The organism is Thiosulfatihalobacter marinus, from assembly GCF_016019955.1.
Lineage (GTDB): Bacteria > Pseudomonadota > Alphaproteobacteria > Rhodobacterales > Rhodobacteraceae > Shimia > Shimia marinus_A.
Map to the genome: position 1 here is coordinate 165213 of NZ_JAECRZ010000005.1, position 112289 is coordinate 277501.

General features: G+C 64.0%; 111 protein-coding genes (2 of these 111 cut by a window edge). 65 read left to right on the plus strand and 46 right to left on the minus strand.

The features are described 5' to 3' along the window. Positions 1-471, plus strand: the end of a protein-coding gene (locus I3253_RS09850) for an ABC transporter ATP-binding protein (protein WP_197917482.1). 1125 nt of this gene lie to the left of the window's left edge; the window shows 471 of its 1596 coding nt (coding positions 1126-1596); its start codon lies beyond the left edge, outside the window; it ends in the stop codon at positions 469-471. Between the two features lie 9 nt (positions 472-480). Here I3253_RS09850 and I3253_RS09855 read toward each other — a convergent pair whose 3' ends face one another. Then, positions 481-888: a group III truncated hemoglobin gene (locus I3253_RS09855; RefSeq protein ID WP_197917483.1), complete on the minus strand. Its 408-nt coding sequence runs from the start codon at positions 886-888 to the stop codon at positions 481-483. A gap of 257 nt (positions 889-1145) precedes the next feature. Between I3253_RS09855 and ileS the strand changes: the two genes are divergently transcribed. Continuing rightward, complete coding sequence (gene ileS, locus I3253_RS09860) at positions 1146-4055, plus strand: isoleucine--tRNA ligase (RefSeq protein WP_197917484.1); 2910 nt, start codon at positions 1146-1148, stop codon at positions 4053-4055. A gap of 115 nt (positions 4056-4170) precedes the next feature. Beyond that, the gene (locus I3253_RS09865; protein WP_197917485.1) at positions 4171-4629 is read left to right on the plus strand and encodes a methylated-DNA--[protein]-cysteine S-methyltransferase; all 459 of its coding nucleotides are present in this window, start codon (positions 4171-4173) and stop codon (positions 4627-4629) included. Here the strand turns inward: I3253_RS09865 and I3253_RS09870 are convergent. From I3253_RS09870 to truA, 10 genes are all read right to left on the minus strand, one after another. After that, the gene (locus I3253_RS09870) at positions 4626-5321 is read right to left on the minus strand and encodes a CDP-alcohol phosphatidyltransferase family protein (RefSeq protein ID WP_197917486.1); all 696 of its coding nucleotides are present in this window, start codon (positions 5319-5321) and stop codon (positions 4626-4628) included. The genes I3253_RS09865 and I3253_RS09870 overlap by 4 nt on opposite strands. 93 nt (positions 5322-5414) lie before the next feature. After that, on the minus strand, positions 5415-6224 hold the full coding sequence (locus I3253_RS09875; protein WP_197917487.1) for an NAD(P)-dependent oxidoreductase: 810 nt from the start codon (positions 6222-6224) through the stop codon (positions 5415-5417). A gap of 4 nt (positions 6225-6228) precedes the next feature. Continuing rightward, positions 6229-6882, minus strand: coding sequence for a ribosome biogenesis GTP-binding protein YihA/YsxC (gene yihA, locus I3253_RS09880; protein ID WP_197917488.1), 654 nt, complete (start codon positions 6880-6882; stop codon positions 6229-6231). Beyond that, complete coding sequence (locus I3253_RS09885; protein ID WP_197917489.1) at positions 6882-7625, minus strand: MOSC domain-containing protein; 744 nt, start codon at positions 7623-7625, stop codon at positions 6882-6884. Before I3253_RS09885 ends, yihA begins: the two co-directional genes overlap by 1 nt. Next, positions 7625-9442 (minus strand): membrane protein insertase YidC, encoded by a 1818-nt coding sequence (yidC, locus tag I3253_RS09890; RefSeq protein WP_197917490.1) that lies wholly within the window; start codon positions 9440-9442, stop codon positions 7625-7627. Before yidC ends, I3253_RS09885 begins: the two co-directional genes overlap by 1 nt. A gap of 112 nt (positions 9443-9554) precedes the next feature. Then, the gene (locus I3253_RS09895) at positions 9555-11108 is read right to left on the minus strand and encodes a putative bifunctional diguanylate cyclase/phosphodiesterase (protein ID WP_232272137.1); all 1554 of its coding nucleotides are present in this window, start codon (positions 11106-11108) and stop codon (positions 9555-9557) included. 61 nt (positions 11109-11169) lie between these two features. Then, positions 11170-12063 (minus strand): tRNA 2-thiocytidine(32) synthetase TtcA, encoded by an 894-nt coding sequence (ttcA, locus tag I3253_RS09900; RefSeq protein WP_197917491.1) that lies wholly within the window; start codon positions 12061-12063, stop codon positions 11170-11172. A 90-nt stretch (positions 12064-12153) separates the two neighbouring features. Further along, entirely contained in the window at positions 12154-12657 is a 504-nt protein-coding gene (locus I3253_RS09905) for a hypothetical protein (RefSeq protein WP_197917492.1), read from the minus strand. Positions 12658-12794: 137 nt separating this feature from the next. Then, a complete protein-coding gene (gene yidD / locus I3253_RS09910) occupies positions 12795-13034 on the minus strand; it encodes a membrane protein insertion efficiency factor YidD (RefSeq protein ID WP_197917493.1) in 240 nt (79 codons plus the stop codon). A 5-nt stretch (positions 13035-13039) separates the two neighbouring features. Beyond that, on the minus strand, positions 13040-13858 hold the full coding sequence (truA, locus tag I3253_RS09915; protein ID WP_197917494.1) for a tRNA pseudouridine(38-40) synthase TruA: 819 nt from the start codon (positions 13856-13858) through the stop codon (positions 13040-13042). Positions 13859-13967: 109 nt separating this feature from the next. Between truA and I3253_RS09920 the strand changes: the two genes are divergently transcribed. From I3253_RS09920 to I3253_RS09930, 3 genes are all read left to right on the plus strand, one after another. Then, complete coding sequence (locus tag I3253_RS09920; protein WP_197917495.1) at positions 13968-15383, plus strand: YcjX family GTP-binding protein; 1416 nt, start codon at positions 13968-13970, stop codon at positions 15381-15383. Then, complete coding sequence (locus I3253_RS09925) at positions 15380-16363, plus strand: YcjF family protein (protein WP_197917496.1); 984 nt, start codon at positions 15380-15382, stop codon at positions 16361-16363. The genes I3253_RS09920 and I3253_RS09925 overlap by 4 nt, the downstream gene beginning before the upstream one ends. 88 nt (positions 16364-16451) lie before the next feature. Then, positions 16452-17162 (plus strand): VIT1/CCC1 transporter family protein, encoded by a 711-nt coding sequence (locus tag I3253_RS09930; RefSeq protein ID WP_197917497.1) that lies wholly within the window; start codon positions 16452-16454, stop codon positions 17160-17162. On the opposite strand, the gene I3253_RS09935 is transcribed toward I3253_RS09930, so the two are convergent. Both I3253_RS09935 and hemN read right to left on the minus strand, forming a co-directional pair. Further along, positions 17152-18081, minus strand: a complete 930-nt coding sequence (locus tag I3253_RS09935) for an endonuclease/exonuclease/phosphatase family protein (RefSeq protein WP_197917498.1) — start codon at positions 18079-18081, stop codon at positions 17152-17154. The two genes, I3253_RS09930 and I3253_RS09935, sit on opposite strands and share 11 nt — an antisense overlap. Before the next feature lie 24 nt (positions 18082-18105). Then, a complete protein-coding gene (gene hemN, locus I3253_RS09940; protein WP_197917499.1) occupies positions 18106-19461 on the minus strand; it encodes an oxygen-independent coproporphyrinogen III oxidase in 1356 nt (451 codons plus the stop codon). A gap of 58 nt (positions 19462-19519) precedes the next feature. On the opposite strand from hemN, the gene fnrL reads away from it, so the two are divergent. Next, positions 19520-20272, plus strand: a complete 753-nt coding sequence (gene fnrL / locus I3253_RS09945; RefSeq protein ID WP_197917500.1) for a transcriptional regulator FnrL — start codon at positions 19520-19522, stop codon at positions 20270-20272. A gap of 185 nt (positions 20273-20457) precedes the next feature. Here fnrL and I3253_RS09950 read toward each other — a convergent pair whose 3' ends face one another. After that, the gene (locus I3253_RS09950) at positions 20458-21297 is read right to left on the minus strand and encodes a universal stress protein (RefSeq protein ID WP_197917501.1); all 840 of its coding nucleotides are present in this window, start codon (positions 21295-21297) and stop codon (positions 20458-20460) included. Between the two features lie 221 nt (positions 21298-21518). Between I3253_RS09950 and ccoN the strand changes: the two genes are divergently transcribed. Genes ccoN through ccoP form a run of 4 tightly spaced genes read left to right on the plus strand, consistent with a single transcriptional unit; the run spans position 21519 to position 24928 of the window. Beyond that, complete coding sequence (gene ccoN / locus I3253_RS09955) at positions 21519-23120, plus strand: cytochrome-c oxidase, cbb3-type subunit I (protein ID WP_197917502.1); 1602 nt, start codon at positions 21519-21521, stop codon at positions 23118-23120. A gap of 13 nt (positions 23121-23133) precedes the next feature. Next, the gene (gene ccoO / locus I3253_RS09960; protein WP_197917503.1) at positions 23134-23862 is read left to right on the plus strand and encodes a cytochrome-c oxidase, cbb3-type subunit II; all 729 of its coding nucleotides are present in this window, start codon (positions 23134-23136) and stop codon (positions 23860-23862) included. 11 nt (positions 23863-23873) lie between these two features. Further along, entirely contained in the window at positions 23874-24059 is a 186-nt protein-coding gene (locus I3253_RS09965) for a cbb3-type cytochrome c oxidase subunit 3 (RefSeq protein WP_197917504.1), read from the plus strand. Further along, positions 24056-24928: a cytochrome-c oxidase, cbb3-type subunit III gene (ccoP, locus tag I3253_RS09970; protein ID WP_197917505.1), complete on the plus strand. Its 873-nt coding sequence runs from the start codon at positions 24056-24058 to the stop codon at positions 24926-24928. The genes I3253_RS09965 and ccoP overlap by 4 nt, the downstream gene beginning before the upstream one ends. A gap of 79 nt (positions 24929-25007) precedes the next feature. Here the strand turns inward: ccoP and I3253_RS09975 are convergent, their stop codons facing one another. Then, positions 25008-25700, minus strand: coding sequence for a DUF2270 domain-containing protein (locus I3253_RS09975; protein ID WP_197917506.1), 693 nt, complete (start codon positions 25698-25700; stop codon positions 25008-25010). 647 nt (positions 25701-26347) lie between these two features. On the opposite strand from I3253_RS09975, the gene ccoG reads away from it, so the two are divergent. From ccoG to ccoS, 4 genes are read left to right on the plus strand one after another with little or no spacing between them, the layout of a single operon-like run. After that, on the plus strand, positions 26348-27775 hold the full coding sequence (gene ccoG / locus I3253_RS09980) for a cytochrome c oxidase accessory protein CcoG (RefSeq protein WP_332255710.1): 1428 nt from the start codon (positions 26348-26350) through the stop codon (positions 27773-27775). After that, positions 27775-28236, plus strand: coding sequence for a FixH family protein (locus I3253_RS09985; RefSeq protein WP_197917507.1), 462 nt, complete (start codon positions 27775-27777; stop codon positions 28234-28236). Before ccoG ends, I3253_RS09985 begins: the two co-directional genes overlap by 1 nt. 3 nt (positions 28237-28239) lie before the next feature. Continuing rightward, on the plus strand, positions 28240-30426 hold the full coding sequence (locus tag I3253_RS09990; protein WP_197917508.1) for a heavy metal translocating P-type ATPase: 2187 nt from the start codon (positions 28240-28242) through the stop codon (positions 30424-30426). Positions 30427-30434: 8 nt separating this feature from the next. Next, a complete protein-coding gene (gene ccoS, locus I3253_RS09995; RefSeq protein ID WP_197917509.1) occupies positions 30435-30593 on the plus strand; it encodes a cbb3-type cytochrome oxidase assembly protein CcoS in 159 nt (52 codons plus the stop codon). Positions 30594-30688: 95 nt separating this feature from the next. Here the strand turns inward: ccoS and hemF are convergent, their stop codons facing one another. From hemF to clpS, 4 genes are read right to left on the minus strand one after another with little or no spacing between them, the layout of a single operon-like run. Next, positions 30689-31582 (minus strand): oxygen-dependent coproporphyrinogen oxidase, encoded by an 894-nt coding sequence (gene hemF, locus I3253_RS10000; RefSeq protein ID WP_197917510.1) that lies wholly within the window; start codon positions 31580-31582, stop codon positions 30689-30691. A gap of 19 nt (positions 31583-31601) precedes the next feature. Beyond that, the gene (locus I3253_RS10005; RefSeq protein ID WP_197917511.1) at positions 31602-32402 is read right to left on the minus strand and encodes an SDR family NAD(P)-dependent oxidoreductase; all 801 of its coding nucleotides are present in this window, start codon (positions 32400-32402) and stop codon (positions 31602-31604) included. Positions 32403-32434: 32 nt separating this feature from the next. Continuing rightward, the gene (locus tag I3253_RS10010; RefSeq protein WP_197917512.1) at positions 32435-33430 is read right to left on the minus strand and encodes a class I SAM-dependent methyltransferase; all 996 of its coding nucleotides are present in this window, start codon (positions 33428-33430) and stop codon (positions 32435-32437) included. A 28-nt stretch (positions 33431-33458) separates the two neighbouring features. Beyond that, the gene (gene clpS / locus I3253_RS10015) at positions 33459-33800 is read right to left on the minus strand and encodes an ATP-dependent Clp protease adapter ClpS (protein ID WP_197917513.1); all 342 of its coding nucleotides are present in this window, start codon (positions 33798-33800) and stop codon (positions 33459-33461) included. A 97-nt stretch (positions 33801-33897) separates the two neighbouring features. Between clpS and I3253_RS10020 the strand changes: the two genes are divergently transcribed. Beyond that, positions 33898-34599 (plus strand): HAD family hydrolase, encoded by a 702-nt coding sequence (locus tag I3253_RS10020; protein ID WP_197917514.1) that lies wholly within the window; start codon positions 33898-33900, stop codon positions 34597-34599. A gap of 246 nt (positions 34600-34845) precedes the next feature. After that, on the plus strand, positions 34846-36156 hold the full coding sequence (locus I3253_RS10025; RefSeq protein ID WP_232237113.1) for a D-alanyl-D-alanine carboxypeptidase family protein: 1311 nt from the start codon (positions 34846-34848) through the stop codon (positions 36154-36156). A gap of 80 nt (positions 36157-36236) precedes the next feature. Here I3253_RS10025 and I3253_RS10030 read toward each other — a convergent pair whose 3' ends face one another. Further along, positions 36237-36806 (minus strand): hypothetical protein, encoded by a 570-nt coding sequence (locus I3253_RS10030; RefSeq protein WP_197917516.1) that lies wholly within the window; start codon positions 36804-36806, stop codon positions 36237-36239. Positions 36807-36912: 106 nt separating this feature from the next. Next, positions 36913-37872, minus strand: coding sequence for a hydroxymethylbilane synthase (gene hemC, locus I3253_RS10035; protein WP_197917517.1), 960 nt, complete (start codon positions 37870-37872; stop codon positions 36913-36915). A 196-nt stretch (positions 37873-38068) separates the two neighbouring features. Here hemC and hemE point away from each other — a divergent pair, with 196 nt between their 5' ends. Next, positions 38069-39103, plus strand: coding sequence for a uroporphyrinogen decarboxylase (hemE, locus tag I3253_RS10040; protein WP_197917518.1), 1035 nt, complete (start codon positions 38069-38071; stop codon positions 39101-39103). Positions 39104-39285: 182 nt separating this feature from the next. Here the strand turns inward: hemE and I3253_RS10045 are convergent, their stop codons facing one another. The 8 genes from I3253_RS10045 to I3253_RS10080 form a co-directional block, all read right to left on the minus strand. Further along, positions 39286-40365 (minus strand): CaiB/BaiF CoA transferase family protein, encoded by a 1080-nt coding sequence (locus tag I3253_RS10045; protein ID WP_197917519.1) that lies wholly within the window; start codon positions 40363-40365, stop codon positions 39286-39288. 11 nt (positions 40366-40376) lie between these two features. Next, positions 40377-41201 (minus strand): SDR family NAD(P)-dependent oxidoreductase, encoded by an 825-nt coding sequence (locus I3253_RS10050; protein WP_197917520.1) that lies wholly within the window; start codon positions 41199-41201, stop codon positions 40377-40379. Between the two features lie 171 nt (positions 41202-41372). Further along, a complete protein-coding gene (locus I3253_RS10055) occupies positions 41373-42521 on the minus strand; it encodes an acyl-CoA dehydrogenase family protein (protein WP_197917521.1) in 1149 nt (382 codons plus the stop codon). 2 nt (positions 42522-42523) lie between these two features. Continuing rightward, the gene (locus tag I3253_RS10060) at positions 42524-42949 is read right to left on the minus strand and encodes a MaoC family dehydratase (protein ID WP_197917522.1); all 426 of its coding nucleotides are present in this window, start codon (positions 42947-42949) and stop codon (positions 42524-42526) included. Next, positions 42946-43425 carry an FAS1-like dehydratase domain-containing protein gene (locus tag I3253_RS10065; RefSeq protein ID WP_197917523.1) on the minus strand — a complete coding sequence of 160 codons (480 nt, stop codon included), beginning with the start codon at positions 43423-43425 and terminating at the stop codon, positions 42946-42948. Before I3253_RS10065 ends, I3253_RS10060 begins: the two co-directional genes overlap by 4 nt. 4 nt (positions 43426-43429) lie before the next feature. Further along, positions 43430-44614, minus strand: coding sequence for a lipid-transfer protein (locus I3253_RS10070; protein WP_197917524.1), 1185 nt, complete (start codon positions 44612-44614; stop codon positions 43430-43432). A 112-nt stretch (positions 44615-44726) separates the two neighbouring features. Then, complete coding sequence (locus I3253_RS10075; protein WP_197917525.1) at positions 44727-47306, minus strand: PAS domain-containing hybrid sensor histidine kinase/response regulator; 2580 nt, start codon at positions 47304-47306, stop codon at positions 44727-44729. A gap of 72 nt (positions 47307-47378) precedes the next feature. Further along, on the minus strand, positions 47379-47900 hold the full coding sequence (locus I3253_RS10080) for a molybdopterin-dependent oxidoreductase (protein ID WP_232272138.1): 522 nt from the start codon (positions 47898-47900) through the stop codon (positions 47379-47381). A gap of 237 nt (positions 47901-48137) precedes the next feature. On the opposite strand from I3253_RS10080, the gene I3253_RS10085 reads away from it, so the two are divergent. From I3253_RS10085 to I3253_RS10125, 9 genes are all read left to right on the plus strand, one after another. Next, complete coding sequence (locus I3253_RS10085) at positions 48138-48752, plus strand: response regulator transcription factor (protein WP_197917526.1); 615 nt, start codon at positions 48138-48140, stop codon at positions 48750-48752. Between the two features lie 101 nt (positions 48753-48853). Next, positions 48854-49633, plus strand: a complete 780-nt coding sequence (locus I3253_RS10090; protein WP_197917527.1) for a DUF2092 domain-containing protein — start codon at positions 48854-48856, stop codon at positions 49631-49633. Positions 49634-50285: 652 nt separating this feature from the next. Next, the gene (locus I3253_RS20705; RefSeq protein ID WP_197917528.1) at positions 50286-50885 is read left to right on the plus strand and encodes a peptidoglycan-binding domain-containing protein; all 600 of its coding nucleotides are present in this window, start codon (positions 50286-50288) and stop codon (positions 50883-50885) included. Between the two features lie 165 nt (positions 50886-51050). Further along, the gene (locus tag I3253_RS10100) at positions 51051-51965 is read left to right on the plus strand and encodes a lipid A-modifier LpxR family protein (protein ID WP_197917529.1); all 915 of its coding nucleotides are present in this window, start codon (positions 51051-51053) and stop codon (positions 51963-51965) included. A gap of 107 nt (positions 51966-52072) precedes the next feature. Continuing rightward, entirely contained in the window at positions 52073-53134 is a 1062-nt protein-coding gene (locus I3253_RS10105) for a Hint domain-containing protein (RefSeq protein ID WP_197917530.1), read from the plus strand. Positions 53135-53628: 494 nt separating this feature from the next. Then, positions 53629-54249: a 30S ribosomal protein S4 gene (gene rpsD / locus I3253_RS10110; protein WP_197917531.1), complete on the plus strand. Its 621-nt coding sequence runs from the start codon at positions 53629-53631 to the stop codon at positions 54247-54249. Between the two features lie 198 nt (positions 54250-54447). Then, the gene (gene hisC / locus I3253_RS10115; protein WP_197917532.1) at positions 54448-55533 is read left to right on the plus strand and encodes a histidinol-phosphate transaminase; all 1086 of its coding nucleotides are present in this window, start codon (positions 54448-54450) and stop codon (positions 55531-55533) included. Further along, a complete protein-coding gene (locus I3253_RS10120) occupies positions 55530-56453 on the plus strand; it encodes a prephenate/arogenate dehydrogenase family protein (RefSeq protein ID WP_197917533.1) in 924 nt (307 codons plus the stop codon). Before hisC ends, I3253_RS10120 begins: the two co-directional genes overlap by 4 nt. A 29-nt stretch (positions 56454-56482) precedes the next feature. Continuing rightward, positions 56483-57328 (plus strand): extensin-like domain-containing protein, encoded by an 846-nt coding sequence (locus tag I3253_RS10125; protein ID WP_332255711.1) that lies wholly within the window; start codon positions 56483-56485, stop codon positions 57326-57328. A 59-nt stretch (positions 57329-57387) separates the two neighbouring features. On the opposite strand, the gene I3253_RS10130 is transcribed toward I3253_RS10125, so the two are convergent. Further along, positions 57388-58386, minus strand: coding sequence for a DUF2125 domain-containing protein (locus I3253_RS10130; protein ID WP_197917534.1), 999 nt, complete (start codon positions 58384-58386; stop codon positions 57388-57390). A gap of 70 nt (positions 58387-58456) precedes the next feature. Here I3253_RS10130 and I3253_RS10135 point away from each other — a divergent pair, with 70 nt between their 5' ends. The 3 genes from I3253_RS10135 (at position 58457) to I3253_RS10145 (ending at position 62718) form a co-directional block, all read left to right on the plus strand. Beyond that, positions 58457-58981 (plus strand): gamma-glutamylcyclotransferase, encoded by a 525-nt coding sequence (locus I3253_RS10135; protein ID WP_197917535.1) that lies wholly within the window; start codon positions 58457-58459, stop codon positions 58979-58981. A 95-nt stretch (positions 58982-59076) separates the two neighbouring features. Then, positions 59077-60315 (plus strand): biopolymer transporter ExbB, encoded by a 1239-nt coding sequence (locus tag I3253_RS10140; protein ID WP_232237107.1) that lies wholly within the window; start codon positions 59077-59079, stop codon positions 60313-60315. Positions 60316-60318: 3 nt separating this feature from the next. Beyond that, positions 60319-62718 carry a peptidoglycan -binding protein gene (locus tag I3253_RS10145; protein ID WP_197917536.1) on the plus strand — a complete coding sequence of 800 codons (2400 nt, stop codon included), beginning with the start codon at positions 60319-60321 and terminating at the stop codon, positions 62716-62718. 13 nt (positions 62719-62731) lie between these two features. Here I3253_RS10145 and I3253_RS10150 read toward each other — a convergent pair whose 3' ends face one another. The 3 genes from I3253_RS10150 to gloB all read right to left on the minus strand — a co-directional run bounded on the left by I3253_RS10150 (position 62732) and on the right by gloB (position 67033). Beyond that, positions 62732-63694 (minus strand): M23 family metallopeptidase, encoded by a 963-nt coding sequence (locus I3253_RS10150; RefSeq protein ID WP_197917537.1) that lies wholly within the window; start codon positions 63692-63694, stop codon positions 62732-62734. Next, complete coding sequence (gene clpA / locus I3253_RS10155; RefSeq protein ID WP_197917538.1) at positions 63694-66018, minus strand: ATP-dependent Clp protease ATP-binding subunit ClpA; 2325 nt, start codon at positions 66016-66018, stop codon at positions 63694-63696. Before clpA ends, I3253_RS10150 begins: the two co-directional genes overlap by 1 nt. A gap of 247 nt (positions 66019-66265) precedes the next feature. Then, positions 66266-67033 (minus strand): hydroxyacylglutathione hydrolase, encoded by a 768-nt coding sequence (gene gloB, locus I3253_RS10160; protein ID WP_197917539.1) that lies wholly within the window; start codon positions 67031-67033, stop codon positions 66266-66268. A gap of 61 nt (positions 67034-67094) precedes the next feature. On the opposite strand from gloB, the gene I3253_RS10165 reads away from it, so the two are divergent. From I3253_RS10165 to I3253_RS10200, 8 genes are all read left to right on the plus strand, one after another. Then, entirely contained in the window at positions 67095-67835 is a 741-nt protein-coding gene (locus tag I3253_RS10165; RefSeq protein WP_197917540.1) for a class I SAM-dependent methyltransferase, read from the plus strand. A gap of 20 nt (positions 67836-67855) precedes the next feature. Then, entirely contained in the window at positions 67856-69148 is a 1293-nt protein-coding gene (locus I3253_RS10170) for a hypothetical protein (RefSeq protein ID WP_197917541.1), read from the plus strand. Between the two features lie 310 nt (positions 69149-69458). Then, on the plus strand, positions 69459-70019 hold the full coding sequence (locus tag I3253_RS10175; RefSeq protein ID WP_197917542.1) for a F0F1 ATP synthase subunit delta: 561 nt from the start codon (positions 69459-69461) through the stop codon (positions 70017-70019). Next, positions 70019-71557 carry a F0F1 ATP synthase subunit alpha gene (atpA, locus tag I3253_RS10180; RefSeq protein WP_197917543.1) on the plus strand — a complete coding sequence of 513 codons (1539 nt, stop codon included), beginning with the start codon at positions 70019-70021 and terminating at the stop codon, positions 71555-71557. The genes I3253_RS10175 and atpA overlap by 1 nt, the downstream gene beginning before the upstream one ends. 12 nt (positions 71558-71569) lie before the next feature. Beyond that, positions 71570-72445 carry a F0F1 ATP synthase subunit gamma gene (locus I3253_RS10185; protein ID WP_197917544.1) on the plus strand — a complete coding sequence of 292 codons (876 nt, stop codon included), beginning with the start codon at positions 71570-71572 and terminating at the stop codon, positions 72443-72445. Positions 72446-72461: 16 nt separating this feature from the next. Further along, positions 72462-73886 carry a F0F1 ATP synthase subunit beta gene (atpD, locus tag I3253_RS10190; RefSeq protein WP_197917545.1) on the plus strand — a complete coding sequence of 475 codons (1425 nt, stop codon included), beginning with the start codon at positions 72462-72464 and terminating at the stop codon, positions 73884-73886. An 11-nt stretch (positions 73887-73897) separates the two neighbouring features. Further along, positions 73898-74293: a F0F1 ATP synthase subunit epsilon gene (locus tag I3253_RS10195; protein WP_197917546.1), complete on the plus strand. Its 396-nt coding sequence runs from the start codon at positions 73898-73900 to the stop codon at positions 74291-74293. A gap of 112 nt (positions 74294-74405) precedes the next feature. Further along, positions 74406-74762 carry an H-type lectin domain-containing protein gene (locus I3253_RS10200; protein ID WP_197917547.1) on the plus strand — a complete coding sequence of 119 codons (357 nt, stop codon included), beginning with the start codon at positions 74406-74408 and terminating at the stop codon, positions 74760-74762. 51 nt (positions 74763-74813) lie between these two features. Here the strand turns inward: I3253_RS10200 and I3253_RS10205 are convergent, their stop codons facing one another. Then, on the minus strand, positions 74814-75830 hold the full coding sequence (locus tag I3253_RS10205) for a ribose-phosphate pyrophosphokinase (protein ID WP_197917548.1): 1017 nt from the start codon (positions 75828-75830) through the stop codon (positions 74814-74816). A gap of 104 nt (positions 75831-75934) precedes the next feature. Between I3253_RS10205 and I3253_RS10210 the strand changes: the two genes are divergently transcribed. Beyond that, the gene (locus I3253_RS10210) at positions 75935-76534 is read left to right on the plus strand and encodes a 2-hydroxychromene-2-carboxylate isomerase (protein ID WP_197917549.1); all 600 of its coding nucleotides are present in this window, start codon (positions 75935-75937) and stop codon (positions 76532-76534) included. 68 nt (positions 76535-76602) lie between these two features. On the opposite strand, the gene I3253_RS10215 is transcribed toward I3253_RS10210, so the two are convergent. The 7 genes from I3253_RS10215 to I3253_RS10245 form a co-directional block, all read right to left on the minus strand. Next, a complete protein-coding gene (locus I3253_RS10215; RefSeq protein ID WP_197917550.1) occupies positions 76603-77655 on the minus strand; it encodes a threonine aldolase family protein in 1053 nt (350 codons plus the stop codon). Beyond that, positions 77655-78128, minus strand: a complete 474-nt coding sequence (locus tag I3253_RS10220) for a YcgN family cysteine cluster protein (protein WP_197917551.1) — start codon at positions 78126-78128, stop codon at positions 77655-77657. The genes I3253_RS10215 and I3253_RS10220 overlap by 1 nt, the downstream gene beginning before the upstream one ends. Then, the gene (locus I3253_RS10225) at positions 78125-79057 is read right to left on the minus strand and encodes a bifunctional riboflavin kinase/FAD synthetase (protein ID WP_197917552.1); all 933 of its coding nucleotides are present in this window, start codon (positions 79055-79057) and stop codon (positions 78125-78127) included. Before I3253_RS10225 ends, I3253_RS10220 begins: the two co-directional genes overlap by 4 nt. 47 nt (positions 79058-79104) lie before the next feature. After that, positions 79105-79548: a MaoC family dehydratase gene (locus I3253_RS10230; RefSeq protein ID WP_197917553.1), complete on the minus strand. Its 444-nt coding sequence runs from the start codon at positions 79546-79548 to the stop codon at positions 79105-79107. Positions 79549-79651: 103 nt separating this feature from the next. After that, positions 79652-80527, minus strand: a complete 876-nt coding sequence (locus tag I3253_RS10235) for a TIGR01459 family HAD-type hydrolase (RefSeq protein ID WP_197917554.1) — start codon at positions 80525-80527, stop codon at positions 79652-79654. A gap of 118 nt (positions 80528-80645) precedes the next feature. After that, complete coding sequence (locus tag I3253_RS10240) at positions 80646-81380, minus strand: glycosyltransferase family 25 protein (RefSeq protein ID WP_197917555.1); 735 nt, start codon at positions 81378-81380, stop codon at positions 80646-80648. A gap of 192 nt (positions 81381-81572) precedes the next feature. Then, positions 81573-82493: a manganese-dependent inorganic pyrophosphatase gene (locus I3253_RS10245; protein ID WP_197917556.1), complete on the minus strand. Its 921-nt coding sequence runs from the start codon at positions 82491-82493 to the stop codon at positions 81573-81575. Between the two features lie 151 nt (positions 82494-82644). On the opposite strand from I3253_RS10245, the gene I3253_RS10250 reads away from it, so the two are divergent. Continuing rightward, positions 82645-83301 (plus strand): DUF2161 domain-containing phosphodiesterase, encoded by a 657-nt coding sequence (locus I3253_RS10250; protein WP_197917557.1) that lies wholly within the window; start codon positions 82645-82647, stop codon positions 83299-83301. Positions 83302-83352: 51 nt separating this feature from the next. Here the strand turns inward: I3253_RS10250 and I3253_RS10255 are convergent, their stop codons facing one another. Beyond that, a complete protein-coding gene (locus I3253_RS10255) occupies positions 83353-84246 on the minus strand; it encodes an alpha/beta fold hydrolase (protein ID WP_197917558.1) in 894 nt (297 codons plus the stop codon). A gap of 252 nt (positions 84247-84498) precedes the next feature. Here I3253_RS10255 and I3253_RS10260 point away from each other — a divergent pair, with 252 nt between their 5' ends. The 4 genes from I3253_RS10260 to I3253_RS10275 all read left to right on the plus strand — a co-directional run bounded on the left by I3253_RS10260 (position 84499) and on the right by I3253_RS10275 (position 88752). Continuing rightward, the gene (locus I3253_RS10260) at positions 84499-84786 is read left to right on the plus strand and encodes a co-chaperone GroES (RefSeq protein ID WP_197917559.1); all 288 of its coding nucleotides are present in this window, start codon (positions 84499-84501) and stop codon (positions 84784-84786) included. A 40-nt stretch (positions 84787-84826) separates the two neighbouring features. Beyond that, on the plus strand, positions 84827-86470 hold the full coding sequence (gene groL / locus I3253_RS10265; protein WP_197917560.1) for a chaperonin GroEL: 1644 nt from the start codon (positions 84827-84829) through the stop codon (positions 86468-86470). Between the two features lie 288 nt (positions 86471-86758). Next, a complete protein-coding gene (gene rsgA, locus I3253_RS10270) occupies positions 86759-87850 on the plus strand; it encodes a ribosome small subunit-dependent GTPase A (RefSeq protein WP_197917561.1) in 1092 nt (363 codons plus the stop codon). 59 nt (positions 87851-87909) lie between these two features. Then, positions 87910-88752 carry a DMT family transporter gene (locus I3253_RS10275; RefSeq protein ID WP_332255713.1) on the plus strand — a complete coding sequence of 281 codons (843 nt, stop codon included), beginning with the start codon at positions 87910-87912 and terminating at the stop codon, positions 88750-88752. A 19-nt stretch (positions 88753-88771) separates the two neighbouring features. On the opposite strand, the gene I3253_RS10280 is transcribed toward I3253_RS10275, so the two are convergent. Continuing rightward, on the minus strand, positions 88772-89215 hold the full coding sequence (locus I3253_RS10280; RefSeq protein WP_197917562.1) for an NUDIX domain-containing protein: 444 nt from the start codon (positions 89213-89215) through the stop codon (positions 88772-88774). A 59-nt stretch (positions 89216-89274) separates the two neighbouring features. On the opposite strand from I3253_RS10280, the gene I3253_RS10285 reads away from it, so the two are divergent. Beyond that, entirely contained in the window at positions 89275-90060 is a 786-nt protein-coding gene (locus I3253_RS10285; protein ID WP_197917563.1) for an esterase/lipase family protein, read from the plus strand. Further along, positions 90038-91192: an alpha-D-ribose 1-methylphosphonate 5-triphosphate diphosphatase gene (locus tag I3253_RS10290; protein ID WP_332262129.1), complete on the plus strand. Its 1155-nt coding sequence runs from the start codon at positions 90038-90040 to the stop codon at positions 91190-91192. The genes I3253_RS10285 and I3253_RS10290 overlap by 23 nt, the downstream gene beginning before the upstream one ends. A gap of 45 nt (positions 91193-91237) precedes the next feature. Here I3253_RS10290 and I3253_RS10295 read toward each other — a convergent pair whose 3' ends face one another. Next, positions 91238-92149 (minus strand): pirin family protein, encoded by a 912-nt coding sequence (locus tag I3253_RS10295; protein ID WP_197917565.1) that lies wholly within the window; start codon positions 92147-92149, stop codon positions 91238-91240. Between the two features lie 209 nt (positions 92150-92358). Between I3253_RS10295 and I3253_RS10300 the strand changes: the two genes are divergently transcribed. The 8 genes from I3253_RS10300 to I3253_RS10335 all read left to right on the plus strand — a co-directional run bounded on the left by I3253_RS10300 (position 92359) and on the right by I3253_RS10335 (position 99744). Then, positions 92359-93990, plus strand: a complete 1632-nt coding sequence (locus I3253_RS10300) for a long-chain-fatty-acid--CoA ligase (RefSeq protein ID WP_197917566.1) — start codon at positions 92359-92361, stop codon at positions 93988-93990. A gap of 71 nt (positions 93991-94061) precedes the next feature. Further along, positions 94062-94790: a hypothetical protein gene (locus I3253_RS10305; protein ID WP_197917567.1), complete on the plus strand. Its 729-nt coding sequence runs from the start codon at positions 94062-94064 to the stop codon at positions 94788-94790. Next, the gene (locus I3253_RS10310; protein ID WP_197917568.1) at positions 94783-95691 is read left to right on the plus strand and encodes an alpha/beta fold hydrolase; all 909 of its coding nucleotides are present in this window, start codon (positions 94783-94785) and stop codon (positions 95689-95691) included. Before I3253_RS10305 ends, I3253_RS10310 begins: the two co-directional genes overlap by 8 nt. Before the next feature lie 138 nt (positions 95692-95829). Continuing rightward, on the plus strand, positions 95830-96819 hold the full coding sequence (locus tag I3253_RS10315) for an NAD(P)H-dependent flavin oxidoreductase (RefSeq protein WP_197917569.1): 990 nt from the start codon (positions 95830-95832) through the stop codon (positions 96817-96819). Next, the gene (locus tag I3253_RS10320) at positions 96816-97487 is read left to right on the plus strand and encodes a histidine phosphatase family protein (protein ID WP_232237109.1); all 672 of its coding nucleotides are present in this window, start codon (positions 96816-96818) and stop codon (positions 97485-97487) included. The genes I3253_RS10315 and I3253_RS10320 overlap by 4 nt, the downstream gene beginning before the upstream one ends. 13 nt (positions 97488-97500) lie before the next feature. Beyond that, a complete protein-coding gene (locus I3253_RS10325) occupies positions 97501-98526 on the plus strand; it encodes a phosphotransferase family protein (protein WP_197917570.1) in 1026 nt (341 codons plus the stop codon). Beyond that, positions 98519-99304: an SDR family NAD(P)-dependent oxidoreductase gene (locus I3253_RS10330; protein WP_197917571.1), complete on the plus strand. Its 786-nt coding sequence runs from the start codon at positions 98519-98521 to the stop codon at positions 99302-99304. The genes I3253_RS10325 and I3253_RS10330 overlap by 8 nt, the downstream gene beginning before the upstream one ends. 20 nt (positions 99305-99324) lie before the next feature. Continuing rightward, positions 99325-99744 (plus strand): PaaI family thioesterase, encoded by a 420-nt coding sequence (locus I3253_RS10335; protein ID WP_197917572.1) that lies wholly within the window; start codon positions 99325-99327, stop codon positions 99742-99744. 60 nt (positions 99745-99804) lie between these two features. On the opposite strand, the gene I3253_RS10340 is transcribed toward I3253_RS10335, so the two are convergent. Beyond that, on the minus strand, positions 99805-101196 hold the full coding sequence (locus tag I3253_RS10340; RefSeq protein ID WP_197917573.1) for an aminotransferase class V-fold PLP-dependent enzyme: 1392 nt from the start codon (positions 101194-101196) through the stop codon (positions 99805-99807). 113 nt (positions 101197-101309) lie between these two features. On the opposite strand from I3253_RS10340, the gene I3253_RS10345 reads away from it, so the two are divergent. Then, positions 101310-101777, plus strand: a complete 468-nt coding sequence (locus I3253_RS10345; protein ID WP_197917574.1) for an Lrp/AsnC family transcriptional regulator — start codon at positions 101310-101312, stop codon at positions 101775-101777. A 70-nt stretch (positions 101778-101847) separates the two neighbouring features. Here I3253_RS10345 and I3253_RS10350 read toward each other — a convergent pair whose 3' ends face one another. After that, positions 101848-102786: an alpha/beta hydrolase gene (locus I3253_RS10350; protein ID WP_197917575.1), complete on the minus strand. Its 939-nt coding sequence runs from the start codon at positions 102784-102786 to the stop codon at positions 101848-101850. A gap of 161 nt (positions 102787-102947) precedes the next feature. Between I3253_RS10350 and I3253_RS10355 the strand changes: the two genes are divergently transcribed. The 10 genes from I3253_RS10355 to I3253_RS10400 form a co-directional block, all read left to right on the plus strand. Then, positions 102948-103280, plus strand: a complete 333-nt coding sequence (locus I3253_RS10355) for an ArsR/SmtB family transcription factor (RefSeq protein WP_197917576.1) — start codon at positions 102948-102950, stop codon at positions 103278-103280. 102 nt (positions 103281-103382) lie between these two features. Continuing rightward, complete coding sequence (gene arsB, locus I3253_RS10360; RefSeq protein WP_197917577.1) at positions 103383-104435, plus strand: ACR3 family arsenite efflux transporter; 1053 nt, start codon at positions 103383-103385, stop codon at positions 104433-104435. Positions 104436-104448: 13 nt separating this feature from the next. Beyond that, positions 104449-105459, plus strand: coding sequence for an ArsJ-associated glyceraldehyde-3-phosphate dehydrogenase (locus tag I3253_RS10365; protein ID WP_197917578.1), 1011 nt, complete (start codon positions 104449-104451; stop codon positions 105457-105459). Positions 105460-105525: 66 nt separating this feature from the next. Beyond that, positions 105526-106770, plus strand: a complete 1245-nt coding sequence (gene arsJ, locus I3253_RS10370; RefSeq protein WP_197917579.1) for an organoarsenical effux MFS transporter ArsJ — start codon at positions 105526-105528, stop codon at positions 106768-106770. Between the two features lie 82 nt (positions 106771-106852). Beyond that, a complete protein-coding gene (locus I3253_RS10375) occupies positions 106853-107053 on the plus strand; it encodes a hypothetical protein (RefSeq protein WP_232272139.1) in 201 nt (66 codons plus the stop codon). A 32-nt stretch (positions 107054-107085) separates the two neighbouring features. Beyond that, a complete protein-coding gene (gene lepA, locus I3253_RS10380; protein WP_197917581.1) occupies positions 107086-108885 on the plus strand; it encodes a translation elongation factor 4 in 1800 nt (599 codons plus the stop codon). A 798-nt stretch (positions 108886-109683) separates the two neighbouring features. Further along, positions 109684-110076 (plus strand): rhodanese-like domain-containing protein, encoded by a 393-nt coding sequence (locus I3253_RS10385; RefSeq protein ID WP_197917582.1) that lies wholly within the window; start codon positions 109684-109686, stop codon positions 110074-110076. A 174-nt stretch (positions 110077-110250) separates the two neighbouring features. Continuing rightward, positions 110251-110520 (plus strand): phosphopantetheine-binding protein, encoded by a 270-nt coding sequence (locus I3253_RS10390; protein WP_197917583.1) that lies wholly within the window; start codon positions 110251-110253, stop codon positions 110518-110520. Further along, positions 110517-111725 carry a beta-ketoacyl-[acyl-carrier-protein] synthase family protein gene (locus I3253_RS20710; RefSeq protein WP_197917584.1) on the plus strand — a complete coding sequence of 403 codons (1209 nt, stop codon included), beginning with the start codon at positions 110517-110519 and terminating at the stop codon, positions 111723-111725. Before I3253_RS10390 ends, I3253_RS20710 begins: the two co-directional genes overlap by 4 nt. Then, positions 111718-112289: the 5' portion of a MaoC family dehydratase gene (locus tag I3253_RS10400; RefSeq protein ID WP_197917585.1), read on the plus strand. It continues 229 nt past the right edge of the window; 572 of the gene's 801 nt are visible here — the first part of the coding sequence; the start codon lies at positions 111718-111720; the stop codon falls past the right edge of the window. The genes I3253_RS20710 and I3253_RS10400 overlap by 8 nt, the downstream gene beginning before the upstream one ends.

The following is a 112289-nucleotide window of genomic DNA, read 5'->3' on the forward strand; positions in this document are numbered from 1 at the left end:
ACCTGTGAACAGATCATCGCCGAGGGGCTGGGGGTGCATGGCAACCCCGGCGGGCGCGACACGCGGGCGCTGGTGGGCGAGGTGATGGAAGAGGTCGGGCTGGACCCGGCCATGATGGACCGGTACCCGCACGAGTTTTCCGGCGGGCAGCGCCAGCGTATCGCGATTGCGCGGGCGATGATCCTGCGCCCCAAGCTGTTGGTCCTGGACGAGCCGACAAGCGCGCTGGACATGACGGTCCAGGTGCAGATCGTGGATCTGTTGCGCGATTTACAGCGCAAATACGGGCTGGCCTATCTGTTCATCAGCCATGACCTGCACGTGGTGCGCGCCATGAGTCACAAGATCATGGTGATGAAGGCGGGCGATGTGGTGGAACAGGGCGAGGCGCAGGCGCTGTTTGCCGCGCCACAGACCGAATACACCCGCGCCCTGTTGGCGGCGGCGCCGGATCTGCGGGCCGAAGCCTAGGGGCTGACCCTAACGCAGGATCGGCACACCACCGGGGCCGCGCTGGCGCTCGACCACGCTGGCGCGCAGGCTGCGCCCGATCGTGTGGGCCAGCGCCGACCAGGCGGCGGCCTGATCGGGGCGAAGTTCCTGTTTCAGGGTCATGTCGAACAGGCCAAGCCAGGGATCGAACATGCCCGGGCGGACGTTTTTCGCCTGCTGGTGCGCCTGTGCCGGGTTGCCGTCATAGCTGCGTTCGAAAAGGATGGCATTGGCCCAGAAGCGGGTGATCTTTGCCTCATGCGCAGGCCAGTCGGTGACGTGGGCGGCAAAGACCGGGCCGAGGCCGGGATGCTGGCGGATCCGGGCATAAAAGGCGGCAACAACACGGGCGATTTCATCGCGGGTGATGTCAAAACGGGGCGGAATGGGGGGCATGGGCAAAGCCTTGTGTTCGGTGTGGCCACATTAGTGGCGCGACGGGGCAGGGAAAAGGGCCAAAGCGCCGCGTTTCAAGCCTCTGGACGCTGGTTTCGGGCGGGCCTATAAGGCGGGCATGATGTTGCCGATTGCCGCAATCATTATTCGAATTACATGCCCGGCGCTCTGAAGCACGAGCCGCCGGGACAAGGCGTATGGGATACCGCGCCGCCCAGTTTTCCTGACATGATCCGACAAGATGAAGGACGCCGAAGATGTGCGCCGACACGCCTGAATACAAAGACACGCTGAACCTGCCGAAAACCGATTTCCCGATGCGCGCGGGCCTGCCCAAGCGCGAGCCGGGCTGGTTGGCGCGGTGGGAGCAGATCGGGGTTTACGACAAGCTGCGCGAGAAGCAAGGGCGCAAGCCGTTCACGTTGCATGACGGACCGCCCTATGCCAACGGGCACCTGCATATCGGCCACGCGCTGAACAAGACGATCAAGGACATGATCGTGCGCAGCCACCAGATGATGGGCTTTGACAGCCGCTACGTGCCGGGCTGGGATTGCCATGGTTTGCCGATCGAGTGGAAGATCGAGGAGCAATACCGCGCCAGGGGCAAGGACAAGGATGCGGTGGACGTGGTGGAATTCCGTCAGGAATGCCGCGCCTTCGCCGACAAATGGGTGGACATCCAGCGCGAGGAATTCAAGCGGCTGGGCGTTACCGGCAACTGGGAAAACCCCTATCTGACGATGGATTACCATGCCGAGGCGGTGATTGCCGGGGAGTTCATGAAATTCCTGATGAACGGCACGCTGTATCAGGGCAGCAAGCCCGTGATGTGGTCGCCGGTGGAAAAGACCGCGCTGGCCGAGGCCGAGATCGAGTATCACGACCACAAGAGCCATACGATCTGGGTGAAATTCCCCATCGTGCGCGCGGTAGAGCCGACCGGGGCGCGTTCGTCGTTGATGGGGGTGAATGTGGTGATCTGGACCACGACACCCTGGACGATTCCGTCCAACCGGGCGGTGGCGTTCAACCCCGAGCTGTCCTATGGGCTGTACAAGGTGACGGCGGCGCCCGAGGGCAATTGGGCGCAGAAGGGCGATCATTATCTTCTGGCCGACAATCTGGCCGAGGATGTGATGAAGGCGGCCAAGGTTGAAGACTACATCCGCAAGCGCGATGTGTCTGCGGCGCAGCTGGACCTGACGATCTGTGCGCATCCGCTGCGCGGCGTCGGGGGCGGCGACGGCGAGTGGGATTACGACGTGCCGATGCTGCCCGGTGATCATGTCACCGACGAGGCCGGAACCGGGTTTGTGCATACCGCGCCCAGCCATGGGGCGGACGACTTTATCCTGGGCGTCAAGCATGGGTTGACGATGACCCATAACGTGATCGAGGACGGATCGTTCCGCGCGTCGCTGCCGCTGTTCGGGGGCGAGGTGATCATCACGGACAAGGGCAAGGAAGGCGGCGCCAATACGGCCGTGATCAACGCCCTGGCCGGGGTTGGCGCCTTGATCGCGCGGGGCCGGGTGACGCATAGCTACCCGCATTCCTGGCGCTCCAAGGCGCCGGTGATCTTTCGCAATACGCCACAATGGTTTGCCGCCGTGGATCGCGAGATCGAGGACGGCATGGGCACCTATGGCGACACGATCCGCGAACGCGCGTTGCGCTCGATCGACGAATTGGTGACGTGGACGCCGCAGACCGGGCGCAACCGGCTGTATGCGATGATCGAAAGCCGCCCCGACTGGGTGCTGTCGCGCCAGCGGGCCTGGGGGGTGCCGCTGACCTGTTTTGTCAGGAAAGATGCGCTGCCGACCGATCCCGATTTTCTGTTGCGCGATCCGGCGGTAAATGCGCGGATCGTCGCGGCGTTCGAGGCCGATGGCGCGGATTGCTGGTATGGCGAGGGTGCGAAGGAGCGGTTCCTGGGCAGTGATTACAACGCGGATGAATGGGAGCAGGTGTTTGACGTTCTGGATGTGTGGTTCGATTCCGGTTCGACCCATGCCTTTGTGCTGCGCGACCGCGAAGACGGGACCGGGGACGGGATTGCCGATGTCTACATGGAAGGCACCGACCAGCATCGCGGCTGGTTCCATTCCTCGCTGCTGCAAGCCTGTGGCACCCGGGGGCGCGCGCCCTATCGCAACGTGGTGACGCATGGGTTCACGCTGGACGAGAAGGGCAACAAGATGTCCAAATCGCTTGGTAATACCATCGTGCCCGAAAAGATCGTGCAGCAATATGGCGCCGATATCCTGCGGTTGTGGGTGGCGCAGACGGATTACACCGCCGACCAGCGGATCGGGCCGGAAATCCTGAAAGGGGTGGCGGACAGCTATCGCCGTCTTCGCAACACGATGCGGTTCATGCTGGGGTCACTGTCGGAATTTTCCGAGGCGGATCGCGTGGACGTGGCGGATATGCCCGAGCTGGAACGCTGGGTGCTGCACCGGCTGGCGGAACTGGATCACAAGGTGCGCACGGGCTATGCGTCGTTCGATTTCCAGGGTGTGTTCAGCGCGGTTTTCAACTTTGCCACGGTGGACCTGTCGTCGTTCTATTTCGATATCCGCAAGGATGTGCTGTATTGCGACGGCGATACCGCACGGCGTCGGGCGGCGCGCACGGTGCTGGATATTCTGTATCACCGACTGACGACCTGGCTGGCGCCGATCCTGGTGTTCACCATGGAAGAGGTCTGGCTGGAGCGGTTCCCGGGCGATGACAGTTCGGTACATCTGGCGGATTTCCCGGACACGCCGGCGGATTGGCTGGACGAACCGCTGGCGGCGAAATGGGCGAAAGTGCGCGAAGTGCGCCGGGTTGTGACGGCGGCGCTGGAGGTGCAGCGCACCGACAAGGTGATCGGTGCCTCGCTGGAGGCGGCCCCGGTGGTGCATGTGCGCGACGCGGCGGTGCTGGAAGCGTTGAAGAGCGTGAAATTCGCCGATGTGTGCATCACCTCGGATGTGGCGCTGACCGGCGATCCGATGCCGGCAGAGGCGTTTCGTCTGCCGGAAACCGAAGGCGTGGGCGTGGTGTTCGAGAAGGCGGAAGGGCAAAAATGCCAGCGCTGCTGGAAGATCCTGCCGGATGTCGGCCGTCACGGGCATGCGGCGGTGTGCGGGCGCTGTGATGCGGCGTTGAGCTGATTGTGAGGCCGGGGGGCCAGGGGGGCCAGCCCCCCGGACCCCCCGGGATATTTTCGGCCAAGAGAAGACAGGGCGTTTCGGTTGCCGGACGCCTTTTTCGCTGGCAGGGTGGGGCATGGCACAATGTTGGATGGATAGCCCTTTGGGTGTGTTGCGCATCGTCGAGGCGGATGGTGCGATTGTGCGGCTGGATTGGGGCGGCGCGCCGGGCGTATCGGCACCGGGCGCGTTGTTGCGCGAGGCCGAGCGGCAGGTGGCGGCATATTTTGATGGCATGTTGGAGGTGTTCGATTTGCCGTTGCGGGTGCGCGGGTCGGATTTCCAGGAGGCGGTTTGTGCGGCAATCTGGGCAATACCGTTCGGCCACACGCGCAGCTATGGCGAGATCGCGGCCGATCTGGGGGCGACGGCGCAGGCGGTGGGGCAGGCTTGTGGTGGCAATCCGATCCCGATCATCATTCCGTGCCATCGGGTGATGGGCGCCAGGGGGCTGACCGGATTTTCAGGGGCTGGTGGGGTGGAGAGCAAGGTTTGGCTGTTGCGCCATGAGGGCGCGGGCGGGTTCCTGATCTAGAGTTTCTCGCGATAGATCAGTTGTTGCGCGGCGCCGGCGACCAGCAGGTAGGCCGATGTGGCCACGAGGCCCCAATGGGCCCAGCTTTCGGGATGGAAATCGACCCAGGCGGCCCAGCCGGCAAAGAATGTCCAGGCCACTGCCATGGGAAGGGAGACCAGGCGCCAGCGCTCTGTCCGCACCGGGTGGATGAACTTGATCGGCAGGAACATCGCGATGGCCAGCACCGTGACCAGGCCGAGGCTGACCCAGAAATTCGGTTCGATCGCGAAGATCACGATCACCAGCATGTTCCAGCAGCCTGGAAAGCCGGAGAAGGAATTATCGCGTGTTTTCATGCGGGTATCGGCGAAGTAGAGCGCCGATGTGAAGGTGATGACGATGATCGCGAACCAGCCTGTCCAGCCATCCATCAGCCCGGATTTGAACAGGGCGAAGGCGGGGATGAAGACATAGGTGAGATAGTCGATGATCAGGTCGAGAAGCACGCCATCGAATTCGGGGGCGTGTTTCTTGACGTGGAAGCGGCGTGCCATCGGGCCGTCAAATCCGTCGACGATGAAGGCGACCACGAGCCACAGAAACATGAGGCTCCATTTGTCCTCTACGGCGGCGAGCATGGCGAGCATGGCAAAAACCGCGCCGGTGGCGGTGAACAGGTGTACGGAGAGGGCGCGCGCGTGGGATGTCATGGGGTGTTCATGCCGCAAAAGGGAGAGTGGTGCAACGGGCGCGGAGGGTGGAATGCCTTTGGCAAGAGTATTTGAGGAACATTGAAAGGGCGATCAGCGTCTTTGAGCGAGGGTGCGGAGTGTCGCCTGAACGGTTTCGGGGAGGGTGGTGTCGGACTGTGGTGGCGCCGCGTCAAGCGCGGAGGCGATATCCTTGACCAGGATGGAGATGGAATTGTCCGCGCCGTGGCCGTCGCGGGCGAACTCGATATCGTTGAAGTGGGAAGCGAACCAGTTCTGCCCGGAGGATGTGTGGATCAGGTTCAGAAGGGCTGTTTCGTCGATCCCGTTGGCATCGGCCCAGTCCAGGACGAGGCGTGTCATGGCGGTGTTGGATGCGGCGAGAAGGTTGTTGAGCACCTTGGCCTGCATGCCGCTGCCATATGGTCCCATGCGGTGAAAATGCGCGCCCATGGCATCGAACAGGGGCTGGTGGCGGTCCAGCGCGGCGCTGTCGCCGCCAAGCATGAAAGACAGCCGCGCCTGTTGTGCGGCGATGGCGGCGCCGGACATGGGCGCGTCGATCAGGGTGAGGTGGTCGGGGAGCCTGTGGCGCAGGGCGGTCACGTAGCGCGGGCTGAGGGTGGAGGAGATGATCACGGTTTGCAGATGCGGCGCGGTTGCGAGGTTTTGTGCGCCAAACAGCACGTCATCGGTTTGGGCAATGTCCCGCACCACGGTGATCAGGGTTTGCACGTGATCGGCAAAATCCGGCAGCGCGCGCATATGTGGGGCCAGCGGGCCAAACGCGGCGGGCGGGCGCACATCGTAACCCAGTGCGTTGAACCCGGCGGCGCGAAGCGCGGCGAGCATGGGTGCGCCCATGCGGCCACATCCTGCAACGCCGATGCCGGTCAGGGACATGGGATCAGTCCAGACCGGCGACGATCGCGCGCAGGGTGGCGATGCCGTCACCCTTTTCCGAGCTGGTGAGCACGATCTCGGGGAAGGCGGCGGGGTGTTTGGCGAGCTTTTCGCGGACCTGTTTCAACACCTTGTCGCGGTCTTGTGTCTTGACCTTGTCGGCCTTGGTCAGCACGGCCTGGAACGTGACGGCGGCGCTATCGAGCAGGGACATGATTTCCTCGTCGACGGATTTGATGCCGTGGCGGGTGTCGATCAGGACAAAGGCGCGGCGCAGGTTGACCCGGCCGGAGAGGTATTGTTTGAGCAGCCTTTGCCATTTTTCAACCACGGCGAGCGGCGCGTTGGCGAAGCCATAGCCGGGCAGGTCGACGAGATAGTGGCTGTCGGTCAGGGTGAAGAAATTGATTTCCTGGGTCCGCCCCGGTGTGTTGGAGGCGCGAGCCAGCCCCTTGCGTCCGGTGAGCGCGTTGATCAGGCTGGATTTGCCCACGTTGGAGCGGCCTGCGAAGCAGACCTCGATCCGGTCGGCGGGGGGCAGGCCGGACATGGCGACCACGCCTTTGAGAAACGCGCTGTTGGAGCCGTCAAACAGTTTGCGGCCCCGTTCGAGCGCGAACGGGTCGGGATCGGCGGCCAGGGGGAAGGGCAGTTGCATCAAAGCACCTTTACGCTGTCGCCGGTGGCGATCCCGCCGGATTTGGAGACCACGGCGTAGACGCCAAAGTCCTGATGGCCCAGCGCGTCGTTCAACACGCCAAGCGTGTCGGCATCGCGTTTGCCGGTATCGGGGTTTGCGGTGGTGGCCAGGCAGCGGGTGATCCGCTCTTGCACGGTAAGTTCGGCGGTGCCGATGCGCAGGGTCTTGCCCAGCCAGTCGAATTCCTCCCACGGGGCGAAACCGTCCAGCCAGATGTTGCCGCGCCAGCGTTCGGTGGAGAGGGGGCGGCCAAGCCGCCCTTCGATCGCGCGGTGGGATGCGGTGGTGTGGATCGAGACCGAGGCGAAGGCGGTGTCGGTCATGCCGTGGTCGCCCGCGGGAACAAGCCGGGCCGAGGCGGCGCGGTCCGCTGGCATCAGCGGGCGCACCCATTGGATCAGCTTGTCACCCTGGATGGCCGGATCGAGGGTGAGATCCCACAGATCGGGGTGGCGCAGGGTGAGCCTGCCGGTGGCTTCGTCTGTTTGCGCGGTGATTGCCATGAGTGCGGGGGCTTTGGCCGCGCGGGAGAAATTGGCGCAGGGCGCCCATTTGCCGCCTGTCGTTCTGGCCTGCGCATGGGCCACGGCCCAGCGGCGATCCCCCGGGAAGGTCTGGCCTTCGTTCAGGGTGGCACGGTCCACGGGCTCGCGCCCGTGGGCCTTGATCGGATGCCGCCACAGTGCCGCGACGCGGCCCATCACTTGGTGTCCGACTTGGGCTTGCGCTTGAAGGACGACTTGATGTTGCCGAACACGTCGGGTTTGTAGCCGTGGATACGCATGATCGTGTATTGCTGCGTGAAGGTGATCACGTTGTTGGTGATCCAGTAGAGCACCAGCCCGCTGGCAAAGCTGCCGAGCATGAACATGAAGATCCAGGGCATCCAGGCAAAGATCATCTGTTGCGTGGGATCGGTGGGCGCCGGGTTCAGTTTCTGTTGCAGCCACATGGAGATGCCCAGCAGGATCGGCAGCACGCCCAGGCTGATGATCGCGATGATCGACCCGGGATCGGGCGGCGTGAAGGGCAGCAGGCCAAACAGGTTGAGAATCGAGGAGGGATCCGGCGAGGACAGGTCGGTGATCCAGCCGATCCAGGGTGCATGACGCAGTTCCAGGGTGACGAAGATCACCTTGTAGAGCGAAAAGAAGATCGGGATCTGGATCAGGATTGGCAGGCAGCCCGAGGCGGGGTTCACCTTTTCCTTCTTGTATAGCTCCATCATCGCCTGCTGCATCTTCTGGCGATCGCCCCCGGCCTGTTCCTTGAGCTTCTCCATTTGTGGCTGAAGCTCTTTCATCTTGGCCATGGAGGCGTAGGATTTATAGGCCAGCGGGAAGACGATGATCTTGATCGTGATGGTCAGGCCGATGATCGCCCAACCCATGTTGCCGATAATGCCGTTCAGCCAGTGCAACACGGCAAAAATCGGTTTGGTCAGGAAAAAGAACCAGCCCCAATCGATCGAGTCGATGAACCCGGCGACACCGCTTTTGTTCTGGTAGTCACGGATGGTGGCCCATTCCTTGGCCCCGGCGAACAATTGCGACGAGGCGGAAATGGTCTGGCCCTGCGCCACGGTTTGCGTGGGCATCACCGCCTCGGTCTGGTAGATGTCGCGGGTCTCGTCGTATTTGGCAACGGATTTGAACGCACTTCCGGGCTGGGGCACAAGCGTGGCCATCCAGTAGTGATCGGTAAAGCCGATCCAGCCGTTTTCGGAGACCTGCGTCACTTCGGCGGCCGCACCCTCGCGCGGGTCAAAGGCGAAATCGGTCATGCCGGAATACTTGGTTTCGGTCAGTTCGCCATCGGACATGGCGACCAGGCCCTCATGCAGGATGAAGAAGCTTTTGAGATCCTCAGGTTCGCCATGGCGGGCGAGGATGCCGTAAGGGGCAAGCGACACGGTGCCTGCGCCAGTGTTTTCCACAGTCTGCTTGACCGAGAACATGAAGTTCTGATCCAGCGACACGGTGCGGCGGAAGACGAGGCCGGCGCCATTGTCCCATTTCAGCGTGACAGGGGTGGATTCGGTGAGCGTGTCACCGGATTCCACCACCCATTCGGTATTGGCGCCGGGCACCTGTTCCAGGGTTAGCCCCGCACCTGGCGCCCAGCCATAGAGCGCATAATAGGCGTTTGGCCGGTTCGATGGTTTGAGCAGCGAAACGATCGGGGCGTTTTCGTCCAGGGAAACGCGGTAATCGTTCAGTTTAAGGTCGTCTATACGTCCGCCGACCAGCGAGATCGAGCCGCTGAGCCGCGCGGTGGCGATATCGACGCGCGGCGCATCTGGCGCGGCCTGGGCATCGGTGACGGCAATTTCCGCAGGCGGCGCGGTGGACGGGGCCGTTGCGGCAGGGGCCAGAGGCGTTGTCCCGTCCGTCGCGGTGATGGCGGCGTTGGGATCCTCGACCGCCGGTTCCGGGGGAGGGAACATGACAAACCAAACCAGGATCACGACAAAGCTGAGCGCGGTCGCGAGGATGAGGTTCTTGTTCTGATCGTCCATTGCGGTGGGCCACCTGTCTCTTGAAACGTTGGGGTGGTTCAACAGAGGTGCGCCCGAAAGGTCAAGGGGATTGTGGCCGATATGTGGGGCCGGACGGGTCCGATCGGCGGGTTCACCCCGACTTTCGGCGGATTTGGGGCGGAGTGCAGACCCTGGCGCGATGTTTCTCGATCCAGCCAAGCGTATCGGCAAACGGCATCGGGCGGGCGATACCGAAGCCCTGGACATGACGGCAGCCAAGTTGCGACAGCATGGTGTGTTCGCCGGCATGCTCAACCCCTTCGGCCAGCGTTTCCAGGCCCAGCCGTTCGGCCATGGTGACAATGGCGGCGATCATGCGCTGTTGTTCCGGGTCGGTATCGACATGGGTCACGAAGGAGCGGTCGATCTTCAGCCGGGCGATCGGCAGGCGGCGAATCGACGAGATCGAGGCGTGGCCGGTGCCAAAATCGTCCAGGTCGATTGTGCAGCCCAGCCCCGCCAGCGCCTCGACATTGCGCACCACCATGTCGTCGGGCGCGCCGGCGATCACGTTTTCCAGGATCTCGACGGTCAGGCGGGCGGGATCGAGATCGGTCCGGTCCAGTTCCCAGCGGACGCGATCCAGCAGCGAGGGGCTGCGTAATTCGTCACCCGAGAAATTCACGCCGACGGTGGGCACGTTCAGACCGGCCTCGTCCCAGGCGCGAATCGCATTCAGCGCCTGGCTCAGCATGAAATCGGCCAGTCGCGCCATTTGCCCGGTTTGGGAGAGCACAGCCAGGAATTCGTGCGGCGCGAGGATGCCACGGGTGGGGTGCTCCCAGCGGGCCAGCACCTCGAAGCCGGTGACCTGGCCGGTATCGGTGGAAATCTGGGGCTGGTACCACGCGCGGATCTGGTCGCGGTCCAGAGTGCGCGCGGCCTCGCCCTCGGTTTTGCGGCGGGTGGTCACGCGGTGGCGCATGTCGGCGGTATAGGCGCGGATGTTGGAATCGCCGGCGCGGCGCGCCTCGTTCATGGCCATTTCGGCCGATTGGGTCAGGGTTGTCGCGGTGGCGTCGCGCAGGCGTGAGGCCAGGCAGAAGCCGATCGAGCTTGTGGACAGGATCGACGCCCGGCGCAGCGGCACAGGTTCCTCGATGGCGGTTTGCAGCCGCACGGCCAGTTGCAGCGCGCTTTCCAGATCCAGAAGCCGCACCGGATCCAGCGCGATGAGAAAGGTGGCATCGCCCGAGCGCGCGACAAGATCGTCGCTGCGCAAGGCGCCCCGGATGCGATCGGCGGTGTAGCGCAGCACTGCATCGGCATCCTGATCGCCATGTGTATCGCGGATCTGCGCGAATCCGTCGATCCTGATGGAAAACACCGCCGTTGTGCGCCCGCTTTGGGGCAGCGAGCGGGCCAGCGCCGCCATCTTGCGACCAAAGGCGGCGGGCAGCAAAAGCCCGGTCAACCCGTCGCTGTCCGTGGGCGCGCGGCGAGGCGCGTCCGGCAGCGCGCCGCGTTGCACCAGCAAAAGCAGGGGCAGCAGCAACGCCGCCACCAGCAGCCCGGTTTCGCCGCCGGCCATCCAGGCAGCCAGTGTCACCACGGGCAGGGCTATTGGCAGGGCGCGCCAGACCGCCCCCGCGTTTTGCGTGGTCCTGCGAAGGGTATTCACCAGCGAGTCGGGGCGCAGCGGCATCAAACATGTCCAGAATGGCGTCGATTCCCATCAAGGGTACGGCCACATGTTGAGCCGTCCGTTAACGCAGCTTCGGAATTCCCGTATCAATTTGTTCAAATTTGACGGATCCGCGCATCAGCCCGGCGAAATCGAACAGTTTCGGATCCAGCATGTGGCTGGGGCGGATGTTCATCAGTGCCCGGAACATGACCTGCCGCCGGCCGGGGCTGTTTTTCTCCCAGCCGTCCAGAATTTGCTTTACCTGCTGGCGTTGCAGCCCGTCCTGGCTGCCGCACAGGTCGCAGGGGATGATGGGATAGGCCATGTCGCGGGCGAATTTTTCGCAATCGGCCTCGGCCACATGGGCCAGAGGGCGCAGGACAAAGAGATCGCCCTCTTCATTGACCAGTTTGGGCGGCATGGTGGCCAGCCGCCCGCCGTGAAAGAGATTCATGAAGAAGGTTTCCAGGATGTCGTCGCGGTGGTGGCCCAGCACCACCGCCGAACAGCCCTCTTCGCGCGCGATTCGATAAAGATTGCCGCGCCGCAGCCGCGAGCACAGCGCACAGAAGGTGCGCCCCTCGGGCACTTTGTCCTTCACGATGGAATAGGTGTCCTGGTATTCGATCCGGTGCGGCACCCCCATCTTTTCCAGGAACGCGGGCAGGACAGTGGCCGGAAAGCCCGGCTGGCCCTGATCCAGGTTACAGGCCAGCAGATCCACCGGCAGCAGGCCGCGCCATTGCAGTTCGTGCAGTACCGCCAGCAGGGTATAGCTGTCCTTGCCGCCGGACAGGCAGATCAGCCATTTCGGCCGTGCGCCGTCAGGCGAGCGGGCGTCCTGTTCGATCATGCCGTACTGGTCGATCGCCTCACGCGCCTGACGCACGATGCGTTTGCGCAGTTTCCTGAAGCCGGCCGAGGATGGGGCGCCGTAAAACAGGGGGTGGATATCGTCTGGATCGTCAAGCATGGGGCGCCATATGCCAGTTGCAGAGCACCTTGGGAAGACGTGATCGATATCTGCTCCGCCAGGCAGGCCCGGCTGAGGACATGCGCGGAGTTACCCGGCCTGTTCGGCGTTGCATTTGCGGGCCAGTTCCAGCGCCTTCTTGGTGCCCGAGAGATCGACGATGAAGGCGTATTCCTTTTCCGGGAAAACCGTCATCGTATAGGCGTTGGCGATATCGTCAAACACCTTCGGGTCGTCGGTCAGCACATAGCCGCCCGAATAGCCCTTGGTGATGTTGCCGCGCATTCCGGTGGCCTCGCCCATATAGATATTGTCGCCGATCAGCACGGCCACGGCGGATTTGCTACCGCGTTGGATATCGGTCTTGGCCTTGGTGAAGACGCCGATAAAGGCCATGCCGCGATCCCTGGTCAGGCCCATCTGCACGACGTTGTCGAAATCGTCCTTGGCCTCGACCATGCAGGATTTCTTTTCGGTGTCGACATAAACGTTCCAGCCCTCGATGGCGCCGTAGCCTGTGAATTTTTCGGCCAGGGCGGCGTTGGCGAGCAAGCCGGCGGTGAGGGTGAGGGCGATTTTGGTGGCAATGCGCATGGGGAAAGCTCCTGGTTGAAAAATGCTTTTGCGACTCATGGCAAGGTTAGCGCTTGTGACGTTAGGAATTACGCGGGGCCGTGTCCAGAGCCGCAAGTCTTTGGAGGGAACGATCGAGCAGGGGGCTGGCCAGGCGGTTATGAGGGCGGATCGTCGCGCGGCGGGACCGGATCGTAGCCGCTGCTGCCCAGCGGATGACAGCGCCCGATGCGGCGCAGGGTCAGCCAGCTGCCCTTGAGCGCGCCGTGTTTGTCAAGCGCCTCCAGCGCATAGGCCGAGCAGGTGGGCTGATAGCGGCAGTTGAATCCGACCCAGGGGCTGAAGATCAGCCGGTAGGCGCGCACCGGCAGGGCGGCGATATGGGCGAGCGGGGACATGGGGGCTATGTAGGGTCTTGGCGCGCGGGTGGAAAGGGGTCGTGCCCGTGGCGCGCGGGCGAAAAGGGGTCATGCCCGTAGCCGACACCCGCCAGGTAAAGGCCGTGGGGTGGGCAGACCGGACCACAGGCGGCGCGGTTGCGTGCCGCGAGCGCGGCGGCGACATCGTCGGGTGCCCAGGCCCCGGCGCCCACCCGCTCGAGCGTGCCGACAAAACTGCGCACCTGGTTGTGCAGAAACGAGCGCGCGCGCACGTCGAAATGGATCTCTGGCCCCCAAAGGGTTTCGACGCGGCTGACCGTCAGCCGGTCCAGGGTCTTGAGCGGGCTGGCGGCCTGGCAGATCGAACTGCGGAAGGTGGTGAAATCGTGATGCCCGATCAGGCGGTCGGCCCCGGCCTGCATCGCGGCGGCATCAAGTTCGTGGTTGACCTGCCAGACCAGCCCGGCCTGATGAGTCGCGGGCGCGCGGCGCATGAGCAGGCGAAAGAGATAGCGCCGCTGGATGGCGGAAAACCTTGCGTGCCAGTCCTCTTGGACGCGCGCGCAGGCGACAATCGCCACGGGGGCAGGTTTGAGATGGTGGTTCAGCGCCTCGGACAGGCGGAACGGATCCCAGTCGCGCATCATGTCGCAATGGGCCACCTGCGCCAGCGCATGCACCCCGGCATCGGTGCGCCCGGCGGCGGCGATGGTGTGGGCGCGCGGCTCCAGCCGGGCCAGCGCGGCCTCGATCGCGCCCTGCACCGAGGGCTGATCGGCCTGCCGTTGCCAACCGGCAAAGAGTTTTCCGTGGTATTCGACTTTGAGCGCGTATCTGGGCATGGTGTTGCGATAGCGCATAAAAAGGGGGAATTGAAGCGGGTGTCGCCCACTGGAAAAGGGTGTGGGCAGGGACTAGGTTTCTGGGGAAACAGGCAAAGGGGCCGGCAGTTTGGTCATATCCACAATAGCCGAAAGCGTGACGCGCGGCATGGAAGCCGTGGGCGACACGGTGTCGGAGGCGTTTTTCGAGCCGGTAATCCGGCTGGGCGTGACCGGGCTGGCGCGCTCAGGCAAGACGGTGTTCATCACCTCGCTGGTCGCCAACCTGTTGGATCGGGGGCGGATGCCCCAATTGCTGGCCGCGTCCGAGGGGCGGATCGAGGCCGCCTATTTGCAACCCCAGCCCGACGATACGGTGCCCCGGTTCGACTATGAAACCCATCTGGCGGCGCTGACCGGGCCGGCGCCGCACTGGCCCGACAGCACACGGGCGATCAGCGAATTGCGCCTGTCGCTGCGGGTGCGGCCTTCGGGGCTGCTTGCGGGGTTGCAGGGGCCGCGCACGGTGCATCTGGACATTGTGGATTACCCCGGCGAGTGGCTGCTGGATCTGGGGCTACTGGACAAGAGCTATGCCGCGTGGAGCGCGGATGTGCTGGCGCGGATCGCGACCCGCGACGAGGCCGGGGCGTTTCGCGCGCTGGTGGCGGGCACCGATGCCGGGGCGGTGTTGGACGAGCCGGCGGCCAAGGCGCTGGCGGCGGGATTTACCGCCTATCTGCACGCCGCGCGTGCGGGCGGGTATCACGACTGCACGCCGGGGCGGTTTCTTTTGCCCGGTGATCTGGACGGTTCGCCCGTGCTGACATTCGCGCCGCTGCCGCCGCTGGAACGGGCGGCGAAGCGGTCGTTGTGGCGGGCGTTTGAACGGCGGTTCGAGAGCTACAAGGCGCAGGTGATAAAGCCGTTCTTTCGCGACCATTTCGCGCGGATCGACCGGCAGGTGGTGTTGGTGGATGCGCTGGGCGCGATCCATTCGGGGCCGCGCGCGGTGGAAGACATGCGCGCCGGACTGGCCGAGACCCTGGCGGCGTTTCGCCCCGGACGGAACGCATTCGTGACGCGGCTCTTGCGGGGCAGGCGGGTTGAGAAGATCCTGTTTGCCGCCACCAAGGCGGACCATCTGCACCATACCCAGCACCCCAGGCTGACCGCGATCATGCAGGCGCTGACGCGGGACGCGGCGGACCGGGCACAGTTTGCCGGGGCCGGGACCCGGGCGCTGTCGCTTGCCGCATTGCGGGCCACGGTCGAGGAAACCGTGAGCCATGAAGGGCGTTCGCTGGACTGTGTGCGGGGCCGGTTGCTGGAGAGTGGACGGCAGGCAGCGTTCTATCCGGGCGCATTGCCCGAAGACCCGTCGGCGCTGTTGGTTCCGGCGCGAAAAGGCGCGGAAAAATGGCTGGACCAGGATTATGAAGTGATGAAATTCGCCCCGGCGCCGCTGAGCCTGCGCCCCGGCGAGGGGCCGCCCCATATCCGGCTGGACCGGGCGGCAGAATTCCTGATTGGAGACCGGTTGTGACCAATGGCCCTGTATTGATCGATCTTGAGGATCGCCCGTCGCCGGATGTGGCCGAGGCCGCGCCGGTGCCCGATCTGGCCGTGCCGGACGGGCAGGCGATGCAGGTGGCCGCACGGTTGGGCGCGCGCCGCCCGTCGCGGCTGGCGCGGTGGTTCTGGGGCCTGCTGGTGGCGTTTCTGGGCGCGGCCGCGTCGGTGGCGGCGTGGGATTTCGCAACCGGGCTGATGGCGCGCGCGCCTGTGCTGGGCTGGGCGGTCACGGGGATCGGGGGGGCGCTGTTGCTGGTGGCGCTGGCGGTGATCCTGCGTGAAATGGCCGGTTTTGCACGGCTGCGCCGGGTGGACCGGCTGCGCCATGCGGCGGATGCGGCGGTTGTGGCGGGTGATCTGGGCGCGGCGCGCGCGGTGGTGGACCAGCTGGCGCGGTTCTACCGGGGGCGCGACGATACCGCCTGGGGGCGCCAGCGGCTGGCGGAGCGGCGGGCCGAGGTGATGGATGGCGATGCGTTGCTGGCGCTGGCCGAGGCGGAGCTGCTGGCCCCGCTGGACGCGGCGGCGCAGCGCGAGGTGGAAGCGGCGGCGCGGCAGGTGGCGACGGTGACGGCGCTGGTGCCGCTGGCGTTGGCCGATGTGGCGGCGGCGCTGACCGCCAATATGCGCATGATCCGGCGGGTGGCGGAGATTTACGGCGGACGGGCCGGGACGCTGGGCAGTTGGCGGTTGTTCCGGGCGGTGATGACCCATCTTGTGGCCACCGGCGCGGTGGCGGCAGGGGATGACCTGATCGGGGCGCTGGCCGGGGGCGGGATTCTGTCCAAGCTGAGCCGCCGGTTTGGCGAAGGTCTGGTCAATGGCGCGCTGACCGCGCGTGTGGGGGTTGCGGCGATGGATGTGTGCCGCCCGCTGCCCTTTGGCGCGGGGCGTCAGCCGCGTGTGAGCGGGCTGGTGAAACGGGCGCTGACCGGGCTGTTCGACCGCTAGGCGCGCGCTCTTCGCGCCCTTGCGGGCGCGTCTCGCGGATTTGATCTGGCGCAAGGCCGGGTGCGGGAACGCCAGCCATGGTGGCGCCATGAAGGAACACGGGCATTCCCAATCCGAAGTCGAGGCCCGCATTGGCGCACCGCCGGGGCGGGGCTATTTGCGGGACGTGGTGTATGGCGGCATCGACGGATCGGTCACGACCTTTGCGATTGTCGCGGGGGTGGCCGGGGCCGGGTTGTCGCCGGTGATCATCGTGGCGCTGGGGCTGGCCAATGTGCTGGCGGACGGATTTTCCATGGCGGCCGGGAATTATTCCGGCACCAAGGCCGAGCTGGATCACGCGCGCCGGTTGCGCGCCGTAGAGCGGCGGCATCTGCGCGAGGACCCCGAGGGCGAGCGGCGCGAGATCCGCGAGATCCTGCGGCGCAAGGGGTTGGAGGGCGGTGTGCTGGAGGCTGCGGCCAGTGCGATCGCCGCCAACGAGGAGGCGGCGATTCAACTGATGCTGGAGGGGGAATACGGGCTGGCGGGGGTGGAACCGCACCCGATGCGCGCCGCTGTGGCGACGTTTCTGGCCTTTCTGCTGGCGGGTCTGGTGCCGCTGTTGCCGTTCGTTTTGGGCATGGCCGGGGCGTTTGCCTGGTCGTCATCGATGACGGGGGTGGTGTTTTTCGCCATCGGGGCGCTCAAGTCGCGCTGGTCACCGGAACCTTGGTGGCGCTCGGGCGCCGAGACCCTGCTGATTGGCGGAGTGGCGGCGGGGATCGCGTTTTTCGTGGGATCGCTTTTCAATCTGTAAGGCCGGGCAGGTCCAGGCAGATCAGGGCGTGATCGCTGGCATGGGGGCGGTGCGTGCCCACGCCGGGCAGGCGCGCAGTGCCGGCGCGCGCGGCCTCGTGGCCCAGACCCTGCCGGAAGATTTGCGGCACGGCCTCTGGCCAGGCGGCGGCCAGCGCGGGCGAGGCGAGCAGCACGTCGGGCGCGGCGTGAAAGCTGCCGTCCGGGGCGCGGTAGGTCCAGCGGTCCTGGTCCGGCAGGCGCTGCATCAGGTCCACGCTGAACCCGCCGCGAAGCGGTTGCGCGGCGCCATGGCCGGCATGGGCCTCGTTCAGATCGCCCAGGATCAGCCAATGGGCCGTTGCCGGATCGGGAAAACGGGTTTCGATGATATGGCGGATGGCAAGTGCTTCGAGGTGGCGGACCTGTGCGGTGGCAGGAGTGTCGGGATAGGGGGCCTTGAGGTGGCAAATGAACATCGCAAGGCCGGGCAGGGCCACTTCGAGACAGTCGCGGCGAAAGATGCGGGCGGCCGGATCGATGCCCGGCGGAACCGGCAGGCCGGCGCGCATGGCGGTGAGATCGGCATGGGAGATCACCGCAAGGGGCGGCTGGCGCGCCATCACCGCAAGATCGAAGCCGCGCCCGTCATTGCCCGGCAGGCAGGTGCGGTGGGGATAGGGCGCGGTGCCGGTCCGGGCCAGGTGATGATCGTGGAAATGATCCAGCGTGGGCTGGTCGAACACCTCTTGCAGGGCAAGCATGTCGGGGTTGGCCCGGGCGATGATCTGCGCCGTCAGTGCGCGGTCCCGGGCATCCAGAAGCGGCGCGGCGGGGGTGGTATCGGCGGGTGTGTCCCGGTCACGCGCCCCGTCAAGGCGCGGCCCCGAAGGCCCGCGCCTGAGGCGCATGTTCTGCACATTGAAACTCGCCAGTCGCATCGCGGCCCCTTTTTCGGGGCGGGATCAGATCGCCGAGCTGTGCCCCGCCTTGTCCAGATCATAGGCATCCAGCGCGCGCGCGACCATGCGGGTCAGCGGGCGTGCTCTTGGTGGAATGAACAGCCCGTCCGGCGTGAGCGTCAGCATGTCGGGGAACTGGGCCATGACATCGGCATACAGGGTGTTCAGCCGGTCGGGCGTGATGGCAAACCGGTCGAGAATTTCGGCCGAATCGATGCGGAAATCGCACATCAGAGCCTCAATCAGGCGGCCCCGCAGCTTGTCTTCGTCCGAGAACAAATGCCCGCGCGACGTAGAGAACTGACCGTCGCGGATCTTGCCCGTATGGGCCGAAGTGGCCGGAGCGTTCTGGGCATAGCCCTGCGGGAAGCGGGCAATCGACGATGCGCCAACGCCGATCAGCACGTCGGCGGTATCGTCGGTATAGCCCTGAAAGTTGCGCCGCAGCGTGCCGTTTTCCAGCGCCACGGACAGGCCGTCTTCTCTGGTGGCGAAATGGTCGATGCCGATCTCGACGTAATTGTCCCACATGAACAGTTTGCGCGCGGTTTCGAACAGCGCGAGCCGTTCCTGCGGCGTGGGCAGGGCATCGGACGGGATCATCTGCTGGCGCTTGGCCATCCAGGGGACATGGGCATAGCCATACAGCGCCACGCGATCGGGCGAGAGCGAGAGCAGCTTTTGCACGCTTTCGGTGATTCGGGCCTGGCTCTGGTGCGGCAGGCCGAACAGGATGTCGGCGTTCAGCGATTTGACACCATGGGCGCGGATCGCCTCGACCGCGTCGCGGGTAATGTCATAGCCCTGGATGCGGCCGATGGTTTTCTGGATCTCGTCGTCGAAATCCTGCACCCCGATCGAGGCCCGGTTCATGCCCGATTTCGCGAGCACGGCAAGGCGCGCGTCGTCGATCTCGTTGGGGTCGATCTCGACCGAAAACTCGCCACCCTCGGCCATGGGGGCGACATCGAAAATGGCGCCGGCCAGGTCTTCCATCATGCCCGGTTCCAGCAGCGTCGGCGTGCCGCCGCCCCAGTGCAGGCGGGACAATGTGACACCCTGCGGCAGCGTTTGGCCGAGCAGGGCCAGCTCGGTCTTGAGGGTTTCCAGATAGGCCGCCACCGGCGAGGCGCTGGCGGTGCCTTGCGTGCGGCAGGCGCAGAACCAGCACAGGCGCCGGCAGAAGGGCACGTGGACATAAAGCGAGACCTGCGACCCGGCGGGGATCGCGCGGATCCAGGAGGCGTAGATATCGGGCGTCACGTCATTGTTGAAATGAGGCGCGGTGGGGTAGCTGGTGTAGCGCGGCACTTTGGCGTCGAACAGACCCAGCTTTGCCAATTGAGTTTTCGTTTCCATGAGACTAGGCTTAGCCGCAACATGTCAGGGGCCTCCTTGACCCAGATCAAGCGCGAATATGAACAAAGTTACAGACGACCTTCACCATGCCTCGCAGGATTGCGGGAGCTGCCCGATCCGGCACCGGGCGGTTTGCGCCCGTTGCGACTCTGACGAGTTGGAGCGGCTGGAAGAGATCAAGTATTATCGCAGCTTCGAAGCGGGGCAGACGGTGATCTGGTCGGGCGACCGGATGGACTTCGTGGGCTCGGTGGTGTCGGGCATCGCCTCGCTGACCCAGACCATGGAAGACGGGCGCACACAGATGGTGGGCCTGTTGCTGCCCAGTGATTTCGTGGGCCGGCCCGGGCGGCTGTCGGCGGCCTATGACGTTGTGGCCACGACCGACCTGGTGATGTGCTGTTTCCGCAAGAAGCCGTTCGAGGCGATGATGTTGGAGACCCCGCATATCGCGCAGCGCCTGCTGGAGATGACTCTGGACGAGCTGGACGCGGCGCGCGAATGGATGCTGGTGCTGGGCCGCAAGACGGCGCGCGAGAAGATTGCGAGCCTGTTGTCGATCATTGCACGGCGGGATGCGTCGCTGAAGCTGAACGGGACACAGGGGCCGCTGGTGTTCGACCTGCCGCTGACCCGCGAGGCGATGGCGGATTATCTGGGGCTGACGCTTGAAACGGTAAGCCGGCAGATGTCGGCGCTGAAACGGGACGGGGTGATCCGGCTGGAAGGCAAGCGCCATGTCACGATCCCCGATTTCACCCGGTTGATGACCGAGGCCGGGGACGACAATGACGGCGGGATGATGGCCTAGCGCCGAATCGCGGTTAACCTATTGAAACTTTGTCATATCGTGGATCGGCAAACCGTCGGTATCGCGTTGGTATTGCGGCGGCGGAGATCGCCTGAATCCGGCGTTTAACACATCGCGCGCGGGCCTGGCGATTTCGAAGCCGTCGGGCGCCAGGGCATTTTGAAACGCCCGGGCGCCGTCAGATATCAATGTGCGAGGAAGACCGGGATGTCGGCCTGTTCCAGCATGTTGCGGGTCGCGCCGCCCAGGATCGCCTCGCGGAAGCGCGAGTGGCCATAGGCGCCCATCACCACCATGTCACAGGACGTGTCGCGCGCATGGCGCATCAGCACATCCGAAATGCGCGGCAGGGTCTTGGAGAGCACGTCCACCTCGACCCGGACGCCGTGGCGCGACAGGTATTGCGACAACAGCCCGCCCGGATCAGAGCGGTTCGGGCCGTGCGTGGGCGGGTCGATCACCACCACGCGCACCAGATCGGCCTGTTGCAGGAAGGGCAGGGCCGCGCGCACCGCGACCAGTGCCTCGGCGCTTTCGTTCCAGCCAACGGAGATCTGTTTGGGCGCGGTCAGCGGCGGGGCATTGTCGGGCACCATCAGCACCGGGGCCTGGCCCTCGAACAGCGCCGCCTCCAGCGTGGGTTCCAGTTCGGCGCCGCGATCCTCGCCATAGGGTTTGGGCAGGATCACCAGATCGGCGAACCGCGCATGGGCCGCCACATGGCGCCCCAGATCGGCAATCTGGGCGACGCCGCTATCCGTGGCCCAGCGAATGCCGGAAGCCTTGAGCAGGTCGCGCGCCGCCGATTCGACGGCCTCGGATTCCGCCTGTGCGAGGCTGAGTGTTTCCTGAAGAATCATCGCACTGGCACCCGCGTAATAATACCCGGCCTGGCTGCGATCGACGCCAAGGCAGAGCACGTCGTAATGGGCATCCTGCGCCCCGGCCAGCGCAATCCCCTGGGCAACCGGGCCGGCGGCCAGGCTGGGATCGGTCAGCACGGTCAGCAGAGATTTATAGGCCATCTGGGCACTCCCGTGTTTTCAAAAGGTATAGGTTACATGTAGCTTTGCCTGTGAGGGGCAGTCGCCCCCCGTCCGGTGTGATTTCGATAGGGGCGCATTTCGGATCGCGACGCTTTGATGCAGATCAAGGCACCTTTTTCGCTGCAACCGCAAAAAGCGGTCAGTCTATAACAGCCAGGGCACAGTCGAGTCGTGTCCGGCAAAGACGTAAGGGACGCAAAATGGTTAATTACATCAAGCTGATCGCGCTTGGTCTCGTCACGCTGTTCGCGATGATGGGGATCAATTTCGCGCGTGACGTGGCCTATCAGTTCCATGCCATTATCGTGGCATTGGTTGCTGGTGGCCTGTTTATCTGGACTCTGCGGGGCATCGGCACAAAAGTGTCGCACCCACAGGACGAATACATGGATGGCGTGATCCGCGCCGGCGTGATCGCCACCGCCCTGTGGGGTGTTGTCGGCTTTCTGGCCGGTGTTTTCATCGCCTTTCAGCTGGCATTTCCGGCTCTGAATTTCGAATGGGCTCAGGGCTATGCCAACTTTGGCCGCCTTCGCCCGCTGCATACGTCGGCGGTGATTTTCGCGTTTGGCGGCAACGCGCTTATCGCGTCGTCGTTCTATGTGGTGCAGCGCACCAGCGCGGCGCGCCTGTGGGGCGGCAATCTGGCGTGGTTCGTGTTCTGGGGCTATCAGCTGTTCATCGTGCTGGCCGCGACCGGCTATCTGCTGGGCGGTACCCAGTCCAAGGAATACGCGGAGCCTGAATGGTACGTGGACCTGTGGCTGACAATTGTTTGGGTGGCCTATCTGGCGGTCTTCCTGGGCACGGTTATCAAGCGCAAGGAACCCCACATTTATGTGGCGAACTGGTTCTACCTGGCCTTTATCGTGACCATTGCCATGCTGCATGTGGTCAACAACATGACCATTCCGGTCAGCATCTGGGGATCAAAATCGGTCATCGTCTGGGCCGGGGTCCAGGATGCGATGATCCAGTGGTGGTACGGTCACAACGCCGTCGGCTTTTTCCTGACCGCGGGCTTTTTGGGGATGATGTACTACTTCATCCCGAAACAGGCCGAGCGTCCGGTTTTCTCGTACAAGCTGTCGATCATTCACTTCTGGGCGCTGATCTTTCTGTATATCTGGGCCGGTCCGCACCATTTGCACTATACCGCGCTGCCTGACTGGGCCTCGACGCTGGGCATGGTGTTCTCGGTGGTCCTGTGGATGCCGTCCTGGGGTGGCATGATCAACGGTCTGATGACGCTGAGTGGCGCCTGGGACAAGCTGCGCACCGACCCGGTGATCCGTATGATGGTGATCTCTGTCGGGTTTTACGGCATGTCGACCTTTGAAGGCCCGATGATGTCGATCCGCGCGGTGAACTCGCTGTCGCACTACACTGACTGGACCATTGGCCACGTGCATTCCGGTGCGCTGGGCTGGAACGGCATGATCACCTTTGGTGTGCTGTATTTCCTGGTACCGGTCCTGTGGAAACGCGAGCGTCTGTATTCGCTGCAACTTGTGAGCTGGCACTTCTGGCTCGCCACGATCGGTATCGTGCTTTATGCCGCGTCGATGTGGGTGACAGGTATCATGGAAGGCCTGATGTGGCGTGAAGTGGATGCCAACGGCTTCCTGGTGAATTCGTTCGCCGATACCGTGGCGGCCAAGTTCCCGATGTATGTGGTGCGCGCGCTTGGCGGGGTCCTGTTCCTCGCGGGGGCCGTGGTCATGTGCTACAACCTGTGGATGACTGTACGGAAAGCGCCGGCCAAGGAAGCCAGCCTCTCTGTTGCAGTCCCGGCCGAATAAGGAGAGTCGGACAATGGGAATTCTCGACAAACACAAGATCCTCGAGACCAACGCGACACTCCTGCTGGTGGTCAGCTTTCTGGTTGTCACCATCGGTGGCATCGTGCAGATCGCGCCGCTGTTCTGGCTGGAAAACACCATCGAGGATGTAGAGGGCATGCGCCCCTACACCCCGCTGGAGATGGCCGGGCGTGAAGTGTATCTGCGCGAAGGTTGCTATGTGTGCCACAGCCAGATGATCCGCCCGTTGCGCGATGAGGTTGAACGCTATGGTCCCTATTCGCTGGCGGCGGAATCGAAATACGATCGTCCGTTCCAGTGGGGCTCCAAGCGCACCGGGCCGGACTTGGCGCGCGTGGGCGGCCGGTATTCGGACGACTGGCACCAGGACCACATGAGTGATCCGCAGTCGGTCGTGCCGGAATCGGTGATGCCGAAATATGGTTTCCTCAACAAGAAGATGATTGATGGAAAGTATATCGGCGAAATCATGGCAACCAACGCATTGCTGGGCGCGCCCTATACCGAGGAGATGATCGAACAGGCGCAGGCGGATTTTGCCGCGCAGGCCGATCCCGACAGCGACTATGACGGGCTGCTGGAGCGCTATGGCGACAATGTCAACGTGCGCAATTTCGATGGCCAGCCCGGCGTGTCGGAAATGGACGCGATGATTGCGTATCTTCAGATGTTGGGCACGCTGGTCGATTTCTCGACCTTCGTACCTGACGCATCGCGGTAAGGGAGGGAAACATGGAAACCTATTCCTTTTTGCGACAGTTCGCCGACAGCTGGATGTTGCTGTTCCTGTTCACCTTTTTCATCGGCGTTATCCTTTGGGCATTCCGCCCCTGGGCAAGCCGGAGCTACCGCGATACAGCCAACATCCCGTTCCGGCATGAAGACAGACCCGCCACGGACAAGGAGGCGCGGAGATGAGCAAGAAATCCGAAATCAAGAAGGGCGATCCGGAAACCACCGGCCATAGCTGGGACGGTATCCAGGAATTCAACAACCCCTTGCCGCGCTGGTGGGTCTGGGTGTTCTACGCGACCATCGTGTGGGGCATCGGCTATACCATCGCCTATCCGGCCTGGCCGGGGATCAAGGGTGCCACCGCAGGCGTGCTGGGCTATTCCACGCGCGGCGAGGTGGCCAAGGACATCGCCCGGGTCAACGCGGCCAACGCGCCGATCAACGCCAGGCTGGAAGCGGCCGAGCTGACAGAGATCAGCGCCGATCCCGAGTTGCAGGGCTATGCGGCCTCGGCCGGCTCTGCCGTGTTCAAGACCTTCTGCGCACAGTGCCACGGGTCGGGCGCGGCAGGGGCCAAGGGCTATCCCAACCTGCTGGACAATGACTGGCTTTGGGGCGGTGACATTGATGCGATCTACACCACCGTCAAGGTTGGAGTGCGTCAGCCCGAGGACGCGGATGGCGATTATCTGCGCCAGTCCGAGATGCCCGCCTTTGGTGAAATGCTGGAAGGCGAGGAGATCGGCCAGGTGGTCAACTATGTGATGTCGTTGTCGGGCACCCCCGAGGACGCGTCGCAAGTGGACGCCGGCGCGGTGGTCTTCGGAGAAAACTGCGCCTCCTGCCACGGCGACAATGGCAAGGGCGACCGGAGCCAGGGCGCGCCGAACCTGTCGGATGCGATCTGGTTGTATGGCGGGGACTACGAAACCCTGACCGAGACCGTCACCTACAGCCGCCGTGGCGTGATGCCGGCGTGGCAGGACCGCCTGAGCGAAGCGCAGGTGCGTGCGGTTGCGGCCTATGTCCACCAGTTGGGCGGCGGCGAATAAGACACGGGACGCCCGGCCATTCCTGCCGGGCAGCACAAGGAAGACCGGCCCCCGGAAACAGGGGCCGGTTTTTTTCGTGTCAGCCCATCGAGCTTTGGGAGCCGCGCGCGCGCGCCCTTTGGGCATCGCGGCGGCTGGACCAGATGGCGATGCCGATCCAGGCCATGATATAAAGCGTGCTGATGGCGACGATGAATTCGCCCGGCAGGGGGCCGATATCAGCGCGGCGAAACGCCTGCTCCAGGCTGGTCACAGGGGTGGGGTGCACCGCCAGCTTGCCAGCAAAGGCCAGTGACTGGATCAGCAGGATCCACAGATAGTTGCGCCGGATGCGCCGCCCGATCGCTGTCAGGAAGGACACGTGATAGGCCGGGCGCATGTAATCGCTGGCCAGGGTTTTCTGCCAGTTCTCTTCCATGTGCAGATCGCCGTCATGCAGGAGCGGGGCATAGAAATGGGTTTCCATCCATCGCGCCCGCGCGCGCCAGACGTTGAAATAGCGGTACCGGCGGGCTTCGAGGATCAGGAAGAAGACGATCAGCACCCCGACCAGCGCCAGCGGCAGGGGCGAGGCATCGGGCGAGGCAAAGGAGATCGACAGCGCCAGCCCCAGCGTGACGACCGACCAGTTGGTGGTGGTGTCCAGACGCGTGCGCCAGATCGTACTTCGGTACACCTCGCCGCGATAGAGATGGGCCACGGCGCCGATCTCGGCACTGGTAAGGGATTTGCGTTCCGTGTGCGGGGCGGTGGTGCTGTCGGGTTGCGGCATCGTCAACTCCTGGGTCTGTCCCCATTGATCCTGCGCCACTGGCGCGGGAACAGCAAGAAAGCAGGGATTTTGAACGCGCGGGGGCCGGCCCGGTCGCTTTGCGGCAATCGCGCGATGGCAGGGCCAGGGGGGCAACGATTGGCGCACGGGGCAAAAGATGTGCGCGATATGCCTTTAATAATAAGGCGAAAATCGCGGTTTTTCCGGTCAGACTTGACAGAGATCAAGGGAAACCCGGATGAATCGGCGCAGTATCAACGCCAACGGAGCCAAACCGGGGTTGCCCCCGGGGTTCTGAGAGAAACCCCTGTTGCTGGTGCAGATGGGGTCATAGGTATCGGTCTTCCCGTCCTGTTCGCGCGTTTCCTGGGAAGGCCGGTACCTTTTTCATTTTCCGCGCCCTTGCTGACGTTTTCCCCTGTTTGTCGTATCGGGAGTCTTGCGACACTGACGAAAGGTAATTTGTGGGCCGTTCCAGTCCGCGCGCACCGGTCACGGCGGCGATTTGGCCTGGAATGGCGATGCAGGGCAGGCGGGGTGCGACAAGAAACCTATATCGGAGATGCTTAATTTGATACAGGTCAAAGTCCCGAAGAGATAAGATTGAGACAAGACCCCTACCCATTCCCCAGGACGAGAGCGATTCCGTGAGCAGCAATCCCGAGCCATCCCTGTACGCGGCGCGCGAGCCGGTTTTTCCCAAACGTGTGAAAGGCAAGTTCCGCAACCTGAAATGGTACATCATGGCGATCACGCTGGGCATCTATTACCTGACGCCCTGGATACGCTGGGATCGCGGGCCAAGCCTGCCGGATCAGGCGGTGCTGGTGGATCTGGCCAATCGCCGGTTTTTCTTTTTCATGATCGAGATATGGCCGCATGAATTCTATTTCGTGGCCGGGTTGCTGATCATGGCGGGGCTGGGGCTGTTCCTGTTTACTTCGGCGCTGGGGCGGGTGTGGTGCGGCTATGCCTGTCCGCAGACGGTGTGGACGGACCTGTTCATCCTTGTCGAACGATGGATCGAGGGCGACCGAAACGCGCGTCTGCGCCTGCATCGCCAGAAGAAATGGGATTTGCGCAAGCTGCGGCTGCGCCTGACCAAGATGATCGTTTGGCTGTTCATCGGTCTCGCCACCGGCGGGGCATGGGTGTTCTATTTCACCGACGCGCCGGCGCTGTTGCAGGATCTGTTGAACGGGACCGCGCATTCGATCGCCTATACGACGATCGCGGTTCTGACCTTTACCACAGTGTTTTTCGGCGCCATCGCGCGCGAACAGATCTGTATCTATGCCTGTCCCTGGCCGCGGATTCAGGCCGCGATGATGGATGAAGAGACCCTGACCGTGGGCTATCGCCACTGGCGGGGCGAGCCGCGCGGCAAGGGCAAGCGCACCGCCGACAGCGAACTGGGCGATTGCATCGATTGCATGGCCTGCGTGAACGTGTGTCCGGTGGGGATCGATATTCGCGACGGGCAGCAGATGGAGTGCATCACCTGCGCGCTGTGCATCGACGCCTGTGACGAGATGATGGAGAAGGTGGGCAAGCCGCGAGGCCTGGTCGACTATCTGGCGGTCGGAGACGAGGCGCACGAGACGGCGGGCAACGCGCCGCGCAGCATCTGGAAGCACCATTTCCTGCGCCCGCGTACGCTGCTTTATACCGGGCTTTGGTCGCTGGTGGGCGTGTTTCTGGTGGTGGCGCTGTTCATGCGCTCGGATATCGACGTGACGGTGGCGCCGGTGCGCAACCCGACATATGTGACATTGGCGGACGGATCGATCCGCAATACATACGAGGTGCGGCTGCGCAACAAGCAGGGCGAAGTGCGCCCCTTCCGTGTGACCGCGCGTGGCGATCCGGTGCTGCGGATCGAGCTGGAGGGTACGCCCTATGAAACCGTCAACGTGCCGGCGGACCAGATCAGATTGCAGCGGGTTTACGTGATCGCGCCCAAGGGATCCGCCCCGGCGGAGAGCGCCCGGACCGATATTCGTATCTGGGTGGAAGATATCAGCAACGGGGATCGCGTTTACAAGAACACGGTCTTCAACGGAAGGAACAACTGATGGCCGAACGCGAGTTCACAGGGCGCCACGCGCTGATGGTATTTGTTGGCGGATTTGGCGTGATCATCGCCGTCAACCTGGCGCTGGCCTGGAATGCGATCAGCACGTTTCCGGGGCTGGAAGTAAAGAATTCCTATACCGCCAGCCAACAGTTCGACCTGCGCCGCGATTCGCAGGATGCGCTGGGCTGGAATGTGTCGGCCAGCGCCGGGGACGGGCAGGTGATCCTGTCGATCCGGGACGCGAATGGCGCCCCGGTCGAGGTGACGCGGCTGTATGCGGTGGTGGGGCGTCCGACCCACGAGCGCGACGACGTGGAGCCGGCGTTTGCATTTGACGGCACGGCCTATGTTGCGCCGGTGGCGCTGGAGCCGGGCAACTGGAGCGTCCGGGTGAGCGCCACGGCCAGCGACGGCACGGATTTCACGCGCCGCATCATGTTGCTGGTGAAAAAGGGCTGAACCATGACGGCGGCGATGCGTCCGACGATCTCGGCCTGTCCGGCCTGTGACGCAGCCCCGGCGGCCGAGGCGCTGGCCGAACGCGCCGCGCAGAAGGAGGCGCAGCTGGCCCTGTCGGTGCCCGGCGTGCATTGCGCATTGTGCATCACCACGGTGGAAGATGCGCTGACGCGCCACCCCGGCGTCAGGTCCGCGCGGGTGAACCTGACGCTGAAACGGGCCACGGTGGAGGCCGCGCCGGAGGTGGAGGCCGACGCGCTGGTCGGGGTGCTGGAGGGGATCGGCTATGAGGCGCACGAGCTGGACGCGGGCACGCTGAGCGCGACGCAGACCGACAAGGCGGGGCGTGACCTGTTGATGCGGCTGGCGGTGGCGGGGTTCGCGACGATGAACGTGATGCTGTTGTCGATCTCGGTCTGGTCCGGGGCCGAGGCGGCGACGCGCGACATGTTTCACTGGATCTCGGCGGCGATCGCGTTGCCGACGATCGTGTTTTCTGGGCGCCCGTTCTTCGTAAGCGCCTGGGGCGCGCTGAAGCACCGCCGGCTGAATATGGATGTCCCGATCGTGCTGGCCATCGTGCTGGCGCTGGCGACATCGCTGTGGGAAACCTCGCTGAGCGGGGAATACGCTTATTTCGACGCGGCGCTGGCGCTGGTGTTCTTTTTGCTGGCGGGGCGCTATCTGGATTATCGCACGCGCGCGGTGGCGCGTTCGGCGGCCGAGGAGCTGGCGGCGCTGGAAGTGCCGCGCGCGGTGCGGTTGCGCGACGGTGCGGAGGAAACCGTGCAGGTCAGCGCGCTGGTGGCGGGCGATCTGGTGCTGGTGCGCCCGGGCGGGCGGATGCCGGTGGACGGGGAGATCGTCGAGGGGCAATCCGAGCTGGACCGGTCGCTGCTGACCGGGGAAACGGTGCCCGTTTTCGCCGGGCCGGGGCTGGGCGTGAGCGCGGGCGAAGTGAACCTGACCGGGCCGCTGGTGGTGCGGGCGACGGCGGTGGGCGAGGAAACCAGCCTGCATCGCATGGCCGATCTGGTGGCAATCGCGGAATCGGGCCGGTCGAATTATACCTCGCTGGCGGACAAGGCGGCCAGGCTGTATGCGCCCGGCGTGCATATCCTGTCGGCGCTGAGCTTTGTGGGCTGGTATCTTTATACCTGGGACATGCGCACGGCGCTGAATATCGCGGCGGCGGTGCTGATCATCACCTGCCCCTGCGCGCTGGGCCTTGCGGTGCCGGCGGTGACGACGGCGGCCTCGGGGCGATTGTTCCGCAAGGGCATGTTGATCAAGCACGCGACGGCGCTGGAGCGGCTGGCGCAGGTGGATGTGGTGGTGTTCGACAAGACCGGCACCCTGACGGCGGGCACGCCGGACCTGATCAATCTGGAGGATTTTTCGCCCGAAGAGCTGAGCGTGGCGCTGGCGCTGGCGCAGGGGTCGTCGCACCCGCTGAGCCAGGCGTTGAGCGCGGCGGCGCAAGGCGCGGGCGTGCGCCCGGCGGCGCTGAGCGGGATCGAGGAAGTTCCGGGATATGGCACGCAGGGGCGTCTGGATGGCGCGCTGGTGCGGCTGGGCCGGGCAAGCTGGGTGGGCGCGGCGCCGCTGGCGCAGACGGCGGCGTTCCTGTCGCTGGGCGAGGGTGCGCCACGGGCGTTCCGGTTCGCGGATTCGCTGCGTCCCGGCGCAGAGGCGGCGGTGGCGGCGCTGAAGGCGGATGGCAAGGACGTGCTGTTGATGTCAGGCGATACGGCGGGTGCTGTCGAGGCGCTGGCCGGCCGGCTGGGGATCACGCATTGGGTGGCCGAGGCGCTGCCCGAGGACAAGGCCGCGAAGGTGCAGGCGCTGGCCGATGAGGGGCGACATGTGCTGATGGTGGGCGACGGGCTGAACGACACGGCGGCACTGGCCTCGGCGCATGTGTCGATTTCGCCGGCCTCGGCGCTGGATGCGGCGCGGGTGGCTTCGGATATCGTGCTGCTGGGGGGCGACCTGGAGCCGATTGCAGAGGCCCTGAGCACGGCGCGGTCGGCCACGAAACGTATCCGCGAGAATTTCCGTATCGCGACAGTGTATAATATCGTGGCCGTGCCGCTGGCGGTGGCCGGTCTGGCCACGCCGCTGATCGCGGCCTTGGCCATGTCGCTGAGTTCCATTACCGTATCGCTGAACGCGCTGCGCCTGAGGTAGAGACCACCATGCAGATCCTGGCTTATCTGATCCCGATTTCCCTGCTGCTGGGCGGCGTGGGCCTGTTGGCCTTTGTCTATACGGTGAAGACCAACCAGTATGACGACCCCGAGGGGGATGCCCGGCGCATCCTGTCGGGGCAGTATGACGACAAGCCCAAAACGTGATCACGCGCCGGGGGGCGGGCATCGCGGTGCAAGGCGCGCGGCTTGCCTGAATGGCCTTGACCGGCCCAAATCCGCTTGGCCCAGATCCACTTGGCTCAGACCCACTTGGCCATGGGGGGCAGGCTCATCAGCACGGCATTGGCATCGTGCCCGGTTTCCAGGCCGAATTTGGTGCCCCGGTCATAGACCAGATTATATTCGGCATAGAGGCCGCGATGCACCAGCTGGGCGTCTTTTTCGGGCGCACCGAAATCGGCGGTACGGCGTTTTTCCACCAGCGGCAGGTAGGCGGGCAGGAAGGCGCGGCCCACGTCCTGGATAAAGGCGAAATCCGCTTCCCAGTCGCCGGTGTTGTGATCGTCAAGGAAGATGCCGCCCACGCCGCGCGCGCGGTTGCGGTGCGGGACATAAAAATAATCGTCGGCCCAGGCCTTGAAGCGCGGGTAATGCGCGGGGTCGTGCCGGTCGCAGTGATCTTTTTGCACGGCGTGGAAATGGGCGGTGTCCTCGTCATATTCGAGGCAGGGGTTCAGATCCGATCCGCCGCCGAACCACCAGGCATGGGGGGTCCAGAACATGCGGGTATTCATGTGCACGGCGGGGCAATGCGGGTTCTGCATATGCGCCACCAGAGAGATGCCCGAGGCCCAGAAGCGGGGATCGCCCTTCATGCCCGGCAGGCCCTTGCGCGCGGCCATGGCGGCCTGAGCGCGGTCGCCCAGTTCGCCATAGACGGTCGAGATATTGACCCCGACCTTTTCAAAGACGCGCCCACCACGCAGGACCGACATCAGCCCGCCCCCGGCATCCGTGCCGTCGGCGCTGGCGCGGGTGGTTTGGCTGACCTCGAAGCGGCCCGGCGCCTGATCGGCGAAGGGGCCGGTTGCATGGCTGTCCTCGAGCGCCTCGAAGGCGGTGACGATCTGGTCGCGCAGATCGCGGAACCACGCGCTGGCGCGGGCCTTCCGGCTGTCCATCTGGTCTGTCATGAATGCTCCTGTGGGTCGGTTAATGCGCGGGGGCCGTGACCGGATCAAGCAGGGTGCGCCCGCCGTCCAGCGTGAGGATCTGCCCGGTCATGAAGCCGGAACCCTCGGAGGCCAGGAACTGAACCGCGTCGGCCAGTTCACCGGGGGCGGCGATGCGGCCCAGCGGGGTGTGGTGTTCGATCTCGCTGCGGTATTCGCGCCTTTCCTTGAGCGTGTCCTGAAGGCTGGCGGACATGACCGAGCCGAAGGAGACCGCGTTGACCCGGATCCGGTGCGGCGCCAGCGCCACGGCCAGAGAGCGGGTCATCTGATCAAGCGCGGCGGTGGAGACCGAATAGGCCAGCAGATCGGGATGGGTGCGCCGGGCGGCGATGGAGCTGAGATTGACGATCGAGCCAACCTGACCCTCGGTCTGGCCTTCGGCCTGTTTGATCATGCGCCTGGCGGCGATCTGGCTGAGGCGCAGCGCCGTCATCAGGTTCTGTTGCAACATTTGCTCTACAGAGCCGTCATCGGGGTCAAGCGCATCGGTGGGCATCACCTGGCGACAGCCGTTGATCAGGATATCGACCTGATCGAATGCGTCGATCGTGGCCGAGATCAGATTGTTGATGGTCAGCTTTTCGCGCAGATCCCCGGCGAAGTAGCGGATATTGCCTTCTTCGTTCTTGTCGCCCAGTTCTTCGATCAGGCGTTTTTCGTCCATGTCGGCGAACATCACATTGGCGCCGTGATCGGCAAAGTGCCGCCCCAGTGCCAGCCCGATGCCATTGGCCGATCCGGTGATAATGGCGGTTTTACCGGCGATAGAATAAGACATTTGCGATCCCCATCACGCTGTCACGATTCGTGTCACGTTACGCGCTTTGCGCGCTTTGCGCGAGCGGGACGCGCGGCGCAGAGCACCTTGAAGCGGTTGTCGCCCGCCACCTCGTCGACCTTGGCAAAGCGGTCCTGAAGCGCGGCTTCGTAGGGCAGGTGGCGATTGGCGACCATCCAGAGATGACCGCCGGGTGTGAGGATGCGCGCGGCAGTGTCGATAAAGGCCACGCCAAGCGCCGGTTCGGCCCTGCGTCCGGTATGAAAGGGCGGGTTCATCACCACGGTATCGGCCTTGAATGGCGGTGCCCAGGCGGTGGCGTCTTCCCAGTGAAAGGTGGCGCGTGGATCGCGGATATTGGCGCGTGCGCAGGTCAGCGCGACATGATCGGAGTCGACCAGATGCACCGCCTTGACGCGCTCGCGTTCCAGGACGGCGCGCGACAGGAACCCCCAGCCAGCGCCCAGATCGGCCACGACCGGGCCAAGCTTGGACGGCAGGGCGGCGGCCAGCGCGGCCGAGGCCGGATCGATCCCGTCGGCGGAGAACACGCCGGGGCGGGTAACGAAGCCGCCGTCGAGCGTGGTGTCGCCGTGCGGCAGCCAGGCCGAGAAATCGCCGCTGACCGTGAACAGCCTGCCATGCGCCTTGGACAGGGTCAGGCCGATTTCGCCCAGCGGTTTGCACGCCTTGAGCAGGCTGTCGATGCCGTCGGTCTTCTGGCCATCGACCACCACGATGTCGGCCACCGCCCCGGCGCGGGCTACAAGCTCGCGCGCCTGCGCCTTGGCACGGGGCAGGACGACGACGGCCAGCGCATAGGGGCCGTCTTCGGTCAGGCGGGTGTGATAGCCGGCGCGGGCAAACGCGTCGTGATCGGGTTTCATGTGCTGGATCACGTCCACGCGGCCATGGGGCAGGGCGCCCAGATCGTAGCCCGCGGGCGGGGCAAACACGGCGATGCGGCCTTCGGCAGGCACGGACAGGCCGTGGTCCTCGATGGCGAGGGTCAGTCGGGAATGGGACATGTTGCTGGCGTTCCGGCGGGGGGCCGGATCACTCCTTTTCCATGGTGCATTGCAGCGGGTGCTGGTGACGGCGGGCGAAATCCATCACCTGTGTCACCTTGGTTTCGGCAATTTCGTGGCTGAACACCCCGACCACCGCGAGGCCCTTCTTGTGCACGGTCAGCATGATTTCAAACGCTTCGGCATGGGTCATGCCGAAGAACCGTTCGAGAATGTGCACGACGAATTCCATCGGCGTGTAATCGTCGTTCAGCAGCAGCACCTTGTAGAGCGGCGGGCGCTTGGTTCGGGTGCGGGTTTGCAGGGCGACTCCGGCATCGCCGTCATCGCCGTCGGGCGTGTTGGACATGCGCAGGGGGTGCAGGGTCATGCTGGTGGTCATCCGCTTTTTGGCTGTTTTGCGTTCAGTGTTTATATAGCCTGACAAGGGCGCAGGAAAAGGGGCTGTGCACCGGGCGAATGGACACATGACGGCAAATCTTACCACAATCGGCTTTGATGCGGATGATACGCTTTGGCACAACGAGCGGTTCTTTCGCCTGACGCAGGAGCGATTCGCCGCTTTGCTGGCCGATTACGCGCCGCCCGCGCAGCTGGAAGCGCGGCTGCTGGAGGCGGAGCGGCGCAATGTCGGGCATTACGGGTTCGGCATCAAGGGCTTCGTTCTGTCGATGATCGAGACCGCGATCGAAGTGACAGAGGAACGTGTGCCCGCCGCCGTGATCGGTGAACTGATGGCGGCCGGGCGCGAGATGCTGCGCCATCCGATCGAGCTTTTGCCCCATGCGCGCGAGGTGATCGGGATGCTGGCGCCGGACCATCGCCTGGTTCTGATCACCAAGGGCGATCTGCTGGACCAGGAGCGCAAGCTGGCGCAATCGGGGCTGGGTGAGATGTTCGACTGGGTCGAGATCGTGTCCCACAAGACACCCGAGACATATGCCCGTGTCTTTGCACGTCATGGCGATGGCCCGGCGCGCGCCATGATGGTGGGCGATTCGATGCGCTCGGATGTGGTGCCCGCGATTGCCGCGGGGGGGTGGGGCGTGCATGTGCCCCAGGGCCCGGCCTGGGCGCTGGAACAGGCCGATCCGCCTGCGGATACCAGCCGCTTTGTCGCGCTGCCGTCGTTGGCGGATTTGCCGGAACTGGTGCGCGGGATCGGTTGACGCCAAGTCAGCGCGGAGGCGCGCGAACGCACCAGTTGGGGTGCGCGCACCACGTCCCCCAAGATGTGCGATTTCACTTTCGGAAAGTCGGGCAAATCAGCCTGAACAAACACTTTAATCGAAACCGGCCTTGTGATAGCCTCATTTCAAACAAAGATGTCCGACCGGAAAACCGGCGGCAAGAGGCAGATAAAGGGCAGTTCAGTGAAGGCGCCGCGCACAAGGCCGGCCCGCATCGGGCTATTCATGATTACGTTCCTGTGGCTCGCGCTCGGCGTGCCCGTCATCGTGTCCGCGGCACCCTATGCCGCGATGGTGGTGGATGCGCGATCCGGCGAGGTGCTGCATTCGCGCAATGCCGACACCCGGCTGCACCCGGCGTCGCTGACCAAGATGATGACGCTGTATATCGCCTTTGAAGCGGTCAAGAATGGCGAGATTTCGCTGGATACCAAGGTGCGTATCTCCAAGAAAGCGGCCGCGGAGCCACCCTCGAAGCTGGGGCTGGTGGCGGGGCAGCGGATTGCGCTGCGCTATCTGATTCGCGCGGCGGCGGTGAAATCGGCCAACGATGCGGCCACGGCCATCGCCGAGGCGCTGGAAGGGTCAGAGGCGGCCTTTGCCCGCCGGATGAACCGCACCGCCAAGGCGATGGGCATGACCAACACGACGTTCAAGAACGCCAACGGGCTGACCGAGGGCGGGCATTTGTCGACGGCGCGGGACATGACCACGCTGGGCCGGCATCTGTTGTACGACTACCCGCAGTATTACAATCTGTTCTCGCGCCGTTCGACAAGCGCCGGGATCAAGTCGGTCAACAACACCAACCGCCGGCTGCTGGACGCCTATAATGGCGCGGACGGGATCAAGACCGGATATACCCGCGCCGCGGGGTTCAACCTTGTGGCTTCGGCGGAGCGGGGCAACGAGCGGATCATCGCCACGGTTTTCGGCGGGCGTTCCTCGGCATCGCGCAATGCCAAGGTTGCCGAACTGCTGGACCTGGGCTTTCGCCGGGCGCCGACCCGGGTGGCAACGCGCAAACCGTCACCGCCCGATTACAATGGTACACAGGCCCGCAAGGGCAAGACTGTTCGTGTGGCGACGGCGGTAAAGCGGTCGTTGCGGCCGCGCTTGCGGCCAGACACCACCGCGCCGGAAAGCCCGCCTGTGGTTGTTGCCGCGGCCAAGGTGATCGAACACGATATTCAGTCGGCGTTGCTGGAGGCGCAACAGACCGTCGGGGCGGAGATCATCAGCCCCGAACCGGTCGCACCGCCCCAGCCAACGGTGGTGACGCGGCTGTCCACGTCGGGCGGGCGTCAATGGGGGATCAATGTGGGCCGCTATCCCAGCCGATACGCGGCGGAAAAGATGCTGTTGAAGACGGCGCTGGCGGAGATGACGACGCTGGATGGCAGCCTGCGCAAGGTGGTGAAGAACTCGCGCGGCTACGAGGCCAATTTCATGGGGCTGACCGAGGATACCGCGGCTATGGCCTGTCGCCGCCTGCAAGCGCGCAAGATCACCTGTTACACGATCGGGCCGGGCTGAACGCCACCGCCCTGACCGCATGGCGCAGAAAAAATGGCGGGGATGTCCCCGCCATTCGCTTTTGACATGGCTGTGCTGGTTCAGCTTTGTTTGCGGGCCATGCGGATGTCACGGCACAGCAGCCCGTGCAGCATCTCGATCTCGGTATCGGTGCCGCGGATCGCCGTCAGTTCGTTGGGGTTGTTGAAAAAACGGATGCGCAGCGCGGCCATGCCATGGGGCATATCGGTGCGACGCACGTAAATGCTTTTGACCTGGGACAGCGGAACGCGGCGCACGGCCTTGTGGCGGTCCTGGCGGTTGAGGGCCGAAACGACCAGTTCGTTCTTTCTGGGGTCAAACCGGATTTCGCTGCGGTGACCGCGTGTGGCAAAGCTGTAGACCGCCATGCCGATCAGCGCGCTGGCCACCGACATCATGATCTTCGTGGTCATCGGATCGCCCGCAAAGCTGGCGTTTGGGAAGGACCACTGGATCAGCGCCCCCAGCACGATCACGATCCCGACAAAGCGCAAGATGGCCTCGTTGCGCGAGGTGTGGCGGAACTTGCCTGTCGTTTCGCTGACGGCGTAACCGGTTTCAGCGGGCTGGGCGACAAGCGAGTTCCAATTTTCTGCCCCCACGGCTCCAAATCGGACCAAAGCGTTCATGAGTCTGTCCTCTGTTTCCTCATATATCGGGCACAGAGTCGTCGCCAAAAATGGCCAAATCGTGAACTGAATGGTGCGTATCTGGGGTATTAACCTTTTTGCAGGGTCACGTGCGCCAGGCGAAGAAATCCGGGCCGGCCTGTGTCAGCAGATGCGCGGCCATGGCGCGGCCCATTTCGGCGCCGTCCTCGATTGGCGCGGAGCGCGCGTCGGTCAGGCGTTCGGACCCGTCGGGGCGCAGCACTTCGCCGCGCAGGTGCAGCGTTGTGCCCTCCAGTTCGCACAGGCCCGCGATCGGGGTTTCGCAAGAGCCGTCCAGCGCGGCGAGAAAGGCGCGTTCGGCGGCCAGGCGCTGGCCGGTGGGGGTGTCGTGGATCGCTTCGAGCAGGGCGGCGGTGGCGCCGTCATCGGCGCGTCGTTCGATGCCGATGGCGCCCTGAGCCACGGCGGGCAGCATTTCGGTGGAGTCGATGGCGGAGGCGGCGACATGGGCCATGTCCAGCCGGTTCAGCCCGGCCATGGCGAGAAAGGTGCAATCGGCCACGCCATCGCCCAGTTTCTTCAGGCGGGTCTGTACGTTGCCGCGAAATTCCACAACCTTCAGGTCCGGGCGATAATTCAAAAGCTGGGCGCGGCGGCGCAACGAGGAGGTGCCCACGACCGCGCCTTGCGGCAGGTCGGCCAGCGATTTGACATTGGGCGACACAAAGGCGTCGCGCGTGTCTTCGCGGGGCAGGTAGGTGTCCAGCAGCAGCCCGGCGGGCTGATCCACGGGCATGTCCTTCATCGAGTGCACGGCGATGTCGATCGCGCCCGAGAGCAGGTCTTGTTCGATCTCCTTGGTGAAGAGGCCCTTGCCGCCCAGTTCCTTGAGCGGGCGATCCTTTGCGATCAGGCCGGCATCGTCGCCGGTGGTCTTGATCACGACAATGGTGAACGCGTCTTCGGCCAGATCGAAGGCCGTCATGAGGCGGCGGCGGGTTTCTACGGCCTGCGCCAGCGCGAGCGGAGAACCGCGCGTGCCGATCCTGAGGGGCGAGTCGGGGGAGGGGAGGGTCGAAGTCATGATCTTGGTCTAGTCCCGGCGGCCAGGTGTGACAAGCGCAGAAGGGTTGACATCCCGGCCCTGTCGCGTGACCTAGCAGTTAAGTTTGCCCGCCACAGGGGGCGCGTTTCATCCGGGCCAAGAGGCCCGATTTTGGAACGTGATTCCTTGATACATGTCAACGCCTGGGCATGTGGCCGACACTAAGAGGGAACGCATGACTGAGACCAAGAAAATTCTGCGGGCACTGGCCGGCGAAACGCTGGACACACCGCCGATCTGGATGATGCGGCAGGCGGGGCGCTATCTGCCCGAATACCGCGCGACGCGGGCGCAGGCGGGGGATTTCCTGTCCCTGTGTTACAACAGTGAGTTGGCGGCGGAGGTGACGCTGCAACCGATCCGGCGCTACGGGTTCGATGCGGCGATCCTGTTCGCCGATATCCTGCTGCTGCCCCAGGCGCTGGGCGCCGATCTGTGGTTTGTCACCGGCGAGGGCCCGCGCCTGTCGACGATTGAAACGCAGGCGGATTTCGACAGGCTGACCCCGGTTTCGGAAATCGACGCGGTGCTGAGCCCGGTTTACGACACGGTGCGCCTTTTGAGCCGGGAATTGCCGAAAGAAACCACGCTGATCGGATTTGCCGGGATGCCCTGGACGGTGGCGACCTATATGGTGGCGGGGCGTGGGACGCCCGATCAGGGCCCGGCCCATGCGCTCAAGGACAGCAATCCGGCGCTGTTTGATCAGATCATCGATCTGTTGAGCGAGGCGACCGTGGAATACCTGTCCCGCCAGATCGAGGCGGGGGCCGAGGTGGTCAAGCTGTTTGACAGCTGGGCCGGGTCGCTGAAGGGCGACGATTTCGACCGGTATGCGCTGGAACCGGCCCGAAAGATCATTGCGGCGCTCAAGGCGCGGCACCCGGGGGTGCCGGTCATCGCCTTTCCGCGCGGGGCGGGGGCACGCTATGAGGGATTTGCCAGGGCGACCGGCGCGGATTGTGTGGCGCTGGATGACGGCGTGACGCCGGTCTGGGCCGCGGCACATGTGCAGAAGGACGGCTGTGTGCAGGGCAATCTGAAGTCGTCGCATATGGTGACGGGCGGGCAGGCGCTGGTGGATGAGACCCGCAGGATTGTCGATGCGTTCGGCAAGGGGCCGCATATCTTCAATCTGGGCCACGGGATCACCCCGGATGCGGACCCGGAGAATGTGCAGCTGATGATCGATACGGTGCGCGGGCGGTAAAGCGCTACGGGGCCGGGCATCGCATGACCGCGGGTGGGCGATGTGCCGGTTGAGTATGCCGCTTTATGGCGCCTAATCCCGCCGGTCCCGATATCTGGCGATACCTATCCAAATCGCCCATTGGGGCGGTCGGGCGATGCCCGGCGGCAAGCAGGGCTTGCCTTGATTCCGGGCGGCCAATGCTAGTCTTTCAGGTCCGCCAGAATTTCCGCGCTGTGCTCTCCACGATTGGGTGCAGGGCGCGGGGTGTGTACATCTCCGTCAAACCGAGGGGCGGGGGCGGCTTGCAGCACGCCGCCTGGGCTTTGCCAGGTGTGACGTTCGATCATGTGCGGGCTGTGGGCGGATTCTTCGGGCGACAGTACGACGGCGACGCAGGCGTCAGAGCCGGTAAAGAGCGTATCCCAGTGAATTCGCGGCTCGGCGGAAAAGATCGCGGACAGGCGCGCGGTGAGTTCGGGCCAGCGCGACTTGTCCATCTGGTGCTGAAAGTCGGGATCATCGGACAGCCCCATCAGGCGCAGGAATTCGGCGTAGAATTGCGGTTCCAGGCATTGCACGGATATGAAACCGTCATCGGCGCAGGCATAGCTGCGGCTCCAGTGCGGGCCGTCCAGCAGGCTTTGGCCGCGTGCCGGAGACAGGCCGCCGGCCTGGCGGATGGCCATGAGCAGGGTCATCATATGGGCCGACCCGTCCACGATGGCCGCATCCACCACGGTGCCGCGCCCGGTGGCGCGGGCGTTGAGAATGCCCGCCAGAAGGCCCACGACGAGATAAAGCGCGCCGCCGCCGATATCGCCCACGAGGGTGGCGGGGGTGACCGGGGGCTGGCCGGGTTCGGAGGCGTAATAAAGCGCGCCGGATTGGGCAATGTAGTTGAGATCATGCCCGGCGGTTTGTGCACGCGGTCCGGTCTGGCCCCAGCCGGTCATGCGGCCATAGACCAGCGCGGGGTTGTCGGCGTGGCAGGGTTCGGGGCCAAGGCCCAGCCGCTCCATCACACCGGGGCGGAAACCTTCGATCAGGGCATCGGCGCCGGCGATCAGCCGGCGGGCGGTTTGCAGGTCGTCCGGGTCTTTGAGATCGAGCGCGATCGAGCGTTTGCCCCGGTCAAGCACGCTGGCCTCGGCGGTGACGGGACCGCCCTTGCCCTTGCGGTGGATGGTGATCACGTCGGCGCCCAGATCGGCCAGGGTCATGGCGGCAAAGGGGCCGGGGCCGAGGCCTTCGATTTCGATGATGCGGATACCGTTGAGCATGTGAGTTTTCCTTAGCCGAGCGTGAAGCCGCCGCCCACAGTCAGCACCTGACCGGAGACATAATTCGATTCCGGTATGCAGAAGAGATAGACCCCGCCTGCCGCCTCTTCCGGGGTGCCGCCGCGCCCCATCGGGACCATGGCGGCAAAGCCGCCCGCGACCTTGGTGGGGATACCGATGCCCACCTCGTTGCCATCCACGGTGATGGTTTTCTTTTCATCGGTGGCTTCGGTCAGGCGGGTTTCGATATAGCCGAAGGCAACGCAGTTCACGCAGACCTTGGAGCGCCCCCATTCCTTGGCCATGGTTTTGGTCAGGCCGACAATGGCCGCTTTGGCGGAGGAATAATTGGCCTGTCCGACATTGCCGCCAAGACCGGCGACCGACGAGATATTGACCACCTTGCGGAAGACTTCGCGACCCTCTTCTGCCTCTTGTTTGGCAGCGCCCTTGATGAAACCGGAGGCCGCCCGCAGGATGCGGAACGGGGCTTTGACATGCACGTCCAACATGGCATCGAACTGGTCATCGCTCATGTGGCCAATCATGCTGTCCCATGTGTAGCCGGCATTGTTGACGATGATGTCCACCGCGTTCCATTTCTCGATGCCTGCGCCGATGAAGCGTTCGGCAAAGCCGTCCTCGGTGACAGAGCCGGGCACGGAAATGGCATGGCCGCCTGCGGCGGTGATTTCCTCGACCACGGCCATGGCGGGCGCGTCTTCGAGATCGTTGACGACCACGTTGGCGCCTTCGGAGGCGAGTTTCAGGGCGACGGCGCGGCCGATGCCATTGCCCGCGCCGGTGACATAGGCGGTTTTGCCTGTGAGTTTCATTTTGATTCCTTCCAGAGGCTCAGACGGGCAGCGCCTGCCTGGGTAGGCGCTTGGGTGTTGCAGTAGATCAAGTTACGCCCAGCATGTAGCAAGTGACTTGCCCGCACCCGGACAGGTTCAAAGCGCCTGCCGAGGGGCAGGCAGGCGCTGCCCGTCTGTGCCGGGCGTTTTTCATGCCACATCCAGCGAGCGGGCGATCACCTCTTTCATGATCTCGTTGGTGCCGCCATAGATCTTTTGCACGCGGGCATCGGTGTAAAGTTCCGAGATCGGGTATTCGGACATGTAGCCATAGCCGCCGAACAGTTGCAGGCATTCGTCGATCACCTCGCATTGGGTCTGTGTGCCCCACCATTTGACCATCGCGGCCTTTTCGGCGGTCAGCCTGCCCTGTTCGAGTTCGGCAAGGCATTGGTCACAGAAGGCGGCAAGCAATTCGATCTTGGTGGCGGCTTCGGCCAGCTTGAAGCGGGTGTTCTGGAAATCCATGATACGCTGGCCAAAGGCCTTGCGTTCCTTGACGTAGTCCAGCGTCAGATCCAGCGCGCATTGTGCCGATCCCAGCGCCATGAAGCCCAGGATGAGCCGTTCCCACGGGAGCTGTTTCATCAACTGGATGAAACCAAGCCCCTCTTCGCTGCCCAGAAGGTTGGTGAGCGGCACGCGCACATCCTCAAAGGCAAGTTCGGCGGTGTCGTTGCGCTTCATGCCCATCTTTTCCAAGCGGCGCCCGACGGAGAAACCTTCCAGCCCGTCTGTTTCCACGATAATCAGCGACACGCCCCGGCCCTTGGCCCCGGGATCGGTCTTGGCGACCAGCACGATCAGATCCGCGGTGGCGCCATTGGTGATGAAGGTCTTGGAGCCGTTGATCAGGTATTCGTTGCCGTCCCTGATCGCGGTGGTCTTGACCGCCTGAAGATCGGATCCGGTGCCCGGTTCGGTCATGGCGATCGCGGCGATCTTGTCGCCCGAGGCCAGATCGGGAAGCCAGCGGGCCTTTTGGTCTTCGGTGCCGAAAGCGGTGATGTAATGGGCGGCGATATTGTGCACCGACACGCCCCAGCCGGAATCCCCGGCCTTGGTTTGCTCCAGAAAGGTGACGGCGTCGAAATGGCGCGACAGGCCCAGCCCGCCGTGGTCCTCGGGGAAGGTGGCGCCCAGGATGCCAAGCTCGCCTGCTTTCTTCCAGAGCGTTTTCGGGATCACGCCAGCCTTGGTCCAGGCGTCCTTGTTGGGGGTGATTTCCTCGGCAAAGAAGCGCGCGACAGTGTCTGCAAAGGCGGTGTGGTCTTCGTTCATCCAGAGGTGGTTGGGCATGGTCAGTCTCCTTGGGGGATGCGCACCAGCGCGTCGCCTTTGAGGGTTTGGGTGCCGTCGGCAAGGGTCACCGACAGGCGCAGACGCAGGTGAGGTGCGCCGTCATGTGTCAGGGTCTCGGTCACTTCACCCGTGCAGGTCAGGGTCGCGCCCACGGGGGTGATCGCCGAAAAGCGGGTCGAAAGGCTGGTGACGTTCTCTTGTCCGGCCCAGTCGGTGACAAGGCGGCCCAGCTGGGCCATGGACAACATGCCATGGGCGAATACGTCGTCCATCCCGGCCTTGCGGGCAAAATCGGTGTCGATATGGATCGGGTTGTGATCACCCGAGGCCCCGGCGTAAAGCGCCAGCGCGGTGCGGCTGATCGGGCCGAAGGTAAGCGGCGGGAGGGTATCGCCGATGGTGGCGGTGTGCGGTGTGATACTCATGCCGCCCCCTGGTCCAGCCTGTGGATCAGATCGCGCCGCGCCTCGACCAGAAGGCCGCGATCGGGATGGGTGATGCGCTGGATCAGGGTGGCGATTTCCAGCTTGCCGCCCTTGGCATCCGCGAAACCGGCCACCTCGGTTTCCACGGTCACGGTGTCACCGGCAAACATCGCCCCGTGATAGGCATAGCTTTCGGTGCCGTGCAGCAGATAGCGCGTATCCGCGCCGATCAGGGCGAGTTGGTCCGGATCGCCCCGGCGCAGCAATGCCTTGCCCGCCATGGTGCCGACCACGACCGCATAGGTGGCGGTGGCCATGATGTCGGGATGCCCGGCGGCGCGGGCGGCGGCGATGTCGAAATGGATCGGGTTGGTTTCGCCGATGGTTTCGGCAAAGAAGGTCATCGCGCCGCGCTCCAGCGTGACCGACATGGGCGGGGTGGTTTGCCCTGCCGCGCTGCGATTGAACAGGCCCATGTGGTCAGGCGGCCTGATACAGCGTGACCACGCAGGCGCCGCCAAGGCCCAGATTGTGTTGCAGGGCCGTTCTGGCGCCTTCGACCTGCCGCCGCTGGGCTGTGCCGCGCAATTGATGGGTCAGCTCGTAACATTGCGCCAGCCCGGTCGCGCCAAGCGGGTGGCCCTTGGACAACAGCCCGCCCGACGGGTTGGTCACGTATTTGCCGCCATAGGTGTTGTCGCCATCGGCGATGAATTTCTGCGCCGCGCCTTCGGGACAAAGGCCAAGCGCCTCGTAGGTGATCAGTTCGTTATGGGTGAAACAATCGTGCAGTTCGACCACGTCCACATCCGCGATATCGACGCCGGATTGCTCGACAACCTGTTCGCGCGCGGCCCTGGACATGTCATAGCCGACAAGCTGCATCATGTCGTGGGCCTGGAAGGTCGACGGGTAATCGGTGGTCATGGCCTGCGCGGTGATCTGCACCGTGCTGTCCAGCCCGTGTTTGCGGGCAAAGCTTTCCGAGCACAGGATCGCCGCGGCCCCGCCGCAGGTGGGCGGGCAGGCCATCAGGCGGGTCATGACGCCTTCCCACATCATCGGGGCGGCCATGACCTGTTCCTCGGTCACTTCGGTGTTGAACAGAGCCAGCGGATTGTTGGCCGCGTGGCGGCTGGCCTTGGCGCGGATGCGCGCGAAATCGTTCAGTTCAGTGCCGTATTTCTCCATGTGGGATTTGCCCGCGCCGCCAAAATAGCGCAGCGCCAGCGGCACCTGGGAATTGCCGACAAGCGCGTCGGTTTCGGCATCGAAATCGTCAAACGGGGTGGGACGGTCGGTCCAGTGGCTGCCAAGCGCGCCGGGCTGCATCTGTTCAAAGCCCACCGCAAGCACGCAGTCGGCAATGCCGTGTTCGATGGCCTGGCGGGCCAGGTACAGCGCGGTGGAGCCGGTGGAGCAGTTGTTGTTCACATTGACGATCGGGATGCCTGTCATGCCGACATGATAGAGCGCCTTCTGTCCCGAGGTGCTGTCGCCATAGACATAGCCGGCATAGGCCTGCTGGATCTGGTCATAGGACAGCCCGGCATCGGTCAGCGCGTCGCGGATCGCGGCGGCGCCCATCCTGTCATAGCTTTCGGATGCGCCGGGCTTGGCGAATTTGATCATGCCGACACCGGCAACAATGGTCTTGGTGGTCATGGAGTCCTCCCCGATTCCGAAATGCGCTGGCCAGAGTATCCGGGGCGCGGGGCGCGGGATCAATCCGTAGGACCACGGGTGACGCCATGTTGCCGCCCGGTTTGACGCAGGGTCACATGCCGGGGGGCTGCGGGTGCAGGGCCGCGCGCGACTCGTCCCACACATTACCGAGCCGCGCGACCTGGGTGTCAAACCCGCGCGTTTCGCCGGTCTTCAGTGCGGTCTCCATCTGCAACAGCGCGTTGCGCAGCCGGTTCAGCCCGAACACGGCTGCGCTGCCGGCGCTCTTGTGACAGCGCGCGGCAAGCACCTTTGCGCGCTCTGGCGCCGGTGGGCCACATACGAGATCGGACAGGAGCGTATCGGTTTCGGTGCAGAACCGGCCAAGCAGCCCGTCAAATACGTCATCGCCCAGCCCCGTCCGGGTGGCGTGCAGGTGCTGTGTGTCGATCAGCGTGGCCGCGTCCGGGCGCGCGGCGGCCGGGGCCGGGGCGCCCGATGAGATGGCTTCGATCAGGTCACGCAGCTGTGTTCCGGTGAGCGGTTTTGCCAGGAAACCGTTCATTCCGGCGCGCTCGATCTCGTGTCGGTCCTGTTGCAGCACATTGGCGGATACCGCGATGATCGGGCTGTCCCTGGAGGCGCCGTCCGAATTGCGAATGTTGCGCGCGGCCTGGAAGCCGTCCATCACCGGCATGGAGATATCCATCAGGATCACGTCGAACCGGTGGTTATGGGCATGGTTCATGCCCGACATGCCATTGGAGGTGCAGGTGACGGTGTGACCATCGCGTCGCAGCATCTGGCAGGTCACGTCGCGGTTGATCTCGTTGTCCTCGACCACGAGGATGTCGAGGGCGCGGGCCGCTGGTGCCGGGCTGTCCGCGCCGTCGGCATCTGTGCCGGGGCGGACGCGCCGGACCGGGAGGCGCAGCCAGAACACGCTGCCCACGCCCAGAGTGCTTTCCACGCCGATTTCACCGCCCATTGCCTCGACGATGCGCCGCGCGATGCCCAGCCCAAGCCCGGTCCCCCCCGTAAGGCGGCCAAAGGACACGTCGCGGGTGACGAAATCCTCGAATACGCGGTGCAGATCGGCCTCGGGGATACCCTGGCCGGTGTCGATCACCCGGATTTCGAGGGTGTCGGAGCGCTGCGTTCCATTCCCGGCGCCGTCCACGGCACCGGACAGTTCCAGCTCGATCTTGACCTGCCCGCGCGGCGTGAATTTCAGCGCGTTGCCCAGAAGGTTGAGCAGCACCTGTTCCAGCGCCGCGGGATCGAGGCGCAGCCAGGGCGCGGGCGGGCCGACCCAATGCCAGTCAAGCGTGGTGGCGTTGTGATCGGCCAGGCCGGTCTGGCCGTCGATCACGTTCTGGACGAGGTTGGACAGGTTGGTGGGGCGCGGGGTGATTTCGGCCTTGCCAGCCTCGAACCGGGCCAGATCCAGCACGCTGTCGACATGGCGCATCAGTACCTTGCCCGAGATGTCCATGTTGCGAACGAACTGGCCCTGTTCCGGCGTCAGATCGCTGCCCTGCAACAGGGCGAGGTTGCCCAGTAGGCCGTTCAGGGGGGTTCGGATTTCGTGGCTCATGACGGTGAGAAAGCTGGCCTTTGCCTGTTCGCCGGCCAGCGCCCTGTCGCGGGCCTGGACAAGTTCCTTTTCATCGGCAACCCGGCGGGAAATGTCGCGCAGGAAGGCAACCAGCAGATCGTCTTTACCGTCAAAGGCCGACTGGATCGCGATTTCCACCGGAAAGACCGTGCCATCAGCGCGCGTGGCGTCCAACTGGACCCGGCCATGGCCGACGATCGGGGCCTCGGGTTCGGAGCCGCCGGGAGCCGTGCGGCCGAAGTCGAACTCGCGCAGGCTTTCGGGGGCAAAGAACACGTCAATCCGGTGTCGGCGGGCCTCGGCGGCGTCCATGCCGAAAATGCGCTGTGCCGCTTCGTTGAATTCCAGAACCTGGCCATCGCGATCGGTCACGATCACGCCGTCCAGCGAAGTGGCCAGGATCGTGTTCATGCGCTGGTTGAGCCGTGCAAGCGCCGCCCCGCGGTCGCGGGTCTGGCGATAAATGCCAAGCATGTAGATCACCAGCCCGACCAGCGCCGCAACCAGCAGGATGGCCAGTACCGCGAGGCGGATCAGCGTATCGGCCACGTCTTCGCGGCGCGCGTCGGATTGACCGGCAAAATGACCAAGCGCAACCACGGCCAGCTTGCGCACATCAAGGCGCAGATCGCTGGCTTGCCGGACCAGATCGGGCAGGGCCGCGCGCAGCCGGTCGTCGGGCCCGTCCATCAGGGGAACCGTGTCATCGAGAAACCGTTGCGTCGCGTTGAGCGAGCCGCGAAAATTGCGCTCTGCGACGATCTGATGCAGGAAAGGCGAGCCGTAGAGCGTTTGTACCCGGTTGAAGAGGATGTCGAATTCCAGCCGGACCCGTTCGAGATCCGGTGTGCCGGTGGTCGTGGCCAGAATCACCGCGTTGGTGAATTCCAGCATTTCAACTTCCATCTGCGACAAAGTCCACTGGACGTTTTCGGAACTGGCCGACGCAAGGCGGCGCAGATTGCTGCGCACCTCGATTGACAGCAGCACCGCCAGAACCAGCAGCACGGCGGCAAACCCGGCCAGCACGGCGCCAAAACGGCGGGGGCGGGTCAGGTCGCGTACGCGCGACATCAGACCGGCGCGCCGGAAACAGGGGAAGGGCAGGGCAATCGGCGTAGGGGCAGGGCGATCATGCGCCAGAGCCTATTCGAGCACGTCGAGCCTGTCGAGTTGCCAGACGCTGCGGGAATAAACCACCTCTGTGCGGTAGTGGTCAGAGGAATCGTAGGGATAGACAATCCACAACGGCCCCTTGTCGCGGCGCGGCATGGGCTGGCCGTCCATGGCGTAGGCGATGATGGGGACATTCGGTTCCAGTTCGGACACGTCGAATTCGGCCAGATAATCGTTGATCGCCCAGGCGTCGACAGTGCTGCCCGAGATCCCCAGTTCCTGGAGCAGCACTGCCAGCGGTACACCCGTGAACTCGTGGACCCCTTCGGTCCACAAGGTCGTTGTCGAGAAGCTTTGCGCCGGTAGGGCGCGCAGCATCTCCATGTCGAACCGGGCCGTGTCCCCCGAGTTTGTCACGCTTATCTTGCCTGACACGGTCAGTACGACGCGCCCGGTTGGTTCAACCAAGGCACCCTCCGCCAGAGCGGCGGTCGTGAGTGGTAGCATGAGGCCGACGATCAGGGCGGAAATTGCCCGTCTCAACTTGCGCATCTGCTCGGGTTCCTCATCTCTTACATCGCCAATCTTGCACATATGTAGCAGATCCGGGAACCGCGCAAAGGGATAATGCCCTAGCCGAAAGGATAGGTTTTTTGCATGACCCTACGGCAGCGACTGGTCTATACTGGGGCTGCGCCAGGATCCCGCCGGACCGGTTGTCCTGTATTTTGGGGTTGATCACGCGCTGCGTTGGTGGATTAGTGCCGCGTGTATTCGAGGTGAATCGATTTGAAAATTCTGATTGCCGACGACCATGATTTGTTGCGTGATACGCTGGTGGCCTTTGTCGAGGCAGCCGGAGGGATCGAGACTCATACCGCCCCCGATCTGGACAGCGCGCTTGCATTGATCGAGCGGGAGGCACCGTTTGACCTGGTGCTGCTGGATTACAACATGCCCGGAATGAACGGGCTGAACGGCCTGCGCCAGGCCCTGGCGCAGAAGGGCGCGCCGCATGTGGCGCTGATTTCAGGCGAGGCCAGCCGGGCGGTGGCAGAGGCGGCGCTGGATGCGGGGGCGTCGGGTTTCGTGCCCAAGACCCTGCCCGCGAAGTCGTTGGTCAACGCCATTCGGTTCATGGCCGCGGGCGAACAATACGTCCCGCCCGAGTTCATGGCGGGCGCGGATGAACCGGCAGACCATCCGCTGGCCAGGTCGTTGACGGCCCGCGAAATGCAGGTGTTGCAGGGTTTGACCGAGGGCAAGTCCAACAAGGAAATTGCCCGCGACCTGAACCTGTCGGAGCCGACGATCAAGCTGCATGTGCGCACGCTGTATCGCAAGATCGGGGTATCCAACCGCACGCAGGCTGCGCTGATCGCGCGCGAGCAGGGGCTGTTCTGAGAAACGCGCGCCAAAAGGCATCCGGTATTTGGATAGCGATTTCGGAGTTATGCCTTAAAGTGAGCCCATCTGATTGAGATTTTTCGGTTCGGGGGGATTTGATGAAGCGATTTGAAGTGATGGGCCTGTGTGCCGTTGTGGCCGGTTTGACGGGCCTGACACCGGCCCTGGCACAGGACGATTCGCGGTTGTCTGCGCGGGCGGTCGAGCTGGTCGAGGTGGCCACGGCAAATATCGCGCAGGCCGGGGAGATTTCGGTCAGCTGGTTCGTGTCCTTTGACCAGGTGGTGGACGGGCGCGAGATTGTCACCCACATCCGCAGCGGCGATGCGCTTCTGGCGCGGGGGCGGGGCTATTATGCCTATGCCGAGCAGGAGAGCGGCGCGCGCGAGTTCTTTTACGACGGCGCGACGCTGACGGTGAACCTTGTGGACCGGGACGCCTATGTCAGCGCGCCGTTTGTCGGTACATTCGAGCAATTGGCCGAGCGGGTGGCCGCGGAATATGACACGGCCTTGCCGATCTGGCAGGTGTTGGTTGATAACGCGGCGGATCAGTTTCTGGGAGATGTCACCGACGCCGCCTATCTGGGGCAAAAGCGCGTCGCGGGACAGAACGTGCATCACGTGGCGCTGTCCGGCTATGATCTGGATTTGCAGATGTGGATCAGCGTGAGCGAGCCGGCGGTGCCGGTGATGATCGTGGGCACCAACCCGTATGAACAGGGCTGGCCACAATTCCGCGCCTATTTCACGAACTGGGATTTCGCACCCGAGATCGAGGAGGGCACCTTCACTTATGTGCCCGGCGAAGAGACGTCGCGGCTGAGCTGGCCCAAGCGGGAGACCGAGGCGATCCCGCAGGCAGAGGGGGGGGAATGACATGAAACGGATATTTGTCTGGCTGTTGTCCTTTGCCATCGCCTTTACCCAGGGGCCGGTGGTGTTCATTGGCGGGGTTGGCGGGGTTGATATGGCCTTTGCACGGGGTGGCAATCCCGGTGCGCGGGGCGGGTTTTCCAACCGCCCGGCGGCCCGCCCAAGCGGCGCCCGCACGCGACCCACGGCGCGCCCCGCCCCAAGGCCCAGCACGCGACCGGCCACCCGGCCCGCGCCCAGGCCCAGCGCGCGCCCCAGTACCCGGCCGGCACCGAAACCGGTGACGCGGCCCAGCCCGCCCGCCGGAAATCGCCCGTCCACTCGGCCCGCGCGCCCGCCCGAGGCACAATTGCCCGGTTCGGGCAACCGGCCCACGACGCGGCCGGTCAATCCGCGTCCGCCGGGGGCAAGGCCTCCCGGGTCGCGCCCTCCCGGATCCCGGCCACCGGGGTCGCGCCCGCCGGGAATGCGTCCGCCCGGCTCGCGCCCGCCCGGCGCACGCCCACCGGGGAACCGTCCGCCCGGATGGCGCCCGCCGGGACATCGCCCGCCGGGATGGCGCCCGCCGCACAACCGACCGCCCTATCCGCGCCCGCCGCATCCGAGTTGGGGCCGGTATTATTGGTACCCGAGCTGGGGCTGGTATTTTACCGCCGTGGTGGTTGGATCAACGCTGGTTTACGTGACTTCGCTGCCCGAGGATGACAATTGCCAGAAGGTGCAGGAGGATGGCGAAACACTGTATCTGTGCGACGGCGTTCTTTACCGCGCGACCTATTATCAGGACGAGCAGGTTTACGAGATCGTGTCGGATGCCGAGGAAGAGGCCGCCGCCGAACCGACCAGCGTGATCGGGCTGGGGCTGACCTCGCCGATGACACGCGGCCAGGTGGTGCGCGACTTGCAGAACCAGCTGGTGGAGCTGGGGTATGACGTGGGCAGTGTGGATGGCGTGTTCGGGTTGGCCACCGAAGCGGCGATCCTGTGGGTCCAGTACGATAACGGGCTGGAGCAGACCGGGTTCGTGGATCGCGCCACGGCCGAGGTGCTGGGCTATGACGTGCCTCCGGCACCACCCCCGACGGAGGGGAGCGACGACGGCGCGACCGGGGCCACCACCGAAGAGGCCCCGCAGACCGAGGATGACCCCGCCGTCACAGGCGACGCGGCCACGGATGCGACGGCCGCGCCTGACGCCACGGCGGAGACCGCCGGGGAAGACAGCGGCGCAGAGACCGGCAGCGGATCGGACTGATCCCGCCGCCGCGTGACAAGCCTGACCGGCGCCCGCATCGGGCGCCGGTTTCTTTTGTGCAACGCCGCGTCGCAAATTCCGGGGTGACGGCAAAAAAGGCTGGCGCGCGGGCAGGAGAGCAGGCTAGGACGGTTGGGCCGTGGGGGCGCAGACCGAGGGTATTTGATGCTTGGCCGTATTGCCTCTTTTGTATTGGCGTTAGCCGTGACCGCCACCAGTTCCATCGCGCAGGAGCGCGAATTTCTGGGCTATGGCTGGCTGTTGACCAACGATCTTATCGGGGACGGGAAGGACCGTTGGCGCACCGGGTCCATCGCCACCAGCCGGGTGTGGGGGCGTGGCTGGGATGGTTCCTTGCCCGGGACGTTCGGTGACATCATCGAATTCCGCTTTGGCGGCGAGATCATCGCGCCGCGCGATCTGGATGACAGCGGTCCCGGCGACCGGCCCTATGCGGGGGCGATGTCCTGGGGCCTGCACACCCATGTCCAGAGGGGCGCGACCTCGATCAGCACCGGGGCGGATCTTGTGGCCATCGGCCCGATGACCGGGCTGGATGATTTCCAGAGCTGGCTACATGATCTGGTCGGCATTCCGGGGCCGTCGGCTTCGGTTCGGGCGGCGCAGATCGCCAATCAGTGGCAGCCGCGCGCGGTGATAGAAATCGGGCGCGATATCGACCTTGGGCCGGGCGGCCGTCTGCGTCCGTTTGTCGAGGGGCGGGCCGGGGACGAGACCCTGTTGCGCGCCGGGTTCGATTTCACATTCGGCGGTTTTGGCAGCGGCGATCTGCTGGTGCGGGACTGGGTCACGGGGCAGAGGTTCCGCGCGGTCGGCGGGCAAGAGCCCGGGGTAAGTTTCGTGGCCGGGGCGGATGTGGCCAAGGTGTTTGACAGCGTGTACCTGCCCTCCAACCGGGGGTTTCAGACCACAGACATGCGCAGCCGCGTGCGGGCCGGGCTGCACTGGCAGGGCGAAAAAAGTGCGATGTTTTACGGGCTTACCTGGCTGGGCGAGGAGTTTGCCGGCCAGTCCGAGGGCCAGTTGGTGGGGTCTGTGACGCTGAGCATCCGGTTCTGAGGCGAATTTGCACAGTCGTTAACTTTTTCAAATCGCCCTCTTTGCAGGGTGATTCGGCTTTGTTAGTGTGCCTGCAATAAAAAGACTAAGAGGCAGGTTATCGGGCAATGGAAACGGGCTTTCGTGGCACGTTTGTCATCTCCTGGTCGCAAACAGAAGTGGACGGTCTTGAGGCCGCACCGGAGCAAACGCTGGAAACAGGCGTGGTGTGGTCCTGGCATGGGGACGCCGTACAGGTGGACGGCCCCAGCGAGCTTTTGCGACTCGATCAGGGGGAAGAAGGGGCAAACATTCGCAAGCGGGCGGCGCGCATGGTGCGCCGTCTGGTCGGGGCGGCAGTGAACGGCACGACGCCGGTTGCCGAGGTCGACGTGAAAGAACCGCTGCTGGACGGCGGTTTCATCGTGACAGACGGGGCGGGCAGCTACACGGCAACGGTGATCGAGGTGCCGGGGACCGCGCCGCTTTTGATGTTTCTGGATGAACTTCCCCCTAAAAACAAGGATTTGTGGGTAGTCCACCACTCGATGGAGGTGTTGGAAAGCCGCAAGGTGACCACGGCTCGGGGCGGGGTGATCTGTTTCACGCCGGGCACCGTGATCGCCACGCCAGAGGGGCCGAAACGGATCGAGACCCTGCGCGAGGGTGACCGGGTGCAGACCAAGGACAACGGGGCACAGGAAGTCTGCTGGATCGGCAGCCGCCGCATGACCGGCGCGCGGCTGTTTGCCATGCCGCGCCTGCGCCCGATCCGCATCCGGCCCGGCGCGCTGGGCATCGAGCGCCCGGATCAGGAGCTGATCGTGTCGCCCGAACACCGGATGCTGGTCAAGGGGCCGGTGGCGCGTGCTTTGTTCAACAGTTCCGAGGTGCTGGTGCGGGCGGAAGACCTGGTGAACGGGCAGACCATCGCCGTGGATCACGCGCTGCGCGAAGTGACCTATGTGCACCTGTTGCTGCCGGGGCATGAAGTGATCTGGGCCAATGGTGTGGAAACCGAAAGCTTTCATCCCGCAAGTGCCGACCTGACGGCGTTGGAAGAGGGCGACCGGGCGCGGTTGCTGGATTTGGCGCCGGAGCTGGAATTTGACCCGCATGGTTACGGTCCCTATGCACGGCGCAATCTGACACGATCCGAGGCAGCGATCCTGCTGCATGATGCCGCCTGAGCCGGCCAAAGGTTAACACGCCGGGCGCCCCGATTCGCATGATCGGGGCGTTTTCGCGGTTAATGGCCTTGTTTTCTGCGCAAACCGGGGGTCGGCATTGCGTCGGTATCACGTCGGCATAGCGGCGGTGCGGCGCGCCCAGACAGGCATGGTTAACGCCTCGGGCGGTGCCGTGTCAGCGGTGCACCCGGCAAATCGGGCAGAGGCCTTGCCAATCCCGATGCCGCCGCAAGAAGACCGGATGAGGCATTTCACGCAACAACCTTGACTCCCCCGTCGGCTGCTGTATACGCGCGGCTTCATTGGTGTTGGTGGCCCTCGCAAGAGGTTGCCTGTCATGTCGGCAAAATCCGGCAAGAGGACAACGCCCTTTTAAACGGCACAAGGCATTCCGCCTGATCGCCCTACGGTCGAGCTGAGACGCGATTTCAGCCCGAAAAGTGGGAACCGGTTTTCGGAACCAGCTGAAATGCCACCCAAAAAGGAGATCAGCCGTGACCAAACGCACGTCTGCCAAGTACAAGATCGATCGCCGCATGGGCGAAAACATCTGGGGCCGCCCCAAATCCCCCGTCAACCGTCGTGACTATGGCCCCGGCCAGCACGGCCAGCGCCGCAAGGGCAAGCTGTCGGATTTCGGCACCCAGCTGCGCGCCAAGCAGAAGCTGAAGGGCCATTACGGCGACCTGACCGAGAAACAGTTCCGCCGCATCTATGCCGAGGCAGAACGTGTGAAGGGCGACACCGGTGAAAACCTGATCGGCCTGCTGGAGCGCCGTCTGGACGCGGTTGTGTATCGCGCCAAGTTCGTGCCGACCGTATTTGCCGCACGTCAGTTCGTGAACCACGGCCATGTGCTGGTGAACGGCAAGCGCGTGAACATCCCCTCTTACCGTGTGAAAGAGGGCGACGTGATCGAAGTGCGCGACAAGTCCAAGCAGATGGCGGCCATTCTGGAAGCCGTGCAATTGCCCGAGCGTGACGTGCCCGATTACATCGATGCCGACCATTCCAAGATGGTGGCGACATTTGTGCGCACCCCAGGCCTGTCGGACGTGCCCTATGCGGTTCAGATGGAACCGAACCTGGTTGTGGAATTCTACGCGAAGAACTGACTTCGCCGCCGATCCATTCGAGTATCCCGGGAAACCCGCTGCGGCTTGCAGCGGGTTTTTCCTTGTCGGCTCTTCAGCCCATGCGGGCTTCCTCGCGAGCGTTGCGCCGATCACGCAGTTCTTGCAAGGCGTCGTTCTGCGCTTTCAAATACGCGGGCGCAGGGCTAAACAGCTTGCGTAGCAGGAGTGTTTTTCAGGATGTCACGTATCAAGCCGCAGCCGGGTATTCTGGACATTGAATTGTATGTGGGCGGTACATCGACGGTGGCGGGTGTGTCCGATGTGGTCAAGCTGTCGTCGAACGAGAATCCGCTGGGCAGTTCGGACGAGATCAAGCGGGCCCATGCCAAGACATCGGTCGGCCTGAACCGATATCCCAACACGGATCATGCCGATCTGCGTGCGGCGATTGCCGAGGTGCACGGGCTGGACGCGGCGCGCGTCATTTGCGGGGTCGGTTCCGACGAGGTGTTGCAATTTGTCACCCAGGCCTATGCCGGGGTGGGCGACGAGATCATCTATACCGAGCACGGGTTTTCGATGTACCCGATCCTGGCCCGTATGGTGGGGGCAAAACCGGTGAAGGTGGCCGAGCGCGAGCGTACCGTGGATGTGGACGCGATTCTGGCGGCCTGCACCAAAAAGACAAGGATCGTGTTCATTGCCAACCCGGCCAACCCGACCGGCACGATGATCGGGGCCAGCGAAGTGGCGCGGCTGGCGGACGGTCTGCCGGAGGGTGCCATTCTGGTGCATGACGGGGCCTATACCGAGTATGTTGACGGGTTCGACGGCGGCGCGGCGCTGGTTGGGGCGCGCGACAACGTGGTGATGACGCGCACTTTTTCCAAGATTTACGGTCTTGGCGGGTTGCGTGTGGGCTGGGGCTATGCCCCGCAGGAGATCATCGACGTGCTGAACCGGCTGCGCCAGCCGTTCAACCTGTCAACCGTGCAACTGGCCCTGGCCGAGGCGGCGGTGCGGGATCAGGCCTGGGTGGACAGGTGCCGGGCCGAGAACGCCAAGCAGCGAGCCTGGCTGGCCGAGGCGCTGGCCGAACTGGGCGTGCCGTCAGACACGTCGACGGCGAATTTCATCCTGGCGCGGTTTGCCGACCGGGCCGAGGCCGAAGCCTGTGACGATTATCTGAAATCCCAGGGTGTGATCGTGCGCCGGGTTGCGGGATACGGGCTGCCCAATTGTCTGCGCATCACGGTGGGCGATGAATCCGGATGCCGCCGCGTGGCCCATGCGATCGGCCAGTTCAAGGACGGCGCGCGATGAGCCGGGTTTATGACCGGGTGGCGCTGATCGGGCTGGGGCTGATCGCGTCGTCGATTTTCTGGGCGATCCGGCGCGGTGATCTTGCGGGGGAGGTGACGGGCTATGCGCGCTCGGGCGCGACACGCGACACCGCGCGCAGGATCGGATTGTGCGACCGGGTCTGTGACAGCGCGGCCGAGGCCGTGGCGGGCGCTGATCTGGTGATCCTGTGTGTGCCGGTGGGGGCCATGGGGCAGGTGACGGCGGACATTGCCGGCGCGCTGAAGCCCGGCGCGACGGTTTCGGATGTGGGATCGGTCAAGCGCGCGGTGATTGACGCGGTGGGGCCGCATCTGCCCGAGGGGGTGCATTTCGTACCCGCGCATCCGCTGGCCGGGACCGAGCATTCCGGGCCGGAAAGCGGCTTTGCGGGGCTTTATGACAATCGCTGGTGCATCATCGTGCCATCGGACCAGAGTACCGACCCGGACGCCGTGGCGCGGCTGCGTGCGCTGTGGGAGGGGATGGGGGCGAATGTGGACGAGATGGACGCGGACCATCACGATCTGGTGCTGGCGGTGACAAGCCATGTGCCCCATGCCATTGCCTATACGATGGTGGGCGTGGCCGATCACCTGCGCCGTGTGACCGAAAGCGAGGTGGTGAAATATTCCGCCGCCGGTTTCCGGGATTTCACCCGGATCGCGGCCAGCGACCCGACCATGTGGCGCGACGTGTTTCTGAACAATCGCGAGGCGACGCTGGATATCCTGGGGCGGTTCACCGAGGAGTTGTTCGTGCTGCAACGCGCCATTCGCATGGGCGACGGCGATCATCTGTACGAGTATTTCACCAGGACGCGGGCCATTCGGCGCGGCATCATCGAGGCCGGTCAGGACACGGACGCCCCCGATTTCGGGCGCGCCGCAAAGCGGCCGTGAGGCGCCGGGCCGGAAATGCGGCCCAGTGTGTGGCCCTGTATGTGGCCCCGTATGTGGCGCTTTATGTGGCGCTGGCGGTTGCCGGGGCGGGCGGTGTGGCGGCGGCCAATGCGCCCGAGCGGTCGCTGCGTCCGGTCACGCGCGAACATGTCTTTCCCCCCGCGCTGCCCAGTTTCGCCCCGGATGAATCGTTGCGCCCGAGGGCCCGTCCGGGGCGCCCGATGCGCAAGGCCAATGCGGCGGCGGCACCGGTTGCTCCGGACCGGGCGCAGGTGTCCGCGCCCCCACCCGCCACCCCTGCCGCCAGCGATCCGGTGCCGCGCAAACGCGGGCTGTTCGGAACCAGCAAGGCGCGGATCTGCGGCGACAAGAACCTTGTCGGCGAGGAGATTGCGCCGGTTCCCGGCCGGCTGCCCGGGTGCGGTATCCCCAAGGATGCCATTCGCCTTTACGAGGTGCGTGGCATCAGGCTGAGCACACCGGCGGTGATCAACTGTTCGGCGGCGCGGTCGCTGAGTCTGTGGGTGGACAAGGGGCTGGAACCGGCGGTGAAACGCTATGGCGGCGGCGTGGTGGAAATGAAAGTGGCGGCAAGCTATGCCTGCCGCACACGCAACAACCGCAAGGGCGCCAAGATTTCGGAACATGGCAAGGGCAATGCCCTGGACCTGCCGGAATTCCGCCTGAAGAACGGCGACACGCTTTCGGTGGCCAGGGACTGGGGCAAGGGCCGCAAGGGGCGCATTCTCAAGTCGATGCACAACAGCGCCTGCGGTCCGTTCGGCACGGTGCTGGGGCCGAATGCGGACCGGTATCACCAGGATCATTTTCATTTTGACGTGGCGCGGTATCGCGGCGGGCCTTATTGCCGGTGAACCGCCGGGCGCCGCCGCAGTATGCCCGCGCGGGCGGCCGTCATCGCGGCGCGGCGCGGTCAGCGCAGGCGGATGACGGGGGCCGGCGCGAAGGGGACCGGCCCGATCCGGGTGCTGCCATTACGGAAGGTCAGGGGAATGTCAAGCTGACGGGCATTGCCCGCGAGCTGCGCCGCCAGGTCCAGGGCCCCTTCGATCGTGTCCAGCACGCCGGGTGACACGCGCCCGGTGGCGCGGGCGACGGCGATGATCTCGCGCCAGTTCACCGCGCGCAGGGTGATGGTGCCCGAAGGATAGCCGAAACTGTCAATCGTCACCCTGCCGGCGGCGTTGAGTTGCAGATCGCCCCAGCCGATTTCCGCCAGCGTGATGTCGATTTCGGTGGGCTGGGGGCGGGCCTGTTCGATGGCGCCGCGGTCCCAGGGTTTGTCGAAGGTCACTGTCATGTCGGCGGCCAGGGTGGCGAGGGTGCGGGGCAGTTGCATCCCCGAGGGCAGGCGATAGGCCACGGGCGGCGCCACATTGGTGGATTGCAGGGCCATGCGATAGGTGGCGGGCGCATCGCCCAGGCGGTGCATGGCCAGCCCAAGTGTTTGCGCCGACATGCGCCAATCCGCCGAAGAGCCGAGGATCATGCCCTCGATGGCCAGATTGGAGCGTTCCAGTGTCAGGGCCGTGTCGGGCCGCAGCACCACCGAGGCGCGCATGTCTTCGGTGCTGACAGTCAGCTTTTCGGTGGGGGTGGACAGAACCTGCTCGGGCGACCAGACGGCGATCACGTGGTTGGGCCGGTAGGACAGCGCGAACAGCTGAAGGAAGGGCATGTCCCAGGCGACACCGCTTGCGGGATCGGCCAGGGTGAGGTTGGTGAAGGTGGTGTCGAACCGGTTGGGAAAGCCCAGCACGCGGCGATCGTCATATTCGGCCACCCAGCCCTGGGCGCGGCGGTCTTCGAACCAGCGGTCAAAGCCGGTGGTCACGCCCCAGTAGCCGGCCAGCCAGTAGCCCGACCACCCGAACGCCAGAATGGCGATCAGCATTGCCAGAAGTTTCATCATGGGGCACCCCTTTCGCACCGCTTCGCAATGGTGTTTAACGGCGCGGCACAGGAAGGACCAGAGGCAGGATATGTGGGTTTTTGGCTACGGATCGCTGTTGTGGAATCCGGGTTTCGAATATCGGGAAAAGACGCTGGCCACGCTGGACGGCTGGCACCGGTCGTTCTGTATGCGCTCGATCCACCATCGGGGGACCGAAGAGCAACCGGGGCTGGTGCTGGCGCTGGACGCGATGGCACAGGCGCAATGCCAGGGGCTGGCGCTGTCTGTGGCGCCCGAGCGGCAGGCGCAGACGCTGGATTATCTGCGGGAACGCGAGCTGATCAGTTCGGCCTATCTGGAGCGGGTGTTGCCGCTGCGCCTGGCGGACGGGCGCGAGGTGGAGGCAGTGACCTATGTGATCGACCCGGATCACGTGCAGTATTGCCATCTGGAGATCGAAGAGCAGGCCCATATCATCGCGCGCGCCGTGGGCGGGCGCGGGCCGAACACGGAATACCTGTGGAACACGGCCAGCCACCTGGCGGAACTGGGCATCGAGGATGCCGAACTGGACTGGCTGTCGGCGCGGGTGCGCGAATTGACGACGAATTAGCCGGGCATGTGCCGCAAGACAGCATAAATCCTTGGCAGTCAAAGACGTTGCCAGTAGGGTGAGCGCAGAAAAAACAAGTGTCAGGAGCAGTCCACATGGACGAGCCGGACCGCAAAGTCGAGCCGCGTTTCTCACAACCCTTCCGTCAGATCGTTCTGATGCTGATCGTGCTGGGGCTGACCGGATTGCTGGTCTATGTCGCGCTGCCGCGCGTCCTGCCGGTATTCATTGCCAATCCCTATCTGAACGGGTTCATCGCCTTTGTGTTCCTGATCGGGGTGTTTGCCTGTTTCGGGCAGGTGTTTTCGCTGATCAGTTCGGTGCGCTGGATCGAGAGTTTCGCGGGGTTGCGCGAAGGGTACGAGGCGCATCAGCCGCCGCAGCTTCTGGCGCCGCTGGCAGCGTTGCTGCGCACGCGGGGCGCGCATAGTCAGATCAGTGCGACCAGCACACGGTCCATCCTGGATTCAGTGGCGACGCGGATCGACGAAGGGCGCGAGATCACGCGATATCTGGTCAACATGTTGATTTTCCTGGGGTTGCTGGGCACGTTTTACGGCCTGGCCACCACGGTCCCGGCGGTGGTGGACACGATCCGCAGCCTTGCGCCGCAGGAAGGCGAGGGCGGTGTCGAGGTGTTTTCGCGCCTGATGAGCGGGCTTGAGGCGCAGCTTGGGGGCATGGGCATTGCCTTTGCCTCTTCCTTGCTGGGGCTGGCGGGATCGTTGATCGTGGGCCTGCTGGAGCTGTTCGCGGGGCACGGGCAGAACCGGTTTTACCGCGAGCTGGAAGAGTGGCTGAGTTCGATCACGCGGGTCGGGTTTTCCTCGGGCGAGGGGGACGGGAGCGAACAGCATGCGGTCGGTTTTGCGTTTGACCACCTGGCCCAGCAGCTGGAGACAATGCAGGAGGCCATCGTCGGCGCGGTGGCGGTGCGCAGCGACACGGACGATCGCCTGTCGCAGCTGGCCGAGGCGATTCACCGCATGACCGACCGGATCGAAACCCAGGCCCCGGCCACGCAGGCGCTGTTGCGGGTGGCGGAGGGGCAGGAATTGTTGCTGCACGAGATGCAGACCCGTGAGGAAGAGGGCGGAATCGACGCCGAAAGCCGGATGCGGCTGCGCTCGATCGACGTGCAGATGCTGCGGATCCTTGAAGAGATTTCCGCCGGCCGGCAGGAGAGCATGAGCGAGTTGCGCAGCGAGCTGGCTGGTTTGCAACGCTCGTTGCGCCAGTTTGGCAGGACGCAGGGCGACGGGCCCAAACCGGTGGGCCGTCTGCGCCGCAAAGCAACGCCGCCAGACAGCGCCGACGGCGGGCAGGAGGGCTGATCCATGGCCCTGTCGCGGCGCACCGGTCAGCGTTTCCAGGCGTCGATCTGGCCCGGTTTCGTGGATGCGATGACCGGGCTTTTGCTGGTGTTGATGTTCGTGCTGACGATCTTCATGATCGTGCAGTTCGTGCTGCGCGAGACCATCACCGGGCAGGAGGACGAGCTGAACGCGCTGGAAACCGAGGTGCTGGCGCTGGCGGAGGCGCTGGGGCTGGAGCGGGACCGCAGCGCGACGCTGGAAAGCGAAGTGGGAGGATTGCGGGCGACGCTGGATGACAGCGAAACCCGGCTGCGCGAGCAGGCGGCGCTGATCGCGGCGCTGTCGGCCGAGCGCGAGGCGCAGGATGCCGCGCTGTCGGCGTCGCGCACGCGCATCACCAGCTATGAGGCGCAGGTCGCGGCCTTGCTGTCCCAGCGGGACGAGGCGCTGGGCACGATTGCCACGCTGGAGGACACGCGCGATGCGCTGAGCGCCGAGCGGGACACGCTGATCGGCGAACGCGAGGCGCTGAACCTGGCGCTGGCCCAGGCGCGCGACGAGATCGACACGCAGACAGAGCAGGCGCGGCTGGCGGCGGCGCAGCGCGAGGCGATGGAGGCACTGATCGAGAGCCTTCAGAGCGACGTGGCCGAAGAGCGCGGCAAGGTGGCCGTGCTGAACCGGGATGTCGCGGAACTCGCGGAAAAACTGACCGAGGAAGAGCAAAAGCGCCTGTTGGAGGCGGCCGCGGCCGAGGCGCTGCGGGCGCGGCTTGAGGATGCCGATGCGGAACTGACGGCGATGACGCTGGCGCTGGAGGCGCAGCGCAGGGAGGCCGAGGAAACGCTGACCCTGTTGGCGGCGGCGCGGGCGGCGCAGGACGATCTGGACCTGAAACTGGCGGCCGCGCTGGTGGAGGGGCAGGATGTTTCCGAAGACCTGACCGACGCGCTGGCAAGGCTGGTGGCCGCCGAGGCGGCGCTGTCGGCGCGGGACGGCGAGCTGGCCAATGCGCGCGCCGATCTGGAGCGCGCGCTGAGTGCCCGCGAGGAGATCGCCGCGCAGCTTGCCCGCGCGGTGCTGGCGCTGGAAGAGGCGGGTGCCGCGGCACAGGCGCGCGACGCGGAGCTGGCTTCGGTGCGGGCCGAGCTGACGGCGGCGTTGCTGGATCTGGACACGGGCAGCGAGACCATTGCCGATTTGCAGGCGCGGCTGGCCGGCGCCGAGGCGGCCAGGGTGGCAGCACAGGCCGCAACCGGAGAGACCGAGACCCGGCTGCAAAGCGATATCGCGGCGCTGGAGGCACAACTGGCCGAGGGGCTGGCGGCGAAACTGGCCGCCGAAACCCGCGCCGAGCGGGCCGAAACCACGGGCGACGGGCTTCAGGCGGCGCTGACAACGCTGGAGGAACGGCTGGCGGCGGCGGTGGCGGCGCAGCAACTGGCCGATGCAGAGCTGATCGCGGCGCGTGACAACGCGACCTCGCTGCGCGAGCGTCTGGGCGCGGCGCTGGCGGCCAAGCTGGCGGCGGAATCCAAGGTGCGCGATGCCGAGGCGGTCGAGCGCCAGCTGGCCGCGGCGCTGGCGGCGAAACAGGTGGCGGAGGGCAGTTCGCAAGAGGCCCTGAGCGCGGCGCAACAGCGCGAGGCATTGTTGCGCACGGCCAACGAAGCATTGGCCCAGGAAGAGGCGCGATCCGCCGAAAGCCTGCGCAAGGTCGAGGCGCTGAACCAGCAGATCGGCGCGTTGCGCGCGCAACTGTCAAGCCTGCGCGCGCTTCTGGACGATTACAAGGCGCGCGATTCGGCGGCACAGGTGCAGCTGGAGGCGCTGGGCAGCGATCTGAACGCGGCGCTGGCGCGGGCGGCGGCGGAAGAGCGCAAGCGGCGGCGGCTGGAAGAGGCCGAACGCAAGCGGCTGGAGGCGGAAAAGGCGGCGCTGGAGGCGCAGACCAAGGATCTGGCGCAATACCGGTCTGAATTCTTTGGCCGGTTGCGGCAGGTTCTGGGCAGCCAGGAAGGTGTGCGGATCGTGGGCGACCGGTTCGTGTTCGCCTCGGAAGTGTTGTTCCCCCCCGGCGGCGCGGAGCTGTCGCATGAAGGCGAGGAGGAGATCGCCAAGGTGGGCTTGATCCTGCAAGGCGTGGCGGATGAGATCCCGGAGGGCATCGACTGGATCATCCGGGTGGACGGGCATACCGATAATGTCCCGCTTTCGGGCGGCGGGCGGTTTGCCGACAACTGGGAGTTGAGCCAGGCGCGGGCGCTGTCGGTGGTGCGCTACATGATCGAAACCCAGGGCATCGCGCCCAACCGGCTTTCGGCCAACGGGTTTGGCGAATATCAACCGGTCGATACCGCCGACACGCCAGAGGCGCGGGCAAGGAACCGGCGGATCGAGATGAAGTTCACCGAAAGGTAGGGCGTTGGCGCGCCTATTGTATTGTTAATTCAATGGTTTGCCTGCCTATCGGGCGGCCTTGGCGGATCAGGGCGACGGTGCCGGTATAGCGCCCGGCTGGCCAGCCGCCCGGCGCGGCGCGCTTGCCGATGGCGCGAAAATACTGGGCCTGGGTTTTTTCAAGGCGGACCGTCCGGGCCATGACCCGTTTGGCGGGCCCCTGTATGGTGATGTCCAGCTGATCCCCGGCGCGGCTGCCGTAGCCATAGGCGAAAAGCACCAGAGCGGGCGCGTCCGGCGGAAGGGTTTCACGGGCGACGGTGCCGGATTTCACCGCGTCAAAGGCAGGAATCGCATCGGTAAATCCCAGCGCGATCAACCCACCGGGCGCATAGGCGATCGGGTTTTTCCAAAGCGGGGTGCCGGACCCGCCGCAGGTGGCGCCCGCGCCGGGCGCGAACGGATCGACCACCGCGCCATCGAGGCGTACGGAAAGCTCCAGATGGGGAAATTGTGTCTGGCCGGACAGACCGACCAGGCCAAGCAGATCGCCGGATTTCACGGACTGACCCTGCTGTACCGTCAGGCTGCCGCGCTGCATGTGGCAATATTGCGTGACCCAGCCATCGCCATGATCGATCACCAGCCCGTTGCCGCATTCACGGCCCTTGATCTGGTCGGCGTTTTCGGCGGTCATGATGCGGTCCGCCATGCCGTCGCGCATTCCGGTGACGATCCCGTCCGCCGCCGCGCGCACCGCCACCCCGCCCTGCATCGCCGCCAGCGATGTCAGGGCGATGTCGGTGCCCTTGTGGCCGTCATAGGTGAGCGGGCCGCAGGTGAAATCCAGCGCATCGGGCCCCGGATCGCGATCGACATAGTTCTGGACAAAACAGCTTTCGCCCGGCGTGCAATCCAGCGGCAGGGACAGTTCCGGCGCCCCGGTGGCGGTGCTGGCCGCCAGGGCGCCGACAAGGGCTGCGGCCCCAAGCCGCATTATTCCGCGGTCAGCAGGGGCGGCTTGTCGCCGGTAAGGCGGGGTTTGTCGGGGCCGGTAAGATCCAGCACCAGAGCGCCGTCTTTGACCTTGACCTTGACGACACCGCCCTTCGTCAGTTTGCCGAAGAGAAGTTCCTCTGCCAGTGGCTTCTTGATGTGTTCCTGGATGGTGCGGCCCAGAGGACGCGCGCCCATCTTTTCGTCATAGCCACGGTCCGCCAGCCATTCGGCGGCGGCGCGGGTCAGTTCGATGGTGACATTGCGGTCCAGAAGCTGGGCTTCGAGTTGAAGCACGAATTTCTCGACCACTTGCAGGATGACATCCTTGGGCAGGGGCGCAAAGGAGATCACCGCATCCAGACGGTTGCGGAATTCCGGGGTGAAGGTGCGTTCGATGGCGGCGGTATCCTCGCCCTCGCGCCGGTCGCGGCCAAAGCCGATGGCGGATTTGGCCTGTTCGGTGGCGCCGGCGTTGGAAGTCATGATCAGGACCACGTTGCGGAAGGATACGGTGCGCCCGTTATGATCGGTCAGTTCGCCGTGATCCATCACCTGCAACAGGATATTGTAGACATCCGGGTGCGCCTTTTCGATCTCGTCCAGCAAGAGCACGCAATGGGGATGCTGATCCACGCCATCGGTGAGCAGACCGCCCTGATCAAAGCCGACATAACCCGGCGGCGCGCCGATCAGGCGCGAGACCGCGTGTTTCTCCATGTATTCGGACATGTCAAAGCGCAGCAGCTCCACACCCAGCGTATCGGCCAGCTGTTTGGCGACCTCGGTCTTGCCGACACCGGTGGGGCCCGCAAAGAGGTAGTTGCCGATGGGTTTTTCCGGCTCGCGCAGCCCGGCGCGGGCCAGTTTTATGGCAGAGGACAGCGCCTCGATGGCGGCATCCTGCCCGAACACCACGCGCTTGAGCGATTTTTCGAGATCCTTGAGCACCTCGGCATCGTCCTTGGACACGCTTTTTGGCGGGATGCGGGCGATCTTGGCGATGACGCCCTCGATTTCCTTGACGCCGATGGTCTTGCGCCGCTTGGAGGCCACAACCAGATGCTGGGCGGCGCCGGCCTCGTCGATCACGTCGATCGCCTTGTCGGGCAGTTTGCGGTCATTGATATAGCGGGCCGACAATTCGACCGCCGTCTTGATCGCGTCGGCGGTGTATTTCACGGAATGATGCGCCTCGAAATACTCCTTGAGGCCCTTGAGGATCTTGATCGTGTCCTCGACCGTGGGTTCGTTCACGTCGATTTTCTGGAACCGGCGCGACAGGGCGCGGTCCTTTTCGAAATGCTGGCGGAACTCCTTGTAGGTGGTGGAGCCCATGGTGCGCAGCTTGCCGCCTTGCAGGGCCGGTTTGAGCAGGTTGGAGGCATCCATCGCGCCGCCCGAGGTGGCCCCCGCTCCGATCACGGTATGGATCTCGTCGATGAACAGCACTGCGTCGGGGTGTTCTTCCAGTTCGTTCACGACGGCCTTGAGCCGTTCCTCGAAATCGCCGCGATAGCGGGTGCCGGCCAGAAGCGCGCCCATGTCGAGCGAAAAGATGGTGGTGTTGGCCAGCACTTCGGGCGTGTCGCCCTTGACGATCTTGCGCGCCAGCCCCTCGGCGATGGCGGTCTTGCCGACGCCGGGATCGCCCACCAGGAGCGGGTTGTTCTTGCGGCGGCGGCACAGCACCTGGATGCAGCGCTCGACCTCGTGATCGCGCCCGATCAGCGGATCGACCTCGCCCTGCGTGGCCTTGGCGTTGAGATCGACGCAATATTTGGCCAGCGCGCTTTCCTTGGCCTCGCCCTCGACCTGGGCGCCGGCCTGTTCTTCCGGCTCGTCCTGGGCACCGGTGACGGGGCGCGCCTCGCCAAAGGCGGGATCCTTGGCGACGCCATGCGCGATATAGTTGACCGCGTCATAGCGGGTCATGTCCTGTTCCTGGAGAAAATAGGCGGCGTTGGATTCGCGTTCGGCAAAGATCGCGACCAGCACATTGGCGCCCGTCACCTCGGTGCGGCCCGACGATTGCACGTGGATCGCGGCGCGCTGGATCACGCGCTGGAAGGCGGCGGTGGGCACCGCCTCGGAGCCTTCGATATCGGTGACGAGATTGGACAGGTCGTCATCGATGAATTCGATCAGCGTGCCGCGCAATTCGTCAATATTGACGCCACAGGCCTGGAGCACCCGCAGCGCATCCGGTTCTTCCAGAAGCGAGAGCAGGAGATGTTCCAGCGTTGCAAATTCGTGGCGCCGCTGATTGGCCTGGGCCAGCGCGGCGTGGATGGCTTGTTCTAGCGTGTTCGAGAATGAAGGCACTGCTCTCGTGCTCCTTCCGGTTCTGGGTCGCGGCAGGGGGGTAAAGCCCCACCCACAACATTGGCCTCATAGTCTTAAAGTTTGGTCGATCTGTGCCGGTCTTCAAGGACTTTCTGCAACTTGACACTCACATTTATCGTGATCTGACGTGAACGCGCGTCAAAAAGCGGGCGGTTCGAGGGGGAAACCGGCGGAATTCGCAGGTGTCCATGGAATTTCGAGTTGCCGTGCCTCGCCGCCGCAAGGTTCAGAAACTGTCCTTGCGCCGGCGGATTTCGGCAAACACGTCCACCGGCTGTGCCCCTTGCATGCCCACGGCGCGTTGCACCGCCGGGTCGTGGCCGCGCAGGAACGGATTGGTGGCCAGTTCCTCGGCCAGGGTGGATGGCACGGTGGGGGTGCCCGTGGCATTGGCGGTGGCAACGGCGGCGACGCGGGCCTGAAGCGCGGCATTGTCGGGATCGACGGTCAGGGCAAACCGGCCATTGGCGGCGGTATATTCATGGCCCGAGCAGACGAGGGTATCAGCAGGCAGGGCCGCCAGTTTGGACAGGCTGTCAAACATCATGTCGGGCGTGCCTTCGAACAGGCGGCCGCATCCCAGCGCCATCAGGCTGTCGGCGGTGAACACGGCGCCGGTATCGGGGAAATAGAACGCAATGTGGCCGACGGTGTGACCGGAAACATCGATCACATGGGCCTCTTCGCCACCGATCGCGACGGTATCGCCTTCGGTGACGGCGGTATCGAGCGCAGGCAGGCGGGAGGCATCCGCCGCGGCGCCGACCACTCTGGCGGGGTGGGCGGCGAGGATGTCGGCCAGCCCATCGACGTGATCCCAGTGATGGTGGGTCAAAAGAACATGCGACAGGCGCCAGCCGCGCGACCGGAGCGCGCCCAGGATGGGGCCGGATTCGGGCGCGTCGAGCAGCGCGGTATCACCGCTTGCGGTGTCGTGGACAAGGAAGGCGTAATTGTCGGCAAGGCAGGGGATGGTGACGATCTCAAGGGGCATGGAAATTCGCCTGTTCGTTGTTATGTTGATCCCAGCTTTGCCGATCACGGGACCGGGCGCAATGCATCTTGATGTGCAGGACTTACGGAACTTTTACTACCGCAGCACGCTGGGGCGCGCGGCGCAGAAGGCCGTGCGCGATGAAATGCTGGAGCTGTGGCCCGAGGCGGCGGGCCAGACCGTTGCGGGGTTCGGCTTTGCGGTGCCGCTGTTGCGCCCTTACCTGGCCGATGCGCGCCGGGTGATCGGGCTGATGCCCGCGCCGCAGGGGGTGATGCCCTGGCCGGCGGGTATGAAGAATGTCTCGGTTCTGTGCGAGGAAACCTGGTGGCCGCTGGACACGGGGAGGGTGGACAAGCTGGTGCTGATGCACGGGCTGGAGACCAGCGAGCGCCCGTCGGATGTGCTGAACGAGGCGCATCGGGTGTTGGGGCCGGGGGGCAAGGTACTGTTCGTGGTGCCACACCGCGCCGGGCTGTGGTCGCGCAGCGATGCGACGCCGTTCGGATACGGGCGGCCCTATTCCGCGGGGCAACTGGAGACCCAGTTGCGCCGCCACGGGTTCATGCCCGAGCGCCACCGCGCGACCCTGTACCAGCCGCCGTCGCACAAACGGTTCTGGCGCAAATCCGGCGTGGTGCTGGAGAGTTTCGGCAAGACGATTTCGCCGGTTCTGGCAGGCGGCGTGTTGATCGTGGAGGCCAGCAAGCGGGTGCATGCCCCCAGCGGACCGGGGCTGCGCGAGGCGGTGAAAAAGCCGCTCAAAGCGCTGGCGCCCAAGCCGACGGCGGAGCCGGTGTGACCTGAAAGTGAATAGCGAAGATGGTTTTCTGGCGAAAAGAGTTTGGCAACGACGACATTGAGTTTGCGCTTGAGAAACTGAGGGCAGCCAGAAACTTCGACCGTGACGGAAAAGTTTCGCTTTCCGTCGGTTTTGCCGACTATTGGCAGAGTTACTTGGACTCTGCTGCAGCGTTTGATGCGCCAACCGATATTGTGCGACATAAGGCCTTGCAGAGAGCTTTGTTTTCCTCTGATTTGGTTGCCGATTTCACGCACAAGGATTTTCGCGCGCAGGTTCTGAAGGCACGAAACGCGCTGCTTTGCGACCAGAAGGATTTTCGGGTCGCCTTTCCAGTGTGGAACCTGCCGACATTTATTCCAAAGATGGTGAAGTTGGACGGCGCAAACATCAGCTTTTTCCCGTCGAAGAACACTGCGACTTACAAGCAGATAGCATCCGTTCGAAAAGAACAAAGACGAGACTACGATTCGTTTTTTGACGATGAGAAACGCCAAGAGATCGAAAGCTGCGATTTGGTTCTAGTCAGGGTGTCTGGCATCAATTCGGCCGACGCGTATGAACGAGCTTACTCAGCGCTGTCTGCGGTGCTGGGAACCGCAAATCTGGTTCTGAACTATGGGCAGGGCTGGAGGTTTTCGTCGCGAGAAAGGGGGAAGCTGCCAGTCAGCTCGGTTCTGATTGCTCCTCATTCGACGACTCATCATCTGGATGGATCAATAACGCATGATGGCCTTTGGCACGACGAATGGGTCGGAGGCCCGGAACCCAGATCACACTCAGTGGAGCAGCTGACTATTCTAAGCAAGAACTTCAACGTGTTTTGGAACGCGGCGAAATCGTCAAAGTGGCGCCGACGGTCGCTGGATGCATTGTCTCGTTATCATTCGGCATTTGCGCTGCCAAATCTCGAACAGTCGTTTTTTGAGGGCTGGAGGTTGTTTGAGGCGATTTCAGGTGGAAGGGACACACCCTACTTCAAGCGGATTCAAAGAGGCGCCAACGTTTTTGAGCAGGAACGGGAACTCCGACTGTTGGGCAATCACCTCGTCACGCGGCGCAACCTGATTTCGCATGGTCACGCAATCAGACGGGACGATAGCGAAGATCTGGCATTTCAGATGCACCGCTTCACCGCCCCCTTACTGGAAAAGTTTCTGCTCAATGGGTTCAAGTTTTGCTCAGTAGAAGAGTTTTGGGAGTTCTTGGATGTGCCAGGAGATCCAAGCGTTAGAAGGGCTGAGCTGGTCAAAATCGAACGCCGCCGACACCTGTTGGAATGCGCCGCGAGGTTTCGGGGGCAAGACACGTGAAATAGCCGTCGGATAACTGTTTCCGCTAACACAGCCACTCCAGTTGATGCGGGAATCGCAAAAAACGCGCCCCTGAGAGACATTTTTTTGACCCCCCGTCGCGCGCAAAGGGTCGCACCCGTGGCAACGCCTTAAAAACAAGGGGTTTTGCCGGAGCCGGGAATAACTCAAACAATGTTGCCCGCCGCGCAAGCCTCTGCTACACCCGCCTCGGATTTGACTGCCCTGTTTCAGACAGGGCCACGTAACGCCCCACGGTACTGCATACAATTGTATGCCGTCAGCGGGGCCAGAAAGCGGAAGGGTGGACGTGTCCGAACCAGCTTCGATCTCCTCTGGCATTGCCAAGCGCTATGCCGCCGCGGTCTTTGAGATCGCGCAAGAGAACAAGTCGCTTGCCAAACTGGAAAGCGGGCTTGATGACCTGAGTGCCGCGATTGCCGAAAGCGCGGATCTGCGCACCCTGATTACCTCGCCGCTGATCAGCCGCGAGGAGCAGGGCAAGGCAATCGCTGGCGTGGCCGACAAGATGGGCCTTCAGCCGGTGCTGAAGAACGCCCTGGGCCTGATGGCCGGGAAGCGGCGCCTGTTCGTGCTGCCCCAGCTGATTGACCAGCTGCGCGCCATGATTGCCGAAGACAAGGGCGAAGTGACCGCCGAGGTCGTGACCGCCAAGGCGCTGACCAAGACCCAGAGCGACAAGCTGGCCAAGACGCTGGCCGAGCGCGTGGGCAAAACCGTCAAGATCAATGCGACCGTCGACGATGCCCTCGTTGGCGGTCTCGTCGTTAAAGTGGGCTCGAAGATGATCGATACGTCGATCCGCTCCAAGCTCGCGTCCCTCCAGAATGCAATGAAAGAGGTCGGATAATGGGTATCCAAGCAGCCGAAATCTCTGCGATCCTTAAGGACCAGATCAAGAACTTTGGCCAGGAGGCCGAAGTGGCCGAAGTTGGCCGTGTGCTTTCCGTCGGCGACGGTATCGCGCGCGTCTACGGGCTGGACAATGTCCAGGCCGGCGAGATGGTGGAATTCCCCGGTGGCATCATGGGCATGGCCCTGAACCTGGAAAGCGACAACGTGGGTGTCGTGATCTTCGGGTCGGACCGTGACATCAAGGAAGGCGACACCGTCAAGCGCACCAACTCGATCGTGGACGTTCCGATCGGTGACGGCCTGCTGGGCCGCGTTGTCGACGGTCTGGGCAACCCGATCGACGGCAAGGGACCGATCGCATCCACCGAGCGCGGCGTTGCCGACGTGAAGGCGCCGGGCATCATCCCGCGTAAATCGGTGCACGAGCCGATGGCAACCGGCCTGAAATCGGTTGACGCCATGATCCCGATTGGCCGTGGCCAGCGGGAACTTATCATTGGCGACCGTCAGACCGGCAAGACCGCCGTGGCGCTGGACGCGATCCTGAACCAGAAATCCTATAACGACGCCGCCGGCGACGACGAGAGCAAGAAGCTGTATTGCGTTTATGTCGCAATCGGTCAGAAGCGTTCGACCGTGGCCCAGCTGGTCAAGAAACTGGAAGAATCCGGCGCCATCGACTATTCGATCGTTGTGGCCGCCACCGCGTCGGACCCCGCGCCGATGCAGTTCCTGGCGCCCTACGCCGCAACCGCAATGGCCGAGCATTTCCGTGACAATGGCCGCCACGCGCTGATCATCTATGATGACCTGTCCAAACAGGCCGTGTCCTATCGTCAGATGTCGCTGCTGCTGCGCCGCCCGCCCGGACGTGAAGCCTATCCGGGTGACGTTTTCTATCTTCACTCGCGTCTGCTGGAGCGTTCGGCCAAGCTGAACGAGGATTTCGGCGCCGGCTCGCTGACCGCGCTGCCCGTCATCGAAACCCAGGGTGGTGACGTTTCGGCCTTTATTCCGACCAACGTGATTTCGATCACCGACGGCCAGATCTTCCTTGAAACCGAACTGTTTTACCAGGGTATCCGCCCTGCCGTGAACACCGGTCTGTCGGTGTCGCGCGTTGGGTCGTCGGCGCAGACTTCGGCGATGTCGTCGGTTGCCGGTCCGGTGAAGCTGTCGCTGGCCCAGTACCGCGAGATGGCGGCCTTTGCCCAGTTCGGTTCCGACCTTGACGCCGCCACCCAGAAGCTGCTGAACCGGGGCGCCCGTCTGACCGAACTGATGAAGCAGGCGCAGTATTCGCCGCTGACCAACTCGGAAATCGTGTGCGTCATTTTTGCCGGTGTGAATGGCTACCTCGACAAGATCGAAGTGTCGGACGTGGGTCGTTTCGAGCAGGGTCTGTTGCAGCACTTGCGTGGCAAGCACGCTGACCTGCTTCAGTGGATCACCGACGAAGATCCCAAGATCAAGGGTGACGCAGCCGATAAAGTGAAAGCAGCACTCGACGAATACGCCGCTGATTTCGCGTAAGGGGCCTGACAGATGCCAAATCTCAAGGACCTGAAAAACAGGATCGAGAGTGTGAAGAACACTCGGAAGATCACTAAGGCCATGCAAATGGTTGCCGCGGCGAAACTTCGCCGCGCGCAGGAAAGTGCGGAGCAGTCACGCCCCTACACAGAACGGTTCAATGCCGTGCTGGCCGGTCTGGCTGCTTCGGTTGGTGGATCGGATTCCGCGCCCAGGTTGCTGAGCGGCACGGGCAAGGACAATGTTCATCTGCTGGTAATCATGACGGCCGAACGCGGCCTGTGTGGTGGTTTCAACTCGAACATTGCCAAACTTGGCCGTGCGCGGGCTCAGGAACTGTTGGCGCAGGGCAAGACGGTGAAAGTCTTTACCGTTGGCAAGAAAGGCCGTGACAGCATCAAACGTGAACTGGGCGAGCATCTTGTGGGTCATGTCGACCTGTCTGATGTGAAGCGTGTTGGCTATGACAACGCGCAGGACATCGCCCGTGATCTTCTGACCCGTTTCGACGGCGAAGAGTTCGATGTGTGCACGATCTTCTATTCGAAGTTCGTCAACGTTGTGACCCAGATCCCGACAGCACAGCAGATCATCCCGGCGTCGTTTGACGAGGCCGGGGATGCGGGTGAGAGCATGTTGTATGACTACGAGCCCAGCGAAGAGGCCATTCTGGCTGACCTTCTGCCGCGCGGCGTGGCAACACAGATCTTTGCGGCGTTGCTGGAAAACGGCGCATCCGAGCAAGGGTCGCGGATGTCCGCTATGGACAATGCGACGCGCAATGCTGGTGAAATGATCGACAAGCTGACCATTCAGTTCAACCGCTCGCGTCAGGCTGTGATCACCAACGAGCTTATTGAAATCATCTCGGGCGCGGAAGCGCTCTAAGTACCGGAGACGAAACATGGCAAACGCAAAAGGCAAAGTGACTGCTGTCATTGGCGCCGTTGTGGATGTGCAGTTCGAGGATGACCTGCCGGAAATCCTGAACGCGCTGAACACCGAAAACAATGGCAAGAAACTGGTTCTGGAAGTTGCCCAGCACCTGGGCGAAAACACTGTTCGTACCATCGCTATGGACGCCACCGAAGGTCTGGTGCGCGGACAAACCGTGGAAGATACCGGTGTTCCGATTTCGGTTCCGGTTGGAAACGGCACATTGGGCCGCATCCTGAACGTCACCGGAGATCCCGTTGATGAAAAAGGCCCGGTCGCCACGACTGAATCGCGCCCGATCCACGGCGAAGCCCCGGCGTTTTCCGAGCAGTCGACGGCGACGGAGATCCTGACCACAGGGATCAAGGTGATCGACCTTTTGGCGCCCTACACAAAGGGTGGCAAAATTGGTCTGTTCGGTGGCGCCGGTGTTGGCAAAACCGTTTTGATCATGGAACTGATCAACAACATCGCGAAGGTGCACTCTGGTGTGTCCGTGTTCGCCGGTGTTGGTGAGCGGACCCGTGAAGGCAACGACCTGTATCACGAGATGATCGAATCCGGCGTTATCGTTCCCGACAACCTGGAAGACTCCAAAATTGCACTGGTCTATGGCCAGATGAACGAGCCTCCGGGTGCGCGTATGCGTGTCGCCCTGTCGGGTCTGACACTTGCGGAGCAGTTCCGTGACGATACCGGTGCCGACGTTCTGTTCTTTGTGGATAACATCTTCCGCTTTACACAGGCCGGTTCCGAAGTTTCGGCTTTGCTGGGTCGTATCCCTTCCGCCGTTGGATACCAGCCAACACTCGCAACCGACATGGGCGCGATGCAGGAACGCATTACATCGACAAAATCGGGTTCGATTACCTCCGTGCAGGCCGTCTATGTGCCCGCGGATGACCTTACCGACCCTGCACCGGCGACTTCGTTCGCGCACCTAGACGCGACAACCGTTCTTGATCGCGCGATTTCGGAAAAGGGTATCTACCCTGCTGTGGATCCGCTTGGCTCGACTTCGCGTCTGCTTGATCCGCTGATCATCGGTGAGGAGCATTACAAGGTTGCTTCTGACGTTCAGCAGATCCTCCAGCGTTACAAGTCGCTTCAGGACATCATCGCCATCCTCGGCATGGACGAACTGTCGGAAGAAGACAAGCTGGCCGTGGCCCGCGCCCGTAAGATCGAGCGCTTCCTGTCGCAGCCGTTTGACGTGGCCAAGGTGTTCACCGGTTCGGACGGCGTTCAGGTTCCGCTGGAAGATACAATCGCGTCGTTCAAAGCCGTTGTGGCTGGCGAATACGATCATCTGCCCGAAGCGGCCTTCTACATGGTTGGCGGCATCGAGGAAGTGATCGCCAAAGCCGAAAAGATGGCTGCTGAAGCGGCCTAAGGAGGCCCGTAATGGCTAACACGATGCAATTTGATCTGGTCAGCCCGGAGCGGAGCCTTGCTTCGCTTCAGGTGACGGCCGTGCAGATCCCCGGTGCGGATGGCGACATGACCGCCATGCCGGGCCATGCGCCCACGCTGACCTCGCTGCGCCCCGGCGTGGTCAAGGCTCAGTCGGCGGATGGCGAGAAGACCTTTGTCGTGACCCGCGGATTCGCGGAAATCTCGGCCGAGTCGATCTCGGTGATCGCAGAGCACGCCCATATCGGGGCGGTTGTGACCAAGGCCGATCTTGAGGACGTGCTGACAAGCGCCCGCAAGACGGCCCAGGACGCCGCCGCAGAGGACAAGGACGCCGCCGAGAAATTCGTCGCCGATCTGGTTCACCTGATGGATAGCATGGACTGATCCGGCGATGGCCGGACAGACAGGGGCCTCGCCGGTATCGGCGGGGTCTTTTTGTTTGCGCCATGCAATTTATGCTTGTGTGCGTGAGTGCGTGTCCTAATTTGGCAGGGCGATGAAAAAACTACGTAATCACTTTATTGGTGTGGATAGCGGCGATGTGGCGCTGTTCTCGGACTTTGAGGATGATGGCGAGATGTGGACCGGTGACGGCCCGCGCGCCCGCGCCCGGCTGATCAAGTTCTCCCAGAAGTTCAGAATGCCGCCGACGGTGCAGGTGGGGTTGTCATTGTGGGACATGGACAGCGAAACCAATATCCGGGCCGAGGTGGTGGCCGAACAGGTGACGAACCTGGGGTTCCAGCTGGTGTTTCGCACCTGGGGTGACAGCCGGGTGGCGCGGGTGCGCATGAACTGGCTGGCCATAGGCGAGCTGGCCTTTGCCGATGATTGGGCGGTGGATGTCGAATGACAAAAGCCACGCCCGGAGGCGTGGCCATGGCGGAACGCGAGGCGTCCGGGGTCAGACCTTGAACTGGCCCTCGTAGGCGGTTTCCAGGGTTTCGGTATCGAAAAGCGACGACACGCTGGTACCGGCGGCAATGTTCATGATCGCCTGCGAAAACATTGGCGCGGTGGGCACGATGCGGATGTTCTCGGCGTCCTGTACCGCTGGGGTGGGTTCGATGGAATCGGTGATGACCAGCGATTTCATCACCGACTTGGTGATGCGGCCCACGGCGGGGCCGGACAGGACGCCGTGCGAGATATAGGCGTGCACCTCGGTCGCGCCATGTTCCATGATTACCTCGGCTGCCTTGCACAGGGTTCCGGCGGTATCGCAGATGTCATCCACGATGATGCATTTCTTGCCTTCGACATTGCCGATCACGGTCATTTCGGCCACTTCGCCGGGCTTTTCGCGGCGTTTGTCGACGATGGCGAGCGGCGCATTGATGCGCTTGGCCAGTTCGCGGGCGCGGGCCACGCCGCCCACGTCGGGCGAGATGATCAGCACATCCTTGAGATCGTCCTTGAACTGGCTCAGGATATCGAGCGCGAAGATCGGCGAGGCATAGAGGTTGTCCACGGGGATGTCGAAGAACCCCTGAATCTGGGCGGCGTGCAGATCCATCGTGAGAACCCGCTCGATCCCGGCCTCGACCATCATGTTGGCCACCAGCTTGGCGGTAATCGGCGTGCGCGCCTTGGTGCGGCGGTCCTGGCGGGCATAGCCGAAATAGGGGATCACGGCGGTGATGCGGCTGGCCGAGGAGCGGCGCAGGGCATCGGACATGATCAGCAGTTCCATCAGGTTGTCATTTGCCGGGCGCGAGGTGGACTGGATGATGAACATATCCTCGCCGCGCACGTTTTCGTAAACCTCGACAAAGATCTCGGCATCGTTGAAGCGTTCGACGCGGGCGTCGACCAGCCCGACCTGCTGACCGCGATACATGGACATGCGGCGCGCGATGGCGTTGGCCAGCGGTTTGTTGGAATTGCCGGTGATCAGTTTCGGCTGTTGGATATTTGGCATTGCGATGGTCCCCAGGTGTCGCGGATGACAGATTCGTGACGTTGCCAACCGCTTAGCATGTGCCTAGGGTCCCGCAAAGCGACGCGCGTACCGGGGAGGCCCAAATGGCACATATCGACTACTATTTTTCGACAATTTCACCTTATGCCTATCTGGCGGGCGGGCGGCTGGAGGAGATCGCGGCCCGACACGGGGCGGCGATCACCTACAAGCCGCTGGACATCATGGCGCTGTTTGCCCGCACCGGCGGCACCTCCCCCCGGGATCGCCACCCGTCGCGCCAGGAATACCGGGCGCAGGATCTGGTGCGGCAGGCCAGGATGCTGGACCTGGAATTCAACCTGGCCCCGGCCCATTGGCCGACCAACATGGCGCCGTCCTCTTATGCGGTGATTGCCGCGCAGAATGCCGGGGGCGGCGATGTGGGCGCGCTGGCGCGGGCGCTGATGCGCGCCTGCTGGGTCGAGGAAAGGGACATCGCGCAGGACGACGTGATCAGGGCGTGTCTGGCGGGGGCCGGGTTTGACCCGTCGCTGGCCGACAGCGGATTGCTGGCCGGGGCGGAGACCTATGGGCGCAACCTGGAAGAGGCCGTGGCCGCGGGGGCCTTTGGATCGCCGTTTTACGTGACGGATGATGATGCGCGTTTCTGGGGGCAGGATCGGCTGGATTATCTGGACAGGCATCTTTCCGGCACGCTGTAAACGCGCCGGATCATCGCCCGGCCATCGCCGGGGCATGTCGCCGCCGCACGGCGCCGGGTATCGGCGGTTCAGGCCGCGTTGCGGGCGATTTCCAGAAAGCGGTCGATCTCTTCGGCGGGGAGTGACCAGTCGCATACGAACCGCGCCGTCACGGGGGCGGACGGATCGCGGCCTTCCAGGCTTCCGGACCAGATATGGTAGACCGCGCCGGCGGCAATCAGCCCCTTGTGCATGGCGCGCGGCATGGTGGCGAACACCATATTGGCCTGGGGTTCATGCGCAAAGCTGACACCGGCGATCTGGCGCAGCCCGGCCACGAGCCGCGCGGCATTGGTATTGGCCTTGCGCGCGGATTCGCGCCACAGGTCTTCGTGCAGATAGGCCTGCATCTGGGCCGACAGGTAGCGGTGCTTGGAAAACAGATGCGCGCCACGTTTGCGGCGCAGTTCGAACTCCCAGGCGTGTTTCGGATCAAAGAAGATCACCGCCTCGACCCCGAGGCAGCCATTCTTCGTGCCGCCAAAGCTGACCGCGTGGATGCCGGCCTTCCAGGTCATGTCCGCCGGAGAACAGTCCAGCGCCACAAGCGCGTTGGCAAAGCGGGCGCCGTCCAGATGCACCGGCAGATCGTGGGTTTCGGCCACGGCACACAGCGCGTTCAGTTCGTCCAGCGAATAGAGCGTGCCGCGTTCGGTCACCTGGGTGATCGACACCGGGCCGCGCTGGGGGCCGTGCACGCCACGGGTTTCCTCGGTCTCGATGGCGGCGCGCAGGGCGGTTGGGGTCATCTTGTCGCTATCCCCCACAAGGGTCAACTTGGCGCCGCCCGAGAAGAATTCGGGCGCGTTGCACTCGTCTTCGTGGATATGGGCGACGGGGGCGCAGAACACGGTTTGCCAGGGCTGGCACAGGGTTGCCAGCGCCAGCGAATTGGCGGCCGTGCCCGTGGCCACGAGATAGACGGCGGCCTCGGGGGCCTCGAAGATGTCGCGGATGCGCGCACGGACCTCTGTCATGATCGGATCGGTACCATAACTCATGGCATAGCCGGTATTGGCATCGGCCAGCGCGGCCATCACCTGGGGCAGGGCCGGGCCGGAATTGTCGGAGGCAAAAAACATCAGACGGGCTCCTCGATGATATGGTCTTCCCACTCGTCCTCGGGGGTTTCGAACTCGGATACTGTCATCCGGTAGACCGAGACACCAGCCCGGTGCACCGATCCCGGATCGCCCGAAATCAGCGGGTGCCAGTCAAACAGCGGCTTGCCCTCCCACAACAGGCGATAGGCGCAGGTCCGCGGCATCCAGTAGGCGTGGGTGTCCAGGTTTCTGGGGCTGAGCACGATACATTCGGGCACGAACTGGTGGCGGATGTCGTATTGCGTGCAGCGGCAGGTTTCGTCATCCAGCAGGCGACAGGCCACGCGGGTCAGGGCGACATGGCCTGTATCGGCGTCTTCCAGTTTGTTCAGGCAGCATTTTCCGCAGCCGTCGCACAGCGCCTCCCACTCTTGTTTCGAGAGCTTTTTCAGCGGCTTGCGTTCCCAGAAGCGGGGGGGCAGCCCATCACGGACAATCGGATCGCGGCTCATGGCGCGGCCAGGATCTCGCGGCAGCGGGCGCAGTCCCTGTCGATCTGTGCAACCAGCGCCTCGACACTGTCGTATTTTTCTTCGGGGCGCAGAAATTCGACCAGCGCAATGGACAGGTTGGTGCCGTAAAGGTCGCCGGAGAAATCGAAGATGAAGGTTTCGATATTGGGTTTGTTAACGCCGAACATCGGGCGCACGCCGACCGAGGCCGCGCCGTGATAGCTGCCTTTGTGGGGGCCTTCGAGCACGTCGATCAGCACGGCGTAGACGCCGAATTTCGGCGGGTGCAGCCCATCCAGTGACATGTTGGCGGTGGGAAATCCCAGGCCGCGCCCGCGCTGGTCTCCACCGATCACCGGGCCGTCGATCCGGTGCCAATGGCCCAGCATGGCGGCGGCGTCGCGCGGGCGGCCGTCGCTGAGAGCGTTGCGGATCGAGGTCGAGGAGACCTGGGCATCATCGGTTTGCAGCAGCGGCGCGACGGTAACGCCAAAGCCCATTTCAGCGCCGAATCCCTGAAGATCCCGCGCGGTACCGGCGCGCGCCTTGCCGAAACAGAAATCCGCCCCCACGACAACGTGGCGCAGCCCCAGCCCGTCGGCCAGCACGTCCTGCGCGAACTGGCGCGGGGTGAGGCCCGAAAGCGTGGCGTTGAAGGGCAGTTCATAAAGCCGCTGAACCCCAAGTTTTTCCAGCCGGTGGGCGCGGGTGTCGGCATTGGTCAGACGAAAGGGCGCGGTGTCGGGGGCAAAGAATTCCCGCGGGTGCGGTTCGAATGTGACAATGCCCAGCGGTGCGTCGGGCGCGGCGCCGCGGGCCATGTCGATCACCGACTGGTGGCCCAGATGCACACCGTCGAAATTGCCGATCGCGGCGCTGGCGCCGCGATCTGTTTCATTGACGAACTGGTAGTCCCGAATGATCCGCATGGGCTTGGCCTAGCGGTTTGTTCGCGGCCATGCAAGTGGGGGAAGTGTCAGTCGAATTTGCGCGACGGGGCCAGGACCGTGGCCTCGCCGATCAGCACCTTCTTGCCGTCCACGGCACAGTGGCAATCCAGCCGCACCCGGCGTTTGGCAAAGTCGATGTCGATCACCTTGACCTCGGCATGGACGGTGTCGCCGGGGCGCACGGGGGCGAGGAATTTCAGGGTCTGGCCCATGTAGACGGTGCCGTGGCCGGGCAGTTGTTCACCGATCACCGCCGAGATCAGGCCCGCGGTGAGCATCCCGTGGGCGATGCGTCCCTCGAAGATCGTGTCGTTGGCGTAGTCGTCATCCAGATGCACCGGGTTGCGGTCGGTCGAGACCTGCGCGAACATCTCGATATCCTGATCGGTCACGACCTTGCGCAGATAGCGCGACATGCCCATCTCGATATCTTCGATGCAGATGGTTCCGCGCGGCAGATTGTCCAACATTCGATCCTCCGGCCCTTGGCGTGTGGGTAATAAACAGACCAAGCGGCCCGCCGTTGGGCAACTTTATTACTTTGCAAGCGCAGAAAATCAACCCCTAATCGGGTCAGCGAAGCTGACCTATTGTATAGTTTGGGGCGCTGTTTTCCTTTGCCAGATAGGCTTTTAGCGCCTCCGGGTCGGGCTGGTGCGTCGTTTTGGTCTCCTGCGCGGCCAGCCCGCCCGAGATGAACAGCGAATCGATGTTTTCGCCCATCGCTCCGGCGATGTCGGTATGGGCGCCGTCGCCAACGGCAAGGATGGCGCTGTCGGGCACGTCATGGCCCAGCGCCGAAAGGCGGCGGCGGGCGAGATCGTAGATTGGCGGGTGGGGCTTGCCGAAATAGAGGCTTTCGCCGCCCATTTCGGTATAGAGCCGGGCCAAAGCGCCGGCGCACCATTCGCGAGTCTCGCCGCGATCCACGACGATATCGGGATTGGCGCAGAGCAGTTTCAGCCCCTTCTGTTTGGCATAGAGAAAGGCGGGGCGGTTTTCGGCGGGATCGGCATAGGGATCGTTGGGGCCGCAGCAGACGATGCCTTCGGCCTCTTCCAGCGGGACGATCCCGATCTCGGCGGGGCTGTCGACCACGGCGAGCGGTTCAAAGAACCCGGCGTCGCGATCCCAGTCGCCCATGAACAGTACCTTGTTGCCCACGGCACCGCGGAACATGGCCGAGCGGGCGCTGTCGCCGGAGGTGGCAATCGTGTCGTAAGCCTCTGGCGGGACGCCGAATTCCGCCAGTTGGATGGCCACCCCGGCGCGGGGTTTGGGCGAGTTGGTCACGAGCACGACAATGCCGCCAGCGGCGCGGTATTGCGCGAGGGCGGCCACTGCCGCGGGATAGGCGGTGATGCCGTTATGAACGCAGCCCCACAAATCGACGAACAGCGCATCGTAGCGGCCGGAGATTTCGGAAAGGGCGGTGATGATCCGGGTCATGGGCTGTCCTGTGCTGGGTGGCGCGTTGGCCCTGTCTATCGCAAAGCCGTTGCCCGAGTGCCAGTGAAAAGGGGCTTTGGCGCGCGTCGGCATCACGTCGGTATTACGTTGGTGCCGGTTATCCGCCGCGCCCGGCCCGGTTGCGCAGGCGACGCAGGGCCGCGGCGATGCTGCGCAGCGGTTCGATCCGGTCATAGACTCGCAGGGCGTGAATGTCGGTGCGCGAGGCGCGCTGACCCGCAAGGCAGGGCGTGGCGATGCGGAAAGTGATGCCGGGCACCTGCGTGCGCACCATGTTGAAGGCCCCGTCAAAGAACATCGATCCGCCCTTGGGGTGGCCCGAAGGGCGTGCGCGCACCGCTTCAAGATAGTCGTGAAACCCGGCGATGGTCTCGGCGCCCTGAATGGCCCAGAACTGGGTGCCGCGCGTGCCGGCGTGCCAGTCGGACAAGCCGGAATGGCCGGCGGGAGGATCATAGGGTTCGAGATAGCCCAGCGCGGCGATGGACCAGTCGGTTTCGCGCAGGTCTCGCAGCACGTCGGCCACGGTGTTTGGCGGCAGGTCGTCATTGAGGTGCAGGTCGTCCTCGCAGATCAGCACCCGCGTGAGGCCCCGGTCGCGGGCATCGGCCAGGATGCGGGTCTGGGACAGGAAATTGCCCAGCGACCCGACCGAGGGAAATTCGCCCTTCTCGGTGGGGCGGGAGGCCTTGAAGAACCGGATCCTGTCATTCGGGATCGTCATCCCGACGCGGGCAAATTCCGCGATTGTTTCCGCCCGCCGGTCGTCGCGGTGGGGCAGGTTGACGATATAGACCTGGTCGAACCAGTTGAAGAGATCGGCAAAGCTCATGCGTTCGGGGCCTGCTGTTGTTCGCGGGTCAGGCTAGAGGGGATTGGCGGCGGGAACTTGTCAAGGGTGGGGTGGAAAGGGGGAAAGGCGCCGGTTCGGGAGGCGCCGGAGCGGACGTAACGGGCCGGATTTGGCGGGGGATGAAAAAAGGCGCCCGGTGGGGCGCCTTTTCGCTGTGGAGATGCGGGCCGGTCAGACCTTGAGATTCGGGATGATCTGCTTTTTGCGGCTCATGATGCCGGGCAGGACCACGCTGTTTCCGGTGACGGTGGCGCCAAAGCTTTTCTCGGCCACGCCCTTGACCAGATCGTTGGGGACCAGAAGCGTGGCTTCTTCCCTGAGGATGTCGACAACGAACAGCAGCACCTCGTCCACGCCGTCTTCGGCGGCGACGGTCTTGAAGGTTTCGATCAGGCTGGCCTTGCGGTTCAGCGGGATCTCGGGGGCGGTGGTTTCCAGGACCGACACGCGGAACCTGGTGCCGTCGACCTCGTATTCCTTGGAGTCCATGCGGATCAGTTCGGCGTCCGAGAATTCCGACACGTCGGATTTGGCGGCGAACATTTCGGCGGCGTATTCGGTGACGTTGACGCCCAGATCGGCGGCCAGCGCGGCCACCACTTCGCGGTCGCGGTCGGTGGTGGTGGGCGAGCGGAATTCCAGCGTGTCGCTGAGGATGCAGGTCAGGGCCGCGCCCTTGATGTTGTCGGGCATTCTGGCGGCGTCGTCGCCCATCAGGTCATACATGATGGTGGCGGTGCAGGCCAGCGGGCGGATGGTGATGTCGATCGGGCCCCTGGTTTCCAGGCCGCCGACCAGTTTGTGGTGGTCGATGATCGCCTGCACGTCAGCGTCGTTGATATTGGCGGGCAGTTCCGCGGGGTTGTTGGTGTCGACCACGACGCAGGGCTGGCCGTCTTCGACATCGGCGATGATGTCGAGCATGTCAAAGCCCCAGCGTTGCAGCATGAAGGCGGCCTCGGTGTTGGGCTGGCCCAGCAGGACCGGTTTGGCATCGACGCCTTTGACATCCTTCAGGTACCAGGCCCAGATCAGCGGCGAGCCGGTGGAATCGGTATCGGGGGATTTGTGGCCGAAAACGAGGGTGGTCATGTCACGCAACCTTCTGAAAATGAGGAAATGGGGTGAATTTGCGCGCCTTATAGAAGGGGGATCGGGGTTTGTCACGCCCCGCGCGCGGGATGCGACCTCTGGGCACGGGGCATGGTTGGCGCGCGACGCGCGGGCGGGTAGAAGGGGGGCCATGAGCCAGTTGCGCGAAACCGATCTGTATGGGCCCGTCAAGGGCTGGCTGGAGGCGCGTGGCTTTGAGGTGAAGGCCGAGGTGGGCGCGGCGGATGTGGTGGCCTGCCGGGCGGGCGAAGACCCGGTGATCGTGGAACTGAAGCTGGGGTTTTCATTGACGCTGTTGCAGCAGGCGGTGGCACGCCAGGCGGTGACGGAGGCGGTGTATGTCGCGGTGCCACGCTGGAAAGGGCGCGCGGGCTGGAAGGCGTTCAGGGGCAATCTGGGGCTGTGCCGCCGGTTGGGGCTGGGGGTGGTTACGGTGCGCCCGGCGGATGGCGCGGTGGAGGTTCATGCCGATCCCGGCCCGTTTCAGCCGCGCCGGTCGACGGCACGCAGGGGGCGGCTGCTGAGCGCGTTCGCGCGGCTGGAGGGCGATCCCAACACGGGCGGAATGCGGGGCGAGCGGGTGACGGTGTACCGTCAGGACGCGCTGCGCTGCGCGGCCTACCTGATGGAGAACGGCGCCAGCAAGGGCGCGGTGGTGGCGCGTGAGACCGGGGTCGCGGGGGCGACGGCGATGATGCGGGCAAACCATTACGGCTGGTTCGAGAAGGTGGAGACCGGCATTTACATGCTGAGCGATGCCGGGGTGGCGGCGCTGGCGGAGGGGTAAGGCGCGCGCTCGCCGGCCCGGGCGGGCCTTGTTCGCGGCCGGGCGCCGGTGTCAGGTGGTCTTGTCGCCTCGTCGGGTGATGAAATCATCCACCATTTCCACAATGGACGGCGCCAGGGACGGGGTGATGATGTGGCCCATGCCCTTGATGGCGTGATAGTCGCATCCGGGGATCAGCTGGGCGATTTCGGCGCCCAGTTCCACCGGGATCAGCGCGTCGTCGACGCCATGGATGACCTGGCAGGGTAGGGTGACACGGGTGAGATCGGCGCGCCGGTCGGCGGCGGACAGGACCGCGAGCACCTGCCGGTTGATCCCCTCGGCATCGACGCCGCGCGCCCAGGCGCGTTCGGCCTCGGCGCGGATATCGGCCTCGGGCATGGGAAAGCCGGGGCTGCCGTGATTGGCGTGCTCCTGCACCCAGCTTTCGATATAGGCGTCCCGTTCCATCGGGTATGAAAGCAGGCGGGCAAGGACATCGTGCCCGGACTCGCCAGAGGTGAGCGGGCGGGCCGCCGACATCACGATGGTTGCGGTGCGCAGCCGGTCGGGGTGGTTGATGCACAGGGTCTGGGCGATGCCCCCGCCCATGGAGATGCCGAAGATATGCGCCGTGGCGATGTTCAGTGCATCCATGAGCCCGACGACATCGTTGGCCATGTCGGCCAGCGTGTAGGCCGCCGGAACCGGGGCGCCGGAGGCAGCGAGCGCGAGGATCGCTTGGGCATCGCCCGGCGCGTGATCGGCGGGGCAGCGCGCGGACAGGCCCACATCGCGATTGTCGAAGATGATCGTGCGATACCCCTTCGCGGCCAGCCCCTGGTAAAGCTCGGCTGGCCAGTGGATGAGCTGTGAGCCCAGGCCGCGAATCAGAATCAGCGGAATGCCGTCGGCGGGGCCGTATTCCTCGGCTTCCAGCGTGATGCCGTTGGCGGTGATCTGCATGACGTTCCCTTTCCGGTCCGGGTTGAGCCAGAGTAGCGACGCGCAGCGGATTGTAAATCGCCGGAAACCGGCCGCGACCGGTGTTTTTCAAACATGCTGCGATGCGGCGAAAGTTTTGAGAGAATTTTGCGTTGGCGATGTTGACTTGGGGGGGCGACCTGCCTAGCTATGCCCCGTTATCACTCGCTTTCGAGGAGTGCTAACGACTCCGCTGAGGAGTCAGGGAGACAACTAGTTAGGGAAACCTAGACAATGGCATTTACACCTCTGCATGACCGTGTGTTGGTTCGTCGCGTCGAAAGCGACGAGAAAACCAAGGGCGGCCTGATCATCCCCGATAGCGCCAAGGAAAAACCCGCCGAGGGCGAAATCGTTGCCGTGGGCGCCGGCCTGCGTGACGATGATGGCGACCGTATCGCTCTGGATGTCAAGGCAGGCGACAAGATCCTGTTTGGCAAATGGTCGGGCACCGAAATCACCCTGGACGGTGAAGAGCTGCTGATCATGAAAGAATCCGACATCATGGGCATCATTGCCTGATCGTCGCTGACACGTAACACGAAATTTCAGGAGCAAGCACATGTCTGCAAAAGACGTCAAGTTTGACACCGATGCCCGCAATAAGATGCTCAGGGGCGTCAACATTCTCGCCGACGCGGTCAAAGTGACCCTCGGCCCCAAGGGCCGCAACGTGGTTCTGGACAAGTCGTTCGGCGCGCCGCGCATCACCAAGGACGGTGTGTCGGTTGCCAAGGAAATCGAACTGGAAGACAAGTTCGAGAACATGGGCGCGCAGATGGTGAAAGAAGTCGCCAGCCGCACCAATGACGAGGCCGGCGACGGCACCACCACCGCCACCGTTCTGGCGCAAGCCATCGTGAAGGAAGGCCTCAAGCAGGTTGCTGCCGGTCTGAACCCGATGGACCTGAAGCGCGGTATCGATCTGGCCACCGCAAAGGTTGTCGAAGGCATCAAGGCCGCTGCCCGCGACGTGACCGACAGCGCCGAAGTGGCGCAGGTTGGCACCATCTCGGCCAACGGCGAAGCCGAAATCGGCCGTCAGATCGCGGATGCGATGCAGAAGGTTGGCAACGAGGGTGTCATCACCGTCGAGGAAAACAAGGGTCTGGAAACCGAGACCGATGTTGTCGAAGGGATGCAGTTCGACCGCGGCTACCTGTCGCCGTATTTCGTGACCAACGCCGACAAGATGATCGCAGAGCTTGATGACTGCATGATCCTGCTGCACGAGAAGAAGCTCTCGTCGCTTCAGCCGATGGTTCCGCTGCTGGAATCGGTGATCCAGTCGCAAAAGCCGCTGCTGATCATCGCCGAGGACGTGGAAGGCGAAGCGCTGGCGACCCTCGTGGTCAACAAGCTGCGCGGTGGCCTGAAAATCGCTGCCGTCAAGGCACCGGGCTTTGGCGATCGCCGCAAGGCAATGCTTCAGGATATCGCGATCCTGACCGGCGGCCAGGTGATTTCGGAAGACCTGGGGATGAAGCTTGAGAACGTGACCATGGACATGCTTGGCACCGCCAAGAAAATCCAGATCACCAAGGACGAGACCACCATCGTCGACGGAGCTGGCGAGAAGGCGGAAATCGAAGCCCGCGTGGCCCAGATCCGCACCCAGATCGAAGAAACCTCGTCGGATTACGACCGTGAGAAGCTGCAAGAGCGCGTGGCCAAGCTGGCCGGTGGTGTTGCCGTGATCCGCGTCGGTGGCATGACCGAAGTGGAAGTGAAAGAGCGTAAGGACCGTGTGGACGATGCCCTGAACGCAACCCGCGCCGCCGTTCAGGAAGGCGTTGTTGTCGGGGGCGGTGTCGCTCTGGTTCAGGCTGGCAAGGCTCTGGCCGATCTGGAAGGCGCGAACTCGGACCAGACTGCCGGTATCGTGATCGTGCGCAAGGCCATCGAAGCGCCGCTGCGCCAGATTGCCGAGAACGCGGGCGTTGACGGTGCGGTTGTTGCCGGCAAGGTGCGCGAAAGCGACGACGTGACCTTTGGCTTCAACGCCCAGACCGAAGAATATGGCGACATGTTCAAATTCGGCGTGATCGACCCGGCCAAAGTGGTGCGTACCGCTCTGGAAGACGCGGCCTCGATCGCCGGTCTGCTGATCACCACCGAAGCCATGGTGGCCGACAAGCCCGCCAAGGAAGGCTCGGCCGCTGGCGGCGGCATGCCCGACATGGGCGGCATGGGCGGCATGATGTAAGGTTTTCGCAGTCGCGAAACCTTGCCTTGGCAAGACAGAGAGAGGGGTCGCCCACGGGCGGCCCCTTTTTTCGTGGCTGTGCGGATTGAATACGGCACCGGGCGCGTATAGTTTGAGCGCGAACCAAAGGAGATTTCATGGCCCGTTGAGGTGGGAAGGCACAGCGTCCTTCCAAGGCAAACCCGAACTGCAAGCCGTCCTGCCAGGGGGCGGGGTTGATTGGGGTGCCTGTTGTTCAACGATATTGTCCAGTCGGCGCCTGACGCCGCGCCAAGAAGGTAAGACGCCATGACACGGGATTTTTCCCAGTTTTTCTCGGATAGCACGCAGCCCCCTCGATCCTCCGGGGAAAAGACCGGGATCTCCGGTTTGGCCCGGTTGGGGTGGCAGCCGTTTTTTGCCCAACAGACGGACCCTGAAACGAGGCAGCGCACGCCGCCGGTACGGGTGAGCGAGGTGCATCGCAACGGGTTGCGCGTGCTGGGCGAAGGGATCGAGGGCATGATCCCGGCCGGGCCGGAGGCGACCGTGGGGGATTGGTTCCTGTATGACGGGGAAGCCCCGGGCAGGAGCGAATTGCTGGCGCGCAAGAGCCTGTTCAGGCGCCGTGCGCCGGGCCATGATCGCCGGGTGCAGCTGATCGCGGCAAATGTGGATACGGTATTCGCCGTGACCTCGTGCAACGCGGATTTCAATATCGCGCGCCTGGAGCGCTATGTGGCATTGGCGATGGAGGCCGGGGTAACGCCGGTGATCCTGTTGACCAAGGCCGATCTGTGCGAGGATCCGCAGAGCTATGTGCACGCGGCGATGGCGGTGTCGGACCGGGTGGTCGTTGTGGCGCTGAACGCGCTGAGCGACGAGCCGGTGGACAAGCTGGCCGATTGGTGCAGGCCGGGTCAGACAGTGGCGTTCATGGGCAGTTCGGGGGTGGGCAAGTCGACACTGGTGAACGCGGTGTTCCAGGAGGGGCGGGTGGCGACGGCCGGTATTCGCGAGGACGATGCAAAAGGGCGCCATACAACCACCGCGCGGCAGCTGCATTTCACGCCCGACGGGGTGGCGGTATTGGACACGCCGGGGATGCGGGAGTTGCAGATGACGGATGCCGGTGACGGCATTGCCGATCTGTTCGCGGATGTGACCGGGCTGGCGGCGGCATGCCGGTTTCGCGACTGTGCGCATGACAGCGAGCCGGGTTGCGCGGTGACAGAGGCGATCGCGCAGGGCGCGTTGGATCGGGCGCGTTTGGCGCGGTGGCGCAAGCTGGTGGCGGAGGACCGGTTCAATTCGGCCTCGCTGGCCGAGCGGCGATCTGCCGACAAGAGCTTTGGCAAGATGGTGCGCGCTGTCATGAAGGACAAGAAACCCCGGCGATAGACGGGGGCACGACGTTGTGGCGAACTGAGTGCAGGCTCCCTTGCCCTTGGGCATCCCGCGTGCCACTTGGGGTCATGCGCCTGTTCCTGCTCACCGCCCTCACGATGACCGCCTTTGCCGCCAATTCGGTGCTCAACCGCGCCGCAGTGGGCGGGACGGACATGGATCCGGTGACATTCGGCGCGGTGCGGCTGGCGGCGGGCGCGGTGATGCTGGCGGGGCTGGTGGCGGTGCAGGGGCGTGGTTTCGCGCCCGCTGGCCGTGGGCGGATTGTGGGGGTTGGCGCGCTGCTCGTCTATATATTCGGCTTTTCGCTGGCCTATCTGTCGCTGGATGCCGGGCTTGGCGCGCTGATCCTGTTTGGCGTGGTGCAGGTAACGATGTTTGCCGGCGCGCTGGCGCGGCGCGAGCCGGTGCCGGGTGCGCGATGGCTGGGCGCGGGGCTTGGGCTGACCGGGCTGGTGTGGCTGTTATGGCCGGGGGGCGCGGTAAGCGTGCCGATCGGGCATGGTGCGCTGATGGTGGCGGCGGGGATCGGGTGGGGCGTGTATTCATTGCAGGGCCAGCGCGAGCGCGACGCCACGCAGGCCACGGCGATGAATTTCCTGCTGGCGGCTCCGGTGGCGGTGGCGGGCGCGTGGGTGTTTGGTGCTGGCGCAATCAGCGGGGCGGGAGTGACGCTGGCGATCGTGTCCGGGGCACTGACCTCGGGATTGGGCTATGCGCTGTGGTACGCGCTGATCCCCGCGCTGGGCGCGGGCCGGGCGGCGGTGGCGCAGCTGAGCGTGCCGGTGCTCGCGCTGGGCGGCGGCATGGTGGTTCTGGGTGAACCGGTGACATGGCGGTTTGTGGCGGCGGCGGCGCTGGTGCTGGGCGGTGTGTTGGTGTCGATGCGGCGCTGAGCCGGGCGCGCGGCGTGCGTCAGGCTTTGACGATCGCTTCCAGGGGATCGTAGAGCAGCGCGTTTGACCAGGCGGCGCGGGCCAGGCTGTCGGGTTTGTGGGGCAGTTGGGCAAGTTCGGCGCGGCTGACGAAACGCCGCCGGGTGACGATGTTTTCCGGGTCGCGCCAGGCATCGGACAGAACGCCCGCCGTGACGCTGCACCGAAAGTAGATGTCGACCTGGTGAAACGTGCCGTCGGGATCGTGAAATTCATTGATCAGGCAGGGCGCACCCACGGCGATGGTCAGGCCGGTTTCCTCGTGAATTTCGCGTTTCAGGTTGTCGGGCAGGGACGCGCCGCGTTCGACCCCGCCGCCGGGCGCGCACCACAGGTTGCCCCGGCCCTTGGGGTAGGCGTTGACCATCAGCAGGCGATTGTCGTGCAGGATCAGGGCGCGGGCGGCAAGACGGGGCGGGGACATGTGCGGGTTCCGTTGCGTTTTGGCTTTTGTAGGCGGACCGAATTGCCTATCTCAAGGATATGTTGCGGTTCATTGTTCTTTTGCTGGGGCTGAATGTCGGGCTGCCCGGGGCGGCGCGGGCGGATTGTGTCGTGTTGCTGCATGGGCTGGCGCGCACGGAAAACTCTTTTGTGCTGATGGAAGCCGCGCTGGAACGCTATGGCTATGAGGTGGTGCGCCCGGGCTATCCGTCGACCCGCAAGGAAATCGAGACCCTTGCGCAGGAGACCTTGCCGCGCGCGGTTGCGAAATGCGAGGGGCGCAAGCTGAATTTCGTGACCCATTCGATGGGTGGGATTCTGTTGCGGCTGTGGCTGCTGGACAACCGCCCGCCCAATCTGGGCCGGGTGGTGATGCTGGCGCCGCCCAACCAGGGATCGGAACTGGTGGATGTGCTGGGCCAGCTGGAGCCGTTTGACTGGATCAACGGGCCGGCGGGCGCGCAGCTTGGCACGCACGGGCTGCCGACAGAGCTGCCGCCGGTGAATTTCGAGCTGGGGGTGATTGCCGGGGACCGGTCGCTGAACCCGTTCTATTCGGCGCTGATCGAGGGACCGGACGATGGCAAGGTTTCGGTTGCCAGTACGCGGGTGGCGGGGATGGCGGATCATCTGGTGTTGCCGGTAACGCATACGTTCATGATGAACAATCCGATGGTGATTGCCCAGGTGCGGCTGTTCCTGGAGAATGGCGCCTTTGATCACGACATGAAATGGGGCGACGCCGAGGCGACGCTGGAAGAGATCGAGCTGTGGCGGAAAGGCGGTTGTGATGGCGAACCCTGTGACGACGAGCCCCCTGGCTGATCTGGACCTGGTCGGCGCCGAGGTGCTGGGCCCCGACGGGCTGAACAAGGGTGCGATCTGTCTGCGCGATGGGTGGATCGCCGCGCCGGACCGGGCGGGGCGGCGGGTGGATCTGAGCGGGTATCGCATTCTGCCCGGCATCGTGGACATTCACGGCGACGGGTTCGAGCGTCACCTTGCGCCGCGCCGGGGGGTGATGACCAGCCTGGCGCCGGGGCTGGGGTCGACGGATGCCGAGCTGGCGGCGAACGGCATCACCACCGCCGTGCTGGCGCAGTTCTGGAGTTGGGAAGGCGGGATGCGGGGGCCGGATTTCGCCCGCCGCGTCCTGGAGGCGCTGGCACAGGAGCCGATGTTGACCGATTGCCGGGTGCAGTTGCGGTTCGAGACCCATTTGCTGGAGGATTACGCGGCGTTCGAAGAGGCCGTGGCGGCGTATGGTGTGGACTATGTGGTGTTCAACGATCACCTGCCGCATGACGCGCTGGCAAAGGGCAGGCGGCCGCCGCGCCTGACGGGGCAGGCGCTCAAGAGTGGGCGCAGCCCCGAGACCCATCTGGCGATGTTGCAGGCGTTGCACGCGGGCCGCGATGCGGTGCCCGGGGCGGTTGGCGCGCTGGCGGCGCGTTTGGCGGCGCGCGGCGTGCGGCTGGGCAGCCATGACGACCCGGATGCGGGCACGCGGCGGGACTGGCGCGCGCGCGGCGCGGCGATTTCGGAGTTTCCTGAGACCCGCGCGGCGGCGCTGGCGGCGCGGCAGGGGGGGGATGCGGTGATTCTGGGCGCGCCCAACGTGGTGCGGGGCGGATCGCATTCGGGCAAGGTGGCGGCGCGGGATCTGATCGGTGAAGGGCTGTGTGATGCGCTGGCATCGGATTATCACTATCCGGCGCCGCGGCTGGCGGTATTGCGGCTGGTGGCGGACGGCGTGGTGTCGCTTGAGGACGGCTGGGCGCTGATCTCGTCGCGGCCCGCCGCCCTGCTGGGGCTGGCGGATCGTGGCGTGCTGGCGGAGGGCCGACGCGCCGATCTGGTTGTGATGGACCCGGTCACGGGGCGGATCGGGGCCACGATCTGTGCCGGGCGGATCAGCCATATGGCGGGCGCGGTGGCGGCGCGGTTCCTGGGCTGAGGGCGGCGCGCGGCCGGAACCGGGCCACGCGCCGACGCAGCGTTGCTAATGCGCCGGTTTGATGAAGGTGCCGTTTCTGAGATCGGCAAAGGCCTGGCGCAGTTCCTCCTGGGTGTTCATCACGATCGGCCCGTGCCATGCCACCGGTTCCTGGATCGGCTGGCCCGAGACCAGCAGGAAACGCACGCCCTGTTCACCTGCCTGCACGGTGACTTCGTCGCCATTGCCAAAGCGGATCAGGGTACGGTCGCCGGACATGTCGCGGATATTGACCTCTTCTCCGGCCACGTCTTTTTCCAGCAGGATGCCGGTGGGGCGGGAGGCATCGGCAAAGGCGCCGGCCCCCTCGAACACATAGGCGAATGCGCGGCGGCGGGTGTCGATCGGGAAGGTTTTCTTTACCCCGGCAGGCACGGTGACATCCAGGAACATCGGATCGGCGGCGATCCCGTCCACCGGGCCGGTGCGGCCCCAGAAGCTGCCGATGATCACACGAACGCGGGTGCCGTCATCCTCGACGATCTCGGGAATTTCGCGGGCCGCGACATCCTGATAGCGCGGATCGGTCATCTTCAGGTCGCGCGGCAGGTTGGCCCAGAGCTGAAACCCGTGGTTGACGCCCTGGGCATCCGGGGAGGGCATTTCCTGATGCATGATCCCCGATCCGGCGGTCATCCACTGTACGTCGCCCGCGCCCAGATTGCCGGTGTTGCCCAGGCTGTCCTGATGTTCCACGGCGCCCGAGAGCACGTAGGTGATGGTTTCGATGCCGCGATGCGGGTGCCAGGGAAATCCCGCCTGATACTTGCCCGGATCATCGTTGCGGAAATGATCCATCAGCAGGAACGGGTCAAGCTCGCTGGGATCCCGGAACCCGAAGGCGCGGTGCAGGTGCACGCCGGCGCCTTCCATCGTGGATTGGGCCCGGCGCGTTTCAAGAACGGGTCTGATCGACATGATGACTCTCCTTTGCCAAAGATGTAGGCCGTGGCCGGTCCGCGTGCAATCGGCGGCTCTGTGCGGGAACGAGCGCGGTCTGTGCGAAAATCGCCACAGACTGCCGTAACGTCCCTTTCCAAATCCCCGCATTCTCGGACATTGTGTTTTGAAACGGGGCGAAACCCGTGTTGATGATACATCAATACAAATGGGGAGGAGACCATTTCATGCTTGGGTCGATGATGAACGTTCCGCTCAATATCGCGGATGTCCTGAAATATGCCGCCGATGTGCATCCCACCGGCGAGATCGTGTCGGTGCGCACCGAGGGCGACATTCACCGCACCACCTACAAGGACACGCTGGGGCGGGTCTCGCAACTGGCGCACGCGCTGACGGCGCAGGGTGTGCGGGTGGGCGACCGGATCGCGACGCTGGCCTGGAACGGGTATCGTCACTTTGAGCTGTATTACGCGATTTCGGGCATTGGCGCGGTGTGCCACACGATCAACCCGCGCCTGTCGGCCGAGCAGATGAGCTATATCATTTCCCATGCCGAAGACACGATGCTGTTTGTCGACACGACCTTTGTGCCCATCGTCGCGGCGTTGCGCGCGCAGTGGCCGGCCGGGCTGAAAATCGTGGTGATGACCGACAGGGCGCATATGCCCGGGGGCGATGACCTGTGTTACGAAGAGTTGCTGGACGGGCAGGCCACAACCTTTGACTGGCCGGTACTGGATGAAAACACCGCCTCGGGCCTGTGCTATACATCGGGCACGACCGGCAATCCCAAGGGCACGCTGTATTCCCACCGCTCGACCGTGCTGCATGCCTTCATGGAGGCGGTCAGCCTGCCCAACGTGTTGCAACCGGGGCGCCGGATCCTGCCGGTTGTGCCGCTGTTTCACGTCAATGCCTGGGGCCTGCCCTATGCCGCGCCGCTGACCGGTGCGTCGCTGGTCTTTCCCGGCGCGGCGCTGGATGGCGAAAACCTGTTCCGGCTGATGGATACCGAACAGGTTTATTCCGCCTGGGGCGTGCCCACGGTCTGGCTGGGCCTTCAGGGCGAGATCAAAAAGCAGGGGCGGCTGCCGCAGGGGCTGGCGGATGTGGTGATCGGTGGCTCGGCGGCGCCGGCCTCGATGATCCGGGGGTTCGAGGCGCAGGGGGTGAATGTCTGTCATGCCTGGGGCATGACCGAGATGTCGCCGATCGGCACCACCGGCAATCTGCCGCCGCATCTTGAGGGTCTGTCGCTGGACGACAAGCTGGCGCTCAAGTCCAAACAGGGGCGCCGCACCTGTCTTGTGGACCTGAAGATCGTTGACGAGGATGGCAAGCGCCTGCCACATGACGGCGTGGCGGCGGGCGAGCTTTACGTGCGCGGCCCGGCGATCACGGCGGGGTATTACAAGAATGACGACGCCAATGCAGGGGCCTTTGACCGCGAAGGCTGGTTTGGCACCGGCGACATTGCAACCATTGACGCGGATGGTTTCCTGGCGATCACCGACCGGGCGAAGGACCTGATCAAATCCGGCGGAGAGTGGATTTCATCCATCGATCTGGAAAACGTGGTCATGGCCCATCCCGGGGTGGCCAATTGCGCGGTTATCGCGCTGCCCCATCCGAAATGGGACGAGCGGCCGCTGATGATCGTGGTGCCCGCCGGCGAGTCCCGGCCCGAGGTAAGCGAATTGATGACGTTGTTGTCCGAACATTTCGCCAAGTGGCAATTGCCCGACGACGTGGTGTTTGTCGGGGAACTGCCGCTGACGGCGACCGGCAAGGTGTCCAAGCTGACATTGCGTACGCAGTTTGCGCACCATGTCCTGCCGGACATGGAACAGGACTGACAGGAACCGACCGGATGTCTGCCGCTGTCCGCGGTCCGGTCCGGCAGGGAATCAAAACGAGAGGAAAACAGATGAAACCGAACTATCCGATACTGGCGATTGCCACCGCCGCGCAAGCGGCGTTTGCGGTGGCGATGTGGCTGTGGCTGGTGGAAGCGCGCCCCCAGAATGTGGTCAATCAGTTCTGGGGGCATTTCGGGCCGGCATCTCTTTTGGTGTTGCTTGGAATGGTCGCCCTGATCGAGCGTGGCGGGCCGGTGGCGATGGGCACCAAGGAGGCGTGGCTGGCGATCGCGGGGGGCGGCATCTATATCCTTGCCGACACGTTCATCATGCATCCGCCCTGGGGTGTGTTCGACGGGGCGGGCAAGGCCGAGCAGGAACATGTGACGATCATGGCCATGGTCTTGATGCTGGGGGTGTCCGCGCTGGCCATGTTGCGCAAATTCGGGGACCGGGCGCATCTGTCGGTGCATTTCGCGGTGGCGGTCCTGGTGGTGTCGATGGTGTTCCTCAGCCACATGCAGCCCACCATGGCCGGAACCTCGGTGCACAGTGCGACCGTTGTGTTCCTGGTGTTGTGCGCCGCCCTGCGCGTTCTGCGGCGGACGTTCGAATATGGTATCGCGCTGATCGTGACCGGCTGGATATTTTACAGTTCGCAAATGGGTTTTGCGGGTTTCGTGCAGATGAAAGGCTACAGCCCCGGCGCCTGGATCGCGCTTTGGGCCATGTTCGGCTTTGCCTCGGCCACGATCTTCACGCTGCTGGCGCCGCCGCTGACAGACGAAGATGACTGACCCGCTGCGCCAGGAATGGCTGGATATCGACGGTCAGACCTTTGCCGCGATCTGCGCCGGAAATCCGGAGGCCCCCTTGCTGCTGTGCCTGCACGGGTTCCCCGAATATTCCGGCGCTTTCGAAGAGCTGATACCGCTGCTGGCAGACCGGTTCCATGTCGTGGCCCCGGATCAGCGCGGCTATGGCCGCTCCTGGAAACCGCAGGAGATTGCCGCCTACGCCATGCCAAACCTGGTGCGGGATGCGGGTGCGATGATCGCCCGTTTCGGGCAGGGCAATCCGGCGGCGGCGGTGATCGGGCATGACTGGGGCGCGGCGGTGGCCTATGCGCTGGCATTTCGCAATCCCGGCCTCGTATCCCGGCTGGTGGTGGTCAATGGCGTGCATCCCGCGCCGTTTCAGCGCGCGCTGGCCGCCGGGGGCGCGCAAAGCGTGGCCAGCCAGTATATCGACTGGCTGCGCGCCGACGGATCCGAACGGGCTCTGGTGGAAAACGACCACGCCCGCATGTTCCGGATCTTTTCCGAACATATGGACATGTCCTGGATGACCCCGGCGCGACGCGCCCGTTACCGAAATGCCTGGGGCGACATGAAAGGTGTACGCGGCATGGTCAACTGGTACCGGGCCTCGGCGCTGAAACTGGCCAGACCGGGCGCGCCGCTGCCGAAGGCAGCCTTGCCGCGGCTGGACCCGGAGGCGTTGCGCGTGCACATGCCCCACCTGGTGATCTGGGGCGAGAACGACACCGCGCTGCTGCCCGAGGCGCGCGACGGGTTGCACGAATATTGCGACGATTTTCGCGGCGTCGTCACGGTACCGGGCGCCGACCACTGGGTGCTGCACCAGAAACCACAGGACGTGGCCCGGCACCTTCTCGCCTTTCTGGAAACGTCCTGATCTTCATTTTGCCAAAAAATACTCGCGCCGCAGGCATCCCGACCCACCGCCGCAAAATGACGTTGTGTCGTTTGCCCCACGTTCCGTCTTGCTGTGCCGGACGAGCGCCTTATCGTGGCCCCGACAGGAGGAACACATATGCCCGGAGACAGTCATCTGCCCAAGGCACTGCGGGGATTGCGTATCCCGGCGGTTGCCTCGCCGCTTTTCATCATCTCGGTGCCCGAACTGGTTATTGCGCAATGCAAGGCCGGGATCGTGGGCAGCTTTCCGGCGCTGAACGCGCGCGAGGCGGAGGGCGAGCCGCCGCTGCTGGACGCCTGGCTGACACAGATCCGCGAAGAGCTGGACCGTCACAACCAGGCCAACCCCGACCATCCCGCCGCGCCCTATGCGGTCAACCAGATCGTACATCGCTCCAACACCCGGCTGGAGCGCGACATCGAGCTGTGCCACAAACACGAGGTGCCGATCTGGATCACCTCGTTGGGGGCGCGGGTCGAGGTGAACGAGGCGGCGCATGATTGCGGTGGCATCGCGCTGCATGACATCATCAACAACCGCTTTGCGAAAAAGGCCATCGAAAAAGGCGCCGACGGGCTGATCGCGGTGGCCGCCGGGGCCGGGGGCCATGCCGGGCCGCAATCGCCGCTGGCGCTGATATCGGAAATCCGCGAATGGTTTGACGGGCCGCTGTTGCTGTCCGGCTCCATTGGCACCGGTGACGCGCTTCTGGCCGCGCTGGCGATGGGGGCCGATCTGGGCTATATCGGCTCGCCCTTCATCGCCACGCAAGAGGCCAACGCCTTGCAGGGCTACAAGGACATGATCGTGAACAGCGGCGCGGATGATATTGTCTATTCCTCGCTCTTTACCGGTGTGTCGGGCAACTACCTGCGTGGCTCGATCCAGAATGCCGGGATGGACCCGGACAACCTGCCAGAGGGTGATCTCAAGACGATGAATTTTGGCGATACCCGGGAAAAACCCAAAGCCTGGAAGACGATCTGGGGGTCTGGGCAGGGGATCGGCGCGGTCAAGGACGTGCTGCCGGTGGCCGCCCTGGTGGACCGGTTCGAGCGGGAATTCGAAGGCGCATGGGCACGGTTGCGGGAACGCCTGGAATGAGCGCGATGTTTCACCTGGTGCGCCATGCGCAGGCCAGCTTTGGCGCGGCGGATTACGACAATCTGTCGGATCTGGGGCAGCGTCAATCCGAGGCGCTGGGCGCGGCGCTCAAGGCGCAGGGTGTGGTGCCGGATGCGGTGTTCATCGGCGCGCAGCGCCGCCACCGCCAGACCTGGGAGGGTATGGAGCGCGCGTTGCAGACCGGGCTGGACCCGGTTGTTCTGCCGGGGTGGAACGAGTTTGATTTCGGCGGATTGCTGGAGGCGCGATTTGCCGGGCGGGACGACCGGCCCGCCGACCTGCACACGGATCGAAAGACGCATTTCCGCATCCTGCGCGATACCGTTCTGGAATGGCAGCGGGACGAGATTGCCAACCCGCCGGAAAGCTTCGGGGCGTTCACCGCCCGTGTGCGCGCCGCGCGGGACGCGATTGCCGAAAGCGAGGCCAGGCAACCGATTGCGGTGAGTTCGGGGGGCGCGATCGGGCGCACCATGGCGGATGTGCTGGGCGCCCCGGCGCAGCAGATGATACTGTTGCAATTACAGGTCAAGAACTGCGCCGTGGCGCGGTTCGTGATGGCGCGGGGCCAGACCTGGCTGCACGGGTTCAACGAGACCCCGCATATCAATGGCGCCAACCAGCAGGACATGCTGACCTATAGCTGAGGGGAGACAGCGCATGGAGACCGGCACTTTGGACACCGGGGCCGTCGCGGGCTGGCTGAGCGCCAATCTGCCGGGGTTTCAGGGCCCGCTTGAGGCCACCAAGATCGCGGGCGGGCAATCCAACCCGACCTTTCTGCTTGCCACGCCGGCGCGCAACTACGTGCTGCGCCGCAAGCCGCCGGGGGTGCTTTTGAAATCCGCCCACGCGGTGGACCGCGAGTTCCGCGTGCAAAAGGCACTGGCCGCCAGCGCCGTGCCGGTGGCCGGGATGCATGTCCTGTGCGAGGATGATGACGTGATCGGATCGGCGTTTTACGTGATGGATCACGTGGACGGGCGCCAGTTCGACGACCCGCGCCTGCCGGATCTTGACCCTGCGGCGCGGGGGCGGGTGTTTGACGAGATGAACCGGGTGTTGGCGGCGGTGCATTCGGTGAATATCGCGGCGGTGGGCCTTTCGGACTATGGCCCTGAGGGCAATTATTACGCGCGCCAGATCTCGCGCTGGACCAAGCAATACCGCGCGTCGGAAACCGAAACCGTGGCGGACATGGATGCGCTGATCGACTGGCTTGCGGCCAACATGCCGCCCGACGATGGCTGGCGCACGCTGGTGCATGGCGATTTCCGCATCGACAACATGCTGTTTGCGAAGGACAGTGAAACGGTGCTGGCGATGCTGGATTGGGAATTGTCGACCATTGGCCACCCTTTTGCCGATCTGGCCTCGGTCATCATGCAGTGGCAGATGCCGCCGGGCAACGAGGGGCGCGGGCTGGCCGGGGTGGACCGGGAGAGCCTTGGCATTCCGTCGGATCAGGCGTTCATTGCGGCCTATTGCAGGCGCATGGGTCTGCCGGGGATTGACCGGTTCGGGTTTTACCTGGCTTTCTGTTTCTTCCGTATGGGCGCGATCATCCAGGGGGTGTTGAAACGCGCGCTGGACGGGAACGCCTCGGACCCGGACCGCGCGATGCGGCTGGGCGCGTTCGTGCCGCGTTTTGCACAGGCCGGGCTGGAGGCGGCGAAACATGGATAAACGCTATGGGGACAAGGTGGTGATGATCACCGGGGCGGCCAGCGGTTTTGGCGCGCTGGCGGCGCGGAAATTCGCGGACGAGGGCGCAAGGCTGGGCTTGTCGGATGTCAATGGCGACGGGTTGGCCGAGGTGGCCGGCGGGCTGCGGGCTGAAGGTGTGGAGGTGGTGTCGGACGTGGTGGATGTCTCTGACGAGGCGCAGGTTGCGGCCCATGTGGGGCGGATCGCCGAAACCTTTGGCACCGTGCATGTGGCGCTGAACAATGCGGGCATCGGCCATGACGTGGCGCCGTTGCAGTTTCTCACCACCGGCGATTTCGACCGGATGATGAATGTCAACGTCAAGGGCGTGTTTCTGGGCATGAAATACCAGATCCCGCTGATGCAGCAGCACGGACAGGGGGCGATTTTGAACGTGGCCTCGGCGGCGGGGCTTGTGGGGGCGGGGCATCTGTCGCTTTATGCGGCGGCCAAACATGCGGTGGTGGGCATCACCAGGGCCGCGGCGGATGAGAACGCGACACGCGGCATCCGCGTGAACGCGATCTGCCCGTCCTTTTCGGCCACGCCGATGGTGGAAGACATGGCCGATCAGGTGGGGGGGCGGGCCGGGTTGAGCCGCGCGCAGGCCTTTGCCCATATCGCCAGCCGCGTGCCGATGGCCCGGGTCAGCGCCCCGGAAGAGGTGGTGCAGGCAATGTTGTGGATCTGTGCGCCCGAAAATTCCTTTATGACCGGACAGGCGATTGCCATTGATGGCGGGTTGACGGCGGTGTGAGGAAGGCGCAGGCAAAGAGCATGACACGAGCCCCCCTGGATCCCGCGCTGGACGAGGATCCCTATGCGCTGCAAAAGCATCTCGGCTTTCGGCTGACCCATTGGGATGCGGATTACGCCCGGCTGGAATTGCCGATCGAGCATTTCCTGATGAACCGCGCCGGCATTCCCCATGGCGGCATCTACGCGACGCTGCTGGATACGGTGATGGGGTATGCCGGGTGTTACACCGGCGATCCCGGGCACAAGAAGCTGGCGCTGACGCTGTCGCTGACCACCAGTTTCCTGTCCCGCCCCAGGGGGCATGTGCTGATCGCCGAGGGGCAGCGCGTGGGCGGCGGGGCCAGCACCTTCTTTGCCGAAAGCACGGTGAGCGATGAAACGGGCGAAATCATCGCGCGCGGGTCCGGGGCGTTCAAGTACCGCAAGACGCGACTGTAAGCGCCGCGCGCCGGAACAGGGGCCGGGCGCCGGGATGGCGCGGATGGCCCGGCGGCGCGGTCAGGCCGCCCTGGCCACCCATCCCTTTGCCAGATCAGCAACCGCGTTCAGGATGGTATCAACGGTTTCGTCCTGCATCAGGACCGAGAGGTTGAGCCGCACGAATCCCGGCTTGCTGGCGCCCGGTCCGCTTAGGATGTCGGTGCGAATCTCGGCGGATCTGGCATCGTCGATCCCGAGAAGCGTATGGACATACGGCCCCGCGCAGGCGCAGCCGCCGCGCGCCTGGATGCCGTAACGATCCGAGAGGGCGCGGGTAAAGGCGTTGTGATCGATGCGTTGGCCGTTGTCGTCCAGCGGCACGAAGGACAGAATCGGGAGCCTGTCCGCGCGCTTTGGTGCCAGCAGGCGGATATTGGGATGATTCTGCCACGCCGCAAGGGCGCGCGCGGAAAGATCGGCATTGCGGGTGTCGAAATGTTCCTGCCCGATCACGTCCTTGGCGATCAGGGCAAGGGCGGCGCGGATATCGCCGATCACATTGGGGGTGCCGCCTTCTTCGCGCAGTTCGAGCTGGGGCAGGTAATCATGCTGGTGGGCATTGACGAAGGCGACGGTGCCGCCGCCGGGGCGGTAGGGCGTTGACGCCAGGGCCGTGTCGCGGCGCAGGATCAGCACGCCGCTGGCGCCGGGGCCACCGATGAATTTGTGCCCGGAAAACACCAGCGCGTCGATCTGGGCGTCCGCGGCCGGGGTCATGTGCATTTTCAGATAGGGGCCACCGCCCGCGTAATCCCAGATCATGCGGGCGCCGTGGTTCTTGACCAGGCGCGTCACCGCCGCCACGTCGGTGCAGACGCCGGTGACATTGGCGGCGGCGCTCATGGCGACAATCACCGGGCCGGTGGCGCCGTGGGTTTCCAGAGCCTGTGCCAGCGCGGCCATGTCCGGCCCCGGCCGCGTGCCCTCGGGGATCTCGATCACGCGGGCGCCGCTTTCGCGCCATGGCAACAGGTTGGAATGGTGTTCGTAGGGGCCGACAAGCACGGTGGTGCCGGGGCCGGCCTGCATCAGGTGCACCAGATGGTTCAGCCCCGCCGTGGCGCCCGATCCGGCAAAGATCACGGCGTGATCGTCCCTGCGGGCGCCACACAGACGCGCGATCACACCGCGCGCCTGTTCGCGCAGGGCGGTGGTGTGGGCGCCGCAGAAGGAATCTTCGGTGTGGCTGTTGGCGTAATAGGGGAGCACTTCGGACAGGACAAAATCCTCGACCTGGCGCAGGGCGCGGCCCGAGGCGACGTAATCGGCATAGATCAGGGGTTTTTCGCCATAAGGCGTGGTGATCGTGGTGTCGGCGCCGATGAGCCCGGCGTAAAGGGCGCCGCGCGGATCCGGTCCGGCGTTCAGTTTGGATGCGAAACGGTCGAATGCGGAAACGGTCTGAGACATGCGGCGCCCTTTTGGTTGCGTGAGTGGTGTGCGGGCAGGATAGAGGGGTGCGCCTGGGAAGAGTTCCCCTATTTGATATTGAAAATTGCCAAAAGTTAGTTCATATGATCGAGATGGGCATCAAAATTGACAATATTGATCGAAAGATACTGGATCTGTTGCAACGCGACGCCGCTTTGTCGCAGCGGGGAATCGCCGAGAAGGTGGGGTTGTCGCAGAACGCGTTGTGGCGGCGGCTGAAGCGGCTGGAAGAGGGCGGCGTGCTGCGGGGCGCCCGGATGGCGATCGATGGGCGCGCTCTGGGGCTGGATCTGACGGTCTTCGTGATGGTGCGCACGCGCAATCATTCGATGGAGTGGGCCGAGGGGTTTCGCACCCATGTGGCGCGTATTCCCCAGGTGGTGGAAATGCACCGGATCGGCGGGGATTGGGATTACATGCTGAAAATCGTCACCCGTGGCATGGGCGGGTATGACGCGGTTTACCGACGGCTGACCACCGGGTTCGAGCTGGACACGGTGACGGGTTTTTTCTCGATGGAGACAATGCTGGACGACCGGCCGCTGGACGTTTCCGGGTGAGATGGGGGCGCTGCCCCCGTCGCCTGGCGGCGACTCCCCCGGAGTATTTTTGGCAAAATGAAGGTGCGGGTCACGGGGGGGTGGTGTCGGCGACCCGGGTAATGAAGGCAACGCAGTCCCTGGGCGCGGTGAGCGGGATCATGTGGCCGTGGCCGGGCAGGAGCTGCATGGGCAGGCCGAATTGCGCCATGGGTGTGCCGTGGTGGGCGGGGGACAGGATTGCGTCCCCGGCGGCAAAAAGAACGCCGCCGGGGGTGTGCAGATCGGTTGCATAGCGTGCGGTCAGGGCGCCGACATCGGCGCGGGTTTCCATCAGGTCGGCAGAGGCTGAGATGAAGGTTTCGGGGCGAAAGGCGAGCAGGCCGCCGCCCTTTGTGTGGAAGTCCGGGGGCACCGGGTCGGGGGCGAATATTTCTCGCAGCATCCGTGTGCGGGTGAGCCGGGTTGCGGGGACCACCAGCGTATGCGCGAGACAGCGGCGCAGCAGTGGCAGGCGCAGTTGCAGCGGGCGGAAGACATCCGGTGTTGCGGATTGCGGCTGGGTTGCCGGGCTGAGCAGTGCCAGCGCGCGGGCGCCTTGCGGGCGGGCCAGTGCCATGGCCAGCGCAACCGCGCCGCCCAGCGAGTGACCCACGAGGATGGGGCGGGTGACGCCGCGTGCGTCCAGGAAGTCCCACAGCATGGCCGCCTGGGTTTCCAGATGCGCCGCGCGGTCAGTGTTGCGCGTGGAATAGCCGCTGCCCGGGCGATCGGGTGCGATGACGTGAAAGCGGTCCGCCAGCAGGGGCAGCATGGCGTAGGTGAAGTGATGCAGGTTGCCGGCCAGCCCGTGGATCAGCACCAAGGTGGGGGCGTCCGGGGGGCCGGATTCGACGAAGTGGATGTTGCCGCCGGGGACCGCCTGGAAGGCGCCGGGCGGGGGCAGCGCGGCCATGGCCTGGCGGGACAGGATGCGGGTCCACAGCGCACAGGCCGCGAGAAAGGCGAGGAGGGCGAGAAACAGGGTCATGCGGGCCTTTTTGATATCGCGGGTCATCACGCCGGGGCTGGGCGGCTTTGTCAAGCCGGGAGCATGGCGTCGGTGCCCTCATCATGGTGTTACAAAATCTTCACCATAAGGGGTGCGGGAATCGCTTGCTGGCGAAGATATAATTCAATAGTTCATGAAGTATGGATAAATCGGATGCCCTGACCGCCTTTGCCGCCCTGAGCCAGCCGACCCGGCTGGACGTGTTTCGCCTGTTGATCACGCGCGGCGACGCGGGCATGGCGGCGGGCGAGATCGCCCGGGCGCTGGAGGTGCGTCAGAACACGCTGTCGGCCAACCTGTCGGTGTTGTTGACCGCCGGGCTGGTGCGCAACCGGCGCGAGGGGCGCGCGATCCGCTATTTTGCCAATACCGACGGGGTGAAGGGGTTGCTGGGGTTCTTGTTGCAGGATTGCTGTGGCGGGCAACCGGAACTGTGTCAGCCGTTGATCCGCGATCTGACCGGTTCTTGCTGAGGGAGGTTTCTTGATGACGAACAGAAGCGAATGCGCCAGTTTCACGGGCGAATGCGAACCAGGTGGCGGGGCAGGGCGGCCCGGTGGCGCAGGGGGGCTGTCATGAGCGATCAGGCGGTATTGGCCGACGCGGGGCTGGGCAGGTTCGAGCGGCTGTTGTCGGTGTGGGTGGCGCTGGCGATCGGGGCCGGGTTGGTGTTGGGCAGCCTGTTTGAGGGGGTGTTTTCGACGCTGGCGGGGCTGGAAGTGGCCTCGGTCAACCTGCCGGTGGCGGTTCTGATCTGGGCGATGGTCTATCCGATGATGGTGGGGGTGGATTTTGCGTCGCTGGCGCGCATCGGAGAGAGGCCCAGGGGGCTGGTGATCACGCTGGCGGTAAACTGGCTGATCAAGCCCTTTACCATGGCGGCGCTGGGGGTGCTGTTTTTCGAGATCGTCTTTGCCGGGCTGATTGCGCCCGAGGACGCGCAATCCTATCTGGCGGGGGTCATCCTTTTGGGGGCGGCGCCCTGTACGGCGATGGTGTTGGTCTGGTCGAACCTGACACGGGGCGATCCGACCTATACTTTGGTGCAGGTCAGTCTGAATGACGTGATCATGGTGTTTGCCTTTGCGCCGATCGTGGCCTTCTTGTTGGGTGTGACAGATATCGTGGTGCCCTGGAAGACGCTGATCCTTTCGGTGGTTCTGTATGTGCTGTTGCCGTTGCTGGCGGGGCTTGTCACGCGCACCCGTCTGGTTCGGCAGGGTGGTCAGGGCGCCGTGGATGGTTTCAAGGCGCGGCTGGCGCCGTTTTCGATCACCGGCCTGTTGGTGACGGTGGTTCTGTTGTTCGGTTTTCAGGCGCAGGTGATTCTGGGCCAGCCGCTGGTGATCGGATTGATCGCGGTGCCGCTGTTGATCCAGTCCTACGGCATTTTCTTCATCGCCTACGGGTGGGCGCGGCTGTGGAAGGTGCCGTTCAACGTGGCGGCCCCCTGTGCGATGATCGGCACGTCGAATTTCTTTGAGCTGGCGGTGGCGGTGGCGATCTCTCTTTTCGGGCTGGGATCGGGCGCGGCGCTGGCCACGGTGGTGGGGGTGCTGGTGGAAGTGCCGGTGATGCTCTCGCTTGTTGCATTTGCCAACCGCACGCGCGGCTGGTTTCCGAACTGAAAAGGACACGGATATGACCAAAATCGCCATCAACGGGCTTGGCCGCATCGGCAAGCTGGCGCTTCGCAGTTTTTTCGATCTTGGGATCGATGCCGAGATCGTGTTGCTGAATGACGGTCAGGGCGATCCCGAGCTTCATGCGCATTTGTTGGAATTCGACACGGTGCATGGGCGCTGGCGTGCGGATTTCGCCTTTGATGACACCAGCATTTCGGTGGATGGGCAGAAGATGCGGTTCACCTCGACCCGCGATCTGGCGGCGTTGCCCTTGCGGGAACTGGGCGTGGATCTGGTGGTGGATTGCACCGGGGCGTTCAAGACCAATGCCCGGTTGCAGCCCTATTTCGACCAGGGGGTGAAGAAGGTGGTGGTGTCGGCCCCGGTCAAGGAGGCGGATGTGGCCAATATCGTTTATGGCGTGAACGACGATGTGTATGACCCGGAGGCGCACCGGGTGGTTACGGCGGCCTCCTGCACCACCAATTGCATCGCCCCGGTGGTCAAGGTGATCAACGAGGCGCTGGGCATCGAGCAGGCGTCCTTCACGACGATCCATGATGTGACCAACACCCAGGTGATTGCGGACCGGGTGCACAAGGATGCGCGCCGGGCACGTTCGGCGCTGAATTCGCTGATCCCGACAACCACCGGGTCGGCCAAGGCGATCATTCAGATATTCCCGGAACTGGAAGGACGGATCGACGGCCATGCGGTGCGGGTGCCGCTGTTGAATGCGTCGCTGACGGATATCGTGTTCGATGTGAGGCGCGATACCACGACGCAGGAGGTGAACGCGTTGTTCGAAGTGGCGGCGCAGGGGCCGCTGGAGGGAATTCTGGGCTATGAAACGCGCCCGCTGGTGAGTTGTGATTTCACCAATGACGACCGCTCGACCATCGTGGATGCGCTGTCGACGCGGGTGATCAACCGGCGCCATGTCAAGGTCTATGCCTGGTATGACAATGAATGGGGCTATGCTTGGCGGCTGGCCGATATCACCCGTATGGTTCTGGCCACTTTGTAGCCTATTGCGCGGCGACGGAATTTTCGAAGATTCCGCCCCGAATTCTTCAGGAAAAATTCGCACCCCATGACCGATACCGCCAAGCCCGAGGGCCTTGCCGCCTATGCCACAGTGACCGCCGCCTACTGGGCTTTCATGCTCACGGACGGGGCGTTGCGGATGTTGGTTTTGCTGCATTTCCATGCGTTGGGGTTTTCGCCGGTGCAGCTGGCCTATCTGTTCGTGCTTTACGAGGTGATGGGGGTCGTCACCAACCTGTCGGCGGGATGGGTGGCGGCGCGGTTCGGGCTGACCTTTACGCTTTATGCAGGGCTGGGGTTGCAGATCGTGGCGCTGGTGGCGCTGGCGCAGCTTGATCCGGCGTGGAGCCTGACCGGATCGGTGATTTTCGTGATGATCGTGCAGGGGCTGTCCGGCGTGGCCAAGGATCTGGCCAAGATGTCGGCCAAATCGGCGGTCAAGGTGCTGGCCCCGGAAGGCGCGGGCACATTGTTCAGGTGGGTCGCGGTGCTGACCGGGTCAAAGAACGCGGTCAAGGGGCTGGGCTTTTTGCTGGGGGCGGTGCTGTTGGCGGCCTGGGGGTTTGAGGCTTCGATCTGGGTGATGGCGGTGGTTCTGGCCGTCATCCTGGGGGGTGTTGTGATTTTCATGCCGGCCGGCCTGCCGCAGGGCAGGAAAACGGCCAGGTTCTCGCATGTCTTTTCCAAGGATCGCAACATCAACCGGCTGAGCCTTGCGCGCATGTTCCTGTTTGGCGCGCGCGACGTGTGGTTCGTGGTGGGCATCCCGATCTATTTCTACGCGGTCCTGTCGGATGGGAGCGAGGCGGGCAACCGGGCGGCGTTTTTCCTGATCGGCAGTTTCATGGCCCTCTGGATCATTCTTTACGGTTTTGTGCAGGGCATCGCGCCTCGGCTGTTGAACGGCGCCGCCAGCACAACGGCGCAGATCGTGCGCAAGGCGGTGGTCTGGTGTGCGGCGCTGACGCTGATCCCGTTGGCATTGGCGGGGGCGGTCTGGCTGGAGCTGCCCTATCTGACCGCCATTGTGATCGTGGGGCTGCTGGTTTTCGGGTTTGTCTTTGCGGTGAATTCGTCGGTGCATTCCTATCTGATTCTGGCCTTTACATCGGGCGAACGGGTGACGATGGATGTGGGGTTCTACTATATGTCCAACGCCGCCGGACGGTTGGCCGGGACAGTTTTGTCGGGGCTGAGTTATCAGGTTGGTGGCTTGCCGCTGTGTCTGTTCACCGCGGCGCTCATGGCTGGCGCGTCTACCCTGGCGGCGAACCGGTTGCGCGCGGGATGACCGGGCCGAACGTGGCACAGGTGACTGTCCCGGAAGATGCGGGGGCGCGGCGGAGCGCAGCAGATTTCTGAATCGCGGTGACATGGCGGCCCGCGCGGTTCATGTGGTTCGTCAGGGGACACAGGCCCTGGCCAAAATGGCCCGATCCGGTGTCATTGGCGCGCGGCTGGCGCGGCCGATGTGGCTTGAGGCGGTTGAGCGCAAACCGGAGACCGACCGTCAGGTGCCAATGCATCTGTTTGAAAAGATCAATCAGATGTCTCCGGTGCCGGATGCCCATTGACCAAACCCGCTTTTCACCGCATATGCGCTTGCATGACAGAGCTCTCGAAAATCCGCAATTTCTCTATCGTCGCCCATATCGACCACGGGAAATCCACCCTTGCCGACCGTCTTATTCAAGAGACCGGGACGGTGCAGGATCGTGACATGAAGGAACAGCTGCTTGACAGCATGGATATCGAGCGCGAGCGGGGCATCACGATCAAGGCCAACACGGTGCGCATCGACTACAGGGCGGACGATGGGGAAACCTATGTGCTGAACCTGATCGACACACCCGGCCATGTGGATTTTGCCTATGAAGTGTCGCGTTCGATGCGCGCGGTCGAAGGCTCGCTTCTGGTGGTGGACTCGACCCAGGGGGTTGAGGCGCAGACATTGGCCAATGTTTATCAGGCGATTGATGCGGATCACGACATCGTGCCCGTGCTGAACAAGATCGACCTGCCCGCATCCGATTGCGATCGTGTCGCTGAACAGATCGAGGATGTGATCGGCATCGACGCGTCCGGCGCGATTCAGGTTTCGGCCAAGACGGGGCAGGGTATCCACGAAACGCTGGAGGCGATCGTGCGCGAGTTGCCTGCGCCCAAGGGGGAGCGGGATGCGCCGCTCAAGGCGATGCTGGTGGATAGCTGGTACGATGCCTATCTGGGCGTGATCGTTTTGGTACGGATCATGGACGGCACGCTGAAAAAGGGGATGCGCGTCAAGTTCATGTCGAACGGCACGTTGCATCATGTGGACAGGATTGGCGTGTTCCGCCCGGCCATGCAGGTGATTGACGAACTGGGACCGGGCGAGATCGGGTTTCTCACCGCGTCGATCAAGCAAGTGCGCGATACCCGCGTCGGGGACACGATCACCAATGACCGCAATGGTTGTGACAAGGCGCTGCCGGGCTTCAAGCCAGCGCAGCCCGTAGTGTTCTGTGGTCTGTTTCCGGTGGATTCGGCCGAGTTTGAAGACCTGCGCGATGCTATCGACAAGCTGGCGCTGAACGACGCGTCCTTCAGTTTTGAAATGGAAACCTCGGCGGCGCTGGGTTTTGGCTTTCGCTGCGGGTTTCTGGGCCTGCTGCACCTGGAAGTGATCCGTGACCGGATCGAGCGCGAGTATGATATCGAGCTGATCACAACCGCGCCAAGCGTGATCTATCACGTCTACATGAAAGACGGCGAAAAGATCGAGCTGCACAACCCGGCCGACATGCCCGACATGTCCAAGGTGGATCACCTGGAAGAGCCGCGTATCAAGGCGACGATTCTGGTGCCGGATGATTATCTGGGCGACGTTCTGAAGCTGTGTCAGGACCGTCGTGGCATCCAATTGGACCTGACCTATGCCGGCAGCCGCGCGATGGTGGTCTATGACCTGCCGCTGAACGAAGTGGTGTTCGATTTCTATGACCGTCTGAAATCCGTGACCAAGGGCTATGCGTCGTTCGACTATCAGATGGAAGGCTATCGCGAAGATCATCTTGTGAAGATGTCGATCCTTGTGAATGACGAGCCAGTCGACGCGCTTTCGACCATGGTGCACCGCGACCGGGCCGAACAGCGCGGGCGGGCAATGTGCGAGAAGCTGAAAGACCTGATCCCGCGACATATGTTCAAGATACCGATCCAGGCGGCGATTGGCGGCAAGGTGATCGCGCGCGAGACACTGTCGGCGCTGCGCAAGGACGTGACGGCGAAGTGTTACGGCGGAGATGCCACGCGCAAACGCAAACTTCTGGACAAGCAGAAGGCCGGCAAGAAGAAGATGCGCCAGTTCGGCAAGGTGGATATCCCGCAGGAGGCGTTTATCTCTGCGCTGAAGATGGATTCCTGATTCGAAGGAAGGGTCGTGGCTTGCACTGCACCGCGCGGACCCGGCCTTGATCGCGTACCGGGGCAGGGATTTCGAGCGTTTGGCGGCTTTGGCAGGTTATCCTTGTGCAACCATCTTGCACCCTTATCGATTTTTGCCTTATCCACAAAAAATCCACACACTATTCCAATAACTTACCCCCAAGAAATATCATGGGGGCGCCAATTTTCCCTTGCCCGACTCACGCCGTTTCCCGCAGCCTTTCCCTAACGCAAGGGGTTCTTGTCGAACCTGGAGCGGGACGCGACGGTCTTTCGGGGTTGGAGCGGGGACGGGCGGAAACGTTTCGGAACCGCGATGAAGGCGCCGGGACGCTGGCCGAAATGCCCGGTATTTCTTGAGGCGTGTGCCGAAGGAGAGACCCGGAGGCGGGAAGGCGGCGAAAAAGCCATCGTGTGGGCCGGACGGTTCGGGGCAACCCGGAACGGACGGTAGGGGGGACCAGATGCATCGGCCCGGTGTCGGCGCGGACGGATCCCGCAAGCGACGGTCGCCGGACATGTGCCGGAGCACCGGAGCAAACCGAATGGGTGTTTCCGCAAGGAAGCTCGTTCATTGAAAGGTGTCAGGACAGTTGGCCGGAGATACGTCTGGTGGCCGGGTTCTGGCGCCTTTCTTTTCCATGCCCGGCGGGCGCTTGCGGGGCCACGCAGGTGGCGCGGCCAGCAAACCCGTGACAGGGATAAAGCAGGGGCTTTCCAAATCCATCTTTCCCGGCTTAACCTGCGCCCGAACGACGTACGCACAGGAGAAAGATACATGCCCCTTACCGCAGCCAAGATGCTGGAGGCGGCACATGCCGTCGTGCCGAAAATCGCAACCGAGGATGCCCGGACCAAGATGGCCGAAGGCGCCCTGCTTCTGGACATTCGGGACGCGCCCGAGCTTCAGTTGAACGGCCGCGCGGAGGGCAGCCACCATATTCCGCGCGGAATGCTGGAGTTTCGTGCCGATCCGAACACCCCGTTTCACGACCCGGAACTGCGTTTTGACCGCCCGGTGATCCTGCATTGCGCCAGCGGCGGGCGGGCCGCTCTGGCGGGCAAGCTGCTAAAGGACATGGGCTATGAGGAAGTGTACAACCTGGGTGGGCTCAAGGACTGGGCCGAGGCGGGCGGTCCGGTGTCCGAACCGGTGGACCAGGGCATGTAGCCGTGTCGGAGCGGCATGATTTGCGCGTGCCTGCAAGGTGCGCGCGGTCGCTGACCTGTGGCTCCGTGGCGTCAAGTTCCGGCTGGAAACTTGGTACGATGCCCAATAAACTTGTGCCCGAACCTTTTGCGACATAAGGGTTCGGGAAATTGATCGAATGTTGGAAGGACCGAAATGAGTACGGATCGCGGGACGCTGACCCAGGAGTTGCTGGACCTGGTTGCCGATGAAGGCATGGTGGAAGTGTCTGAAATAGCGCCGGAGAAGCGTCTGGAGGATCTGGATATTCAATCGGCCGATTTCGTCATGATTCTGATGGCGATTGAAGAGAAATACAATGTCTACATTTCTGTGGACAATGAATTGAGTGATGTGGAAACCGTTCAGGACCTGCTGAACCTTGTGATCGGCAAGATCGAACAAGAGCAGGCAGCCCAGGCGTGACCAAGGTTGTCATTACCGGCATGGGCGCCGTATCCGCCTGCGGGATCGGCGCCGAAGCGCTGATGCAAGCCACGCAGATCGGGCAGAGCGGCGTTCGCGGGGTGTTGTTCTCCGAGATCGAGAACCAGCGGGTAATGACGGCTGCGGCTTTGGAGCCCGGGATCAAGGAACAGATTAACACGGATCTGGGCCATCGCATGCGCGAACCGGTGGCGAACTATGCGCTTGTGGCTGCACGCGAGGCCGTGGCGCAGGCTGGCCTGGGACCGGAAGACTTTGGCGACCGATGCGCCGTGTCGATCGGATCGGGCTTTGGCGGGGCGCAGACGGTGAACACGAACTATATCAAGTTCGGCGCCGAGGGCAGCATGCGGCTTGATCCCATGGCGGTGCCCAAGATCATGAACAATGCGGCGGCCAGTTGGGTGTCGATGGAGTTTGGGGCGACCGGGCCGGCCTATTGCCTGGCAACCGCCTGCTCGTCGGCCAGTCAGTCGATCGGGTTGGGGTACCATCTGGTGCGCTCTGGCGCGGTGGACCGTTGTCTGGCAGGGGGCGCCGAAGCCTGTCTGGAAGGCGGTGTGTTCCGCGTTTGGGAATTGCTGCGGGTGATGACAGCGGACAAGAACCGCCCGTTTTCCAAGGATCGCAATGGCATGACGCTGGGCGAAGGCGCGGGTGTTTTCGTTCTGGAAAGCGAAGAGAGCGCAAGGGCGCGCGGAGCGGAGATTCTGTGCGAACTGACGGGCTACGGTACCAACTCGGACGCCGGCGATCTGTTGCGGCCCAACCCGATGCGCGCCGCCGCCTGCATGTCTCTGGCGCTGGAGGACGCGGGGCTTGAGCCCTCGGATATCGGCTATGTGAATGCGCATGGCACCGGAACGGTTGCCAATGACGTGAACGAGGTAATTGCGCTGCGCGAGGTCTTTGGCGAGACCCTGCAAGGTGTGGAAGTATCGTCGACCAAGCCGGTGCATGGTCATGCGCTGGGGGCGGCCGGTGCCTTGGAACTGGTGGTATGTATCGGCGCCTTGCGGGAGCAGTCGGCGCCGCCGACGATCAATTTCAACGAGATTGATCCCAAGATCGGTCTGGACCCGGTCAGCAATTGCGCCCGCCCGCTGACGACAAGAGCCGTAATGTCGAACTCGCTGGCCTTTGGCGGTATCAACGCAACGCTGATCCTGAAGTCGCATGGCTGACACCGACTTGGGTGTTGTGCTGCCTGGCGTCGCCCTGACCGATGCGGCGACCTGCGCCCGGCTTGGCGCTGTTCTGGCGCAGTTTGCGGGGGTGGCGGAAATGCCCGCCGAGCCGTTGATCGCGCCGGCCATGTTGCTGGGCCGACCCCAGATCGCCGCCGCGACACGGGCCATGACGCCGCCGGACGGCATGGGGGTGGTCCATGAATCGCAGATGTTTCGCCGTGCCGATCCATTGCAAATGGCGGGCGTGGCCGATGTGACGATCCGGGCCCGGATCCGCCCGCCCTCTGTGGTGTTTGATTTCGAATTGGGTGCCGGGGCGCAGGCGCAGATGCAGACCCGGCTGCGGTTTGTCACACCACAGGAGATGGCGGCGCTGCGCGGGACGCGTTTTTCGGACCGGTTCACGACCGGCGACACAGTATGGCGCGCGTCCATGCCCATCACGGCGCAGGCGGTCGCACAGTATCTGGCGCTGTCCCATGATCCCAATCCGATCCACACCAGTGATGGGGCGGCGCGCGCTGTCGGCCTGTCGGGTGCGGTGGTGCCGGGCATGAT

Coding starts and splice junctions, on each gene's coding strand:
- I3253_RS09855 (WP_197917483.1), bottom strand. CDS start 888: ATGCCCCCCATTCCGCCCCGTTTTGACATCACCCGCGATGAAATCGCC.
- ileS (WP_197917484.1), top strand. CDS start 1,146: ATGTGCGCCGACACGCCTGAATACAAAGACACGCTGAACCTGCCGAAA.
- I3253_RS09865 (WP_197917485.1), top strand. CDS start 4,171: ATGGCACAATGTTGGATGGATAGCCCTTTGGGTGTGTTGCGCATCGTC.
- I3253_RS09870 (WP_197917486.1), bottom strand. CDS start 5,321: ATGACATCCCACGCGCGCGCCCTCTCCGTACACCTGTTCACCGCCACC.
- I3253_RS09875 (WP_197917487.1), bottom strand. CDS start 6,224: ATGTCCCTGACCGGCATCGGCGTTGCAGGATGTGGCCGCATGGGCGCA.
- yihA (WP_197917488.1), bottom strand. CDS start 6,882: ATGCAACTGCCCTTCCCCCTGGCCGCCGATCCCGACCCGTTCGCGCTC.
- I3253_RS09885 (WP_197917489.1), bottom strand. CDS start 7,625: ATGGGCCGCGTCGCGGCACTGTGGCGGCATCCGATCAAGGCCCACGGG.
- yidC (WP_197917490.1), bottom strand. CDS start 9,442: ATGGACGATCAGAACAAGAACCTCATCCTCGCGACCGCGCTCAGCTTT.
- I3253_RS09895 (WP_232272137.1), bottom strand. CDS start 11,108: ATGCCGCTGCGCCCCGACTCGCTGGTGAATACCCTTCGCAGGACCACG.
- ttcA (WP_197917491.1), bottom strand. CDS start 12,063: ATGCTTGACGATCCAGACGATATCCACCCCCTGTTTTACGGCGCCCCA.
- I3253_RS09905 (WP_197917492.1), bottom strand. CDS start 12,657: ATGCGCATTGCCACCAAAATCGCCCTCACCCTCACCGCCGGCTTGCTC.
- yidD (WP_197917493.1), bottom strand. CDS start 13,034: ATGTCCCCGCTCGCCCATATCGCCGCCCTGCCGGTGCGCGCCTACCGG.
- truA (WP_197917494.1), bottom strand. CDS start 13,858: ATGCCCAGATACGCGCTCAAAGTCGAATACCACGGAAAACTCTTTGCC.
- I3253_RS09930 (WP_197917497.1), top strand. CDS start 16,452: ATGAAGGAACACGGGCATTCCCAATCCGAAGTCGAGGCCCGCATTGGC.
- I3253_RS09935 (WP_197917498.1), bottom strand. CDS start 18,081: ATGCGACTGGCGAGTTTCAATGTGCAGAACATGCGCCTCAGGCGCGGG.
- hemN (WP_197917499.1), bottom strand. CDS start 19,461: ATGGAAACGAAAACTCAATTGGCAAAGCTGGGTCTGTTCGACGCCAAA.
- fnrL (WP_197917500.1), top strand. CDS start 19,520: ATGAACAAAGTTACAGACGACCTTCACCATGCCTCGCAGGATTGCGGG.
- I3253_RS09950 (WP_197917501.1), bottom strand. CDS start 21,297: ATGGCCTATAAATCTCTGCTGACCGTGCTGACCGATCCCAGCCTGGCC.
- ccoN (WP_197917502.1), top strand. CDS start 21,519: ATGGTTAATTACATCAAGCTGATCGCGCTTGGTCTCGTCACGCTGTTC.
- ccoO (WP_197917503.1), top strand. CDS start 23,134: ATGGGAATTCTCGACAAACACAAGATCCTCGAGACCAACGCGACACTC.
- I3253_RS09965 (WP_197917504.1), top strand. CDS start 23,874: ATGGAAACCTATTCCTTTTTGCGACAGTTCGCCGACAGCTGGATGTTG.
- ccoP (WP_197917505.1), top strand. CDS start 24,056: ATGAGCAAGAAATCCGAAATCAAGAAGGGCGATCCGGAAACCACCGGC.
- I3253_RS09975 (WP_197917506.1), bottom strand. CDS start 25,700: ATGCCGCAACCCGACAGCACCACCGCCCCGCACACGGAACGCAAATCC.
- I3253_RS09985 (WP_197917507.1), top strand. CDS start 27,775: ATGGCCGAACGCGAGTTCACAGGGCGCCACGCGCTGATGGTATTTGTT.
- I3253_RS09990 (WP_197917508.1), top strand. CDS start 28,240: ATGACGGCGGCGATGCGTCCGACGATCTCGGCCTGTCCGGCCTGTGAC.
- ccoS (WP_197917509.1), top strand. CDS start 30,435: ATGCAGATCCTGGCTTATCTGATCCCGATTTCCCTGCTGCTGGGCGGC.
- hemF (WP_197917510.1), bottom strand. CDS start 31,582: ATGACAGACCAGATGGACAGCCGGAAGGCCCGCGCCAGCGCGTGGTTC.
- I3253_RS10005 (WP_197917511.1), bottom strand. CDS start 32,402: ATGTCTTATTCTATCGCCGGTAAAACCGCCATTATCACCGGATCGGCC.
- I3253_RS10010 (WP_197917512.1), bottom strand. CDS start 33,430: ATGTCCCATTCCCGACTGACCCTCGCCATCGAGGACCACGGCCTGTCC.
- clpS (WP_197917513.1), bottom strand. CDS start 33,800: ATGACCCTGCACCCCCTGCGCATGTCCAACACGCCCGACGGCGATGAC.
- I3253_RS10020 (WP_197917514.1), top strand. CDS start 33,898: ATGACGGCAAATCTTACCACAATCGGCTTTGATGCGGATGATACGCTT.
- I3253_RS10025 (WP_232237113.1), top strand. CDS start 34,846: ATGATTACGTTCCTGTGGCTCGCGCTCGGCGTGCCCGTCATCGTGTCC.
- I3253_RS10030 (WP_197917516.1), bottom strand. CDS start 36,806: ATGAACGCTTTGGTCCGATTTGGAGCCGTGGGGGCAGAAAATTGGAAC.
- hemC (WP_197917517.1), bottom strand. CDS start 37,872: ATGACTTCGACCCTCCCCTCCCCCGACTCGCCCCTCAGGATCGGCACG.
- hemE (WP_197917518.1), top strand. CDS start 38,069: ATGACTGAGACCAAGAAAATTCTGCGGGCACTGGCCGGCGAAACGCTG.
- I3253_RS10045 (WP_197917519.1), bottom strand. CDS start 40,365: ATGCTCAACGGTATCCGCATCATCGAAATCGAAGGCCTCGGCCCCGGC.
- I3253_RS10050 (WP_197917520.1), bottom strand. CDS start 41,201: ATGAAACTCACAGGCAAAACCGCCTATGTCACCGGCGCGGGCAATGGC.
- I3253_RS10055 (WP_197917521.1), bottom strand. CDS start 42,521: ATGCCCAACCACCTCTGGATGAACGAAGACCACACCGCCTTTGCAGAC.
- I3253_RS10060 (WP_197917522.1), bottom strand. CDS start 42,949: ATGAGTATCACACCGCACACCGCCACCATCGGCGATACCCTCCCGCCG.
- I3253_RS10065 (WP_197917523.1), bottom strand. CDS start 43,425: ATGGGCCTGTTCAATCGCAGCGCGGCAGGGCAAACCACCCCGCCCATG.
- I3253_RS10070 (WP_197917524.1), bottom strand. CDS start 44,614: ATGACCACCAAGACCATTGTTGCCGGTGTCGGCATGATCAAATTCGCC.
- I3253_RS10075 (WP_197917525.1), bottom strand. CDS start 47,306: ATGTCGCGCGTACGCGACCTGACCCGCCCCCGCCGTTTTGGCGCCGTG.
- I3253_RS10080 (WP_232272138.1), bottom strand. CDS start 47,900: ATGCGCAAGTTGAGACGGGCAATTTCCGCCCTGATCGTCGGCCTCATG.
- I3253_RS10090 (WP_197917527.1), top strand. CDS start 48,854: ATGAAGCGATTTGAAGTGATGGGCCTGTGTGCCGTTGTGGCCGGTTTG.
- I3253_RS10100 (WP_197917529.1), top strand. CDS start 51,051: ATGCTTGGCCGTATTGCCTCTTTTGTATTGGCGTTAGCCGTGACCGCC.
- I3253_RS10105 (WP_197917530.1), top strand. CDS start 52,073: ATGGAAACGGGCTTTCGTGGCACGTTTGTCATCTCCTGGTCGCAAACA.
- hisC (WP_197917532.1), top strand. CDS start 54,448: ATGTCACGTATCAAGCCGCAGCCGGGTATTCTGGACATTGAATTGTAT.
- I3253_RS10120 (WP_197917533.1), top strand. CDS start 55,530: ATGAGCCGGGTTTATGACCGGGTGGCGCTGATCGGGCTGGGGCTGATC.
- I3253_RS10130 (WP_197917534.1), bottom strand. CDS start 58,386: ATGATGAAACTTCTGGCAATGCTGATCGCCATTCTGGCGTTCGGGTGG.
- I3253_RS10135 (WP_197917535.1), top strand. CDS start 58,457: ATGTGGGTTTTTGGCTACGGATCGCTGTTGTGGAATCCGGGTTTCGAA.
- I3253_RS10140 (WP_232237107.1), top strand. CDS start 59,077: ATGGACGAGCCGGACCGCAAAGTCGAGCCGCGTTTCTCACAACCCTTC.
- I3253_RS10145 (WP_197917536.1), top strand. CDS start 60,319: ATGGCCCTGTCGCGGCGCACCGGTCAGCGTTTCCAGGCGTCGATCTGG.
- I3253_RS10150 (WP_197917537.1), bottom strand. CDS start 63,694: ATGCGGCTTGGGGCCGCAGCCCTTGTCGGCGCCCTGGCGGCCAGCACC.
- gloB (WP_197917539.1), bottom strand. CDS start 67,033: ATGCCCCTTGAGATCGTCACCATCCCCTGCCTTGCCGACAATTACGCC.
- I3253_RS10165 (WP_197917540.1), top strand. CDS start 67,095: ATGCATCTTGATGTGCAGGACTTACGGAACTTTTACTACCGCAGCACG.
- I3253_RS10170 (WP_197917541.1), top strand. CDS start 67,856: ATGGTTTTCTGGCGAAAAGAGTTTGGCAACGACGACATTGAGTTTGCG.
- atpA (WP_197917543.1), top strand. CDS start 70,019: ATGGGTATCCAAGCAGCCGAAATCTCTGCGATCCTTAAGGACCAGATC.
- I3253_RS10185 (WP_197917544.1), top strand. CDS start 71,570: ATGCCAAATCTCAAGGACCTGAAAAACAGGATCGAGAGTGTGAAGAAC.
- atpD (WP_197917545.1), top strand. CDS start 72,462: ATGGCAAACGCAAAAGGCAAAGTGACTGCTGTCATTGGCGCCGTTGTG.
- I3253_RS10195 (WP_197917546.1), top strand. CDS start 73,898: ATGGCTAACACGATGCAATTTGATCTGGTCAGCCCGGAGCGGAGCCTT.
- I3253_RS10200 (WP_197917547.1), top strand. CDS start 74,406: ATGAAAAAACTACGTAATCACTTTATTGGTGTGGATAGCGGCGATGTG.
- I3253_RS10205 (WP_197917548.1), bottom strand. CDS start 75,830: ATGCCAAATATCCAACAGCCGAAACTGATCACCGGCAATTCCAACAAA.
- I3253_RS10210 (WP_197917549.1), top strand. CDS start 75,935: ATGGCACATATCGACTACTATTTTTCGACAATTTCACCTTATGCCTAT.
- I3253_RS10215 (WP_197917550.1), bottom strand. CDS start 77,655: ATGTTTTTTGCCTCCGACAATTCCGGCCCGGCCCTGCCCCAGGTGATG.
- I3253_RS10220 (WP_197917551.1), bottom strand. CDS start 78,128: ATGAGCCGCGATCCGATTGTCCGTGATGGGCTGCCCCCCCGCTTCTGG.
- I3253_RS10225 (WP_197917552.1), bottom strand. CDS start 79,057: ATGCGGATCATTCGGGACTACCAGTTCGTCAATGAAACAGATCGCGGC.
- I3253_RS10230 (WP_197917553.1), bottom strand. CDS start 79,548: ATGTTGGACAATCTGCCGCGCGGAACCATCTGCATCGAAGATATCGAG.
- I3253_RS10235 (WP_197917554.1), bottom strand. CDS start 80,527: ATGACCCGGATCATCACCGCCCTTTCCGAAATCTCCGGCCGCTACGAT.
- I3253_RS10240 (WP_197917555.1), bottom strand. CDS start 81,380: ATGAGCTTTGCCGATCTCTTCAACTGGTTCGACCAGGTCTATATCGTC.
- I3253_RS10245 (WP_197917556.1), bottom strand. CDS start 82,493: ATGACCACCCTCGTTTTCGGCCACAAATCCCCCGATACCGATTCCACC.
- I3253_RS10250 (WP_197917557.1), top strand. CDS start 82,645: ATGAGCCAGTTGCGCGAAACCGATCTGTATGGGCCCGTCAAGGGCTGG.
- I3253_RS10255 (WP_197917558.1), bottom strand. CDS start 84,246: ATGCAGATCACCGCCAACGGCATCACGCTGGAAGCCGAGGAATACGGC.
- I3253_RS10260 (WP_197917559.1), top strand. CDS start 84,499: ATGGCATTTACACCTCTGCATGACCGTGTGTTGGTTCGTCGCGTCGAA.
- groL (WP_197917560.1), top strand. CDS start 84,827: ATGTCTGCAAAAGACGTCAAGTTTGACACCGATGCCCGCAATAAGATG.
- rsgA (WP_197917561.1), top strand. CDS start 86,759: ATGACACGGGATTTTTCCCAGTTTTTCTCGGATAGCACGCAGCCCCCT.
- I3253_RS10280 (WP_197917562.1), bottom strand. CDS start 89,215: ATGTCCCCGCCCCGTCTTGCCGCCCGCGCCCTGATCCTGCACGACAAT.
- I3253_RS10285 (WP_197917563.1), top strand. CDS start 89,275: ATGTTGCGGTTCATTGTTCTTTTGCTGGGGCTGAATGTCGGGCTGCCC.
- I3253_RS10295 (WP_197917565.1), bottom strand. CDS start 92,149: ATGTCGATCAGACCCGTTCTTGAAACGCGCCGGGCCCAATCCACGATG.
- I3253_RS10300 (WP_197917566.1), top strand. CDS start 92,359: ATGCTTGGGTCGATGATGAACGTTCCGCTCAATATCGCGGATGTCCTG.
- I3253_RS10305 (WP_197917567.1), top strand. CDS start 94,062: ATGAAACCGAACTATCCGATACTGGCGATTGCCACCGCCGCGCAAGCG.
- I3253_RS10310 (WP_197917568.1), top strand. CDS start 94,783: ATGACTGACCCGCTGCGCCAGGAATGGCTGGATATCGACGGTCAGACC.
- I3253_RS10315 (WP_197917569.1), top strand. CDS start 95,830: ATGCCCGGAGACAGTCATCTGCCCAAGGCACTGCGGGGATTGCGTATC.
- I3253_RS10320 (WP_232237109.1), top strand. CDS start 96,816: ATGAGCGCGATGTTTCACCTGGTGCGCCATGCGCAGGCCAGCTTTGGC.
- I3253_RS10325 (WP_197917570.1), top strand. CDS start 97,501: ATGGAGACCGGCACTTTGGACACCGGGGCCGTCGCGGGCTGGCTGAGC.
- I3253_RS10330 (WP_197917571.1), top strand. CDS start 98,519: ATGGATAAACGCTATGGGGACAAGGTGGTGATGATCACCGGGGCGGCC.
- I3253_RS10335 (WP_197917572.1), top strand. CDS start 99,325: ATGACACGAGCCCCCCTGGATCCCGCGCTGGACGAGGATCCCTATGCG.
- I3253_RS10340 (WP_197917573.1), bottom strand. CDS start 101,196: ATGTCTCAGACCGTTTCCGCATTCGACCGTTTCGCATCCAAACTGAAC.
- I3253_RS10345 (WP_197917574.1), top strand. CDS start 101,310: ATGGGCATCAAAATTGACAATATTGATCGAAAGATACTGGATCTGTTG.
- I3253_RS10350 (WP_197917575.1), bottom strand. CDS start 102,786: ATGACCCTGTTTCTCGCCCTCCTCGCCTTTCTCGCGGCCTGTGCGCTG.
- I3253_RS10355 (WP_197917576.1), top strand. CDS start 102,948: ATGGATAAATCGGATGCCCTGACCGCCTTTGCCGCCCTGAGCCAGCCG.
- arsB (WP_197917577.1), top strand. CDS start 103,383: ATGAGCGATCAGGCGGTATTGGCCGACGCGGGGCTGGGCAGGTTCGAG.
- I3253_RS10365 (WP_197917578.1), top strand. CDS start 104,449: ATGACCAAAATCGCCATCAACGGGCTTGGCCGCATCGGCAAGCTGGCG.
- arsJ (WP_197917579.1), top strand. CDS start 105,526: ATGACCGATACCGCCAAGCCCGAGGGCCTTGCCGCCTATGCCACAGTG.
- I3253_RS10375 (WP_232272139.1), top strand. CDS start 106,853: ATGGCGGCCCGCGCGGTTCATGTGGTTCGTCAGGGGACACAGGCCCTG.
- lepA (WP_197917581.1), top strand. CDS start 107,086: ATGACAGAGCTCTCGAAAATCCGCAATTTCTCTATCGTCGCCCATATC.
- I3253_RS10385 (WP_197917582.1), top strand. CDS start 109,684: ATGCCCCTTACCGCAGCCAAGATGCTGGAGGCGGCACATGCCGTCGTG.
- I3253_RS10390 (WP_197917583.1), top strand. CDS start 110,251: ATGAGTACGGATCGCGGGACGCTGACCCAGGAGTTGCTGGACCTGGTT.